Genomic DNA, 115,343 nt, shown 5'->3' with positions numbered 1-115,343 from the left:
CTGATCAATTGAAACATCTGGTGACGATGCATGAAATAGACGTTGGATATGTTCCATGTATTGGTTATGTTCGTCGGCAGCATGCTTTTCTGGATTCATTTCATAGCCGGCAGCATCTAGTAACCGATTCATAGATATGTCAAGACAGTCAGAAAATCTGGCCAGGTGTTCAAGAGTGGCCTTGCGTTTGCCATTGATAATGCGGGAAATGGTTGCAGTATCAATTTTCGTCAAGTCACTCAATCTACGCATGGATAGTGAGTGTTTATCTAATAAATGCTTTAATATGCGTCCTAATTGATTAGGTTGATGATTCTCGTTTTCTCCCATCATAAAACAACCTCCATTAAATTTTTAAATACCGTTGTACATTATACAACATAATATATGATTTATTGACATTTTGTCAACGTTGAATTGTATCTTAGATAAATCTGTATACGATGTCGCCCTTAAATAGTTAAAATTATTTGTCTTTATTCTCGCTAAAATGTACCATATAAGGTATTCATCATGTACTGGTTAAGAAGGGAAGCGAGACAGTGAGTAGAATAGTAGAGATGCAGGATGTTTCATGGAAGCGACAGGGGAAAACGATTTTATCTCATATTGATTGGGAAGTCTCTAAAGGTGAACATTGGGCTGTTTTGGGGCTAAATGGTTCCGGTAAGACCACACTGTTGAACATGATTAACGGCTACATTTGGCCAACAACGGGGAAGGTTTCCGTACTGGATCAGCCGTTCGGTCAGACTGATATCAGGCAATTGCGTAAATCGATTGGCTGGGTTAGTTCGTCGCTTCAGGAGCGTATCAAAGGAACTGAGCTTACGGAAAATATTGTTGTTAGTGGAAAGTATGCTTCGATTGGATTATATGACACACCGACTAAAGCGGATTTTCAACGGGCATACCAGCTTATGGAACAATTAGGCTGCAGTCATTTGGCTGGACGCACGTATCAAACATGTTCCCAAGGTGAAAGGCAAAAGGTTCTGATCGCGCGTGGATTAATGGGGTCACCAAAGCTGTTAATTTTGGACGAACCAACAAACGGGCTGGATTTCATCTCCCGCGAAGAGCTAATGGCTTCCATTAATCATCTGGCAAGCCAAGCAGAAGCGCCAACGATTTTATTTGTAACCCATCATATAGAAGAGATATTGCCAGTGTTCACCCATACGTTATTGTTGAAGCAGGGGACCGTTTTTGCTGAAGGGGATCGTGAGGATATGTTATCAAAGGAGCGTTTGTCAACATTTTTTGATATGCCGGTGCAGGTTGGCTGGCGTGAGGAACGGGCGTGGATGACGAGGTAATGTGTTTTGGTTACAGTAAGTAGGGCAATTAAGGTTTTTTAGTAGAATGTACAATAGGCAAACATCTCATGCTTTCGGTATGGGATGTTTTTTGGTTGAATAGATTAGCTCGAAATAATAAAAGTGGTAAAATGGAGGTAACAGAGTAGGAAAAATCAAGTTGCAATTCCTTCCGATGTGGGGGGACAGCTACATCTAAATGAGGGAGAGCAATTAGAGGTAACAATCGAAAACAGTCATATTTAAAAGAGCATATAAAAAATTGGATAAGCAATCACAAAAAGTAATAAATGAAGTATTGATTGTATTAGTTAATGATTTTTCCCACCCAACATGAATTTGCGAATTACCAATCTCAAAAACCTGATACACTCATTTTGCGTGTCATTGCGGGCATTTGTGATCGTACATTAGAAAATCGGCTTTTGGCCGCTGTGGTGTGCAATCAAAGTAAAATAGGAAGAAGGCCCTTAAAAGACCACCTTCCTATTTTTTATCTTCAAATCCAACCTTCGTATTATCCTCAAACGTTAGTTCAATCTCAAATTTTGTGTAGTCTGAAGGCAAATCAAATGCTTTCAGGGCCTGATCAATCGCATCTTGTTTTTTCGTGTCGCGGTCAATGGTTACGTTTTTAAGCTGCGGGTAGATCTTATCAAATGCTTCTTTCCCTTTTGTATCAATATTATCTTTTATGGAGTCTTCAATTTCTGATTCGACGTCGCCTGTACCGCTGTCTTGCTCAATTTCTGCCTCATATTCCTTGTTTTTTCCATAGCTAACTTCCAATTCAAAATCGGTATAGTCCAAGTCCTTCATTTTATCCCTCATGTAATCTTGATCATTATCAGCAGAATCGTTCATTTCATTACTGTTTCCATTATCATTGTTATCATTATCTGTCTGATTCTGATCTTGATCGCTTCCAGCATTGCCGTTATCATTAGCAGCATTGCTACTATCGTCCTGCGTACCACATGCAGCTAAGAAAAAGGACAATAAGAGCACGGCCAACAATGGTATGATCCGTTTCATTATAAAACCCTCCTTGTTTTATCGTTATTGCCATTTTCAGAATGAACTAAACGTCATGTTCCATGCTTAAAAATATCTCTGAGCGGTAATATAAGTTTATAAGAGGTGATTAGCGTGTATATCTTTAGTGCGTTTTCCATAAGATTGGTCATATCCATTATCATTGCCATCGTGTTGTTGTGGATCCTTTTTCGCTTTAGGGCTAATAAAAATGATGAGGGAAGTTCGCTGGAAATCATGCAAGAACGATTGGAAAAAGGAGAAATTTCACAGGAGGAGTATGATAAAGCGCGGAGGAAGCAGGGAAAATAAAGATTTATAGTAACGGCAAAAGAAAAAAGACCATTGTGTGGTTTACACATGGTCTTCTTAACATGCCATTTTATTTGCTCATTACCTCTTTTATCCCACTCTTAAAGAGCAGCAAGACTCTCCTTCAAGATTTTGAGGGGAGTCAAAAAAGATAAGTGGAGGCCAACTGCTCGTTAAGGCGGGATAAAGTTTGCTTTAATACGTTGAAACAGAATCCCGTTGATTGCTCAATGAAATCAACTTCTTAATCTCCCTACGCTTTCCCTTATCAAACAAATCAACAATCTTACTTCCGACCACAACCCCATCACAGGCAGAACCCAGATCCAGTGCTTGTTCCGGGGTGGATACGCCAAAACCTGCTAAAACAGGAACACGAGACATTTGCTTTAACTGTTGCAGATAGTCTTTTACGTTTGCCTGGTGCACCGCTCTTGCTCCAGTTGTACCGGTAACCGAAACCGCATATAAGAACCCTTCTGTATGGTTGGCAATTTGTTGCAGGCGTTCAGCCGGGCTGGTTAATGCGGCTAAGCGAATCAATGCAATACCGTTCGTCTGCAAATCATCTGCAATGATAGCTTCTTCTTCCAGTGGCAAATCGGGAATGATCACCCCATCAACACCGGCAGCTGCACAATCTATGGCAAATTTTTCAATCCCATAGATAAAAATCGGATTTAAATAAGCCATAAAAATAATCGGCATGGTAAATGTACCTTTAAAGCCTTTTACTGTTTCCAGAACGTTTGTTAGCGTGGTACCATTATTTAATGCACGTATACCAGCGTCTTGAATCGTTGGACCGTCTGCTACTGGATCGGAAAAAGGGATCCCTAACTCCACGGCAGTTGCCCCACAATCTTGTAAGAATTGCAGTCGTTCTTCTAAATTGTCTAATCCGCCGTCTCCGGCCATAATATAGGGGACAAACAGTTTTTCATTGGCGGCTAATTTTTCTCGAAATACGTCATCCATACGTTGTTTACCCATTAATCTTCCCCCTCCAATGCAGCTTTTACTTGTTCTACATCTTTATCTCCACGTCCGGATAGACAGATAACTATTGATTGGTTAGCATCCATTTCTTTGGCAAGCTTTATTGCGTATGCAACAGCGTGCGCACTTTCCAATGCAGGGATAATTCCTTCGACCTTTGATAAATACTGAAACGCCTCCAGTGCTTCTTTGTCGGTTATCGATGAATAGGTTACCCTTGATGTATCGTGCAGGTGACTATGTTCCGGCCCGACACCAGGGTAGTCCAGACCTGCAGAAATGGAAAATGCCTCCTGAATTTGGCCGTGTTCATCCTGTAATAAATGCGTCATAGTTCCGTGCAGGATGCCGACTTTGCCACCGGTAAGCGTTGCCGCATGCTGATTGGTTTCCAGTCCGGCACCGGCAGCTTCTACTCCATAAAGTTTCACGGATTCATCCTCAACAAATGGATAAAACATTCCCATCGCATTACTTCCACCACCAATACAGGCAATAACTGCATCCGGCAGACCGCCAACCTGTTCGGCAAATTGTTTTTTCGTTTCATTGCCGATCACGGCCTGGAAGTCACGCACGATTTTTGGGAATGGGTGTGGCCCGGTAACTGAACCCAGGATGTAATGGGTATCTTCTACATGACTGACCCAGTATCGCAATGCTTCATTGACCGCATCCTTCAATGTGCCACTGCCTTGGGCGACGCTTCTTACTTCCGCACCAAGTAATTCCATTCGAAACACGTTCAGCTTTTGTCTCTCAATATCTTTTTCACCCATGAAAACAATACATTCCAGTCCAAGCAGGGCACACACCGTCGCAGTCGCAACTCCGTGTTGTCCGGCTCCTGTTTCAGCGACCACTTTTTGTTTTCCCATCCGTTTGGTAAGCAGGGCCTGACCGATTGTATTGTTGATTTTATGCGCACCAGTGTGATTTAAATCTTCTCGTTTCAGATAAATTTTTGGTCCGCCTAGCTGTTTAGTAATACCTTCTGCAAAATATAACGGCGTTTCCCGTCCAACATATTGCTTTAAGTAGTAGCTTACTTCCTTGATAAACTCCGGATCCTTTAATGCTTTCTCATGTGCCTCTTCCAGTTCAAATAGTGCGGGCATTAATAATTCGGGTACAAATTGGCCGCCAAACTTTCCGTAGCGTCCTGTTTTGTCTGGCATAGTGTATGTCGCCATGTTATTCATCCTTTCTTTTTGCATTTGCGATAAATTGGTTGATTTTTTCCGTATCCTTTTTTCCGTTCGTTTCTACGCCGCTTGATACATCAACACCAGCAGGCCTGGCGGTATCGATGGCTTCTTGGATATTTTCCGGTTTGAGACCGCCAGCTAAGATAATTTTGTCGTGATTCAAGTTTATTTTAGTAAGCAATCCCCAGTCAAATGTGGTCCCATTGCCGCCACGGTTGGGACCCTTGGGACTGTCCAGCAAGTAATATTCACAAGGGTAGGATGTGATTGCCTCCAAGTTATCCGGTTTCACAGAAAAAGCTTTGATGACCGGATAATCTAATTGTTTCGCATATTCTGGTGTCTCATCACCATGCAACTGGATGAAGTCAAGCCCAACCTGTTTGGCGATTTTTTTGACGTTTTCTAATGATTCATTGACAAACACGCCAACCTTTTTTACAGATGCAGGTATCGTTGCAGCGATTGTTTGGGCATTTGCCGGTGTAATCTGTCGTTTGCTGGGAGCGAAGACAAAGCCAATAAAGTCAGTCCCCGCTTGAACAGCGGCATCAGCAGCTTTCTTGGTTGTGATTCCACAAATTTTAACGCGCATTCTCAGTAGTCCTCCTTGTTGGTATCTGGATATCTTGGAATGTTTTTGCTAGATTGTTCGAACGCATCAATGTTTCCCCAACTAATACGCCTTTTACACCAGCATTTCCTAATCGTACGACATCCGTGTGTGTTTTGACACCACTTTCGCCAATAATTAGTGTGTTTGGACTGGTGACCATGGGGGCTAGGTTTTCCGTTACCTGTAAATCAACGTCAAAGGTTTTTAGATTACGGTTATTGATGCCAATGATGTCTGCTTCCATCTCCTGTGCTCTGTTCATCTCCGTTTCATTGTGTACTTCCACAAGGACATCCAGGTCATGATGTTTGGCATAGGTGTATAATTGCTGTAATGTGTCCTGATCAAGTGCTGCAACAATGAGTAAAATGATTGAGGCACCGGCAGCTTTTGCCTGATCAATCTGAATCGGATCAACGATGAAGTCTTTACATAATAACGGGATATTTACTGCCTCCCGTACGGCAATCAGGTCATCCATCGAGCCTTTGAAAAATGTGTTATCAGTTAATACGGAAATGCCTCCCGCACCATACGCTTCATATTGTTTTGCTTGCTCTACGGGGTCCACCTGCAAATCAATCGCTCCTTTGGATGGGGAGGCACGTTTGATCTCTGCAATCACGTTCATATGATTGGATGCAGAAAATGTTTGTTTGATGGACGGGATAACTTTCTTTGTGCCTTTCGCGAAAGGACTGGTTTGTGCCTGTAACTGGGCAACTTCTTTTTTCTTTTGTTGTAGGATGTCAGCTAAAATCGTCACCTTATATCGCCTCGCTTAGAACTTTTTTACTGTATGCTATTAAATTGTTCAGTTTTTCCATGGCTGCTCCGGATAGGATGCTTTCTCTTGCCATTGCGACTCCTTCTTTGATGTTTGTTGCGGTACCATTTGCGTATAGGCCAAGTCCGGCATTGAGCAAAACAGTATCAAGATGGGCGCCGGGACTCCCTTTTAATACATTTAACAAGATTTCGGCATTTTGCTTGGCGTCACCACCACGGATATCCTCGATTGGATAAACAGGTAAATCAACTTCGGATGGATGCAGGGTAAAGGAGGCAATCTCTCCATTATCAAGTAACGTAATATGGTTTTCTCCGGCAAGTGATGCCTCATCCATATATCCCGCACCATTGATGACGATTGCGCGGCGACGCCCAAGTTTTCCTAACGTTTCACCCATCATTGGCAGTACGTCCCGTCGATTTACACCGAGTAACTGGGTGTCTAAGTTTACCGGATTCGTTAATGGACCAATCAAATTGAAAATCGTTGGAATCCGTAAATCCTTTCGTACCTTCATTAATTGCTTGATTCTTGGGTGTACGTGTGGTGCATAGATAAAGGCAATTTTATTTTCGTGTAATATCTCTTCCATCTGTTCCTTAGATAACTCCAGGGAAACGCCTAAAATTTCCAGAACATCTGCGCTTCCCGTTTTACTGGAGATACTTCGGTTACCATGTTTAGCAACGGTTACTCCTGCTCCGGCAATGACGAATGCCGCAGTGGTACTAATATTAAAACTATTGGATCCGTCCCCGCCTGTGCCACAGTTACACATTGCGTCCGGAATGGTGTTTGTCAGTTGAGCCGAATTTTCACGAATGATTTGTGCCAGGCCGGCTATTTCATCGGCAGTTTCGCCTTTTGCCCGTAATCCAAGCAGGAAGGCGCCGATCTCACTTTCAGAGACGGTATCGGTGAAACATTCAGTGGCAGCCTGTGTCATTTCATCAAACGTTAAATCCTGTTTATTGGCTAATTTCTCAAGATAGTATTTCATAGTTAATCGCTCCAATCTCATCTAAAAAGTTTCGAATGATTTTTTTTCCTGTATTTGTTCCAATCGATTCAGGATGGAACTGAACGCCATATACCGGATATTGCCGATGTTTAATGGCCATAATTTCATTGTCATCTAAGGAGGTTGCGGTAACTTCCAGCTCCGGTGGATGACACTCGGGATCTATAACGAAAGAATGATACCGCATGACCTCCAGTGGCTGGGTTAGATAACTGAACAGTCCTAACCCATTATGGGTAATACGAGATGTTTTGCCATGCTTGATTACGTTTGCCGGTTTGATGGTTGCCCCAAGTGCGGCACCGATGATCTGATGCCCCAAACAAACGCCTAATATGGGCAGTTTTTGATAAAAAGTTTGCACGATCTCGATGCAACGGCCAGCATGAAGCGGTAAGCCTGGTCCTGGCGAAATGATAATAGCTTCCGGCTGTAATGCTTCGATCTCGGAAATGCGAATGGCATCATTTCGAACCACCTTAACTTCGGCATTCTCCTCGGAAAAATATTGATAAAGGTTATACGTAAATGAATCGTAATTATCAATGAGTAAGATCATATTGGGTCACCTCCATTAATGAACGTGCTTTGCGGAGTGTTTCTTCAAATTCTTTCTCCGGTATCGAATCATAAACAATTCCGGCGCCGGCCTGCAAGTAGGCTTTTTGATCTTTAATGATCAGCGAACGAATGGCCAGGGCAATATTTAAATCGTGGTTAAAACTGATATAACCAATCCCGCCAGCATAGGGACCGCGTTTTGTTTCTTCCAATTCATTGATAATTTGCATGGCGCGGATTTTTGGAGCGCCGGAAACGGTTCCTGCAGGGAGGGAGGACCGTAGTGCGTCGATACTGGAAATCCCTTGCTTCAACTGCCCGTGCACCTCCGAAACGATATGCATCACATGCTGATATTTTTCAATGGTCATGTATATTGGCGTGGTGATACTGCCAATCTCACATACCCGGCCAAGATCATTTCTGCTTAGGTCAACCAGCATTTGATGTTCGGCAAGCTCTTTCTCATCTGACAGGAGGTCTGCTTCAAGCATCGTTTCCTCCTGATCTGTTTGCCCGCGTCCCCGTGTGCCAGCAATTGGGTTAGCGATTACGTGTCGCCCGCTCGTTTGGATAAGACTTTCCGGTGATGCGCCTAATACAAGATAATCGGCAAAATCAATATAAAACATATAAGGTGAGGCATTGGCTTTTCGTAGTTTGCGATAGAATGATAATGGATTGCCGTCAAAGTCTGCCTGCATGCGTTGTGATAGTACTACTTGAAAAATATCACCTTGCTTGATTCGCTCTTTTGCCGTTTCGACCTTCTCCATGAACGCGTCTTTGGTGGTTTCCGGTAGAAAGGTAACTGGATTCATGTTGTCTGATGTCGGGATTTCCGCTGTACTTGTTAGTGCCTGCTGCAACTTGTCAAGCCGAGCATCCAGCATTGCTTCTGATTGCTGTTCCAGGTTGATGGCCACCAAATAAACTGTTTCGCTTGTGTGTTCATAGACGATAACATCCTGGTAAAGCATCAAATGCACATCCGGCATTTCCTGATCATCCGTTAGTGGTTTGCCGATATCCTCGACCTGGCGAATCGCATCATAGCCGATATAGCCAATCGCACCTCCGTAAAATGGGAAGGGGAGGTCCAATTCTATTTTGGGTAAGTGGTTTTGCACGTACTGTAAAGGTTCCTCAGCATATTCGATTTGTGTTCCTTTATCATGATCGGTCAGGGTTGTGTGATCTCCGTGACCAATAATTTCCTGATACGGGTTCACACCTATAAAGGAAAACTTTCCTTTTTGTTCATGCTCAAAAGAACTCTCGAGCAAGAACTTTTTCTGACCGGTTAAACGGCTAAAGATAGTGATCGGTGTTAATGTATCAGCATTTTGTTTAATTACTTTATAGGGTAAGGTTGTCATTTCGAAACTCCTTTTTAAGGTAATAAAAAAGTCCTCTATAAAGACAGTTCATTGTCTTTATAGAGGACGATTGTGACCGTGGTGCCACCTCTGTTGAAAACTGATTTATTTCAGCTTTCATCTCTGTTTAGATACGGGATACAACAGCCCTCTGACCTCTGATGCTGCTATCCGATATCCTATCCGTGTAACGGCGGAGCACCGTGTTTCCCTACTGTAATGTTTCAGGAAACCTCTCGTAAGGCCATTCAGCTTTGCTAAGCGTACTGGAATCCCACCATCACCAGCTCTCTTTCACGCTTGTGCACAAAACGTACTCTTCTTACTCGACGATTTTTTTATATAAATGTTTTTGGGTACACAAAAAGGTCCCTCAATCCGAAAAGGACGAGGAACCCGTGGTACCACCTTTATTAGCTGCAAACAGCTCACTTTGGCAATATCAAGTAAATTACTTAATATTTGTCTCTTGTAACGATGAGACGTTCGCCAAAGCCTACTGCAATTATGGTTCGGTTTGGAAGTTCAGAAGTCCATTCATCTAACCAACACCACTGGTTTACACCAACCACCAGCTCTCTAGAAGTGCTTAGAAAGATTACTACTCTTCATCATCACTGTTCGTAAATTTAATTATTGATATTAATCATAGGGGAGCAGTGGGGAAATGTCAAGGGAGAATTTCAAAAAGATTCCCCTCTTACAAGTGGGATTAGCTGGAAGGAAAGTTTTACTGTATTATCCAAGCTATTTTATGCTATTTTAGTTATATATGACTTTTTTAAAAGAAGGAGTTTAGTCTAATAATGACAAAGAAAAAAGTGGGAATTATTTTTGGTGGAAAGTCTGCCGAGCATGAGGTGTCCTTGCAATCAGCGAAAAACATTGTTGATGCGATTGATAAAGATAAATATGATGTCGTGTTACTTGGGATTGACAAACAAGGGAAATGGCATTTGAATGATCAATCTTCTTACTTACTACATGCAGAAAATCCGAAGCTTATTCAATTAAATAAATCAAATGATAATGTGGCTATTGTCCCGGGGGAAAGCGGAAAACAGTTGATTCATGCGACTAATGCTTCTACTTTGGAGCAGCTTGATGTCGTCTTTCCAATTGTCCATGGAACGCTAGGGGAGGATGGCAGTTTGCAGGGCATGATGCGCATTGCTAATCTGCCATTTGTCGGGGCAAGTGTGTTGGGATCTTCCGTCTGTATGGATAAAGAAATCGCTAAGCGCCTTTTGGAATCTGCTGGTATCAACGTGGCGAAAGGATTAGTCTTTAAAAGGTCTAAGAAAGATAACATTGATTATGAAGATATCGTTGCTCAATTAGGGACACCGATGTTTATCAAACCTGCAAACCAAGGATCATCGGTTGGGGTTAGTAAGGTGGCCACGAAGGAAGAGTTTGCCGCAGGTCTTGAGTCTGCTTTTCAATACGATCATAAAGTAATTATTGAAGAAAGTCTGGTTGGCCGGGAAATCGAATGCTCGGTACTTGGAAATAGTGATCCAATCGCTTCTTTACCCGGGGAAATCTTACCAAATACAGAATTTTACTCGTACGAATCGAAATATATTGATGAAACAGGTGCAGAACTGGCAATCCCAGCATCACTGTCTGACAGTGTGGTTGAAAAGGTCCAACAAACTGCCATTAAAGCTTTCGAGACCCTACAGTGTGAAGGACTTGCCCGTGTAGACTTTTTCTTAACGGAACAAGGGGAAGTCTACGTCAATGAAGTGAATACATTACCTGGATTTACACGTATCAGCATGTATCCGAAATTATGGGAAGTGAGCGGTATTTCTTATTCGGAGTTAATCGACCGGTTGATTCAATTAGCGATCGAACGTTATGAAAATGACAAAATGTTGAAAAGTGCTGTTTGGGATGAGGAATAGAATCGTTAAGAAAAAATGTCTAGCAAATTCGGCTGTTTGCTAGACATTTTTTATGATCAAATCTATAACATTACTGGCCAGTTCTTCTTTGCAGCGATTTCCTTCATTGTCCCATTTGGATTTACAATAACAGGCCGGTTGGCAAACTCAAATAAGGGGATATCACTTTTACTATCAGCATAGGCCCAGATGTCCTCCGCCGCTTCAGCTGTTATTGTTCCATCTTGTTTTGCCTTTTCTAACCAAGCTTGTACCTTCTTTACCTTTTCTTGACCATTGATTACTGTGCCAACGTCTGTACAAATGTCTTGGTCATCAAATAATAATTGGGTACTGATGATTGGAACGTCCAAACCAATCTCTCTGGTAAAAACTTCTAAAAAGGGTGTAAACGCTCCTGAGACGACAATTACAGCATCCCCATTCTGTTGATGGTTTTTCACCGTTGTTACAAGCTCCTGATTGATTTTATGCTTGCCAACTTTAACTAGTTTCTGGAAAAAATCATTCAGTGCCTGCTTGGATTCTCCTCGGAATCCCCCAGCAAAGGCGCGGAAAAACTGCAATTTAAACGTATCTTTACCTTTTGAAAGACCTACAGTAACGGCCTTGCCAATCCCTTTAAAGGTGGTTTTCCATTGCTCGGTCGTGAATTCTTTCATTGCTACTTTTACCATTACCTTAAAGGAATCACCTGTAAATAGGGTACCATCGAAGTCTACTGTTATCACTGCCATCTTCATCACCTCTATTATCTATTCTAGGCGCATTGATGCGAGAAGTAAAAGAAATGATACAAAAATTCTGGACATATGATGCAACTTTGTTTAAACAAAATTACCATACATGAATTGTTAACATATATGGTATCAATTTACAATTATCCCCCAAACGTCGAAAACTTTTCCACCACTGGAATTCTATCTTTCTGGGCTGGTTCTTCGTCAAAATAACCAAGATGCAGCAGTCCAACAATCTTTTCATCATCACCAACGTTTAGGATCTCTTTCATTTTTGAATCATAAATATGCGGGTTCGTTTTCCACACCACGCCAAGTTGTTTTTCCCATGCCAATAGCCAGAAGTTCTGAATCATGCAAGCAGTCGCGCCGAAGTTTTCATCATATTGTTTTGGTATGTCCGGTACTTGCATAATGACCGCCAGATAAGCGTTTGGCTCATTTAAGTATTCCTCGCGATTGGCTTGTTTTTCTTCTGGGTACGTTGCGGCGACCTGTTTAGCAAAGCTTGGTTTATGCTCCTGATCAATAAAAATAAAACGCCATGGCTGTCTTAGCCCGTGCGTTGGTGCCCAAATTGCATCTTCCAACAAATCCAATACGGCTTCCTGCGTAACAGGTTTATCATTATAGCCTTTCTTAACGGCACGTCGTTCACGAATCACATCTGCAATGGATGTTCGTTCTTTTGTTTCTTCCAACCAATATCTCTCCTTTACAGCTTGTATGTGTACTGATAATCGTTATCAATTCAAAGTGTACCCGAAAAGGGAGTCGAAATCAATGGCAGGCAATTTTAACGGTGCCCTATATCAAAGTGTGATGGTCATCACGTTATAGTTGGGATGACTTCGTTATACTATGAAGTGAAACGTATCCTGTTGAACGAAGGAAAAAATGAATGGCAACCATAATTAGAAGGGGAGTGTCATATATGGAACTTTTCTCTGTGTTACATGACGTTGTAAAACCCGTAGAGGCGAAAAGAGTCTTTCGCGATAATGAACGTGAAATTATGCACATCAAGCTAAAGGAAGGCGAAATTATTAAGGAGCATGACTCGCCAAAACATGTGTTTATTTTTGTGCAAAATGGTGCTGTGGAATTTACTGTTAATCAGGAAGCACATGTTATCAACGCAGAAACTATTTTGCATATGGAACCCAAGGAACGGCATGCATTAAAGGCATTAAGTGATGTTTCGATTCTAGTAATGAAATGTTAAAAAAGCTCGGAATGAAACTATTATTGTGACATGGTAACATGCGGTTGACGAGTAGGTAAGGAGGAAGGGTTGATGGACAAATTTATGGAACGGGCTATCGAATTAGCAGTAGAAAATGTGAAAGAAGGCGGACAGCCATTTGGAGCTGTTTTGGTGAAGAATGGGCACCTTGTGGCAGAAGGCGTGAATGAACTGCATAAGCGGTTTGATGTGAGTGCACATGCCGAGGTAATGGCTATTAGACATGCCCAGAAAAAAATGCATACGACTGTTTTGGACGGGTACACCATGTATGCTAGTGGAGAACCTTGCCCGATGTGTTTTGCTGCCATGAGTTTTGCTGGAATTGATCAAATCTATTTTTGTCATTCAGTTGACGATGCGGAGGAAGCAGGTTTGGGGAAATCCAAGGAAATTTATGAAGATTTGCGAAAAGATAAAGAGGAGCGTTCGATTAAGATAGCGCAAATCTTGTTAGCGAATGGGCAAGAGGATCCAATGAAACGTTGGCAAGAACAGGCTTAGCTTTCCGGAAGACTATTGACAATGTAAAGGCGCATCGGTATGATAAAAGCAACGATTAAATGAAGGAGGTTTATCCTGCAATGAAGTAAACCCACGATTATTCCAATTAGTCTTGAGAATAGTTCTAAGACGAACGTTTCTGTCTGAATGAAACGAATGGGATACGTGTGTGTACTTGCGGGATAACCTATGAATGAGCCAAATCGAATAATGGGTTCGTTCTGTTGTTGGCTATCCAAACGAGACGGATGGTGCAGGTTTATGCGCTGCATTTTTCTTGTTGTTAACGTGTACCCCATAGTTACATTTTATTTCATTCACAGGACAGAAGCCTGTGTTTTTTTATGCTTGAATAATGGGGGTATGGATATGTTTGTGTTAAAAGCGAAAGGACTTCGCAAAGAATGGAACGGCCAAACACTATTTGAAAATATTGATCTGGAAATTAGAAAAGGGGAGCATGTTGCTCTATTCGGTCAAAATGGTTCGGGGAAAACCACCTTGCTCAATGGATTGCTTAACCGGATAAGTTTTGATTCCGGCGACATACAACGAATGATCCCGCTTGATCAATGGGGTGTGCTGGAACAAGATCCTATTGTCGATACTTCCATGACGGTGATGGAATATGTACAAACAGCAGATGCCAAACGCTATCGGTTGAAGCTGGAACTGGAGCGACTTCAACCACAGTTGATAAATCCAACGCCCGACTTAATGAAGCAATACAATCATGTGTATAATCAGTTTTTAGCGGTGGATGGTTATCAGCTGGAACCAGAGGCTGAAAAATGCCTGCGCGATGTAAAGTTAGCCGTCTCAACGTGGGATGGTTCTTTTCAGCAATTAAGCGGAGGTCAGAAAACACGCGCACAGTTAGCACGGCTGATGATGCAACACCCGGATTTTATCATCATGGATGAGCCAACGAATCACTTGGATCAGGAGACAATGATATGGCTGGAAAATTGGTTGCATCATTTCACAGGAGCGGTTTTATTCGTCTCCCATGATCGGCATTTTTTGGATCAAACAGCCGATCAAATTTTCGAGCTTAATTCAGAGGAATTAAAATGCTATGTTGGTGGGTATACAGATTACCGTCAGCAGAAAGCACTGGAGCTGCGGACACAGGAAACACTTTATCGAAAGCAGAAGAAAAAACGGGAAGAATTGCTGCAAACAATCGCGCGTTATCAAAAATGGTTTCATCAGGCGCATCGTGCTGCGGGGCAAGATGATTTCTTCAGGTCGAAGGCGAAGAAGAACGTTTCCCGATTTAAAGCCAAGGAAAAGGAATTGGAACGCTTGGAGGCCAATCAGGTGCAACAGCCGCAAGCGGATAAACCGTTAAACGTTAATCTGGAGGATAGCGGATTTTCAGCAAAAAGGCTATTGCATATCGAAAATATGGATTTTGCGTATGCAGAAGCGGGATGGCTATTTTCTGATCTTACCACGTCCATTTACAAGGGGGACCGGCTGGCGGTGATTGGCCCGAATGGCTCGGGGAAATCCACGCTGCTGAAACTGATGGTAGGAAAATTGCAACCGACAAAGGGTGCGGTAAACTATAATCCGCAAACGAAAATTGGCTATTTTGCGCAAGAACTGGAAAACCTCGATCTGAACAAGACAATCCTTGATAGTATGCTGGAATTACCGGAAATGACCCAATCCGAAGCACGTACCATCCTGGGATGTTTTCTATTTTCTCGGGAAACCGTTTTTAAGCCAATCAATAACCTTAGTATGGGTGAAAAATGCCGGGTTGCATTTCTCCATTTGTATTTCAGTAACGCGAATCTGCTTGTCCTTGATGAGCCAACGAACTTTTTGGATGTCGATACGAAAGAAATAATCGAAGACGTGCTGGTTTCCTATCCAGGCGCAATTATTCTCGTTTCCCATGACAGGTATCTGGTTAAAAAGGTGGCCAATCGATTTATTGAACTTGGCAAGGGTGACATGATTGATTACCATGGCGAATATGATTCATTTGTAGAGCATAAAGAAATGCAAGGACAGGATCATCTGAAACAAAACGATATACGGGAATTGGAGCTTCAACTGACTCGATTGATGGCTATGGATACCGTGGATAATGAAGTGGACCAGGGAAGAGTGCTTGAAACGATAAAGCAGTTGAAGCAGAAACTTCGTGAGCTTAAGCAATAGGTGGGCAACAGAACGGCCGTTTCGGGGAAGCGCTGACCCGATTCGGTGAAGCTCCGGCCGTTTCGAGCAAGCTCCAGCCCGATTCGGTGAAGCCCCCGCCCGTTTTCTGCCAAGTGAATGGGCACCTTTTTCCACCAAAAAGTGGGAATCGCTGATAAAAGTAATAAAACCGCGATAAGTTTTCTCCATGCCGGTCCAAATCCAAAAGTGACAGGTAAAAGCAAGCACCATAACTCCAAGACACAAATCCGTTGCAAAATAAAATAAAAATGTGTTACATGTCACAGCAAGATGCCCCCCTAAATGATGTATGATGATACTATAGTGATATTTTGGTAGCTGGGGGTTGGTTGCATGACATTTTATATGGTTCTTGTCTTTATTCATGTTTTTTCTGCCATATTGGGGATGGGGCCTGGTTTTGTGATGATATATGTTGTCACTCAAGCAAAAACAATGACCGAATTACGGCACGCATATGCAATTCGTAATCGTCTGCATATATTTGTAATGGTTGGGGGGATGTTATTGCTGATTACTGGATTGTGGATGGGGGCATTAAATCCGTATCTATTTCATGCAGGCTGGTATGTTGCCAGTTTAATTCTTTTTCTTATCGCGCTTGGTTTTGGTCCAACTGTTCTATCACCAAGGTCAAGACCGATCAAAGCTTTATTGAAAAGTCATAGTGGGGACGATATCCCGGATGAATACTACGTCTTAGCAAAGAAATTGTTCTTTTACGAACGAATGGAAAACGTGATTTTTTTAATTGTTATTGCATTAATGATCACAAAACCGTTTTGACATAGATCAAAGGAGCTTTGTCAGCTATGCAACAAAGCTTCTTTGTATAACGTTTCTATACTGTTTTGGGTTGAATATTTTTTTTCAACAAGCCAGCAATTAACGCGGTAATAATGGATCCAATAATGATGGCAGCGAGATAGAGCATGATTTTACCGATTCCGCCTCCTATAAGTCCAATCACAAAAATTCCCCCATGTGGAGCTGGCAAGCCAATGTGAAACAGCATGGACAAGCCGCCAGTGACAGCTGCACCGATCATCGCTGACGGAATAACCCGAGCTGGATCTGCCGCGGCAAATGGAATGACACCCTCCGTGATAAAACAGGCACCAAGAGCGTATGCTGTTTTTCCGGCTTCCCGCTCTTGTTTGGTAAACCGCTTCCTAAATAATGTGGTTGCCAGCGCCATGCCCAGTGGCGGGACCATTCCAGCGGCCATTACAGTTGCCATAAATGTATAATTATGGGCATCCAGCATTGCAATCCCAAATGTATAAGCAGCTTTGTTAACCGGACCACCTAAATCCAATGCCATCATTGCACCTAGAATGATACCAACGAGAATTTGATTTGTTCCACTCATACTTTCCAGGAATGATGTCAGTCCTGTGTAAATTTTTGTTAAGGGCGGGTTGATCACCATCATGATGCAGCCGCTGATCGCGATACTGAACAATGGATAAAATAACACGGGTTTTAGCCCTTCCAATGCATCTGGTAATTTTTCGAATGCTTTTTTGACCAGTAATGTCATATAACCTGCCAGGAAACCAGCAATCAGTCCGCCGAGAAAACCTGATCCGCCTTCCGCTCCTTGGGCACCTGTGACAGTGGTGGCAATTAACCCGCTTATCATCCCTGGTGCAAAACCTGGGCGATCAGCGATACTGGAAGCAATGAACCCAGCCAGCACAGGTACCATGAGAAAGAATGCTTTTCCACTGCCAATCGTATGGATCATGTAAGCAAATACATTATATTCCGAACTATCGGGTTCAGCGGCATGAATGCCCCAGAAAAAAGAGATAGCAATTAAAATCCCGCCGCCAACAACGAATGGCAGCATGTTGGAAACGCCGTTCATGAGATGTTTATAAAAACCGCCCCGCTGTTGGGTGTCCTGGATTTTTGTCTTTCCTTTTTCACCCTCGTAAATCGGGGCCTCCTGGTGAATAGCTCGATTCAGCAGATCTTTTGCCTCGTGGATCGCTTTACCGACGCCTGTTTCGATGACAGGCTTTCCGCTGAACCGCTCCATTTCTACCTTGGTATCTGCTGCAACAATAATGGTATCGGCATTCGCAATTTCCTGATCGGTCAAGCGGTTTTTGATCCCGCTTGAGCCATTCGTTTCCACTTTAAGGCGAATTCCCATTTCCTTGGCAGTCTCTTCTAATTTTTCTGCGGCCATGTATGTATGCGCAATTCCAGTAGGGCAGGCTGTTACAGCTAAAATGGTACTAGTCGATTTTTCTGTTTCATCCGATTTATCCATTTCGGCTTCTTTGGCATTCACCGCCGCTAAAATAGCTGCTTTGCTTGTGGCTCGATACATCTTTTCTTGAAATTTTGGATCCATTAGAAAGGTTGCCAATCGGGATAATGCTTTTAGATGGGCATTGTTCGCATCTTCATTGGCAGCAATCATAAAGAACAGGTGTGTTGGTTGTCCATCAAGCGAATCAAAGTCAATCCCTGCTGATGAGCGGCCAAATGCAATGGCAGGAGTTTTTACTGCTGCTGATTTGGCGTGGGGGATTGCAATTCCTTCGCTAATTCCGGTTGTACTTTGTTTTTCTCGCTCTATGATGTTTTTCAAAAATGTATCTTTGTCATTTAGTCTGCCGGCACGTGCCAGTTGATCGGCTAATTCAGCCAACACGTCTGATTTAGATGTTGCCTGCAAATCTAATGTGATCGTATCTTCCGTTAACAAATCGGTGACATTCATATTCTTCACATCCTATCTTTGAACGGAGTAATTTCTACTTTGTCTAATAGCTTCATCACATCTTCCTTGATGCATAGGTCTGGTTGAAAAGCTGTTGCACTACCGCTTGCCACACCAAAACGAAATGCCTGTATAGGATCATGATGCTGAATAAAGGAAGTTATGAAACCAGCAACAAGTGAATCACCAGCACCAACTGTATTGACAACATGCCCGTTTGGAGCTTTGGCAATGATGGTTTCATTTTCACTTACATAAATCGCTCCATCTCCTCCCATGGAGACAATCACATGCTTTATTCCAGTTTCGGTAAGCTGTTTAGCAAGCTTGCATGCCTGAGCAGTACTAGTTACAGTTGTATGAAATAGCTCGCCTAATTCATCTATATTTGGTTTTATGAAAAAGGGTCTGGCGTTGATTAATTTTTTCAATGCTGGTCCCGATGTATCAAGTACAAATCGAGCCCCTTTTTGCATACATGCCTCAGCAATACTTTGATAAAAATCGGGGGAGATCTTATTTGGTAGACTTCCTGCTAAAACAAACCAATCCCCTTGGTTTAAGTCATTTAATTTAGTTCGTAATTGGTTTTGTTGATTAACTGTTATATGGGGTCCCGGTCCATTTAATTCCGATTCCATATCTGCTTTAATTTTTACATTGATTCTGGTTATTTCTGATGTTTGAACAAAATTTGTTTGAATTCCTTCCTGCTTGAGAAATTTGGTTATATATTCCCCGGTAAATCCACCCGTAAAACCTAATGCGACACTAGCTTCACCGAGTCGCTTTAACACACGAGACACGTTGATTCCTTTTCCACCGGGATAGTAGTAGACTTCTTGAGTGCGATTTAATGCGCCAGCACAAAATTCAGGAAGGTAAACGGTGTAATCAATGGATGGAGTAAGGCTACATGTATAAATCATGTTCGTTGCCACCTTTCCTGTTGTCTTGTTTAGTATAACCAGATGCATACTTCTAAACGATTATTGAAACCTATCATACAATAGGAAAGAATAATCGTAAATGTTTAGCTAAACGAATTTCAGGTAATTATATATTGCAATATTGCTTGTTGCGTGCTATTGTTTAAAACACTATATTTAAAAGAAAGGAGACGTATATGTATGGGAAGAATTACATTGGAACAAATTTTTAACCACCCAATTGCTCAAAAATATGTGAAACGCTCAGGTGTCGCCCACGCTATAGCAGTTGCTGAACACGCGTTTCATTTTGCTTGTACGTATGGTGTTGATCCAGATTTAGCGACCAAAGCTGCGTTGTTGCACGATGTGGGACATTACACATGGTACCGGAATGGGGAATGGGATTACGAGTTGTATCGTGAAAATGATATTCATGCGATCAAGGGTGCAAGCCGTGCCCATAAGTTGTTAATCAGAATTGGCGAGGATCGTCATGCAGCGAAGGAAATTGCGATTGCGATTTTACTGCACACGGATTCCTACTTACCTGAAGGCAGCTTTGAATTAAAACCCCTGCAATATGTTGTGGCGCTTGCTGATGAAGCGGATGAAGAAGATGGCGGGAATCATCATTACCGGAAAATGGGGGATGCGGAAAGCCTAGAACGGCTTCGGGCATTAGATCTTCGGGTTGACCAGTATCGAAAAGGCAAAGAAAATATTGTTTAAAAACAGCTAATTACCTGTAATCAGGAATTAGCTGTTATTTATATTGCTGCATATGCTTTTCTCAACGGAAAATTCTGCTGAATATATGCTACATCTGTCTTGAACGAACATTATGCAGCCCCAAGATATTCTTCAAGTGTTATGTGTTTTTCATAGATTACTTTGGCAACATCTTTTCCCACATAACGAATATGCCATGGTTCGTATTGGTATTCTGTAATGTTTACTTTGTCTTTGGGATAACGGATGATAAACCCGTATTTGTGAGCATTATCCTTTAGCCATTTGCCCTCGTCAGTGTCTGCGAATGATTCTGTTATATCATAATTGATATCCGGACTGGTTACATCAATGGCAAGTCCCGATTGGTGTTCACTTTCTCCAGGCTGTGCACTATATTTAGTGGCAGCAGCTTTGCCATCTTCCGCAACATATGCATCAAATACCGATTGTTGCCGGTCATAAGAGCGGTAACCGGATTGTCCAAATAAGTTAATTCCAGCTTTATCACCGGCCGCAAACAGTTTTTCCAAGGCATGAGCTGCCTTTTTACGCATATACTTTTTGGGAATATCCTCTGTAAATGGAAACCGGACATTTGGGATAACTAAATCATCTGGCTCGTAATCAGCTGGTAATACATGGTGTTTATTCACAAGTACAAGCGTATCATTCGGGTTTGTCACGGTAATAGCTTTTTTGTTACTTGTTGTGATATTATCTTTGTAATACCCTTTACCAGGCTTCACTTTAAAGGTTCCGTTCAAAGCACGCTCCAGCCACTTTTTCGTATCTGCGTCATAAACCCCTGAGGCAGCTAAGCCTACCTGTTGTGATTGAAAATCTTTCATAGCCACCACAGTGTCGGTATCAAATGTGTCATTTTTAGATAAGGAATATCCAAGCTTCGTTAATACTTGTTTTAGTTCGGTTGTGTTTTTGCCCGTCGCTCCTTTGTGCAGTTCAGGATCAGGTAATACTACCTTCTTATCCACTCGTTTACTGGAAGCATCGTCTTTCGTACACGCCGTTAATATGAAAGTACCTGCAACGAAAACAGCTATCACAAGCAAAACCCTTTTAAACATTTGCATAAATCTCCTTTGAGGTACGGGGACGATTTCTTGTCCCACGAAAAATTTAACATGTATTATTATAGCATTTGAGTAGAAAAAACGTAATAAGAAATTTTAGATTGGATAACGGAATCGTTGACAGGTGCAGAAATTATGGACTTGTAACCTATTTTGACAATTAATGCTATTATTCTTTATTTCCCGGGAAATACTGACAATATTTTTGAGGATTTAGTAGTTTGAGTTGTATGTAATATGGTCATCATAAATGACCACCAAACTAACATGTAATTTGATGGTCGTTTATCCCGCCTTAACGAGCAGTAAGACCTCCACTTCAAGATTTTGAGGCAAAACGAAAAAAGATAAGTGGGGGTCAACTGCCCGTAAAGATCCGATTCTGTTCGGGCCTGCAGGACGCAGGTTACAAAGGCGTTGCAACAGGATGTTGTGAACTTAGCCTTTGTTCTCCTGGTTTCCGTGGGGAAGAAAGGGAACCCCCCCGCGGAATGAGCTTTCACTTTATGATGCAGGATTATTCTTATTTTTGTTCTTCAAACAGCCGGCAAATTTCCACAATTACTTTTGTCGCTTTTTCCATCGTGTTAACGGAAACATATTCAAATTTCCCGTGAAAGTTCTCCCCGCCGGCAAATAGATTAGGTGTAGGAAGTCCCTTGTAAGATAGCTGGGAACCGTCCGTGCCACCGCGGATTGGCTGGACGATCGGTTTGATATCCAGGTTCTCCATTGCCTGGTAGGCCACGTCAACAATTTCTTTGACAGGTTTAATCTTTTCGCCCATGTTGTAGTATTGATCCTTCATCTGCAAAACGACACTGTTCGATCCATATTTGTCTTTCATTGCTTGTACATTTGCTTCCATTGTTTCCTTGCGTTTGGCGAAGTTATCTTTGTCAAAATCACGGATGATGAAATAGACTTGCGTATTTTCTACATTCCCATTCACAGAGATTAAGTGGTAAAAACCCTCATAGTTTTCCGTGTGTTCCGGTGTTTCATTCTCTGGAAATTTACAAATAAATTCCGCTGCCATCCGCCCGGCATTTACCATTTTATCTTTAGCGGTGCCAGGGTGAACACTATTTCCATGAAAGGTTATCTTCGCTCCTGCCGCGTTAAAGCTCTCATATTGCAATTCGCCAAGTGGCCCTCCATCAACGGTATAGGCAAAATCAGCATTGAACCGGTCCACATCAAATTTATGCGGTCCTCGGCCAATTTCCTCATCAGGGGTAAAAGCAACGCGGATTTTACCATGTTTGATGTCCGGATGGTTAATCAAATATTCCATCGCTGTCATGATTTCCGTAATACCAGCCTTATCATCTGCTCCAAGCAAGGTTGTCCCGTCTGTTGTTATCAATGTTTGACCTTTGTAGCCCGGCAGTTCGGGGAAATCCTTTGCTGATAAGACAACATTTTCGTTAAGTTGAATGTCATTTCCATCAAATTTTTCGATAATTTGCGGATTGACGTTTTTCCCTGTAAAGTCAGTTGCTGTATCGACATGGGCAAGGAAACCGATGGTTGGGACATCCTTGTCCGAATTAGCAGGTAGGGTTGCCATCACATAACCATTTTCATCAATCGTTACTTCCACCATCCCGATTTGGCGCAATTCATTGACAAGCATATCGGCAAGCTCTAATTGCCCCGGAGTCGATGGTGTTGCGTCATTATCTTCCGTTGATTGGGTGTCAACTTTGATGTATGTAGTGAATCGTTTGATAAGTTCATCCTTCATGCAGATCATCTCCTTTTTTGATAATGTAAGCATATCACATGGGACGGAATTTTTCCCAATATGTTAAGCAGGAAATCGTATCATGTTTGTAGAAATACGTAGGAAGCTGAGGTGGATGAAATTGATTAGAGTGGTAAAAGAAAATGAGGCTGAAGCATTACTAGATTTGGTCAAACAGGTGGAAGCAGAGAGTCCATATATGCTTCATGGTGCGGGTGAACGAAAAACGACAGTCGAATCGATGCGGAAGATGATTACAACAAGTGCAGCTGGGGAGAACTCATCCATTTTGGTTGCTGAAGAAAAAGGAGAATTGGCTGGATATTGCCTGGCGATGGGCGGAAAAGCGAATCGGATTCAACATAGCGCATATATAGTAATTGGCATTCTAGAAGCACACCATGGGAAAGGAATTGGTACAGCCTTTTTCACCACTGTGGAACATTGGGCAAAAAGCCAAGATTTGCGTCGATTAGAGTTAACGGTAACGGTTGAAAATGAGGCAGCAATTGGGTTATATAAGAAAGCAGGGTTCGACGTGGAAGGTGTCAAAAAGGATTCCCTGCTCATCGGCGGAGTTTTCAAAGATGAATATTATATGGCAAAATTGCTATGATGGAAGCAGGAATAGAAAGTATTTTTGGGAGGGGTTTCAATGTCTGTTTTAGTAACGCCTGATTGGCTGGCAAATCGTCAAAAACAACATCCGGAGCAAACGGTAGTCGTTGATGTGCGTTTTTCATTGACAGAACCTGCAGCAGGAGAAAAAGCGTATAAGGAAAGTCACATTCCGGAAGCAATTTATCTTGATTTGAACAAAGATTTAGCAGGTCCGGTTCAAGAGCATGGGGGAAACCATCCATTGCCAGATATGACTGACTTTGCCGAACGACTAGGAGAGGTGGGAATTGATCAGGATACAACGGTTGTGATTTACGACCAGGATAATGATATGTTTGCAGCAAGATTGTGGTGGCTGCTGTATTACGCCGGGCATGATCATGCCTATATTTTAGATGGTGGATTAGCAGCATGGATAAAACAAGGGTATGTCGTAACGAACAAGGTCCCGGTTCCAACTGTAAAGCAATTCAATCCGTTTGTTCGTTCGGATGAAATTGTTCAGATGACAGAAGTGAAGGAAAAAGTAAACAATGGGTCAGCTGTGTTATTGGATTCTCGTGCTAAAGATCGTTACTTAGGTAAAACGGAGCCTCTTTATGCAAAAGCAGGCCATATACCCGAGGCTAAAAATTACTTTTGGAAAGATGTGCTTGCAGAAAATGGCCAATGGAAAACGATCGAGTCACTGCAATCCCATTTTGCGGCATTTGGGAAACAGGAAGAAATTATTGTCTCGTGTGGGTCTGGGGTATCCGCATGCCCGAATGTATTGGCTTTGAAAATGGCAGGCTATGAAAATGTAAAACTGTACCCTGGAAGTTTTAGCGACTGGATTTCGTATCCTGAAAATAAAGTGGAGACACAAGCATGAAATCACGTTGTGACTGGGTAACATCAGATCCGATTTATATACACTACCATGACAATGAATGGGGAAAGCCAACCTATGATGACCGTGCTCTTTTTGAAATGTTGTGTTTGGAGGGAGCACAGGCCGGGCTTAGTTGGATTACCATCTTAAAACGACGGGAAAATTATCGGGCCGCCTTTGACCAGTTTGATCCACAATTGGTAAGCGCGTATGATGAGACGAAAGTAAACGAACTGCTGCAAGACGCGGGGATAATCCGGAATGAACGTAAAATTCGTTCGGTCATTACGAATGCACAATCTTTTTTGAAAATAGTGGAGGAGTATGGTACCTTTCGTTCATACATTTGGCGATTTGTTGATGGTAAACCGATTAACAATCATTGGAAGACCCATGCCGATGTGCCTGCTTCAACGGAAGAATCGGAGCAGATGAGCAAAGATTTGAAAAAACAGGGTTTCAAATTTGTGGGCCCAACGATCTGTTATGCGTTTATGCAGGCAACGGGAATGGTGAATGATCATACGAGGAATTGCTTTTTGTATCATGAATAATTGCGCGGGCGCCAGGCATGTAATCTATTCAGGAGTGTCTGGTCGCCTGGCTCCCGTATGATCACCGTGATCATGGATAAACGCAAAATTGAAAGCCTCTCGTTTACGTTTCGCATCTTTTTTCGTTAAAGGTTGCTCCATCGTTTTTTTAGCGATACGAGTTTCTCCGAGAAGAACATCCTCCATCCCTTTAATCATAAAGTTAAATGCAAGAATGACAAGCATGAATGCAATCATCGGGCCAAAAAAGTTCCATGTCCAGCCCCCCAAATGCTCTAATCCTTTTCCTACAACTCCGGACCATTCACTGGAAACAGAAATGTACGCATTTTGCGAATCATCGATAGCTTTTACTAATGTTCCGCCGAACAACACATGGAACACGCCAAGATGAATTAACAAAACCAATACCTGGACAATTTCCTGGATAAATTGGATCAACAACCGTGGCCACATATAGGGAAGCACATGCTTTTTTAATAGATGGAAACGACCTCCACCAAGCGTTTTTGCGGTGGTAATGTATTCTTCTTTATACACGTGATTGACTTGATTGCCAATCAGCAGGGAAGTGGTCGGGATCGCAACAACAGTTAAAATGATTAACTCAAAGACGACCTTTTGCATAAAACTGTATTCCTCCACAAATCCGGATGGCAATACAATCACATCAAAAAGAAGAATGTAGCAGAGTAATGCCGTTGGGATAAAGTAAAATCCATTCACTAGCCCGCTAATATATTTATTCAGCCTAGAAAGGAAATCCCCAAAAATCAATCCAACGAAAGATGAAACGATCACCCTTAGTGCTGCGACAAGAACAGCGATTCCTATTGTATATTTGGCACCCTGTAATAAGATGAAAAAGATGTGTTGTCCTATCGGATCTGTCCCAAGCGGGGGTACATCAAGCGGGTTAAAGGGTCCCTTTGCAATCATTTGTCCCTCGTTATTGTACAGCCATGTGCTAACCGGGATCTTCCCGTGGAAAACTAGTCCATGAATCAAACTGGCGGATATAAGTAACGCCAAAAAAATAAATCCACCTAAAAAATAGGGATGCTTGAATAGTTTTTTCAACCTGTTTCTTGAATGCATGCATTAAACCTCCACTTGTCTGCCGGTTGTTTTTTCAATCATGATCTGCATCAGGGACTGCACCGCATAGATGGGTACAAATAATAGCAGCAGGCCCACGGTCAGTATCTCTGGTGAATAATGGTCAAACATGAAACGCAGCATGCCATCCGTCTCGAAAATATATTCGACAATAAGCAAACTGGACAGCATAAAGCCGATAATAGACTTTGCTTGAAGAAAGATACGAATGATGGCATTTCGTAACACATGGAAAAATAACACTTCATAAAAACGTAACCCCTTGGATTTGGCAACATCGATATATAACTCAGAGATTTCCTCCTCGAAATCATAAATTAGGTTTCGATAAAAAAGCAATGTCGGCAGGGCAGCGAGCGCAATCGTTGGCAGAATAAGAATTCTTTCATCGCCATAAGCCGCAATATTAAATAATAAAATGCCTGTATGTTTATAAAGCGGAATGACGATAACGATAAAAAAGCCAATCACAAGCACATCTGGGACCGATTCGGTCAGATAAAGGAGAAACTTGATTTTTTCACGCCCTTTTCTCGGCAGCAGCATGGTGACGTACGTCAATGCTAATGCCAATAGAAAAGCAACAAAAAAAGCAAGGAAAAGCAGCATGATGGAATACTCCCACCGCGCCCAAATCCCCGGAAATAGCGGATACATCTCCTGGTGAAGCTCATATGTTATCGTGCCTGGATGAAAGATACTTGAAACAATCGATTCCACGCCGGCGACATACGTGGAAACGTCCAATTTCATCCCCTGAAACAAAGCAGGAACCGCTGCTATCAGGATAATGCCAATGGTTGTTAATACGAACTTTAGCAAAATTCGATAATAGAGATTCATAGGTTACCTTCTTTCCTGTGCTTGTATGCTTAAAGTTTAAAAGGTCTGAAAATTTCTGGTTCCCATTGTAATTCCTTTCATGGTAGATTACAATCCCTCTTTCTTTGGAAACATGACGGATTACTCGTTTGTAAAGCTGTTTCGGTCCTTTTCAACACTGATGAAGATATTCTTAAAAGCAATACAGTAAAGAAAGATCTTCATCATCCCAAGAGAAATCTTTTACTGGCTTTACGTATAAGAAAGGTATTATGCCTTATTCCAGGATAATTGAAAAGCAGTTTCTTAAATTGCTCGGATATAAACCTTTCAAAAATTAACCCTTGAAAATCAAGCTTGTCTTCTAGTACAATAGCAATTTGTGTACATGAACGCAAATGCTAGCAGAAGGGAGGTATGAAAATGGTTTACTCGGCTTTTTTGGAAGAGGAAAAAGATAAAGCGGAAATAAAAGAAAAACTGGACACATTGGAAATCCAACTGGCCCGGATGCAAAACAATATTAAACAAATTGCTAAAAAATCAGAAGTGATCAGTATCGATCGGGCCAGGGATGAACAACTAGTGGTGATTTATGCGGATAAACAGAAAGATATGTTTCAATTAATGCTGCATGATTGCCAGTCCCCGTTTCGTGGCAAATGGCATTCAGCAATCCAGGCAGAATTTAAAGGAGAAGATACGCTGCATATTGCGGACATCAAGGGGGAGCAAAATAAAGGATATGGATCGGTACTGATGGAGCATTTAAAAGAAATGGCTCGTGAGGAGAATATCCAGTATATAACAGGCGATATTGTTGTACGTGATTTTGATCATGTTGATCGGTTAACGTATTTTTATCATAAGCATGATTTTAATGTGAAGGTTAATTATGAAGGCAAAAATGGAAGAATTGTTTGGAATGATTATTAAAGTCTGGTAAGAAGCAGGTACTTTAAACCTTCTTACCTATTTTTCTTGACAAAAATAACACCTCACCATATACTTTTAATTGAACAGTGGTTAAATAATAACCGGAGGCAGGAAACAATGGCGGCTAGGAAAGCGGTAAAAAAAGAATTAACACGCCATATGATTATGGATGCAGCAAGGGATTTATTCGTGGAGAAAGGCTATCAACTGGTGTCCATGAGGCAAATTGCAATGAAGCTGGGCTACAGTCATGGGGCGATTTATTATCATTTTAAAAATAAAGCGGAATTGTTTTATGCACTGGTGGAGGATCATTTCCGTTTGCTTGATGAAAAGGTTGCAGATCTGGCAGAACAAGATTTAAGTGATTACGAGAAACTGCGAAATATTTTATTAGGCTACATTGAGTTTGGGCTTACACATCAGAGTCATTATGAAATTATGTTTCTAGTTAAAGATGATGAGGTACGAAATTTCATGAACCAAGGTCCAATGAATACGTATCAAACATTTGCTGGTCACGTTGCCGAACTAAGTGAAAAGTCGCTTTCGGTTCGAGAAATTTGGTCGATATTTTTATCGTTACACGGGTTTGTTACCCATTATTTGCAGCATGTAACAACGTATGAAGATGCCAGAGGGATGGCTGAATTCCATGTAAACCTCTTGTTGGAGTGGACAAAAAAATAAGGTACCTCCACTTTATTTTTTAAGGGTAATTTGAACACTGGTCAATTAATGAAAGAAGTGATGTAAAGAATGAAACGTGCATTAGTATTAGGAGCTTCAGGTGGGATGGGCTATTCCATTGTGAAGGAATTATCATATCGGGGAATGGATGTAACTGCTTTTTCCCGTTCAAAGGAAAAACTGGAGAATATGTTTCTGCACAATCCAAATATTAGTATTTATCCGGGTGACGCTTTTAATCGCGATTCGCTGGAAAAAGCAGCTAATAATGTGGATATCATTTTTCATGCCATTAATTTGCCATATGGAGAATGGGCGAAGAAACTTTTGCCACTAACGGAAAATATACTTGCTGTTGTGAAAAGTCGGCAAACCAAATTGGTGGTAGTCGATAATATTTATAGCTATGGTAAAAACCCCGGGGAGAAAGTGAATGAGATATGTCCCAAAAGACCGCACACTGAAAAAGGGAAGTTGCGCATGGAAATGGGGCGTTTGATCGAAGCATCGGGAGTTTTCTATATGATCGTCCATTTTCCTGACTTTTATGGTCCCTGTGTAGAAAATGGGCAGATTAATTATACGCTCAAACAAGTTCTAGCTAACAAAAAAGCCGGCTTTATCGGTGCACAAACTATAAAAAGAGAACATATCTACACACCAGATGGGGCAAAGGCTATTGTGCAACTTGCTCAACATGAAAAAGCCTATGATCAAAGCTGGAATGTACCGGCGACTGATGTAATCAGCGGAGAGGAAATCATGCAAATGGTGCGTTCCATAACCGGTTATAAGAAATCTGTTTATACCATTACGAAGCGTATGATCTAGTTTTTGGGTCTGTTTAATAAACAAATGCGGGAATTTGCGGAAATGCAATATTTAAATGAAGATCCAGTGTTATTGAATGGGGAAAAATATGAAACAGCTATAGGTACGCTGCCAAAAACCCCATACCGGGAAGGGTTGAAGGAAACGATAGCTGCTTATGGAGGGTAAAAATGGTCGATTACCATTGATTGAATGAAGATCACGAATGCTATGGCTTGGTGCGGGCAATAAATCCAGATTTATTTTTCATATTCACTGGATTATCTATTATATTTTAACATTATCGAACGACAACTTACATCCAGTGCTTCAGTAGCTTCATGAGGTTGCTGGGGTAGACAGTTAATTACTTTTCGGTGCAAGAAATCTATACAATTATGTAAATGAGCGCAGCTGTCGGTACTAATAGTTGTGTTTCAAAAAAATGATCAGATTCCCAGAAAACAATGATAGAAGGAGGTGATGATGTTTTGAATAAGATTTTATTGCACACGGAAGGATGGACGGTTCTGATATTAAGCACTTATTTTTATTTTCATTTGGGATATAGTGGAATCCTGTTTGCCATTCTGCTGTTTATTCCGGATTTGTCAGCACTTGGGTATTTAAAAAGTAATAAGGTCGGATCCGTTTTATATAATATTTTTCATACGTATTGCATCCCTGTAGCAATAATAATGTATGGTATGTTGGTGAATAACCATACTTCTCTAATGATTGCCTTAATTTGGGTGGCACATATCGGTATGGATAGAATGTTTGGCTTTGGATTGAAATACCCAACAAAATTTCAAGACACTCATTTTAATCGTGTCTGAGTGGCCTTCTTCAATACGATCTGAAGCCCGTATTTCGCCACTTAAATGGGGTGACCTTTGTGATTTATTGATTCTTATTTAGCAGAAAGTCTAGGTATAGCATAGTTTAGGACTAGTTTTTTACCCCGAAACTTGAGTTATTAAATAATAGCGCCGATAGTTGAGCAATCCCTGCTTTTCTTTTTAGTCAATATCTTGTGGGTCACCAGAAAAGTCTTTGATTTCACCACTATTAATGTCTACTGCATATCGCCCATTTGTAGATGTATGCCCAGAAACTAAGGTAGCATATCTTACAATGACGTGGCCCTTTATCTCTCCATCATATGCTAGAAAGTGGTCTTTATCTTCTACAAAATCATCATAGGTATTACGCATATAATCTCTAACTAAGGAAATAGCTTCTTTCTGGTCTTTTTCGGGGGTGTCTGTTTCAATTTCAATACCCTGATTACCGCTTTGAGTCCCAGAGTTATCTATACTTTTTTGCTTGATCTTTTTAATTAACTTAATTATTTCTTCATCGTCACCTGGTTCTATGTAAATCTGCTTTGTATTTTTGATAATATCTTTTGTATATTCCCCCATAGATTTATCTATCTGTTTATAGCTAGGCCAATGTGAAGGAACATTATATAAATTAATCGTACTGTCCCCATTACTGCTATAGGTTACTACTCCATCTGCCATAATCTTGCCCCTCAATGAAATAACATCTTCTAGATAATTGACGCTATCATCATCATAAGGATTGACTTGTTCTCCTGCTGAAATATGTTCAACATTTAATTCCTTTGTATTTTTATTCCCAACAATTTGTAACCAAACGCGGGCATATTCAATTTCTTCAGCAGAATACTCGGATAATGCTTCACTTTCCTGACCTTTTGGGGAATCTACGCTCGTGTTTTCATCTGATGTTGCATCGTTATCATTGTTATTACTTGATTCAACATTAATGTTATTTTCTTTTTCAGAAACGTTATCTTCATTGCTGCTATTTGTATTGTTTTGGGCGGATGAACTCCCGCAGGCAGATAAAAATATAGTAACTAGAAATACTGTTAGTAGGATAATCAAATCCTTTTTATTCATTATTTTTATGCTCCCTCTATTACCGAAAATTATTGCTCATCAATGCTTAAATTTATTATAAAATTCAATCAGACCCATTTCTACTATGCTAAGTTTTATTCCAGATTGGCGCTGTTTATTAAATTATATTCAAGTTTTATATTGCAATATTGTAATAAACCACAGGCCATTATTACAAATCTTAAACAAATATTTTGAGAATCTTGTAACAGAGTTTACTCTCTCTTGATTAGAATGTAATGCTTTCAGTGTGGCATTATCATGTATGTTCATTGCCTTATTAATAATTTCATGCCACTCTTTATCAATGTGCTGTAATCCATACTCACCTGCACCCATTTTAGAAATAACACTACAATTATATCTCCCCCCCCTACTAAAACATTTCGTGATTTATTCTCCTCCACAATCTGGCACAATTGAAACATAACTTTTCTTCCGCACCAAAGTTCCTATTCTTGAAGAATTGTTGCTGTTAAATGCGTGGCTCATTTAAATAGTTCATTCAAATTCCTAAGTAGCTTTTTTCTTTGCACTTTTTTTGTTGTCAAATACAGATTCCAATATAGCTAATAGTAATGCGATTATGGCCTTCGTTCCTAAAGAGAGGGTAATGCTTTTCATAAATGCATCTACTGTTACAATGACGATCCAGTTCGCCACAAATGCAATAATTACTTGAATAAAAAATGCTTTCATATTTCCTCTTGTGTTTTGGACAGACAGCTTTCTTATAGCATCAAAAAATAAGTCAACCACAAACCCTAAAATAAAGAAACTAACAACAAAAATAAATAATGACCAAATCGATTGATAGTGAACACCAAGTAATTTAAAAACTCCCGCAAAGCCAAAAAAGAAAATGCCTAAAACGGAGGCGATTACCAATATAATAAAAAGCGTAAGTCCAATAATTGTTGCTGTTTTTTTTTTGGCATTCATATTTTTAAATGAATCATCATTATTATTCTCAGTCACTTAGAACCCCCTGATATTCCATTTTAATATGCCTGATAATGAAATTTCTAGGCTACTCTTTACGTTGGTCTTTCATCTAAACCAAAAACTAAAAATATATAGATCCAAAAGGATACACCTGAGGTAAAGAGAAATATTATTCTTATCAGAAAAGAGGAGATACCAAAATACGCTGCTATTCCTCCGCAAACTCCGTATAACGCTTTGTTAGTTGAGGATCTAGTTAATTTTTGAAGCACAAAAAACCCCCTTTGTTTAAGCTGAAGCACTATTGTGAATATAAACAAACCAACTTTTCTTACAACCATATTAACATAGATTAAAAAGGTCTATAAAAGCAAACTTTCATTTACTCCTCTCAGTTGACTCCAAACCATATTTACAATAAACTAAATATAACATAAAAAGGGAGGTGGATCAGTTGAATCATACTGGTAGTGGCATAACGAAGTTCAAAGCGTATCTTTGGATGCGTTATGCGATTTTTTCCGATATTTTTGCGCAAGGGACACGTGTGTACTTTTTGAATAGAAATATATGGAAAAGATACCAGTAAGAGACATCTATCCACGAACACGGAATTTTAATGAGGCGGTGGAGTGTTTGCTCTGCCGTCTTTTTTTTTTCATGCGGAAGGTCTCTTCAATACGGAGGAAGAGAATATGATTGTTTCAAGTTTAAAAGATGTTACGCAGACATTCGGTGCAAACACCATTTTTAGTGGGTTAACATGTGAAATAAACGATGGAGATCGAATTGGCCTGATTGGCAGAAACGGGGAAGGGAAGACAACATTATTACATTTGCTGGCTCAAAAAGCAGACCCGGCAGCGGGGAATGTAACCTGGAAAAAGGGATTAACGGTTGGCTTGTTAGAACAATCTCCCAAGGTAGAGGATGGCAGAAATGTTGAAACGTTACTATATGATGTTTTTGCAGCGATAAATCAAATGAAACGGAAAATGTTAAATTTAGAGAACGAAATGGCTATTGTAACAGATCCGGACAAACTGACACGTCTGGTTGAAAAATACGGTATGCTGCAAGAACAATTTCAAGCAGCAGGTGGTTACGAAATTGATTCACAGATAAGAAGAATCATGAGTGGCTTACAAATTGTAGATTTAGCAGATAAGCAATGGCAGCAATTAAGTGGCGGGGAACGAACAAAGGTAGGATTAGCTAAACTGTTGCTAACCGAGCCTGATTTGCTCCTGCTTGATGAGCCGACCAATCATTTGGATTTAGCTGCAATTGAATGGCTGACAGACTTTATCAAGCAATACACGGGGACAGTTATGATTGTCTCACACGATCGTTATTTTTTGGATGAAACGGTAACTTCCATTTTTGAAATGGATCAAGGTGAGCTTATTCGTTATCGGACGAATTACACGGACTATGTAAAGGAACGTGAGACACGATTATTGCGGGAATTTCAGCAATACCAGGACCAGCAAAAGAAAATAAAGAAGATGAAAGAAACCATTAAAAAATTGAAAGAATGGGCCAATCAGGCAAATCCGCCTAATGATGGACTGCATCGCCGGGCGAAAAGTATGGAAAAAGCACTTGCCCGAATAGAGGTAATAAAAAGACCTATTTTGGAACAAAAGAAGATTGATCTTGATTTTCAGATGAAAAAACGCAGCGGTAAAGATGTCATTGTTATGGAAAACACCAGCAAGCATTTTGATGAAAGGGAGTTATTTTCCAATTTAACTATGCACGTACGTTTTCAAGAGCGAGTTGCAATTGTCGGGGAAAATGGAAGTGGGAAATCGACCATCTTGAACACAATTTTGGGAATGGAAGAAGTCGACGTCGGTGTTATTGAATGGGGTAGTAATCTATCGGTTGGATCCCTTTCCCAGCATATGCTTGAACTGAACAAAGAGCAAACTATAGTGGACGAATTCCGGGATCAGGTTCAAGTAACGGAAGGGGAAGCCCGCGGGATATTAGCAAAGTTCCTGTTTTATGGGAAAACCGTTTTTCAAAAGGTAAGCAGTTTAAGTGGTGGGGAACAGATGCGGCTAAGGTTGGCACAGTTAGTCCATCAGAAGCACAATCTGCTGATTTTAGATGAACCAACGAATCATTTGGATATTGAGTCAAAGGAAGTGCTGGAGGAAGCGCTGGAACAGTTTGATGGTACTATTATTGCAGTGTCGCATGATCGCTATTTTCTCGATCGACTGTTTCCGATCACTTACTGGCTTAGTGATAAACGGCTAACTAGATATGAAGGAAACTATACCTTTGCACGGGAAAAACGTAAAAAATAGCATGAAGGTGTATGTAGCATTTATTTCGCTAAACTACGATATTGTTAATGGTCTCGGACAGGCATCGTATCTCATGTTATGGTAAACTGGACTACATCACAGCAAGAAAGGAAGCGATATGATGCAATATGTTACATTAAACAATGGCTTAAAAATGCCGCAGCTGGGCTTCGGTGTGTGGCAGGTAGCAGATGAAGAAGCGACACCTGCAGTAACGAAAGCACTAGAGGTGGGCTATCGTTCCATTGATACCGCAAAAGTTTACGAAAATGAGCATGGCGTTGGCAGAGCTTTGGCGAAAACCGATGTAGCCCGTGAAGATCTGTTCATTACGACTAAAGTCTGGAATAGTGATCAAGGATATGAAAATACATTAAAAGCATTTGACAAAAGCCTTGATCGATTAGGCCTTGATTATGTCGACCTGTATTTAATCCATTGGCCAACACCAGAGTATGACGATTATGTGGAAACTTATAAAGCAATGGAGAAACTATACAAGGATGGCCGTGTTAAAGCGATTGGCGTATGTAACTTCGACATTGAACACTTGCAACGTTTAATCGATGAATGTGAAGTGGTCCCAGCTGTAAACCAGGTAGAGTGTCATCCATTTTTACAGCAGAAGGAATTGAAGGATTTCTGTGAAAAGCATGATATTTACTTAGAGGCATGGAGTCCGTTAATGAGCGGCGGGGATGTGTTGAACAGTGAAGAAGTAAAAGCGATCGCTGATCAATATGGCAAAACACCGGCACAAGTTATCCTTCGTTGGCATTTGCAATATGATAACATCGTGATTCCGAAATCGGTCACACCATCACGTATTGAAGAAAACTTTGATGTATTCGATTTTGCTTTGAGTGATGATGATATGAAGAAAATGGCTGAACTGGATCGTAATCAACGTCAAGGTCCTGAGCCGAGTGAGATGAATGTACGATAGGAAATAGCAAAAATGACAAAACGGGCGCAGGATGACTTGCACCCGTTTTGGTATACAAAAAGTTTCGTGGTGGGGAAAATACTATGAAGATTTCCTTTGATCATAGTCTGAGTCATTCGAGTAAATTACCTTCCCGTGTTTTACAATTTCATGTTTTAATTCACTGGAGGCATTTTCGAACTTAATAAGGTCTAATAACAGTAAGGTGTCTAACTCCTCTTCTAACGTATCACTAAATTTGGCCCATTCTTTTTCGGACATTTCGGGAGCTACAAAGGCTAAATCAATGTCAGATTTCTGGATATTATCCCCGATTGCTCTGGAACCGAACAATATAATTTTATGAATGTTATTATTCTTACCCATTATATATAACTGGTCAATTAGTCTTTGCTCAATCATCGAGGGAATCACCCCATTCTTTTTCAAATTTAAATTTTAGGTACGTATATGTTTTCTTCATTTCAGGAAAGTAATCCATAATATTTTCGTAAATACATTTTGCTTTTTCTTCGTCATATGCATGAGACGTTTCATTTCTGTCACGAAGCATTTGTAACCAGGCCGGCTCGTTGTCTATCCAATCAACCTTATAGGCTTGCTTTAATGTTTCTCTGGGTGTTTTTGTTTCAATGCCTTCTTCAGCTAGGAGCCTTTTTAGGGCTTTCCAGTACAATTCCAATGAAAATTCAAAACGTTGAATGGTGCCATCAATATAGAGGCTATTTTTTTCATCTTCCTTTAAGGCTTCGTCAAGCCGGTCAAGTGCTTTCTCTAAGTTTGCTAAGCTCTGCATTGCCTTACGTTTTGACATAAATACATCCCCTTATATAATAGAGAAAAGATTTTGTAATTATACGTATTCTACTATATGCTCTAATGATCAAGCAAATCTAGCCTAAATAGCTATTCAAAAGAAGGAGTTAGTAATGAAAAAGAAAAAAACTCACAAAACCAATGTCATGCGCATACTGGATAAAGAAAATATTGCATACCAGATACTCGAATACGCATGGGATGAAGATCGTTTGGATGCTATCACAGCAGCAGAAAATTCCAGAAAGCCACATGAAAAGATTTTCAAAACGTTAGTCGCGGTTGGCGATAAAACCGGTCCCATTGTTGCTTGTATTCCATCCGAAAAGGAATTAGATCTCAAGGCGTTAGCAAAAGTCAGTGGTAATAAGAAAGTAGAGATGCTGCCAATGAAGGATTTGGAAGACACTACAGGCTATATTCGCGGCGGCTGTTCACCGATCGGGATGAAAAAGTACTTTCCAACCTATATTGCAGCTGAAGCAGAGTTAATGGAAACAATGATTGTTTCTGCAGGTAAAAGAGGCATGCAAGTGGAATTGGCACCAAACGATTTAAAGAGTATGGTGGGAACAGTGTTTGATGACTTTACGTTGTGAGGAGTACCATTCACTCTCTCATACAATTAGCAGATTTCACAAGAGCGTAGTTTACAATTGATGTATCTGGGAATAGTTTAAAAGCTACTGTAGAAACAGAAAGTATGTCAGTTTTTTAGCGAGATGGTTCATGATGAGACAACTGTTGAAGTTAACATTCATAGGGATCGTAGCCGGGATAGTACTCGCAGTCTTTTTGAAAATTATCCAGCTGCTAACCGGTAATCAGGCTTTTGTTTTACTATTTAATACTGATTATATTCCTTTATTAAGAAACATACAGTCAAGTGGTAAAGTGGGTATTACCTTTCATTTTGTCACCTGTATTCTCAGTGTTATTGTCTTATTTTATATCTTAAAAAGTCTCCATCTTGAACGGTCATTTACTGCATATCTGGTGGTATTTACAGTTGGAGGTGGTATATTATATTCATTAACGGCATTAACAGAACAAGTTCCGGCAGTGACCGACTTCGCAGCTTGGGCGTTCTGGACAATTGGACATGCTATATTTGCCAGTGTTGTCGGATTACTCATTAAATGGGGTAGAGCCATATGATGGGCTCACCGAATTAAAAAAGAAAGGAAGCGAGTAACATGCAATATATTACGTTAAACAATGATCTTCGCATGCCACAACTTGGATATGGTGTGTGGAAGGTTCCGGAAGAAGAAGCAGAAACAGCGGTAGGAAGCGCATTAGAAGCTGGCTTTCGCTTGATTGATACGGCGAAAATTTAATGTCTTTCTGTTAATTTCCATAAGATATTTCCTTTCGTTTTATGATTATTAATATTCTAACATATTCGGCAAACGAATGCGGACAATGCACCTGTCCGAGCCTATGAAGCAGTTAAGCACAAAAAGTAAGTACGACTATTAAATAGAGCGCGAATTAAATTCGGGAGAAAGGCCCATCATTTCGGGAGAGAACGAGAGAACCCCCCGTCTTTCTGGAAGAGCGTCACAAAGAATGAGAGAGAATTTCCCAGCCGAGTTGGTAGTCTTTTTCAGTGGTTCCATCTGTACTCTTGTCCTAGTGTACTAGTCTGGTGTAAACTGGTAATAGTTTGTTCATCCATTTTTGAAAGGAGTGGTGTTTTATGATGGTCATGAAAATTGTTTTTGTAAACCAACACACACGTAACAAAATGGAGGAACGGTCGGAACTGTAAAAGGCTCTTCCTCCAATTACTAAGGAGGAAACGGTTATTGAATAGTATTGAAAAACTTGGATGGAACGAATCCATCTCAGAAGTAGAATCAGATAAACTAGCACGTGTAATTGCGGTGCAAAAAAACAGCTATCGAATTTCTGATGGGGAATTAGAATATTTTGCACATTTAACGGGAAAGTTCCTAAATCAGGCTCAAACCTCACTCGACTTTCCCGCTGTTGGTGATTGGGTGAAGGTTCAGAAGTTACCAGAGGAACAAAAAGCGGTTATTCATCGTGTGTTGCCTCGAAAAAGTCAATTTGTTCGCCAGGCGGCCGGAGTGAAAACAGAAGGCCAATTAGTTGCGGCAAATATGGATCTGGTTTTCATTGTTAATTCCCTTAATCATGATGTGAATGTAAGGCGTATCGAACGGTATATATTAGCAACATATGAAAGCAGTGCATCCCCGGTTATTGTATTGACTAAATTGGACGAAACTACACCAGAAGAAGTAGTGCGGATCACTTCTCAGGTGGAAGAAGTGGCGATCGGTGTGCCTATTGTCGCAATTAGCAGTATAACTGGAGAAGGCATGGATGAATTAATAGACTATTTGCCGGCAAAGAAGACAGTGGCGTTGCTAGGATCATCGGGTGTGGGAAAATCTACATTAGTGAACAAACTTTGTGGCGAAATAGTGCAAGAGACTAATGATATCCGGGCTTCTGACAGTAAAGGTCGTCATACAACCACACATCGGGAAATGTTCACCCTGCCAAGCGGCGCATTATTAATCGATACGCCTGGAATGCGGGAGTTACAGCTGTGGGATGGAGAATCAGCGATCGATACGACGTTTCAGGATATTGAAACACTGGCACTGGACTGCCGATTTACTGATTGTCAGCATGATACGGAGCCGGGATGTCGTGTGCAGGAGGCATTAAAATTCGGTGAGTTATCAACGGAGCGATTTCAAAGTTATTTGAAACTGCAACGGGAGCTGGCTTTTGAAAAACGAAAACAGGATCAAAAAGCCCGGTTGGAAGAAAAAAGTAAATGGAAGAAGGTTTCCAAGCAATTAAAAGACAAGTATAAAAATAGATGATAAGCAATGAGAGTCTCTCCAGATGAGTCCGGAGGCTCTCATCCCTTCAATAGGAGCCAAATACACGCTCAATTGCAGCCTTGAATTCGTTGAAGTAAGCGGGTACTTCATCTGCATGGAGCCCGATACACATGTTTTCAGCAATCCATTGGTTGTACCACTTTTGCTTGTCAAAGCCAGCATTGAAATGCGACCATACTTGATCACCTAGACGGTCGAGGTCTTTTTCTAATCCCAGCAAGTTATCCAATTTATCTGCAACAATAAGGTATTTTACCTCTTTATTAGCATCTTTAATGGTATCAATAGTATGCTGCTTTCGTTCCTGCCAGGACTTTGATTTATCTTCCGTGTGTGCTGCAACAAGGGTGGCTACTTTTCTGCCAAATCTCTCTTGTATATCTTCCATTTCATATGGCGTATCTTCCACGACATCGTGCAGATAGCCGGCACAAACCAATTCATCGGAAAAACCTGCTTGCTCCAATCGATCAGCAACACGGATTGGATGGGTGATATAAGGTGCATCGGAACTTTTTCGTGTTTGTCCCTTATGTGCCATTTCAGCAAATTCTTTTGCGTGCTGCTTCAACAAAATTCCTCCCTGTTTTTGATAGGATTTCACTCATTTCATTCATTATAACGTAAAATCGCTTTATTTCCATTAGTTTTAACGACACAATCTTCCAAAAGAAAGGCAAGCGTCGTTTTCCTTTTAAAATCACCGGAAAACAAGTAGACTAAAAGAAGAGAACTAGCTCGTAAAGCGGTGGAATTGGAGGATTATCTTCATGGAAATAGGGATTAACAAACGTAAAACAGAACACATTCGCTTATGTTTAACAGAGAATGTGGAGGGTGTAAATAAAACAACAGGGTTAGAAGGAATTTCCTTTATACACAATGCATTGCCGGAAATCGACTTTGCAGCTATCCGACTGGATACGACCTTTTTACAGAAAGCAATAAAGGCTCCGTTTCTGGTAAGCTCGATGACCGGCGGATCAGAACTTGCAGAAAAGATTAACACCAATCTGGCAAAAGCTGCAGAGAAACAAGGCTGGGCAATCGCGCTTGGTTCCACAAGAGCGTTGCTTGAAAGTGATGCCCATAAAGAATCATTCTTAATCCGCAAGCATGCGCCGACCGTGCCATTAATTGCTAATATTGGAGCCGTGCAATTAAACTATGGCTACGGGATGAAGGAGTGTCAGCGTTTAGTTGATTTAACCCAAGCAGACGCACTTTATTTGCACGTAAACAGTCTGCAGGAAGTTGTTCAAGATGAAGGTGACTTGAATTTTAACGAGCTGCTGCCAAAAATTAAGGAAGTCTGCGAATCTCTGACGGTGCCTGTCGGTGTCAAGGAAGTTGGCTTTGGTATTGATGGTTCGGTAGCAGAAAAATTGTATGAAGCGGGAGTTTCCTTTATCGATGTGGCGGGTGCTGGTGGGACCTCATGGAGTCAAGTAGAAAAGCTTCGTTCCAAGGATCCATTGCGCAAGGCTGCTGCTGAGGCGTTTAATAATTGGGGAAATCCAACGAAAGACTGTATTGTTTCGGTGAAAAGTAAGCTTCCGGATGTACCGATTGTTGCTAGTGGCGGAATGAAGACCGGTGTGGATGCCGCAAAAGCAATGACGATTGGTGCGGATGTAGTTGGATTTGCCAGACAGTTACTGGAATCCGCTACCGAATCGGTGGAAAACGTCAAACAGACGATGGAACAAATTGAATTTGAAATGAAAATGGTAATGTTCGGTATTGGCGTGAAATCAATTGCAGAATTACAAAATACGAAGCGTGTAAATATTATGGGACGATCATTGTTGGAAGAAGAGAGCTGAAGCCTTGTTTGGTTTCAGCTTTCTTTTTTGAAATGATCGTTCATGTTTCAATCCTATGTATACGGGAATGGTTGTACTAAAAACGAAGGAGGCGTATCACATGCCATGGATATTGAACGACTACCCTTCATCTATGAAAAATTTAGACAAAGTTGTGCGTAAAAAGGCAATCGATATTGCCAACTCAATGGTAGACGAGGGTTATGAGGAAGGCAGGGCTATTCCAATTGCAACTGAACAGGCAAAGGAATGGTATAAAAACGCGGATAAGCAAGAGCTGGCTGATTATAATCAGTCAGGAAAACCAACCGAACGATCGGAGGAAGGACAGCGATATGAAAATAATCCAGAGCGTTTAGAGGAAGGAGAACATGTCGTCGCACATGATGATGGCTGGGCGGTAACTTCTAGTAAAGCGAAAAAGCCAACTGCTGTGTATAAAGATAAGAATGACGCTGTTAAACGTGCAAGAGAAATTGCCAAAAATAAAGGAACAACATTGACCGTACACAAGAAAGATGGCTCAATTCAAAAAGAACAGGCATACTAAAGAGAAAGAGGCAGAGGGTTATCTGCCTTTTTTAAGTAAAGAAAGAATAAAATTTGGCGTTGTTAATTTTACTGTCAGCGATAGCCATGTCCGGCTCCAGCGCCCAGAGACTAGTAGCCAACACCCGCCTCTGTACGATAAGTCAACATCGGCTCGCTTCCAGCTCACCGTGTTTCCTTTATCTCCTACGGCTCAGTCCAGTCTATACGTCTCTATACGGGCGCTTGCGCCTTTCTAAGCGACTGCTCATCACACAGAAAAGGGGCGAAATCGTATATTTCGCACTCTACCTCCAAATACTATTCAAAAATGGAGGTTGATCACATGGATAACGAAATGCATCGTGGCGAAGACAGCAAATTCATTCCGATGACTTCAATCACGAGTGGAATGGGTCAGGAGGTACGTGACGATGTTTACTATTATACCGATCAAATAGCAAATATCATCTTTATTGGCAAGCCTAACGCAGAGGAATGGTATATGATTGATGCCGGGTTGCCCTATTCAGAAGCGGAAATTCGCTCGGTTGTGCATGAACGCTTTGGACAAGACAGCAAGCCGTCAGCGATTTTATTGACGCATGGGCACTTTGATCATGTGGGTGGATTAGTGGAGTTAGTTCAGGAATGGGACGTACCGGTTTATGCTCACGAACGCGAGCTGCCCTATTTGACTGGAAAAGAAAGCTATCCTGAACCAGATGGGACAGTTGAAGGGGGATTGTTAGCCAAAATATCCCCGGTGTACCCGAATGAGCCGATTAATTTGGGGGATCATGTCCAACCGTTACCGAACGATCAACGTGTTCCAGGGCTACCCGAATGGAAATGGATACATACACCTGGACACAGCCCGGGGCAAGTCTCTTTCTTCAGAGAAAAGGATCGCACCTTGATAGCTGCAGATGCCTTTATTACGGTTCGTCAAGATTCTTTTTATAAAGTATTAATGCAGACAGAAGAGGTGAATGGGCCGCCAAGATATTTAACCACCGATTGGTATGCGGCTAAAGAATCGGTGAAAAAATTGGCAGAATTAAACCCGGAATTAGCGGTTACAGGTCATGGTCATGCGATGGAGGGGGAGGCCTTGACTAAAGGATTGAAGCACCTCATAGAAAATTTTGATGAAATTGCTGTCCCGGATCATGGCCGTTTTATTTAGAAGACGCTGATTGTTGGTTCCCTGCTGAATTTCATAACATGAGTAACTAGCATTTGTTCTGGTGATTGCAAGCACAGCATTATTAAAAGGCAGATTTTATGTGCTACAATAACTAGTGAAATGAGGTGTTTTTTGATGAAAATTGAAGTATGGTCTGACTTTGTATGTCCCTTCTGTTATATGGGAAAGCGCCGATTGGAAAATGCGTTGTCACAGTTCGCTCACAAAGATAATGTCACACTTGAATATAAAAGTTATGAGCTAGATCCAAATGCGGAAAAGAACCTTGGAAAATCGATTCATGAAATAATGGCAAAGAAGGTAGGCTCTTCGGTCGAAAAGGCAAAGCAAATGAATGAAAATATGGCAAAGCAGGCGGCTGAGCTTGGGTTGACCTATAATTTTGATTCCATGCAGCATACGAATACATTTGATGCACATCGAGTTGCAAAGTATGCTGCGGAAAAGGGTAAAGGTAAGGAAATGACCGAGCGATTATTAAAGGCTTATTTTACGGACTCCGAACATCTTGGGGACGAAGAAACATTAATGAAACTGGCAGGAGAAGTTGGACTGAATCCATCGGCAGTGAAAACGTTGCTGCAAACGGATGATTATCGCCGACAGGTTCGTGCCGATGAAGATGAGGCAAAACAAATTGGTGTACAAGGAGTTCCGTTTTTTGTTTTTAATGAAAAATATGCACTCTCCGGTGCACAACCGACAGAAGTTTTTACAGAAGTATTGGATAAAGTATGGGAAGAAGAAAGTGAAAAACCCGCATTACAGTCGTTGAATCCAACCAAGTCAAAGACAACTTATTGCACTGATGACGGATGCTGTGAGATTGAAGAATAAAGTGAAACTTCATTCCATGGGGTGATTTGTTCCTTATTTAAAATAGGGGAACAAAGGATCAGTTCGCAAACGTCTGTGTTACAATGCTTAAGAGTGGTACAAAAGAAGATAGCGATGCGGCTAAAAACTAACTCAAAATAAAGGTAGTTAAGGTAACTGCTTTTCCCGGGTTAGTTTTTTTATTTGCCATTAGACAGGGCTTTCAGAAAAAACGTGATATTTGTGACAGAAAATTCATTGACTCCTCTGGATAGTTTGACTATAATCAAAGGTATAGTCTAATTGATAATGAATATCATTCCTAATTAGATAGATTAAAAGATAAGAATGATTATAAGTAAGTAACCACGTCATAAAATGCGTTTTTATAATTGGCACAAGTTTTTCGAGTTGAGGTTATGGTATGAAAATACGGTATTTAGTTATAGCAGTCATTATACTTTCTGTTACATCGGTCTTTGTTGGGGTTTCCAATGTTTCTCCGCTGGACTTGTTTCATTTAACAGAGGATCAGAAAACGGTTTTACTGGTTAGCAGGATTCCTCGGCTGATTAGTATTTTAATTGCTGGGATGAGTATGAGTATTTGCGGGCTGATCATGCAACAGCTTAGTAAGAATAAGTTTGTATCCCCATCTACTTCCGGAACATTGGATTCGGCACGACTTGGGATACTTGTATCCATGATGGTATTTACCGCAGCAAGTCCGCTGCAAAAAATGCTCGTGTCGTTTGGCTTTGCGTTACTTGGTACATTAGTATTCATGAAGATTTTGGAGAAAGTAAAGTTTAAAGATGCCATATTCATTCCATTAATTGGTTTAATGTTTGGAAACATTATTAGCTCTGTATCCACTTTTTTTGCGTATCAAAATAACCTGATTCAAAATATGTCATCCTGGATGCAAGGCGACTTCTCAATGATCATGAGTGGAAATTACGAATTGATGTTTGTCAGTATTCCAATCCTGTTAATCGCAGCGTTCTATGCCAATAAATTTACCATTGCCGGAATGGGGGAGGACTTTTCCAAGAACTTAGGGTTAAATTATCGTCAAGTGGTGAATCTTGGATTAATCATTGTTGCCCTTGTAACCGCATCCGTCGTCTTATCGGTCGGAATGATTCCATTCTTGGGATTAATTATCCCGAATATCGTTACAATTTATCAGGGGGATCATTTAAAAAAAACATTGTTACATACGGCACTACTCGGGGCAATTTTTGTTCTAGTTTGTGATATTATCGGCAGAGTGATTATTTATCCTTATGAAATTCCAATTAGCTTAACCGTTGGGGTGATAGGTAGTGGGATATTTATCTATCTATTAGTAAGGAGAAAGAAATATGGATTATAAAAAGAAAACAATTATTCTGGCCGTTATCGCGTTATTGCTAGCCGCATTGTTTGTATTCTATGACCTGACCGGGAATATTGGTTACATTTTACCAAGAAGAATTATTAAAATTGTTGCGATCATCCTGACGGGTGGGGCGATTGCATTTTCAACGACGATTTTCATGACGATTACGAACAATCGGATCTTGACTCCGAGTGTTCTTGGATTGGATTCGCTATATTTGTTAATCCAGACGGTAACGATTTTCCTGTTTGGATCTAAATCACTCATCATGATGAGCAGCAAACTCAATTACATATTCTCGCTTGTGATTATGGTTCTGTTTGCATTAATTCTTTATCGCTTGCTATTTCGGGGAGAAAAGAATAATGTCTACTTCCTGTTATTAGTCGGTATGATTTTAGGAACCTTTTTTGGCAGTTTTACCTCGTTTATGCAGGTACTAATCGATCCGAATGAATTTATGGTGGCTCAGGATAAAATGTTTGCCAGCATAAATAATGTGAACACCGACCTTGTCTATTTGTCGGTTGGTATCATTTTGTTAATTATGCTGTATTTCCTGCGTTTTTATAAATACTTGGATGTACTGGCGCTGGGCAAAGATGATGCCATCAATTTAGGTGTCCCATATGATTACGTGGTCAAGCGGTTACTGATTATTGTTGCGGTACTCATTTCGATTTCAACGGCATTGATTGGGCCGATCACATTCCTGGGACTGCTTGTTGTTAACCTGGCCTATGAGTTTTTAAAGACATTCCGGCACTTTTACATCATTCTTGGTTCGATGTTCATCAGTATTATTGCGTTAATCGGTGGTCAATTCATTGTTGAGAAGGTATTCACATTTCAAACGACTGTCAGTGTGATCATCAATTTTGCTGGCGGTATCTATTTCATATATCTTTTGTTAAAGGAGAATAAATCATGGTAGATATTAAACATGTATTTAAAAAGTATAACCAGAAGAAGGTAATCGATGATGTCTCGGTGAAAATCGAAAAAGGAACGATCACATCATTTATTGGCCCCAATGGTGCTGGAAAAAGTACGTTAATCTCAATGATTAGTCGGCTGATTGCAAAAGATGATGGAGAAATTACGATCGACGGGCGAGATATACTGCAAACAAAAAATAAAGAACTGGCGAAGAAGATTTCCATTCTCAAGCAGTCGAATGCGATTAATCTAAAGCTGACGGTCAGGGAATTAGTGTCGTTTGGACGTTTCCCGTACTCCCAGGGCAAATTGAAGCAAGAAGATTGGGAGAAGGTGGAGGAAGCCATCGATTATATGGAACTCCGTGATATGCAGCATAAGTTTTTAGACGAACTCAGTGGCGGGCAGCGGCAACGTGCCCATATTGCCATGGTAATTGCTCAGGATACCGAATATATTTTGCTTGATGAGCCACTGAATAATTTAGATATGCGTCATTCGGTATCCATTATGAAAACGTTACGCCGCCTTGTCAATGAAATGGGAAAGACAATTGTCATTGTGATTCATGATATCAATTTTGCTTCTTGTTATTCTGATAACATTGTCGCACTGAAAGACGGCAAGATTGTCAAACAAGGCCCCACCTGTGATGTTATCGATCAGTGTGTATTGAAAGATATTTATGACATGGATATTGATATTAAAGAAATTGATAATCAGCGGATATGTGTTTACTTTTAATGGAATTAGCAGTTACAAGTGTCCGGTGCAGTTTCACTTTATCATTGAAGGGGGTGATGTTACTGAATGCTGGAGCTGGACATGGACCTAATAAGTAAAAAAGATCCCCTTATACTAGACAGCATCGCCATGCCCAAGTCCAATATAAAGGAACCTTACACCTATTCATGATAGCTTATTTTTTTAATATGGTAAACGGATTTGTTTCATTGTCATCAGAATATCAAATGGATTTGCCATATTGTCATGTTGTATGTTTTATACATAGGGGATTTTTTTACCATGGTTTGGAACGTAAAGAAATCAGAAAAAGGAGTTTTTTATATGAAAAAGTTTGCACTATTACTTGTTATGAGCGTTTTAGTTGTTCTTATGGCAGCTTGCGGCTCAACTGATTCAAAAGATAATTCAGATGAGAAAGCAAAAGAAGATGATTCTACTATCACCGTTAAGCATGAACTAGGTGAAACAAAAGTAGATAAGAAGCCGAAAAATGTTGTTGTGTTTGATTATGGTGTGCTCGATACATTAGATGAACTCGGCATTCAGGTTGCAGGGGTTCCACAGGGAAATATTCCATCTTATCTGGAAAAGTATGAAAGTGATGACTACGAAAATGTAGGAAGTTTAAAAGAACCTGATTTTGAAAAAATTGCTGAAGTGGATCCGGATTTAATTATCATTTCTGGACGCCAGTCAGATGTGTACGATCAATTAGAGGAAATCGCTCCGACTGTTTACCTTGGTGTGGATACAACACGTTATATGGATTCATTCAAAGAGAATATGGAAACGGTTGGTAAGATCTTTGATAAAGAAGATGAAGTTGAGCAAAAACTTGCAGACATCGATGATTCCATTGCTTCGCTAAAAGAGAAAGCGGAGGGCATGGATAAAAAAGCACTGATTATTTTGGCGAATGATGATAAAATCAGTGCCTATGGAAAAGATTCAAGGTTTGGTCTTATTCATGATGTGTTCGGTGTTCCTGCAGTCGATGAGAGCATTGAAGCTTCCGTGCATGGACAGAATGTTTCCTTTGAATATGTAAAAGAAAAAGACCCGGACTTATTATATGTCGTGGATCGGGGAGCTGTTGTAACCGGAGGGGAGCCGTCCGCAAAGAAAATTGTTGAAAACAAACTGATGAAGGATACAAAGGCGTATAAAAATGATACTATTACGTACCTAAACCCAGAATTCTGGTATCTTTCTGGTGGTGGCCTTGTTTCGGTACAAGAAATGATCAAAGAAGTACAGGATAGTTTGGAATGACTTTTTCGGGGACAGTAGTACCACCACGCTATAGTGGTGGGCGACTGTCCCCGAAATTGTGGCATAAAATAGGCTGGTTTGTCATGAAAATGTTAAGTACTGCACTAGTGCCTGTCATGGCGGTCTTCCATCGGGATAGCTGCAAAAGCTTGACTTGCTATTTATCACGTATCTATGTTTGAATGGAAAGACAATAGACGAAATGAGGGAAGCGTCCGATGAAAAAATTAGTCATGCTAGTACTAGCATTAAGTATAATAACGATGTTGGCCGCATGTGGAAATGATTCTGATTCCGACTCCGGCTCCAAAAAGAAAAGTGATGATGACCAGGCGAAAACCGAACAGTCAGAGCAGCAGAAGAATCAGGAAGTTACCATTTCTGACGATGAAAAGCTTGCTAAGGACGATGTGGTAGCTAAAGTAAACGATAAGCAAATAAAAGGTACACAATATAACGATGCTTATGCACAAACGAAGGTACTCATGAATCAATATGGCGAGGATGTCAGTGATAAAGACCAGCTGAAGGAGCAAACAATGAATGTTCTGATTCAGCAAGAGCTGGTAAAGCAGGATGCAGAAAAGAAAGGAATCAATGTTTCTGATGATGCGGTGGATAAAGAATTTAAGAAAATGAAATCGGACAATGAGGAACAGTTTCAGTCCGTGCTTGATCAATATAAACTTAGTGAAGAAGGCTATAAAAATCAGTTAGCATTTGAGATGATCATTGATAAGTATATGGATCAGGAATTGCCTGATGTTGATGTCAGTGATGATGACGTTAAATCCTATTATGATCAGCTGAAAAAGCAAAACGATGATATTCCTAAATTTAAGGAAGTCAAGTCGCAAATAAAAGATCAATTAGCGCAGCAAAAGCAAAGCGATCAGCTGCAAGATAAAATTGACAAGTTAGAAAAAGATGCGGACATTAAAAATATGATTTAGCAATGAAAGCCTCTGCCAGAATTGGCAGGGGCTTTCATTACTAAGTGTGGTATCACATCAACCTTGAAGCGGAGAGATCCGAATTGGTCACAATATCGACCTAAGAATAGACGCATTAGGGTTGCAGGTTGAATAGTAACAACTTATATATTATAAATGAACATTCACCTCGGTAAGCTCCTCCATTACATCAGTCAGCGTGTCAAAGAAAGTACGCATATCCGCATCTGTTCCAATGGTAATCCGTAAATAGTCTGCTATCTGCGGTTTGTCAAAATAGCGGATAAGCACACCCTTTTCCCTTAGTTTCTCATATAATCGTTTTGCCGAGAGCTTGTAATGGCTGACAAAGATGAAATTTGCCTGGGAAGGGAGGACAGTGAAGCCATATTGTTTCATGCGCTCCGTTACCCACTCACGCGTTTTGGTGACCTGGCTGACACGCTGTGAAAAATAACCATGGTCATCCAATGCTGCTTCTGCACCAGCAATAGCCAGCCGGTCAAGGGTGTAGGAGTTAAACGAATTTTTGACACGGTTCAGTCCTTCGATTAATGTTGCGTTTCCTAGTGCATATCCGATTCGTAATCCTGCAAGTGCACGTGATTTGGACATGGTCTGGACAACAAGCAGATTGTCATAGCGATCAACAAGGGAGACTGCTGATTCCTTGGCAAAATCAATATAGGCCTCATCAATGATAACAACGCGATCTGGGTTATTTTCCACGATATCCTCCACATGTTCAAGTGCTAAATAAATACCTGTAGGCGCATTCGGGTTTGGAAAGATCACGCCGCCCTCTGATTGGAAATAGTCCTCTGGTTGGATTGTAAAGTCCCGTCCTAGCGGTTGGGTTTGGTACGGGATGTTAAATAGTTTGGCGTATACTGGATAAAAGCTATACGTTATCTTGGGAAAGCAGATTGGCTTATCGCCTGCGAAAAAAGCCATAAAAGCAAATCCCAGCACCTCGTCAGATCCATTGCCGACAAATACATTTTCCTTTCGCAGCTGATAAGGCCCTGCGATTTTTCCCCTTAGTGTATCAACCGTTGGACTGGGATATAATTGCAGTTTTCGTTTCAACTCCCGGGTAATGGCCTCCGTGACCATTGGTGAGGGCGGGTAGGGATTTTCATTCGTGTTGAGCTTAATCATTTCCCCCGCTTGTTGTTCACCAGGTATATATGGTTCGGCTCTTGTTACCATGTCACTCCAAAACTTACTCACGACAAATCCCTTCTTTTTGCATATGACGTTTCATGAGTTCCTGTCGAATGTCGGCTAGGCTAACTCCACGTATATCCATTAGAATCAATGTGTGATAAATGAGGTCGGAAATTTCCCAGATTAATTCTTCATTATCGGCATTCTTCGCGCCGATAATGACCTCGCTCGTTTCTTCGCCAACTTTTTTCAGCACTTTATCGATTCCTTCGTGAAATAAATAAGTGGTGTAGGAACCGTCAACAGGGTGATCACGGCGTTGTTTAATTGTCTTCACCAGATTGCTGATCATCGCAAATTGGTTGGGACTGCCGTGATTAAGCGGCTTGTGAAAGCATGTTTCTGCTCCCGTATGGCAGGCAGGACCAAGCGGCTGTACCTGTACCAGCAGTGCATCCCCATCACAGTCATAGGTAATGTTTTGTACGATTTGCTTGTTTCCAGATGTTTCGCCTTTATTCCATAACTGTTGTCTGCTGCGGCTGTACAGCCAGGTTTCATTTGTTTCCAGCGTTTTCTGTAAAGCGGCTTCATTCATATAAGCGAGTGTCAATACTTTGCCAGTGTCATTATCCTGAATAATCGCGGGTACGAGTCCTTGTTCATCAAACTTAATTTGTTCAACATTTATTTCCATGATCAATCTCTCCTCATTAGGATGCCGTTTTCTGCTAAATACTGCTTCAGTTCTGGAATCTTGATTTCTTGGTAATGAAACACCGATGCAGCAAGCGCGGCATCGGCTTTGCCTTCCTGTAAGACGGAGGTGAAATGTTCCATTTTCCCTGCACCGCCACTTGCCACAATCGGAATGTTTACTGTTTCAGCAATTTTTCTGGTTAAATTTATGTTAAATCCATTTTTGACGCCATCCACATCCATGGCATTGACAACGATTTCTCCGGCACCAAGTGTTTCCCCACGAGTTGCCCATTCCATTGCATCCATGCCTGTATCGATCCGGCCGCCATTTAAGTAGACCGTCCACTTCGAATGATTTTGTTTGACGTCCATGGATAAAACAATACACTGACTGCCAAACTTTGCCGCTGCATCGGTAATTAAGGAAGGATCCCGGATGGCTGCACTGTTAAGCGATACTTTATCCGCTCCAGCTCGTAATACCCGATAAATATCATCGACTGATCGTAGTCCACCACCAACTGTAAACGGAATATTAATTTCGGTTGCCACTTGTTCTACAATGTCGGTAAAAATATTGCGGTTTTCATTTGATGCGGTAATATCGTAGAAGACGAGCTCATCGGCGCCCTCTTGACTGTAGCGTTTTGCCAGTTGAACTGGATCTGCGACATCTCGGATTTCTTGAAACTTCTTACCCTTGACGACTCTGCCTTTATCTACGTCTAAACAGGGGATGATTCGTTTAGCGAGCATGGTAACGCTCCTCTCTTAAGGACGAAAAGGATAATCTGCCATCATATAATGCTTTTCCGATGATCGCTCCATAGAGTCCGAGTGTGGATAATTGCTCAATGTCTTGTTTGCTCGATACTCCGCCAGAAGCAATTACATGGATCGATGTAGCATGGTTGATTGCTTCCAATTCAGCAAAGTTGGGGCCGGCAAGCATGCCATCTTTTAAAATGTCCGTATAAATGACCGTTTTGACACCGATGTCCTCTAACTCTTTTATGAGATCGATAGCTTTTACCTTGCTTGTGTTTATCCATCCATTTGTCGCCACATAACCGTTTCTGGCATCAATGGAAACAGCGACCTTATCGCCAAAGCGTGTTACCGCCTCTTGCAAAAATGCTTTATCATCAATGGCTGCAGTTCCGATAATCACTCGGTCAACTCCGAGTGATATGTACGTTTTAAAGGCTTCCATGGAACGGATTCCACCCCCGATTTGAATAGGGATAGACGTTTGTTTGACAATGGATTGGATGGTTGTTTGATTGGATGCCGTACCTGTTTTTGCCCCGTCTAGGTCAACCATATGCAGATATTTTGCACCCTGGTTTTCCCATTCAGCGGCGATTGTTGCAGGGTCATTACTATAGATTTTTTCTTGTTGATAATCACCTTGGGTCAGGCGTACACATTTTCCATTTCGTATATCAATTGCCGGAAATAGGATCATGAAATCAACTCCCCGAAGTTTTTTAACAGTTTGAGCCCGGCCGGACCACTTTTCTCTGGATGAAATTGCATACCAATAATGTTTTCGGATTGAACAATGGCGGAAATGTCTCCGCCATATGGACAACTGCTAATTGTTGCATCATTGCCTGTGGCATCGGCATAATAAGAATGGACAAAATACATATATGTTTGATCATCAATGCCCTGCAGTATTGGGTGCTCCTGATGATGAGTTAATGTATTCCAGCCCATGTGTGGCACCTTGACGGAGGGGTCAATTTTCTGGATACGTCCTTTTAGCAGACCCAGACCTTCCCATTCTCCATCTTCGTAGCTCATTTCGTACAATAATTGCATACCGAGACATATGCCGAGGATGGGTTTTCCTTTTCCAGCCTCCGCTTGTAACACAGAGGTTAAACCAAGCTGGTCAAGTGCTGCCATGGCATCCTTAAATGCCCCTACACCAGGTAAAATAATGGCATCACTTGCTGTGATTGTTTGATGATCGCTTGTTAAGAAAGCGTTCAAATTCAGTTTCGTTAAGGCAGATTGCAGGCTTTTGATATTTCCGGCGCCATAATCAACAATTGCGATCATTTCTGTTTGCTCCTTTTTGTTCTAATATATCTGAGCCAATTAGTACTAGGTTGATATCCGCGTTTTTGGTCCGAAGTCACCGCAAATCCGGTTGATATTCGCGCATTCAGGTCGATGTTATCGCGTATCTGGTTGATGTTCGCGCAACCGGGTCGAAGTAATCGCGGATCCGGTTGATATTCACGCATCCAGGTCGATGTTATCGCGCATCCGGTCGATGTTCGCGCATCCAGGTCGATGTTATCGTGAATCCGGTTGATGTTCGCGCATCCAGGTCGAAGTCACCGCGAATCCAGTTGATGTTCACGCGTCCAGGTCGAAGTAATCGCGAATCCGGTTGATGTTCACGCGTCCAGGTCGAAGTTACCGCGAATCCGGTTGATGTCCGCACGCCTGGGTTCAATGTTTTCAAACGGGTACTCCGCGTCTTACTTTAAAGCGACCCTTTTGTTGACCGAACCCCTTTGATTCGCGGGTTTTCCAGTGTTGCTTCGTCCAATACCCGGCCAAATCCCTTGAAGATCGATTCCACCATATGATGGCTATTTTCACCATAGGCAAGATTGATATGCAAGGTGACTTTGGCATGGTTGACGAATGCTTGAAAAAATTCCTTGACCAGTTCGGAATCAAATGTCCCGATTTTATCCTTTAACCCATCGACATGAAATACGAGATGGGGGCGTCCGCTAATGTCCAATGAGAGGGTGGACAATGCTTCATCCATTGGCGTCGTGACGGTAGCATAGCGATTGATTCCTACCTTTTTTCCTAATGCTTGATCAAACGCTTGACCAAGAACTATTCCGATATCTTCAACCGTGTGATGTTGATCGACAGCTAAATCACCTTTGCAGGTGAGCTGCATGTCGAATAGGCCATGCCGGCCCATCAGTGTCAGCATATGATCTAAAAAACCGACATCTGAAGAAATCGCAGTATTCCCGGTACCATCAATGGAAAAATCTAATTGAATGGTTGTTTCAGTTGTTTGGCGTTGAATCGAACTGTTGCGCATGTGCAGCATCCTTTCTAACTTGTATGGCATTGGCGTGTGCTGTTAATCCTTCCGCCTCTGCAAGTGTGATAATGTGATCCGCACCTTTAAGTAGCGACGCTTTCGTATAGTGAATCATGCTTGATCGTTTAACAAAGTCATACACGCCAAGTGGGGAGGAAAAAATCGCTGTCCCACTTGTTGGCAGGGTATGATTTGGCCCAGCAAAGTAATCACCTAAAGGTTCAGGTGAATACGGTCCAAGAAAAATCGCCCCTGCATGCTGGACAAGATGCGTGTGTTCAGCAGGATTTTGAATGAGCAACTCTAAATGCTCCGGAGCAATCGCGTTAACCACTTCGAACGCTTCAGCTAAATCTTGGACAAGAACGATACTGCCGCACTGATTTAAGGATTGCTGAATAATTTGCTTGCGATCGAGCGTAGCTAGCTCGATTTCAATTTCTTTTTGAACTTCTTCAGCGATCTGCTGGCTTGTCGTAATACAAATTGCTCGTGCTCGTTCATCATGCTCGGCCTGGGATAATAAATCCGCTGCGACAAATCGAGGGTCAGCTGTTTTATCCGCGACAATACATATTTCACTTGGTCCGGCAATCATATCGATAGCGACATCGCCAAACACCCATTTCTTGGCCCGGGCCACAAAGGCATTGCCTGGACCAACGATTTTGGCAACTTTTTGGATGGTTGGTGTACCATAGGCGAGTGCCGCAATCGCCTGTGCACCGCCAACTTTATATATGTGGTCTATCCCCGCTTCGGCAGCAGCAGCTAACACAAATGGGTTTATTTTCCCATCCGGTTGTGGTGGGGTTACCATGCTCACCGATGTTACTCCAGCTAATTTTGCCGGAATGGCATTCATTAAAACAGTCGATGGGTAGGCGGCTTTTCCTCCTGGAACGTAGACACCAACCCGTTCCATTGGTGTAATCTTCTGTCCTACCATATTGCCCGATTCGTCAGTTATATACCATGACCGTTCGATTTGTGCCTCATGGAATTGACTGATATTTTGCTTCGCCTGGTTTAATGCGTCCATAAACTCCTTGGATACCTGTTGTTTCGCTTCTGCTATCTCGGCTTTGGTAACCATCATAGTTGCCAGTTTTACGCCGTCAAATTGTTCCGTAAAGTCCAAAAGCGCTTGGTCACCATTGCTTCTAACTTGTGAAATGACCTCTAAAACGGTTTTGTCCAGGGCAGGATCATGAGCTGTTCCGGTGTTCTTAACCAGCTCTTGTAAAAAGCGTTTGCTCGTTTGAACCTTCATGAATTACGCACCTCCAACGCATCGGTCAGTTGAGCCATAAACCCATGAATCTGATCGGATTTTGTGGCAAAACTAGCCTTATTCACGATCAATCGGGTACTAATCGTCTCTATCACGTCAATGATTTGCAGACCGTTTTCTTTCAATGTTGTACCAGTCTCGACAATATCTACGATGACATCGGCTAGCCCGACTAATGGGGCTAATTCCACCGATCCATTTAGTTTAATTGTTTCAATCGGAATCTTGCGCCGATCGAAATAGGCACGGGCGACAGCAGGATATTTCGAAGCAACAGCTAACTTTTGCGTCGAGTCAATGTCGGTATCGGCTTTACCGGCCAGGGCAAATTGGCAATGACCAAAGCTAAGATCCATCATGTCATAGACGTTTGCCTGTGCTTCTGCGATGTTATCCTTTCCGACAATCCCGAGATCGGCAGCTCCTTTTTCGACATAGGTTGGGACATCTACCGCTTTTACATATACAAGTTTAAAACGATGACTTTCATCGTAAAAAATCAGTTTTCGAGATTTCTCATGGAAGTCAGGAAAGTAAATACCAGCTCCATTCAGTAACTTCATGGCCTCCTCTGCTGTTCGTCCTTTGGCCATTGCTAATGTCAGACATTCCATTTAGTCGTCCTCCTTTAGTAAATCAACCAATTCTGCTTGCTTCGTAAATGCAGCAACGCTACCATTAGAGGATACGAGATTTCCTGTTTCTTCATAATAGATAATGGTTGTATCTGCTGAAGGCTTCTGGTGATGTTCTGCTGTTTCTGTGCGAACATGCAGTCCGTGGCTACGCAGCATTTGAGCGGCTGTTAAAGCTTCTTGTAGTTTCTGCCTTGCATAGAAAATATAAATATCGATGGTTGATCCCTTATTCGGGAATAATGCCTCCTGTTCCATGACGTCCATAATTGAATCGGTATCAAAGGCAAAGCCAATCGCCGGCATAGGCCTATTGAACTGTTCCGCCAAGTGATTATAACGGCCGCCCATCAACACTGGTTTGCCGAAATTTTCTACAAACCCTTGAAAAATAATATCGGAATAATAGTCCATATGATTGATCAACCCGAGATCAAATGTAATAAATTGTTCCACGCCATATACCGTCAACACTTCCAACAGGTGCAACATACTTTGCACTTTTTCCTGCATTTGTGCATTTAACGCCACGGATGCTGCTCGATCGATGACCGTTTGAGGCGTGCCATATAGCAACGGAATCTGCAACAGAGAGTGCTTGCTTTGAGCATCAATGGCTAACGGATCCAGAAATGCTTCTATTTCCGAGAAATTCTTCGCCTGGATCATTGCTTGCAGTTGAACTGTTTCCTGATCAGATAAGCTGGTTTGGTCTAACAACTCCTTGAAAAAACCAGCATGGCCAATGACCAGTTTAAAATGATCAAATCCAAGATCTTGTAATGTATGAATCGCTAATGTGATGACTTCGGCGTCCAATTCAGCTGACCCATTCCCAAAGTTCTCAATACCTGCCTGCATTTGCTCGTTGCGTTCCTGGACCAGTCCATCATTGCGGAAAACATTGGACGTATAAAAAAATCGCTCTTCTTCAGGTTTCAGCTGAGTTCCTGCCGCCAGTCGTCTGGTAATGGGGATTGTCACATCAGGCCGAAGCACGAGGACTTTACCAGACGGAGCAATCACCTTAATCATTTCTTCCGTATGAATCGTACCAGTAATTGATTGGTACAGATCATAATTCTCGAACGTTGGGGTTTGAATTTGCTGATATCCGTATGTGGCAAAACGTTTTTTCATTTTCTCCAAAACGTATTCCTGTTTCTGATAATCATCCTGCCGAAGCGTGTTTTGATTGTGAAACTGCAGCATAAAAAATCTCCTGTTCTATAACTTTATCACTTTACTACTTTATTTAATTAAAGTTATATAGTATTCTAATAATTAATACAGTAAAAGTCAATAGAAAAAGAGGAGGAATTTTTTCGTATGTTTGATTATCATGTACATAGTGTGTTTTCCGCTGACTGTGAAGAACCGATGGAAAAAAGCGTCCAAAGAGCAATTGCGTTAGGACTTCAGGAAATTTGTTTTACAGAACACATTGATTACGATTACCCGGATCCAACCATCGTCTTTGATCTGGATCTATCTGCATATACAAGGAAAATGACATCCTTACAAAAACAGTATGGGGAACAAATAACGATAAAAAAGGGCGTAGAAATTGGTGTTCAACCCCATCTTCTTGACCGATATCGTCAATTAATAGCTCAGGAAACATTTGACTTTGTGATCTGCTCCATGCACACCGCCCATCAACAGGACTTGCATTCCGGGGCATTTTTTGCTGAAAAATCGGTTGATGAGGCGTTTGCTGCTTATTATCGTGAACTGCTTTATTGTGTGAAATCTTATAAGAAGTATCAGATATTGGGCCACCTTGATTTAGTGAAACGTTATACACGGGAAATTCCAACAAATGATTTTCATGATATCATTCGTGAAATATTTCGGGTTATTATTGCGGATGGAAAGGGAATTGAACTAAATACTTCGGGTGTTCGTTACGGATTGGCGAACGGACTGCCGAGTGAGGATATTTTAGAATTATATAAGGAATGTGGGGGGGAGATCATCACATTGGGATCTGATTCGCATCAAGCAGAAACGATTGCTTTTCAATTTCAGGAGTCACTGCAATTGCTTAAGCATTTAGGCTACCGTTATATAACTACATTTACAAAAGGAGAAGCGCAGCAGCATCCAATTGAAGAAATCATCTAGTTTCCTGTAAGCCGTGGCCCGACAAAACGTTCAGAAAGCTCAAGAAAATTTTCTCCCATCAAAGGACAAAAAAACGGTTAAGATGCTATAATGGAAAGGGAATTTATTCGAATGCAAGGCAAGGAGAGTATAGGCAGTTGAAACTAAAACATATCATATATATTACATCAGTGGTTATCATTATTTTCATTGCCGGACTAAGTATATATCTACCAAATCGCGCAAGCTCTGAGAAGGGCATTTCCCCTGTTACGGTTTTCGTTCACGGGTATAAAGGTACCGCTAATTCATTTGGCGGGATGCTGGGTCGTTTTGAACGAAATGATTGGGGAAATAAGGCGTTATTATGTTATGTCACAAGAAGCGGACATGTAAAGACGTATTCGCTGAATAATAGTAAGAAGAAACCAATTATGGTTCAGGTAGTTTTTGAAAATAACCGGGCAAGCTTCGACGATACAGCTGCAGGGCTTTCCAATGTGATGAAGGGGTTGAAATATAAGTATCACATTCATGCGGTAAACCTTGTCGGGCACTCAATGGGTGGCTTAATTTCGGTAAAGTATCTTGAGGAATATAAGGATAGCACGAAATATCCGGTGACACATAAACTGGTTACGATTGGCAGTCCATTTGATGGTATTTACAATAACTATTACTTCCAAATCAATCAGGATCCTGCCGCCAATGATTTAAAGCCAGGTTCACCATCCTTACAATTACTAGAAACCAATGCGCAGGCCATTCCTGAAAATATCCATGCATTAAGCATCGCTAGTACGGGTGATCCAGTGGCCGTTCCGGAAAGTGTGGATAAATTGAAGAATATTATTCCCGAGAGCCGATTAACGCAAGAAGTCATTCAAAATGATCAATTGGGTCATAGTGAATTACACGAAAATGCGCAAGTGGATACGATGATTCATTCATTTCTGTGGCAAGAACGGGAGTAATCACCTAGAATAGTAATGGCAGAATCAAATTACATTTAAAAGGAATGGTTTAAGTGGTAAATGATCATCATACGTACGAGGAATTAATAAAGATTACAGCAACGAATAATGTGATGGTTGATGAACACTTAAAAAATCATACGTATACCCGTTTAGGCGGGAAAGCTGATTTTTATGTGACACCAGAAACATATGAACAAGTACAGCAAATCGTTAAGCTGGCAAATAAACAGGATATCCCTTTTACCATGCTTGGGAATGGATCGAATTTGATTGTGAAGGATGGGGGGATTCGTGGGATCGTCCTTAATTTGCAAAAGCTGGCAACCATTACTTCTGATGGAATAACCGTTGTTGCCCAAAGCGGGGCGCGGATTATTGATGTATCCCGTTATGTGTTAGCTGAAAACTTGGCCGGACTGGAATTTGCCTGTGGAATTCCTGGATCGGTTGGGGGCGCATTATTTATGAATGCTGGTGCATATGGCGGAGAAATTAAAGATGTATTGGAAAGTACAGTGGTGGTTGATCGAGAAGGGGAACTTTTAACTTTATCGGCTGATGAATTGGATTTGAAATATCGATCCAGTAATATTCCGGATAATGGCTATATCGTTTTGGAGGCGACCTTTTCGTTACAAGAAGGCAACTATGAGGAAATCAAAGCGGTGATGGATGATTTAACGTTTAAGCGAGAGTCGAAGCAACCGTTGGAATATCCTTCGTGCGGAAGTGTGTTTAAACGTCCGCCAGGCTATTTTGCCGGGAAACTCATTCAGGATAGTAACCTGCAAGGGAAACAAATTGGCGGGGCTCAGGTATCCACGAAGCATGCGGGCTTTATTGTAAACCGTGACCACGCATCAGCACAACAATATATTGATCTTATCCACTTTGTACAACGGACAGTGAAAGAGAAGTTTGGTGTTAAGTTGGAACGTGAAGTTAAAATTATTGGGGAAGACTTGATGGATTAAAATGGCTTGTCGATCAAGCTCATGTCTGCCCTTGTTTCAGTTGGGAAGTAGAGGAGGATCGGCTACTTTCGCCATTATGTGCGGAACGCTGATCCACCCTGATTGGCAGGGCGCAGTTTGTACGCGGGAGTCGATGGTGACTTTTCGTGCGGTTGTGAAGGACATGCTTTAGACTAAAGATGTCATCAACATTAATGTGGAACAACCAGTATCAGAGATTGTAAATCGCATATGCGAACAGTGAGATTAATCCTATTAAAGAGTGAAGCAAAAACACTTACTTTAAGCTTATCCGAAAAACTTGCGTCACTGCATTTGCATAAGGTGTTTAAATTTGTTATATTGTTTTTAGTGATTGATCAATCACTAAAAACATAGGAATGGGTGCTTGGTATGGGTAGACCAAAAAAGGAAAATCGTAAGGAAGATATTCTTGAGGCGGGATTAGAAGTATTTGCAAAAAAGGGCTATTATAATACAACTACCGCACACATCGCCGAAGAAGCAGGCATATCACAACCTTATGTCTTTAAATTCTTTAAAACGAAAGAGGAGCTGTTTATCGCAGTTTTAGATCGTGCGTTTGATAGGATCATTCAAACGTTTAAAAATGTCGAGTCGAATTCAGAACAACTCGTTGTCAATATGATTGAAGCTTATGAAGAATTGTCTGTATCCTATCCTAATGAAATTTCCTTGCAGGTGATAGGAATTTCAGTAACAGAAAAATCCATACAGGAGACCACGAAAAAGGGATTATCCCGCATAAGAAGCTACACTTTGGAAAGGTTTAAATCAGCAGGGATAGAAAATGCTGAAAGGGAAGTAACTACCTTTTTGGCAAGAGGAATATTATGTAATATTTCATATTTCCTAGATTTCCCTGTACTTATTGATGATTAATAAAGGAGCTGGGAAGGAAACTACGTATGAAATCTATTTCTGTAGCGGGTTATATGTAGTTCGTTTTTGTACCAGTCTTCATCTTTGAACATTAGTTATTGATTAATCAATAACTAATGTTCAAAGTAAAAAAGTGAAATGGAACGGATTTGATCTACTTTCTATCACGACCATCCCCATTTGTATGATAAGTTGGTGGGATTGATGTATGAATCAATTAATGAAAAGAAGTGCCCCCTTTTTTGCGAATGCAACGCATTATTATGGCTATAAGGAGGGTGCTGGGATTACGTATCGAGCATATTTTAAAACATAACTGGATGAAATATTAATCTCTAATATTTATTGATCAATCAATTACTAAATAAAGAAAGGTGATAAAAACATGAAAACGGCGATTGTATTAGGAGCAACCGGGGGGACGGGGCAAGCTATTGTTTCAGAATTACTGGACAGAGGAATAGAAGTTATTGCCTTCGGACGCTCCCGAAATAAGTTGAAAGCATTGGTAAAAGCACACAATTGTAATCCAAGACTGTCATATAAGCTTGGTGATATATTTGATTCCCAAACGATTGTGGAGGCAGCAAAAGAGGCGGAGATTATATTTCAATGCGCAAATGTTAACTATCAAGAGATGGAAGAAAAACTTCTTTTGCTTGGTGAAAGTGTAATGAAAGCAGCAGAAACACTAGGAAAGAGAATTGTTATTGTAGATGGCATTTACGTATATGGATATCAGACTACGAAGGGGGATGAAAACCACCCACGAAAGCCACACACGAAAAAAGGTAAAATAAGAGTGGAATTTGAGCAATTGATATTCAGCAAAAGATGGAAAAGGGCAAAAGCATTAATTGTCAGATTGCCGGATTATTATGGGCCCACTTCACAAAATTCTTATTTGCAACCTACACTAGAAGGAATGGCCAGCAATAAAATTTCTGTTTTTATCGGGAATTTGAAAACATCTCGTGAATATGTCTATTTACCTGATGCAGCTAAGATGATTGTGAATATTGCAGAAAAAGAAGATTCCTATGAAGAAAACTGGAATATACCAGGGGCAGGATTGATTTCGGGTAAGGAAATTATCCAGGTAGCTCGTCAAATAACCGGAAACCAAAAGATTGTTATCCCGTTAACTAAAAATATAATTCGTTTTATTGGATTGTTTGATCCGTTTATGCCAGAAATTGTTGAGATTATGTACCTTACCAAAGAAGGATTTATTTTGAGTGGGGAAAAGTATGAAAAACGAATCGGCCCCATCCCAGCAACATCTTTTAGAAAAGGCCTTGAAGAAACATTAAGATGTATGATGCGTAATAAAAAGTAGCGTTTGGATAGCAAACCTGGATATGTTATTGATTAGTTTAATGGGACGCGTTTGTGGCACAAAACGTATTCCCTTTATTTATTCTAAAATGGTTTTTGGGTGATACCTTTTGATCAACCTTTATATATACCGGCCTTTAGGTGCTGGCGGGATGCGGCTTTCAGGTATAAGCAGAATAGAGCCTGAATTTTAATGCTTTATTTCCCGTCAAGAAAAAGACTGTAAACAGCATGAAAATGATTGCTGTTCACAGTCTTTTTATGGATATAACAACGATACATCTTTAATGCCTAAACCGGTGTAAAAAGCTTTGCAGGCGCTCATTTGTTGTGTTTTCTAACACTTCCATCGGCGGGCCTTGTTCCGCAATGACTCCATTATCCAGGAAGAGAATTCGATCTGCAACATCTCTGGCAAATTCCATTTCATGGGTAACGAGTACCATTGCCATTTTTCCTTCTTTCGCGATATCACGGATCACTTCAAGCACTTCACCAACTAATTCTGGATCAAGTGCTGATGTTACCTCATCAAACAGCATAATCTTAGGACGCATTACCAGTGCCCGAGCCATTGCTACACGTTGCTTTTGGCCGCCGGAAAGCTGGCTTGGATAGTTGTCCAGCTTATCCCCCAAACCAACTTTTTCAAGCATCTCAATAGAGCGTTGTTTAGCCGATTCTTTATTTTCCTTTTGAACATGAATGGGTGCGGTCATACAGTTTTGTAAAATGGTCATATGTGGAAAAAGGTTAAAATGCTGAAACACCATCCCGATGTCGCCGCGAACTTCCCGCAAATGCTTTTCATTGGCAGGCACAAGCTTATCACCTTTTTCCATATGCCACAGGTTTTTCCCATCGACAATGATATCACCGGACGAAGGTTCCTCCAGGGTCATGAGCATTCGAATAATAGTGGTTTTACCAGATCCACTTGGCCCGATAACGGCAACTTTTTCCGCTGGTTTTATATCGAGGTCAATTCCTTGCAACACTTTTACATCACCAAATGATTTATGCACATCTTTATACATCACAATCGGTTCCGTCATTTAAGAAACAGCTCCTTTGTTTTCCTGGATTTTGGCAGTTACTGCTTTTTTATCAAAACGCCGGTTCATTTTCTTCTCTAATTTATTGATCAGAATGGCGGATGGGTAGCTTAATACTAAGAACAGAATGGCGACAATCGTGATCGGCTCCAGGTACTTCCAATGTTCAGAACCGAATTCATTCGCCATGAACAAGATCCCTGATACACCAACCGTCGATGCCAATGGAACCTCTTTGAACATGATAATCAAATAGTTTCCCAGCATCGGGATTGTTGGTGGAATTGCTTGGGGGAGGATGATTTTTGTCCACTTTTTTCGTGTAGAAAAATTCAATGCCCGGGATGCTTCCCACTGTCCAGTTTCCACACTATCAATCCCGGATCGATAGACTTCACCAATATACGTACTGTAATGAATTCCTAAGCCAAGTACGGCACTGGTAAAAGGATCCAATGTTACACCAACCACCGGAACCATCGGCCAAGCATAATAGAGAAAGAACAGCTGAACCAGTGGGGGTGTGGAACGAATAAATTCCATGATCCATAATAATATCCAGCGAATGACTTTTATCGGCAGTCGTTTAACGAATGTCCAAAAGAACCCAAAGATTAATGCAAACAAATAACAGGCAACGGTCAGACCCAATGTGATCCCTAGACCTTGTAGTACGGTTGGAAATGCATTGAAAAATATTTCCCAGCTCCAAGAGTTGTTCATTGACTAGCCACTCCTTTCTTCGATATACCTTCCATTTTCTTCGTCAGCCAAATGAATGGAAGCGCAAGAATGAAGTAAAAGACCAATACAAGTAAATAGACAGTTGGTGCTTGGGACAGATTAGCACTTCGCAGCATATCACCATGATAGAGAATGTCCTGCATGCCAATTAAAGAAACAAGCGATGTTGATTTTAACATGAGAATAAGGTAGTTCCCGAATTCGGGCAGCATCATTCGAACCGCTTGTGGGAAAATGATCAGTCGCATACGTTGAAAGGACGACATATTTAACGCTGTAGCAGCTTCTGTCTGTCCTTTGGCAACCGATTCGATGGAACCACGGACGATTTCGGACAAATAAGCTCCATAGTTTAAGGAGATTGCCAGAACCCCAGCCCAGTAGTTACTCCCGATATCAATGTTAAAGAGCATTGGTAGGGCATAGTAAAACCAAAATAATTGCACGATTAATGAAGTTCCGCGAAAGATTTCTACATAAAAACCAGTAAACTTCCGTATAAAAATATTATTAGAAAGGCGGCAAAAGCCAGCAATAAAAGCGATTAAATATCCTAATACAATGGAGGCGATAAGTACAGTGACCGTTACTTGGACACCTTTTAATAGGACGGGAAAAACATCAGCTATCGCTTGAATAGTAATCACTCCTTTTTTCTGATATTAAAAATAGGACCAAACTCCCTAGGTGAGGGAGTCTGACCCTATGGAGCCGTTACGTTATGAATTCTATAAAACTCGATCAATTTTGTTTAGTAATTTTCACCATTACAAACGCTTTCGGCCGTAATATCATCTGGAACACTGTTTGTCTCACCGTTAAATCCATTTGCTTCCAAAAGTTCGGCGACTTTTCCGCTTTCCTTTAATTCGGCCAGTTTTTCATTATATGCCTCACGTAATTCATCATTATCCTTACTAAATGCAGCTGCTCCATAACTTGGAACACCTTCAATGTCCTCCGGTTGTTCGAAGTCCTCCACGAATTCCAGCTTATCACTGTCGGAAGATTCGAGGGCCATTTTAATCGTCATTTCGGTGCCTGTTGTAGCATCGGCACGTCCCGATTCTACTGCTGAAAACGTTGCCGGGATATCTGGAGCACTTTGAACCTGGCCTTTGTCAACGCCTTCTTTTTCAACAAAACCGTTTTCCGTTGCTCCGGACATGATCGACACTGTTGCATCTTTCTCTGCTAAGTCCTTATAGCTGTGCAGATCAAGAGGGTTGCCTTTTTGTACGATAAGTCCTTCGCCATACATCATTTCCGGCTCACCAAAAGCGGCATTTTCGCAACGCTCTGGAGTGATCGCCATTCCTGCTGTGATAACATCAAACTTTCCAGCATTCAACCCAGGAATTAATTTGCTAAAGTCGGCTAACTGTCCATCTACATTGTCGACACCAAGTTCTTTAAAAACGGCTGTCGCAATGTCTACTGCTGCCCCTTTTAATTCACCGTTATCATCTTGATAGGCGTATGGCTTTTCGTTGGCAAAGCCAACAGTTACGGTGCCTTTGTCTTTTAATTTATCGAGTGAGCTCGCACCATCGTCCTCTCCGCTTGCATCGTCTGATCCGCAAGCAGCCAGCATAACTAGCGTGAAGCAAAATACAGACATGAGTAAGATTTTCTTCATATTTTTAAATGACCTCCCCTTATATTTTCAAATATGAATTGGCCACGGTTATGTGTCCATTCCATGATTCGATAATGGTTGTACATCACATCCAAGCAGTGATTCTTTGATATAACGAATTGAATTGGATATTTCTGATTAGTTGTCAGATAGTCACTCATACGATCGAACTACCGGGAGATTGGGTGAAATATACTATTTTTACAGGGAAAAATTGAAATAAAGTTGGATTTTAGCGGACATAATTTAATAGTATAGATATTAAGCATGTTTCACAAACGCAGCATTTTTTGATAATTCGGATTTAAATGGCGTATAGCATCGTAATCATAATTAAGCTGTCTTATACAAAAATATGCACGGGTTTATGACAACATGCTTGTATATCCTCAATAATTATGAAAATAGATATGTTTCGTTTGTTAAGAAATATATATGGACAAAATATCGGTAAACAAGTACGATAGCAGGGAATACATGTTACGGATGGAGGGGTTCAAATGGATATTGTTGTTATTGGTGCTGGTGCATTAGGCGCCTATTTTGGAAGTCGTTTGTCAGAAGGCGGTGCAAATGTCACATTTTTGGTTCGGGAAAAACGGGCAAAACAAATTGAACAGAACATGATAAAGGTAAAAAGTACACAAGGGGATTACACGATAGCGAAACCACAGTTTGCAACGGATGCGTCAGAAATTGAGAAAGTGGGTCTTGTGCTTATTGCTGTAAAGGGATACCATTTACCAGGTACTTTAGCTGACCTGAAGATTTTGGTTGACAAAGGTGCCTATGTGTTACCAGTTTTAAACGGAATCGAGCATATCAGCTACCTGCAAGACCAATTAGGCGAAGATAAAGTGATTGGCGGGCTTTCCTCCATTATTGCAACGTTGGATGAAAATGGTCATGTGGTGCATTCAAGTGATTTTCACGACTTTGTTTTTGGTCCGCTTGAGGCAGTCCAGAGTCCTGTTTGCAAACAGCTGGAAGAGCTTTGTCGGCATGCCAATATGAATGGATATCAAAGCAAGAATATATTCATTGACCTTTGGAAGAAGTATACCTTTATCAATGCTTTTTCCGGAATTACGACTGCTGCCAATTTACCGATTGGAGAAATTCGCCAGCATGATAGTACATTTTTGATAGCGGAAATGATCATGCAGGAAATGCGGACACTTGCGAAAGCTTATCAAACAGAAATCCCGGATGATTATATAGAAATGACAAAAGCCCAATTACAGCATTTACCCGAGGAAGCAACGTCCTCGATGCATCAAGACCGTCGGAAAGGATTAACGTTAGAAGTTGATCATTTGCATGGTGGGGCTCTGCGTTTGGCAAAAGCAGTTGGTGTTGATATGCCTTATACGGAAACGGTTTATGGACTAATCAAGCCATTTGAAAATGCCTAGGGTATCCGGTTATTATCAATTGATAAAATAAAACTTCATTCAGTGGGGTTTCCCCTTTCTCTCCAACTGAATAGAGGAACAAAGGCTAAGTTCACAACATCTGAGTTGCAACGCCTTTGTGACCTGCGTCCTGCAGACCTAAACAGAATCGGACCTTTACGGGCAGTTAACCCTCCACTTATCTTTTTTAGTTGCACCTCAAAATCTTGAAGTGGGGGTCTTACTGCCCGTCAAGGCGGGATAAATAAGGAGAAGATAAAAAGATGCTAGGTTATACGATCGTTGGAATACTTATTATATTAATTGTTCTTCTGCTGACATTGGTGTCTATTTCCAAGGGATATGCGTATAAACACACGATAGATCCCATGCCACAAGAGAAGGAAGCGTCAGACCAAACAAAAAGTGGATAATTTTGATGGAAGCTAGCATGCACGTTTCAACGAATGAGACCGCATGCTATTTTTTTTAGGCTCATTTGGTTTATAATAGTATGAAAAAAGAGAAAGGGGCACGTATGTATGAGAAAGCCACCTCGTGTGTTAACGATAGCGGGATCAGCAGCTGGAGGAAGTGCTGGTATTCAGGCAGATTTAAAAACGTTTCAGGAACTTGATGTATATGGGATGAGTGTGATTACCGCAATTGTAGCCCGGCACTCAACAACAAATAAAAACGTCCATCCGCAAACAATGGAGGCAATCGAAGCGCAATATGCTACGGCAGTTGATCAGGTTGGGCTGGATGCGTTAAAAACGGGAATGCTTTTTTCTAAAGAAGTTATTGTGCGAACGAGTGAAATGATCAAACGTGCTGCTGCCGATTGCAATGTGATCGATCCGGTAATGGTTGGTAAGCTAGATTCAAAATTGTTGGAGGATGATGCGATTGAGGCGATGAAGGCAGAGCTTTTTTCGCTGGCGACAATTATTACGCCGAATATGCCGGAAGCGTCTTTTTTGCTTGATGACCGAAAACTTTCGAATGTGGATGATTTAAAGCAGGCAGCCGTTGATTTACATGAGCTGGGGCCAACGTATGTGTTAGTTAAAGGTGGAAGACTAGAGGGCCCAGCAGTCGATGTTTTATATGATGGCGAGCAGTTTACTACATTTACAGCACCACGAATCAAGACAGTGAATACAAGTGGTGCCGGATGCTCGTATTCGGCTGCGATTACCGCAGAACTGGCTAAGGGAAAAGGAATGGTGGAAGCGGTAAGGATCGCGAAGGAATTTGTGACGACTGCCATTGAATATGGCTTTACGTATACGGAGAAGGTTGGTCCTACCTATCATGCAGCATTACGGATGAATGGAGCAGCACACCAAATAATTGTTGAATAATGGAGGGTGTTAACAATGGGAAAACGTGCGTTACTTAATATTGATTACACATATGATTTTGTAGCAACCGATGGAAAACTTACGTGTGGTGAACCGGGACAGGCGATTGAGGATCGAGTTGTTGCATTGACAAAGGAGTTCATTGCAGCAGGTGATTATGTTGTCTTTGCGATTGATGCCCACGAGGAAGGCGACTATTATCACCCGGAAGCGACATTATTTCCACCACATAATATTAATGGTACAGGTGGGCGTGCGCTTTATGGTGCATTGGAGTCGGTTTACGATGCCCATAAGGGTGAAAAAAATGTCTATTATTTTGACAAAACCCGCTACAGCGCATTTGCCGGAACCGATTTGGATATCAAATTGCGCGAGCGTGGCATTGACGAGGTGCACCTGGTTGGGGTATGTACGGATATTTGTATTTTGCATACAGCCATGGATGCGTATAACAAAGGCTATAAAATAGTCGTTCATCAGGATGCGGTTGCCAGCTTCAACCAAGCAGGACATGATTTTGCCTTATCCCATTTTGTCCATACGCTAGGGGCTACGGTTATTTGATGTATGGGAAAAGTCTTGAATTTTTTTTGGAATTATCAATTAGCGCAAACAATGAGGGGAAGCGTTTTCAAAAAATAAGCCGATTCTAAATTGTCAAAAAAGCTGTTGACATTATGTATAAATTTGCTATGATAAGAAAAATTAGATTTTCATTAATTGAAATTGCCAAATATAGTGATGAAGACAGGTGCATTAGTCGAAAATTCTAAAGAGAGCTGGTGGATGGTGGGAACCAGTGGATTTGCTAATGGACAGCACTTCGGAATAGATGGATTGAAATTATTTATGTGTTCAAAAGGAGGATAAAAAGGGCCAAGAAGTTCGAGACAGCGCAGTTTTGAGCAGCGGAATGTATGCAGTTAGATACATGAGCAGCGGAGAAACAAGCTAACGAAGAAATTCGAAGGCCATTTTTACCGGACTTTTTGAACATCCTCTAAGAGTAGATCCGTTCGGCACGTGCCCGTTATGCATGATAACCAATGAAGGCTGGGTGGTATTTCCCAGCGAACAAGGGTGGTACCGCGTGAAGATAACCTTTCGCCCCTTAGTACTTAAGGGGTGGAAGGTTTTTTAGTGGTGAAGAAAGTATAAAAATCACGACACTATTCTGTTGTATGTACCAGAGTAGGACCCGTCCGGCTCCAGCGCCCAGCAACTAGCAAACTTCACACTTCTCCACTACGATAAGTCAACATCGGTTCGCTTCCAGCTCACCGTGTTTCCTTTATCTCATTGCAAAGTGCTCCAGTTTGTACGTTGCTAACCGGGCGCCTACGCCTTTGTTCTATTTTTTTACGTTTTGAAAATGAGAGGAGATAGTTATAATGCTGCAAGATAATTGTTTACTTCGCATACCTGGTCCAACTCCAATACCACCAAGTGTGCAGCGTGCGATGCAGAGACCGATGATTGGCCACCGAGGACAGGAAACAAAAGAGTTGTTACAACAGATTAAACCAAAATTAAAGCCAGTTTTTGGAACAGAGGAAGACGTCATGATAATCACTGGCAGTGGTACATCTGGGCTGGAAACAGCGGTTGTCAATGTTGCTAGTGCAGAAGATGAGGTGCTTATAGTTGTAACAGGATCGTTTGGAGATCGATTTGCTAAGATTTGTGAAGCCTATCAATTACATGTGTATCGGCTTGAGGTGACATGGGGAGAAGCAGCGGATCCGGATCAAGTGAAGGATTTCCTACAACAGCATCCAACGGTTAAGGCTGTGTTTATGACCTATTGTGAAACATCTACCGGAGTATTAAATCCGATTCAAGCGATTAGTCATGCCGTTCATGAAAGTTCGGATGCACTGGTGATTGTTGATGGAGTCTCCTGTGTTGGCGGCGTTGAGACAAAGATGGATGACTGGGGGGTGGATGTCCTGGTTACCGGGTCACAAAAAGCGATGATGCTGCCTGCTGGATTGACATTTGTTGCGGCCAGTAAGCGGGCATGGCAAACGATTGAAACAAACCAGCAACCAAGATTTTATCTGGACCTTCGTAAGTATCGTGACCAGCTGGCCAATGATGCAACTCCGTATACGCCCGGCTTATCACTGTTATTTGGCTTGGGTCAGGCATTAACGTTACTTCAAACGGAAGGATTGGGCCAAGTTTATCGCCGACATCAGACGATGATGGAAATGATGCGAGGTGCGCTTAGGCAGTTGGATATTCCGTTATTGACGAAAGATGAATGTGCCTCGCCAACCGTCACTGCATTCAGGCCAGTTGATGTTGAACCTGAGGCATTACGAAAACAAGTGAAAAAAGAATTCAGGTTGGAATTAGCGGGAGGGCAAAACCATCTTAAAGGGAAAATCATTCGCGTCGGTCATATGGGGTATTGTGCACCACAGGATGTGTTACAGGTTATTAGTTTATTAGAAATTGGGATGAAACGGCTTGGAAAGAATGTTACTTTGGGGCAAGGGGCAGCGGCAGCACAGGAAATCTATTTGCAACGGGAGGAAGAAAATCATGACATTTAATGTTTTAATTAGTGATCCGTTAAGTGAAGATGGAATTTTTCCATTACGAGAAGCGGACGATGTAGAAGTGGTCAAGGAAACCGATCTGACGAATGAATTGCTAAAGGAACGAATTGCTGATTTCGATGCGTTATTAGTCCGAAGCCAAACACAGGTAACGAGAGAATTAATCGAATCTGCACCCCATCTGAAAGTGATTGGCCGAGCTGGAGTTGGCGTTGATAACATTGATTTGGAGGCAGCAACGGAGAATGGTGTGATTGTCGTGAATGCACCGGATGGAAATACCAATTCAGCTGCTGAGCATACGATGGCCATGCTTACATCATTAGCACGGAAAATCCCGCAAGCCTTTTATGCTCTGAAACAAAATCGCTGGGATCGCAAAACATATGTCGGCGTTGAGCTGAAGGGAAAGACATTAGGCATCATCGGGTTAGGTCGAATTGGTGCTGAAGTGGCAGCGAGGGCAAAAGGACAGCGAATGCAGGTGATTGCCTATGATCCATTTTTAACCGAAGAAAAAGCGGATAATCTGGGTATTGGCTATGGCACCATTGGCGACGTATTGAAAGCTGCTGATTTTATCACGGTTCATACCCCATTATTAAAAGAAACCAAGCATATAATCAATAAGGAAGCATTCGCGCAAATGAAGGATGGCGTGCAGATTGTCAACTGTGCCCGTGGTGGAATTATTGATGAGGATGCCTTATATGATGCGATTGTAGAAAAGAAAGTGGCTGGGGCAGGATTGGATGTATTTGAAGAGGAACCGATCGATCACCATAAATTGTTGGAACTGCCGGAGGTGATCGCAACCCCGCATTTAGGTGCCAGTACCATTGAAGCGCAAAAAAATGTTGCCATCGATGTCAGCCATGATGTGGTTACTATTTTACGTGGGGGACAAGCACAGAATCCGGTGAATATGCCATCGGTTCCGCAAGAAGTGATGAAGAAAATAGAACCATATTTTTATTTATCGGAAAAACTGGGGGCGTTTCTTGCACATTTGGAAGAGGCGGTTGTGGAAGAAGTACACATTTATTATGCTGGTGAGCTTGCCGACATGGAGGTTGCCCCATTAACCAGAAACACGGTGAAGGGGCTGCTGAAACGCCACCTCGGTGATCATGTTAACAATGTAAATGCGGCGTACTTAGCTGAAAAGAAGGATATCACGATTCACGAACAAAAAACGTCAACAACGAAAGGTTTTACCAATTTATTAACGGTAGAAATCAAAACGAAATCAGGCACCCGCAAAGTGGCTGGAACGTTGCTGAATGGTCTTGGTGCACGTATTGTTAAAGTGGATAACTACAGCCTGGATCTTGTACCAGAGGGTCATATGGTCTTCATCCGGCATAAGGACCAGCCAGGTGCGATCGGACGGGTCGGCAGTCTACTGGCGAAAAACGATGTAAACATCGCCACGATGCAAGTGGGTCGTACGGAGGCTGGCGGAGATGCGATCATGCTGCTGATTATTGACAAACAATTACAGCAGGAAGAATTAGATCAGCTGAAGGAATTGAATGATATTTATCATGCGACGGAAGTGGATTTATGATGGAGCTGGTTTAAAGTAATCCAGGAAGACACGGGGACAGGTCGAAACCACTGAGTGAAAAAGGACCCTGCCCTGGAAAGTTGCGATTAAATTGTCTAGGTGCCTGATCATTGTGTGCCCGGCACGATCAACTTTCAGGCATACTCGATCAACTTTTTGCCCGGCACGATCAACTTTCAGGCTCACTCGATCAACTTTTTGTCCGACAAGATCAACTTTCGGGCTCACTCGATCACAGCAAGATCTACAGACAAATAGTCGTACTTCTTCAGTGGTCTCAGACAGGACCCGTGTCTCGCTTTTTCAAGAAGCGAGGGTGAAGAGAGTGCACCTGTTCTTCGCTTCCTTTCCTAGAATTTGGGAGTCGCCGTAAAAGTTTTTGTTTAGCCATGGGATAATCTTTGTTGAAAATAATTGATTTGGTTTCATTCAATTATCCAGATGGCATCGGATTTTTATCGATTCAAATGTATCTTCAACAAGGTAGCCGTAAATATGTCAACAGGGATAGCAACAGCGATATTGCTATCCCTGTGAAATTGTTCTCTGTTTAGGAACCGTACGAATGATACATTTCCTTTTTAAAATTACATCCTTGATGAAACTGTTATCTTATTACCCGATAATTTTGCCTTTAAATAGGCGTTTGCTCCACCCAAGCCACCTAACCAGGAAACATCCGCGGAATAGGTTGCTGTCTTATTACTTTTAGTTAATTTGACGTTAGACAAGCTGCCTAATAAAACGTGATAATTTCCATCATAAACTTTTGTGAATTTAGACTTAGAGGTATCTTTTGGTACGCTTACATTAACTTTGTAGCTCCATCCCATATATGGCGTATTTGCTGAAATTTTAAATCCTTTTGTTGTACCATATGGGAAAAGATGACCATGCCCTGGTGTTAACATAGGTGAAATTTTATTCGCTTTATTGGTTTCAACAACTTTATTTTCTTCATCAACAGAAATTGGTTCAATTTGTATTGTCACTTCTTCTCCATCTTCATTCTTGTAAGTAGATGTTTGAACGCCATTGTTTAATGCATCAAATTCTATTGTTTCCCCCCCTTCTAATTCGGCTGCACTTGCATTATGACTCCCAAAAAAAGAACACCGAAAATAACAACTAAAAACCCGAACCATTTCAAACCTCTCATATTACTCCCCGTACCTATTTTGTAATGTCTTACAGTTTACAAATCTATCATAAAATTTTAAAAGTGTAAGTGATCTTCATCATAATGAAACTATTTATTTCGAAAAAAATGAAATACCAAATAAATACCACCTACAAGTAAAGCAAGTACAATTATTAAAATTAAACCTGGAACACCCATTATAAATCACCCCTTCGAATATTCTCGATTTTGTTATTTTAATTATAATTTTTAAACCCTTCTATCTCTGTGAGGTTTATCACTTTCACCAATAACAGGAGGTTTTACCTAGGACAGGTCCCGTGTCTCTTTTATTCAAGAAGCAAGAGTAAACTTGTACGAAATTAGTTATGAAAATGGAGTCTGTTCTACGCTTCCTTTCCTAGAATTTGGATTCGCCGTAAAACTAGTTGAAATCGCTGATAAATCTCAGGAAAATGCCGTAAAGGTGTTAAAAACGCTTCTCATTCACCTCATTAAAATTCATATCCAATCTGTTCCAAAAACTCCGAAACAACTATGTACTCGATTCCCTCCCAGATATGTCGGCTGTCACTGTTCTTGGGAGGGAGTCGTTTGTATTCAGCGAGACAACGTATTGTGCCTCCGCATATTTTGCTGTTGACCAGATCATTTCCGGCCAACCCTTTTCCCATGGCGGTTTCGGATCAACGCAACTGTGAGTGCCCGTGAGGAGTGACATCATGTTCTTATAACGCCGCGAGCACTCCTTTTTTTCTATTTGGCCCGTTATGCCGGATCCAATTCCATGTCATCACACGATGAAGTTCAGCGATAATTGATGGGGCCAAATAGTGTATAAAGATTTTCAAAGGCAGAATTGATTAAGTGCTCTCGATTTTTGTTAGACACTAGGTCGGATGTGTCAATGACTGTGATCGGCCTTCTCATTTGCCTTCTGGTATCTCCCACAAAGTGCTACATATAAAAAATGCTGTTGACTATTCAGTTGAACTGTAGTATTTTATTATAAAGCCAGACTATATAGTTAAACTGAATAGAGGGTAAGCGTATGAAACATAAATTACTGCCATTGTCGGAAACCATGCATTATATTTTATTAGCCTTACGTGAGCCACTCCACGGCTATGCTGTAATGCAAAAGATAGAGAAAATGAGTAGTGGTACCGTTATTTTAGCGGCTGGTACATTATACGGTGCGATCGAAAATTTGAATAAGCATGGTTGGATCGAACCTGTTGGAAATTCAGGTCGGAGAAAAATTTATATGATAACTACAGAAGGAAGCGCCATTTTAAAAATGGAACAAGAAAGGCTATTGCATATTTTATCCTTATATGAAGGAAGTGGTTCAAATGAAGAAGTTTAAGGTATTCTTTGACATTGAAAAAGAAGAGCAATGGCTGAATGAGCAATTACAAAAAGGTTACCGTTGTACAACGATTAGCGGATTGGGAATATACACTTTTAAGAAAACTGACAAAAGATATGTGTTGCGACTGGATTATCAAGATTATTTGCCAAAGAAAAAATTCAAGGAATACAGAGCGATATATGAAGACTTTGGCTGGATTCCTATAGTAGGGTGCCAGCTGGGTGGAAGACAGTATTGGCAAAAAGAAGACGATGGTCAAAGTGAAATTTTTTCGGACCGCCAATCAACGCGTAATTATTATAAACGATTAATGGGTTATTCACTTTGTTTAGTAATGTTGTTTTTAGCTATTTCTTACACGCCATTTAAGGATTTAGGATCGTTATATCATGAAGGTCTCTGGAATATGAAAGGTTCATTATTTTGGAAAGCTCTTTTATTTGAAACGCCATTTGTCCTATTGAAGTTGTCTCCCGTACTTTTGGCTGTGTTTTTTGGGAGCCGTTTCTATAAATTTTATAGAAAGTATTTCAAGTTAAAAGAAAAGTAATGATGTAAGATCCAAAGAGGGAAGTTGAGGACAATGCCTTTATCACAATCGACATAAGGTGTGGTGGGCTAGTTGTTAAAAACAAGCTAATATAGGGGGATAATATGGTTTCTTAAAAACATAGTGTGATATATTAAAGTTAATTAGTGAAGATGATTGGATGGATGAAGCAATAGTATGGTATTTTTAAATGCTAACAAAAATGTTAATAAAGAGGAGGTAAGTTATTTATCATCAACGCCAGATAGCTCAAGTTCAGCTTCTAAAAATGATGAATATCTTCAGCAGGTGACAGTTGGAAAACGTAAAGCCCATAATGCTCCGATCACCCTTTTAGACTATGATACTGGGTGGCCAAAACTATTTGATCGAGAAGCTAAACGAATTCATTCCGTACTCGACAACAAGGCGTTGCAAGTGGAGCACGTTGGATCAACTTCCGTGCCAGGACTTTGTGCTAAGCCAATTATTGATATCCTGCTAGTTGTGGCAGACTCTTCTGATGAGGCGTCCTATGTTTCCTTATTGGAGGCAGCCGGATATATTTTACATATTCGGGAACCCGAGTGGTTTGAACATCGTCTGTTCAAGGGTCCGGATACAGACATTAATCTGCACGTATTCAGTGAAGGGGCATCTGAAGTCAATCGCATGTTGCTCTTCCGCGATTGGCTGCGGACTAACAATTCCGATCGGGACAACTACGCACGCTACAAAAGGAAATTAGCTCAACGTAAATGGCGGCACGTACAAGACTACGCAGACGCTAAAAATTCGATAGTCCAAGAAATTATGGAGCGGGCAAGTGCGCTCGAGTAGAATGAGTTATTGTGATTTGTTGGTTCTGTACGTGGTACTCCATAACTTGGATTGCTAAAACAAAAATTGTTCCGTAATCGGCCGTTTGGAAGAAGATGGAGAGTTATTATAGAATAGTAAGTTCCTTTAATGGGATAGCTTATTTAAAATAAGCTAGCAGGGAAGATTGGTTACCCCCGAAAGTAGGTTTTTCTACTCTAACTTTCGGGGTGGTAGCAATTTGCTCCTGCTATTTTATTTGGTTACTTTTTTATGTGTTTGTCACATATATTTGACAAAAATGAAATGTCATATATAATGTACATATAATGGTTCGAGAGGATGTTTGACTTGAACAAAGTCAAAGAGTATAGAATGCAAATGAAATTCACCCAAATGGAATTAGCCAGAAGAGTTGGTGTAGCGCGACAAACCATTAATTTAATTGAAAATAATAAATACAATCCCTCTTTATCCTTGTGTATTTCCTTAGCCAAAGAGCTTAGAACAGATCTTAATACTTTATTTTGGGAGGAAAAAGAAGATGCGAAATAAAATATTGAAACGTTTTATCGGAGCAATAGACGACCGGGATGAATATCAATTACAAGAAATTCATAAAGAGTTAGCTTTTTCAGGAATATTACTATGGGGTTTGACGCTTATCTTAATGTTCATAAGTCTTGTGATCGATACAATTCATAATACACTAACGTTTATAACACCAGCACTACTCATTGTTAATATGGTTTATGCAATCAAAGTAGTTTCAAAGCTAAGGAAAAAGAATTTGGACGATATAGATTGTGCTACGATGGAGGAATACAAAGAAAAGAAAAAAGGTTTGAAAAAGTCATCGACAATTGCTGGTGTTGCTTGGGGTATTACTATGTTGATTTTTATGCAATATATATTTCCTTATCTATCAGTGGGAGAAATAGATGTAAGTTGGTGGAACGTATTAATATGGGCTTTTGCAGGGGTGTTTTTTGGTATAGCAACTTATTGGCTTTCCAGATCTAAATTACGGAAACATTTTTGAACTACCGAAATAAAGCCTCTACACCTCCACTAATAAGGGTAAAGCTTGACATTACTTTTACTTCCATATATATTAAGACTTACAAAGCTGAAACGTTGATAAGGATTAGTACAATGATGTGTCTTTTATAAGAGAGGAAATGGCTGGTGCGAATTTCTAAAGAACACATTGGAACCTGCCTTTTGAGTTCGCGATAATACGCGCGGTTCCTAACCGTTATCAAGTAAAGTGGCATGATAGAAATTAGAGACTGGAAGTCAGAAGCCGGTGAAGTGTTCTTGATTGCAACAAGGGTGGTACCACCAAACCTCGGTCCCTTATTAGGGATTCGGGGTTTTTTTATGGAAAATGTGACCTGTCCGGGTGTCTTATTTTTTAAGAAGCGGGAAAGTGAATCTTTCCGGGTTACAGAAAAAGTGAACTGTCAATAAATGTAGTGAAACTGACGTTAAATAATAACGATATTCGGCTTAAGTCGATATTTTTACAGTGATTCTGATCAATTCCTGTGAAAGTCTATTGTCACAGAAAATTATTTTCAAAGAGGTGTTAGGGTTGGGTAAGAATAAACAATTTGTTGAGAAAGTAACTGCGATGGAGGATGATTTTGCGCAATGGTATACGGATGTGGTGAAGCAGGCTGAGCTCGTTGATTATGGAACGGTTAGAGGAACCATGATCATTAAGCCATACGGTTTTGCCATTTGGGAAAATATCCGCGATGAATTGGATAAGAAATTTAAAGAAACTGGGCATTCCAACGTTTATTTTCCACTATTTATTCCGGAAAGCATGCTGCAAAAAGAGAAGGATCATATTGAGGGATTTGCACCAGAAGTGGCCTGGGTAACTCATGGCGGGGAGGAAGAACTGCAAGAGCGGATTTGTGTACGGCCGACCTCTGAGGTATTATTTGGCGATTATTATGCAAAGAATATTCATTCTTATCGTGACTTGCCAATGCTTTATAATCAATGGAGCAATGTTGTCCGCTGGGAAAAAACGACACGGCCATTCCTGCGCTCACTGGAGTTTTTGTGGCAGGAGGGACATACATGCCATGCCACAGCGGAAGATGCTCAGGAGGAAACAGCAAGAATGCTTGATGTATACACGGATGTTTGTGAACATTATTTAGCAATTCCCGTTCTTCGCGGTCAAAAGACGGAAAAAGAAAAGTTTGCTGGGGCTGATTATACGCTAACGATTGAAAGCTTGATGCATGATGGGAAAGCCTTGCAATCAGGAACATCGCATTATTTAGGTACAGGTTTTGCCGAAGCATTTGATATTCGTTATTTAGATAAAGCGGGTAAGCAGCAACCTGTCCATCAAACATCATGGGGCATGTCCACCCGGATTATGGGCGCGTTGATCATGGTTCACGGCGATAACCGTGGATTAGTTATTCCTCCACGAATTGCACCAACGCAGGCAATGATTTTGCCAATTGCCCAGCATAAAGAAGGTGTATTGGATAAGGCATATGATTTACGTGATCAATTGAAGAATCTCGTCCGTGTAGATATTGATGCCAGTGATAAGACACCAGGGTGGAAGTTCAATGAATCCGAGATGAAGGGGATTCCGGTTCGCATTGAACTGGGACCAAAAGATATCGAAAAAGACCAGGTCGTTCTTGTACGCCGGGATACCGGTGAAAAAGAATTTGTTGCATTAAATGAATTAGAAAGCCGTTTGCCAGCTTTGTTGGAGGAAATTCAGCAAGGGTTATATGATAAAGCGTTGGCTCATCGTAATGAAAAAACATCGGTCGCAACGAACATGGAGGAATTTGAACAAACGCTTGAACAAAATCCAGGATTCATTAAAGCCATGTGGTGCGGAGACATAGCCTGTGAGGAAAAAATCAAAGAAGAAACAAGTGCAACCTCTCGTTGTATTCCCTTTGAACAGGAAAATGTTGCTGACACATGTGTCTGCTGTGGTAAAGAGGCAAAGGAACTTGTTTATTGGGCAAAAGCATATTAATAAGATGAAAAAACCAAGCGATAGCAGCGCTTGGTTTTTTCATGCATAAGGGAAATCTATTCTTTGACAATCGCGTATTGTTTTAAATCACGATGCTGTCCCTTACTATACATCCCTTTTCTAATAATGCCTTCAAAGGACATACCCGCTTTTTTCATAACTCGTTCCGATCCGGTATTTTCTGTAAAACATCTGGCCTGTATACGAACTAGTCCCATTTGCTGGAATCCGAATAGAATCATGTTCTTCACAGCCTCTGTCGCCAGACCCATTCCCCAGTAATCCCGGGCGATCACATACCCTATTTCAGCTGTTTTATGTTTAGGTTTCCAGTCCACAAATTCAATTGTTCCGATAAATTGGCTGGTTTCTTTATGTTCTATCCCCCATGGAGCAGGCTGGTTGTTTTCATATTGATTGATAACAACAGTTACAAAATCCCTTGTATCATCTAAGTTTTGATGAGTGTTCCAACTTACATATTTCGATACTTCCTCGTTCGAACAATATACATATATATCATCCATATCTGCAAAGTCTATCTCCTCAGGATAAGATGTTCTGTCTCTAAAACAGGTAAATCATCATAGACATTCTCCACATCCGTAAACCTCCCAGCTCCATTAATAAGATATGATGTTTGAATTCAAACGTTGGATACTATAATATACTTTCAATATCCTTCACCATACTCTCCGGTTTGGTTTGCGGGGCAAAACGATCAACAACCTCGCCCTTTCGATTCACCAAAAACTTGGTAAAATTCCACTTAATTTGCTTGGTGATCATGCCGGGGGCTTCTGTGGTTAAATACGTAAATAGCGGGAGTGCCTCGCTTCCATTAACATCTACTTTTGCAAACATTGGAAAGGTGACACCGTAATTTTTTTGGCAAAAACTAGCAATCTCGTCGTTTTCACCAGGATCCTGGCTAGCAAATTGATTGCATGGAAATCCAAGGATCTCAAACCCTTGATCGTGGTACGTTTCATAGAGTTTTTCCAAATCGGCAAATTGTGGTGTGAATCCGCATTTACTGGCTGTGTTTACGATAAGTAAGACCTTTCCCTGGTAATCTGCTAATGACTTTTCTTCTCCTGTGATTGTGGTGGCCGTATAATTGTATACACTGATTGTCATCAACTCTCCTTTTGTAAAAGCATAGCAATCAACTATGAAGCTGTCAAAAAATAAAACTAATAATAACTAAAATTTCTAAAAACTTGAATATAGGTTAAAAAAAAGGTAAAATATATTGTAAAGCGTTTTCAAAATAGAAAACTAGTTTGTTATAAAGTCGCGATGCTCGGCTTTAAGTAACAACAAATAAGGGGGAATCACCTTGAAAAAGAAGGTATTGTTACTCGTTGCCTTCATCGTTGCCGCGGGCATGATACTAACTGCTTGTGGAGAGAGTGGAAAAGGTTCCAGTTCCAAGTCGGATGATGGCGGTGGTAAAAAAGAAGCTAAGACCAATTTGACCTTGGGTACTGGTAGTGTTGGCGGTGTTTACTATCCACTTGGCGGTGAAATGGCAACGCTTTGGAAAAAGAACATTGATGAGGATGGTTTTGATGTAAGTTCAGTTGAATCAGGAGCATCAGTGGAAAACGTCGCCAAGATTCAATCAGGTGACTTCCAACTGGGTATTGCCCAAAATACGACCATGTTTGATGCAGTTAAGCAAACTGGTGAATTTGAAGGAAAAGATACGGATGATGTTGTTGTGCTTGGTGCTCTTTATCCGGAGGCCATTCAAGTCGCAACAATGGAATCTGCTGGAATTGACTCAATTGCTGATTTGAAAGGCAAAAAAATTGCAGTCGGCCCTCCAGGGGGTGCGACACGTGCAGCTGCTGAGCTTGTTTTGAAGGCTTATGGTATTGAAGATGGCGACTATGAAGCATTTGAAGAAGGCTTTGGTGATGCAAAGGATAAATTGCAAAATGGTACACTCGATGCTTCCATTGAGGTTGTCGGTATTCCTTCTTCTTCTACCGATGAATTGCAAGCCTCCACAAAAGAAGTGAAATTACTGAATATCGAAGGCGATGCGTTAAAAGAAGTCACAGATAATAGTGATTATGAGGAATATACCGTAGAAGCCGGTACATACGATTGGCTGGATGAGCCGGTACAGACTGCTACGGCTATGGCAATATTAATCGGATCAAAAAGTGAAATTAGTGATGATCTAGCTTATCAACTAACCAAGACACTTGTGGAAAATGCCGGTGACATGTCGATTCAACAAGCAGCACTGATTACCAAAGATGATATTTTGACAGGGGTTCAAGATTTGCCAATCCATCCAGGATCACAAAAATATTTTGATGAGGCCGGAATCGAATAATTTAAATGACGCCATCCTTGTGCAGGATCAGATGAACCCAAATAACAAAGAACCGGACACCGTTTGTCCGGTTCTTTAATCTTGAAAAGTAGGAGCCGCTGGAGCTGGACAGAAATGCAATAAGAAGAACGGAGGGATAACATTGTCTGACACAACCAATACACAAGAAATTGATCAGCATGAATTAATGGCCAAGTATGATAAGGAGAGTGCCTTTCGAACAAATCTGGGCCCGTGGGGCTGGATTACCTTAATCATTGGTGGAGCATTGACCATATTTCAGCTTTATACAGCATTTTATGGATCAAAGGTATCCCTGATCCAAGGGGCAATCCATCTTGGTGCGGGCTTAAGCCTGGTATACCTGCTTTACCCGTACAAAAAGTCAATGATTAAGCGATCGGGCGTGCCTTGGTATGATGCGTTATTAGCGTTAGCCTCGCTCTTTGCAAATTTTTATATCTTATTTAATTATGAGCGGTTGATTAACGAAGCTATTATTTTTGGCTTTACTGCCTTTGATCAAATTGTAGCAACGGCCGGGGTGCTGTTATTACTGGAAGCCACAAGGCGGGTTGTTGGGCTGCCGATCGTCATTATTGCGATTGTCGCTTTGCTTTATGGGCTGCTTGGTGCTTATATACCGGTTATCGGTCATGCGGGCAAGGACTGGCCAACTCTTGCAACGCAAATGTTTTATAGCTCAAGCTCCATCTTTGGAACTCCAATCCAAATTTCATCTACCTACATATACTTGTTTTTATTTTTCGGTGTAATTTTGGTGAAAACAAATATTGGTCAATTTTTTAATGATATTGCTTTGAAATTAACGGGTAGATACACAGGTGGTACAGCAAAGGCAGCAGTTGCGGCGAGTGCATTGCAGGGGATGGTTAGCGGTAGTTCTGTTGCGAATACGGTTGGTTCCGGGTCTTTCACCATTCCAATGATGAAAAATGCTGGATTTAAACCGCACTTTGCGGCTGCCACCGAGGCTTCAGCTTCAACTGGTGGACAAATCATGCCACCAATTATGGGTGCCGCCGCATTTATTATGGCTGCTTATACGGGCGTTCCATATAATGAGATCATTGTAATTGCTATCATCCCGGCAGTCCTGTATTTTTCCGGAGTGTTTATGGGTACGCATTTTGAAGCACGTAAGCAAGGCATCATGGGTTTGTCCAAGGATAAATTGCCTAAACTGAAAAACCTTGCCAAACGATTGGATTTATTTATTCCTTTGATTGCAATTGTCGGTCTCTTATTGATCGGAAAAACGCCAACATATGCGGCATTGTTTGCAATTGTGGCGGCTTTCATTATTAGTTTCTTTAGGAAAGATACAAGAATGCCCTTTAGGGAAATTATTAAAATATTGGAGGAAGGTGCGAGAGCAGCACTGCCAGTTATCGCTGCTTGTGCCACTGCAGGAATTATTGCCGGTACCGTGACAACGACCGGATTGGGACCGAAAATTGCTGGCGGACTTATTGAACTTGCTCATAATCAGTTTTTCCTTGTCATGTTCTTTACCATGATTGCTTGTCTGATTTTGGGAATGGGGCTGCCGACAACGGCTAACTATGTTGTTACGGCAACGATGGCTGCACCAGCATTATTAGCTTTTGATGTGCCGGTAATCGCGGTGCATATGTTTGTATTTTATTTTGGTATCGTAGCGGATATTACGCCACCAGTATGTTTAGCGGCGTATGCTGGAGCGGGCATAGCGGGGGCCAACCCGATGAAAGCCGGTGTTACTGCTGTGAAGCTGGCGATTGCTGCATTTATTATTCCGTATATGTTTGTTACGCAGCCGATCTTGTTGTTACAAGGAGATGCGAACGTATGGAATGTTTCGATCGCAGTAATTACCGCAATGCTTGGCATGGCAAGCATTAGCAGCGCAATGATTGGTTATTATGTGAAATCGACCAATTGGCTGGAGCGGATCCTGATGTTTGGGGCTGGCTTATTGTTAGTCTACCCGGATTTTCTATACTCGATGGTGGGATTAGTAATTTTTGCTGCGTTAACTGCATTTCAATTTATGAGCAGGAATAATGACAACAAAAATAAACCACAAATGGCTTAGGTGAAACAAGGCAGGTAAGAAATGAATCTTACCTGCCGATTCTATTTGGGGAGATTTTTAGTTATTATCGACGCCAGTACCTAACATCCCTTTGACCATTGGACCCATTAGATTATTTTCGTTAAAATCTCCACTTCAAATGTGTGTGGTTCGATTCGATTAACTATAGCTCCATTAGCGATTATGGCAAAACTCCTAATCTAAAATGGTTTATATCGAAAAAAGCCGTGCAGAAAAATTCTATTTCTAAAGGAGAATGTATCATGACCAAACATAAAATCTATACCATGCCTGTCGCAAATGTCTATCCCCATTATATTACGAAAGCGGAGAAAAAAGGACGGTCGAAAGCAGAAGTCGATGACATTATCCGTTGGTTGACAGGATACAGCCAAGAAGCACTAGAAGCAAAATTGGAAAAACAGACCGACTTTGAGACCTTCTTTGCGCAAGCTCCCCAACTGAATCCCGCACGAGCATTGATCAAAGGTGTGGTCTGTGGTGTCCGAGTAGAGGACGTGGAGGAACCAACGATGCAAGAGATCCGCTATTTGGATAAGCTGATTGATGAATTAGCAAAGGGAAAAACGATGGAGAAGATTTTGCGGGAATAAAATTCATCTTCAATAGCTGTTTAAAATTCAGGTGTGATGATGAATATAGAAATAGCACAGAATTTCTGTGCTATTTTGATTGCTATTTATAAACGTTTTTTCCCGAAAAGGAATATGGTATGATGCGCCCACTTCTCATTTCACCTATGCTTCTTGCCTTATATTGGCTTCCTCAAGTACCGCCAATCGCTCCAGTATTTCTTCTTGCGATAAATTTTGTTCTTTCACATACAAGTTGTTCGGGCTGACGCGACATTCGTGCGTGCAACCACGCATATATTTGTGTTCATTTTCTTCAGAGCAAAGAATTTGTTTATTGCAGTCCGGATTAGCACAGTTGACGTAGCGTTCACATGGTTTTCCATCAAAATAGTCAACGCCAACAATAACGTGTTCTTTCCGATTAATCGGTACCGAAATTCGTTCATCAAATACATAGCATTGTCCATCCCATAGTTCCCCTTGGACCTCGGGATCTTTTCCATAGGTTACAATACCGCCATGAAGTTGGTTTACGTCTTCCAAGCCTTCATCCATCAGCCATCCTGTAACTTTTTCGCAGCGAATGCCACCAGTACAGTAGGTTAATACTTTTTTCCCTTTTAACTGTTCTTTATGTTCACGAATCCATTCGGGCAAATCGCGAAAGGATTCGATGTCGGGATTAACTGCCCCGCGGAAATGGCCAAGTTCATATTCATAATCATTACGCGTATCCAGTACAACTGTATCTTCAGATTGCATCGCTTCATAGAATTCTCGTGGAGAAAGAAACGTGCCTGTTTTTTCAAGCGGACTAACGGCATCCTCCAAACGAAGTGTTACAAGCTCTTTCCGATGTCTGACGTGCATTTTTTTGAAAGCATGTCTGTCAGCTTTGTCGAGTTTGAATGTCATGTCATGAAAACGGGAATCCCCATTCATGAAGTCCATATATTCCTTCGTTTGTTCCAATGAGCCTGATACGGTTCCGTTGATTCCTTCTTTTGCTACCAGAATTCGCCCTTTCAGACCGAGGTCTTTACAAAATTGCAGATGTTCTGCTGCAAAGGTTTCGGGGTCCTCTATGGGTACGAACTTGTAGTACAACAAAACCTGATAACCTTGATTGTTTTCCATTTTGTTACCACCTTCATTTATATTTGCAAGATACAAATGTTTGGGTGTGTTATTCTATTTATACTCTTGCACAAACGTCATTATAGCACGTGTTTCAGTTTTATTCCAGCTTGTAAAATCTACCTTAAAATCTTGTTTATCCACATTTGTTCCGTCCATTTAAGAACACGTGGGAAAAATTTTACTATCTAAAAAGGTTCTTTTCACTCCTTGGTAATAAACTATTTTTTCTTTTTTCTTTTCTTCCAGATAAATAAAATGAGAAAAACAACGATCCCTGTACCGATAAGAATATACGTGATGGTGGAATAGAGATTCATAAACAGCAGAATGCTTGTCCATGCCTCTCCTAATACGGTACCAATTAAAATAAGAATGACATTCCAGGTGAGGGTTCCGATCATCGTAAATAGTAGAAACAATCCAAATTTCATACTGGACATACCCGCTGGAATCGAAATCAGACTTCGAACGAGCGGAATCACTCTACAAACTAGTACAGTCCAGTAACCATATCTGTTAAACCAATCATCTGCCTTTTGAATATCCTCTCTTTTAATGCGAATGATATGCCCCCATCTACTAACCATTCTGTCTAATCGTTTTACATCGATAAGCTTGCCAATTCCGTACAGAATGATTGCACCAAGAACTGATCCCGTTGTTGATGTTATGACAACACCCATAATGGTTAATTGTGTTGTTGTTGTCATAAAACCCGCAAAAGGTAGAATTACCTCAGATGGTATTGGTGGAAACACATTTTCTAATACCATCATGAAAAAAACCCCGATATAACCGAATTGCTCCATGATTTCTGTTACCCATGCCTGCATGATAAACCTCCATATTTACGGAATGGAAATTATTTACTATCATCCAAAAGAGAATGTTAATCTCACACTGGTATTATCGTTTTATCCTATCATTTAACCATATGATAATATATTACTTTTCATAACATGAAGGAAGGAAGTACTAAAAAATCCTGGAGGAACCGAAAAGTGCAACACATTATGCAGAACCTTAAGAAGAACGGAAACGTAGCTGCCTTTCTTTATCATACTTAATTTACATGATAATATAAATATGTCCGTTTTCCTTTAAAGAATGGAGGGGGAGTGTAAGATGAAGCAAAGGGTAGCTACTATGGTATTTGTGTTGCTGGGATTTTTAGCAATAGGTCAATCTGTGTACTTTACATCACAAATCGATATAAACCTGATTGATAAACCGACGATTAGCTCGGCAGCTGCGGTATCAGATGTCAATGCTGCTCATATCACGGAGCCTGTGACACTTCCGGCTATACACACGTATAAAACGGATATACTCACTATACCAAAAATAGGGATTGTTTATGATCTTACGCCTATTACCTATTCATTTCACTCTCCTCCCCCTTATGTCACAGAATCGTATGGGTTTTTAGGAGCAAGAAAATACCAGTCGAATTATCTCTCCTGATACAAATCATAATTTATGGTAATATTTCGTTTTTGTTCAAGAATAGAAGCTTTTTGACGCCGATGTTTATGATATGTATCAACGTGGAGGGAACGAGTAATGAAGAAAGATAAAGCTTATTGGAAAGAAATAATCGAATGTTATGTATTCTGTTTTTCCTTGTTCTTGTTATTTTTGGCTGTGATGATTATATCAGGCCAATTAACAGGTACCGATTGGATTGGTTTGTTTAAACAGCTATATAGAACATCATTTTAATAGTAAAAACCCCTTGATACGATTATTACATATCAAGGGGTTTTGCGTGTACTGACAGCAGGCTCATATAAAGCTAAAGTTACATAGCTAAAGTTACATATTGTTTTAGCCCGCAAGTGATGTTTGGAGGTAACGTGCTTTTTCTGGTATGGTATATTTAGCCAATCTTAAAAAGGGTTTTAGATGAACGGATACATATGCTTATGGATCTAGAAGAAAGATCCTTGTATAAACTTGGGTTGTCTAATGGACAAGAAACGAAAGAATAGGGCCTAAGTGTTTAGGTGATAATTAGAAAAGTAGCTTGAATAAGCTGGAGAAGGGAAGAGGTTTTGATATGAGTAAGAAACGATGGATAGCTTTAGGCATCGCTTTTCTGTTACTTGTTGTTTCTTTGATAACGCAGGCGGCATCGACAAATTGGAATGACCTTGTATCCGAATTTGATAACAAGTATGCAGAAAATGTTATCCAAGAAGGGGATACCAATAACCGGATAGCCGTCATTTCGTTAAATGGTACCATTCAGGATGATGGCGAAGGGAGTATGTTCTCAGCTGGAGGCTATAACCATCAGAGAATGCTTGATGTACTGGACCATGCTGCAGAGGATGATAGTGTTAGCGGCATCATCATGCATATTAATAGTCCAGGTGGAGGCGTGGTTGAAAGCGCGGAAGTACACGATAAGATTGTTGATATTCAAAAGAAAAGCAAAAAACCGGTGTATGTATCGATGGGAAATACGGCTGCATCAGGTGGATATTATATTTCTGCGGGTGCGGAGAAGATTGTTGCACATCCTGCTACATTAACCGGATCTATTGGTGTGATTATGCAAAGTATCGATTACTCACAGCTAGCCGATGATCTTGGAATTGACTTTAACACAATAAAAAGTGGGAAATATAAAGATATTATGTCTTCTAATCGCAAAATGACAAAGGATGAACATGATATTTTGCAAACCATGATCAACCAAATGTATGATCAATTCGTTCAAGTTATTGTTGATGGGCGTGAACTACCGGATGAGACCGTTCGAAAATTAGGTGATGGCCGTGTCTACACTGGCATTCAAGCAAAGGAAAACCATTTAGTTGATGACCTTGGCTCACTTGATGACACCATTGAATTAATGGAAAAAGATCATAAATTAAAAGGCGCAGAAGTTGTCCGCTATAAAAATGGCGGCGGGCTTGGTTCTTTCTTTAATGCGACGATACAAAAAACATTCGGAAAAGAACAAGACTTTTTTGGTGTTCGTGACATCATGAAGGATTCAGAGTCGCCACGTGCCATGTACTTGTATACGGAATAAGGAGGGTTCGACATGACAGAAGAACAAGCGGATTATGCAGTAACGTCCGACCCTTTAGTTCCGGTCAGATATGCTGGCTTTTGGATGCGTATGTGGGCTTATGTAGCCGATTTGATTATCGTATTTAGTATTAATGGTGTCTTGCTCGTGCCATTTAAGTTTGTTCATGAAGGAGCAGCGATTTCTATAGGTTATTGGACGCTTACCGGCATTATTAGTATGATTGTCCTGTATTTGTATTTCTTGCTGATGACTAAATTTACCGGCCAAACGTTAGGGAAAATGATTTTTGGGTTAAAGGTTGTTCATAAGGGAGATGAGCCTTTAGCGTGGAGCGATGTCATCTTTCGAGAGATTGTCGGCAGATTTCTGCATCGCGTGCTGGGAGTGACGGTACTGTTATATATTGTTGTCGCTTTTGACGATAAAAAACAAGGGGTTCATGATATGATAGCTGATACATATGTCATTCATACCCGTTAGCCTTTTTGACGGGTAAAACCCATGAATTTTTCCTGTTTTTCCTCGCAATCAAATGGTCAATTATTTCTGGAAATTTGCCAAAATGCCCGATAATGACTTGCATTTTTTGTCTTGAGGGAGTAAAGTTAGAGTAGCAAAAGGAAATTGAAGGATGAATAATACTTTACGATCTCTTTATCAAAGTGAGTGTAAACGTATTTATGATTCAATGACTTTGCACGATATTTGGATAAGGAGGTCATCCTAATGACAGGTAAAGTAAAATGGTTTAATGCAGAAAAAGGCTTCGGTTTCATCGAACGTGAAGATGGAGACGATGTATTCGTACATTTCTCAGCAATCCAGGCTGAAGGCTTCAAAACACTTGAAGAAGGCCAAGATGTTGAATTCGAAATCGTTGAAGGTAACCGCGGACCACAAGCAGCTAACGTCGTTCGTCTATAATAGATAACAAAGAGCTTATCCTCTTGAAAAGGGTAGGCTCTTTTTTTGTCATTACCACCATTTTGTTCTAAGATAAGAGAGATAGGCGGAAGGGTGAGAAAATGGGGCAATTTAATTGGGAGAAGGAAGTAGAAACACAGTGGGACGATCGGGCAGCTTTTTGGAATAAACGCAGTATGAACATGTGGGATAATGGCAGTGGTGACGGTTATGGGTCTTATAAATTACGTCAGTCTGGTTTTGATGTTACCGGGATGGATCTCTCTGGTGAAATGATCAGGCGTGCAAACGAATGGACCAATGATGATCAGATTCATTTCTTGCAAGGTAATGTGACAAATTTGCCGTTTACGGATCAGCGTTTCGATGGGGTCATGGCAATTAATATTTTAGAATGGACAGAGACACCGGCGATAGCATTGAATGAATTACAACGAGTGGTTATGCCGAATGGGCTGCTGTTCATTGGTGTTTTAGGACCAACTGCCGGGCCAAGGGCAAATAGCTTTCCTCGATTGTACGGTAAACCTGCGATATGTAATACGATGATGCCGTGGGAATTTCAGCGGCTTGCTATGGAGCATGAATTGGAATATGTGGATGGCTTTGGCGTATGGAAACAAGGAGTGAATGAAGCGCATCTCCATGGATTACCGCTTGAATTAAAGCAGGCATTGTCATTTATGTGGATATTCATGTTACGAAGGACGGGTGAAGAATGATGGAAAATCGTGATGTTGATCAACAGGTAATCGCGAACTATGAAAAAGCTGAAAACATGATGATACTCGTATTTGCCCAGTGGTGTATTAATCATGGTTTGCAGCCGATGAGACTGTATAAGCGGGCTTATCCAACCCAAAGTGCCAATCTGGCATTAGCCGAAGCGCTGGAGCGTACTGTTCCCAAGGACGAATCAGAGGAAATCTCAGACCAAACTGTTTTACAAGTACTCCAATTATTTGGCAATGACGATTTGGCGTTTGTCGTTCAATCAGAAATCGACCGTCGGGATGGATAAGCAATGCTATTACTTTTCAAGCAGTTTAATCAAAGCGTGAGTTCCACTATCCGCATCACCATTTTCGGCGAGCTGTTTATATAGCTCAAGCGAAAGCGATAGGCCTGGTGTGGTCATACCCATTTCCTGTGCGGATTCTAATGCGATCGTCATGTCTTTAATAAAATGCTTTACATAAAAACCGGGAGCAAAGTCACCTTGAATCATGCGTGGAGCCAGGTTGGATAAAGACCAGCTTCCGGCAGCACCTGTTGTAATACTATCCAGCACACGAGAAGGGTCAAGCCCCGCTTTTTTAGCGTAGACAATCGCCTCACATACGCCAATCATATTGGAAGCAATTGTAATTTGATTACACATTTTGGTATGCTGCCCTGCCCCGGCTTCTCCTTGTAATATAATTTCACTGCCCATTACCTCAAAAATCGGGCGCATATCATGGAAAACATCCCCATCGCCGCCAACCATAATTGCCAGTTTACCGTTCTTGGCCCCCACGTCGCCCCCGGAAACCGGTGCATCTAATGCGTGTATTCCGTTCTCTTTTGCAGACTGGTAAATATCCATTGCCAGGGAAGGTTTGGATGTTGTCATATCAATCACAACGGCATCTTTTTTGGCATTGGCTAAAATGCCATTTCCCCCAAAATAAATATCCTCGACGTCTCGCGGGTAACCTACCATGGAAATAATGACATCAGCTGATGCAGCTAAATCAGCAACAGTTTCTTTCCATGCTGCTCCGTGATCAAGCAAGTCTTTTGCTTTTTCCTTCGTGCGTGTAAAAACGGTTAAATTGTAAGATGCGTCCATTAAATTTTTTGCCATACTTTTTCCCATCACGCCTGTGCCAATAAAGCCAATTGTTGTTTTTGTCATATATCGATACTCCCTTAAAAATAGTATACATACCATTTCGACATTCATACGGTGATTTCCTGTTAAGGTGTGGTATTGTAAAATAAATTCCCGGGGATAAGCTGCTTTAAAAGTGAATCGCTAATAAATAGCACGGAATCGCTAATAAACTGCCCAAAGGCACCGATAAAAGCTGTGGGCTGCATCATAACGATTCATACATAGAAAAAATGAGAAAAGGTGATCCTAATGCAGTGGTTTAAAAAATCATTTAATGAAATACCAGCTAAAGAATTGTACCAGATTATCAAGGCTAGAATTGATGTATTTGTTGTCGAGCAAACCTGTCCGTATGAAGAACTGGATAATTGTGATCAGGATGCGATTCATTTATTTTTAAAGGAGAATAATAATATTGCAGCGTACTGTCGGTTGCTGCCAACAGGTACCACATTCCCTGAAGCATCAATTGGCAGGGTATTAGTAGTGGAAAAATATCGTGGAGAAGGCTATGCCAAAATAATGATGCAACAAGCAATTGACTTTATTACCGGTCAATGGAAGGAAACAACGATCAAAATTCAGGCACAAACATACTTAGAAACTTTTTATGGTTCTTTTGGTTTTCAGCAAATATCAGACGTTTATCTGGAAGACGGTATCCCGCATTTTGACATGATTTGGGAACATAAATGAAGAATCAACTTTACTGTTTTACACATAGTATAGTTAGCAATCCTTTTAGAGTTGCTTAAGTGACGTGTTTCATTCACGCACTTTTTGAAATGGAGGCTAATATAATGCTGAGCCAAGAGCAATTAAATAGATGCAAACAAGTGCTGACCAAACGGCAGAATGAGTTGATTAAGCAGGTACAGGATCATTTCGGGTTGAAATATGAGTTTTCCCAGGAGTCCATTGGCGAATTGTCCAATTACGACAATCATCCTGCTGATCATGGGACAGAATTATTTGAACGGGGGAAGGATTTGGCCTTAAACGAGCATGCGGAAACAGAACTGGAAGAAATAAATGAGTCACTGCATGCAATCGATCAAGGAACATACGGCATTTGCAGCAAGTGTGGAAAAGACATACCCTTTGCCCGTCTGGAGGCCGTTCCAACGACTGATGTTTGTATGGACCATGCATCAACGACGACGTTTGACCCTCATCGGCCGATTGAAGAAGAAGTATTTAGTCCGCATATCAATCCGAATGCGCCGGAAGATGAGGTGGAAACGGAATATGATGCTGAAGATGCCTGGCAGGATGTGAATCGATACGGTTCTTCAGACACACCATCTGACGTGTACGGTGATCAGGCGGATTATAATCAGGTATATCCGAACAGTGATGAGAACCGTGGAAGTGCTGAGGATATTGAAGGGTTTCTATCTGCTGATATTCATGGGAAGTATACCGGTGTCACCCCAAACCATAATCGCTATGAAGAACAATACGATGATGATCATGAATAAGAAAAGTATACGATAACAAACGCACAAGCCAATGATTGACTTGTGCGTTTTGTTCCGAAACTTCTTTTAGAACCCGCCAAATTGGTCGAAAACACTGCCAAATAAAGAGCTGATCAATGTTTCGATAAAGGATTGCATAAAGAAACCAAAAACAAGCAGTGAGATAAAATAAATTGCCAGTAAACTATAAACTCGGTCAAATCCATTACCGTGCTGTTCCATTAAAATAAGTGTAGGAACTACCATTAATGTACCTAAAATACTGATCATAATCAAAAATGCGGACAGAGAAGTAAGTCCGATTAATGCGAACAGGAAACCTACTGCATATAGTAATAAAAATGGAACCTGGTACGCACCATATTTTCCAAGCACGTCTGTGAACGTGAATGCATTGGTTGCTAGCTTTGTTCCGGCAAACGTTAACGCAGAAACAATTAAAAACAATAGGATAAATTCAACTAACGGTAAAACGAATGAATCAAAAAAGGACATGTCGGACCCGCCGAAATCTCCGAAAAGGTCACCAGGAATGGAATCCGTTAACGCGCTAACCGATAAATGAAGTCCTAAGGCCAGTAATAATGAAAAAATAACCATGGTGATGATACCAGAAATTAGATCATTGCTATTAGCGTTTCTTGCCTCACTTGGTTTCTTCAACAGTGTGAGAAAGAAATGACCAAAATTCGTACCAGCAGTTTTCACTTTCTCAACAGCTTCGTTTTGATTGACTTGCTGCGTCTGTGCGTTGGCGGTAACCGGCTGGTGATTGACAGTTGTTGCATGAACTGCCGGATCCTGGTCCTTGGCTGCAGCTGGTTCAGCACTTGGTAATTGTGCGCCGCAGTTCGTACAAAACTTCCCTTCTTCCGTTTCTTGACCACATTGTGGACAATGCATGACATCACTTCCTTACTTATTATTAGGGATAATCATCCATCGAAGACTATCCGCTCTATTTTACTATACTTTCGACAAATTTTGTGAAATTCCTCTTTATTGGCAAATTATAAAAATTAAACCTGGAAGGTACACATTTAGACGAAAGTACACATTATAGATTATATCGGTTAATTGCATAAAAAAGAAGGGAAACAACCCTTTTTTTAAAACGGGTTTGTTTCCCTTTGTGTTTTTTTCGATAAAGCTTCATTGATCCTTGCGCTTTGTTAGGGTAATCTCCATCGTTTTTGGTTTGCCGTTTTGGTAAACCTCTAGCTTGACGGTATCACCGACCTTTGTTTCGGAGTACATATATTTGCGCAAATCCAAAATGGAGTCAATTTCTTTGCCATCAATTTTTGTGATCACATCGAACTGTTTAAGCCCAGCCTCATCTGCAGGGGAACTTGGCTCTACATTCGCAACGACCATACCGTTTTTCACATTCTTTGGAAGTTGAATGTTTTCCTGGTATTGCGGTGGAACCTCATCAAGTGCAGCTGTGCTGATGCCAATAAATGGCCGATCGATCTTGCCGCTCGCTTCTAGTTCTTCCATGATTGGTTTTGCCGAATCCATCGGAATAGCAAAGCCGATTCCTTCGACCGCTTGCTGGGCAATCTTCATCGAGTTAATGCCCACGACCTCACCATCTTTATTCACGAGGGCTCCGCCACTGTTTCCTGGGTTGATTGCTGCATCGGTTTGGATAACCTCGGTTGACCAGTCAGGCTGATTATCACCGTTTGTATCAACTGCGATGTTCCGCTCTAAACCACTAATAATACCCTTGGTCACTGAACCAGAGAACTCCATGCCAAGTGGGTTACCAATTGCGATAACCGTGTCGCCAACGGTAAGGTCAGCAGACTTACCTAATTTTGCTACAGTGTCTATTTTACTTCCATCAATTTGTAAAACAGCTAAATCGGTTAGTTCATCGGTCCCTAATACTTTTGCCTTCATCTTTTCTTTTTCATCTAATGCAACGTCTACTTCTGAAGCACCATTTACAACATGATTATTGGTAACGACGTAAGCTTTACCATCTTTCTTTTTATAAATGATTCCAGATCCTGATCCAGCATCCTGGCTTGGCTCCCATGCACTTGTTTGTTGTTTGTTAATGACGCCGACAACAGCTTTCGATACCTCATCGATATCGGAGGCCACATCTGCATCGTCTGAAGAAACAGTATTGGAAATGGTGGGTGCAGCTTCTTGCTGGTCATTTGTTGAGCTGTTTGTTTCACTGCTACTTGTATCCTGATTGATATTGCCTGTTGGAATAATATTTGTCAGAAATAAGGCTGCAACAATTACTGCAGAAATCAAGCCACCAACAAGTCCACTTATTAATGGATGGGATGATTTCGGCCGTTTCGGTCTTTGCTGTTTTGACGGCTTTGTCAACCCGGGTCCTTTTTCTGTTTGGTTATGTTCATACGGACGGCCTTGAAATTCCGATTGATTGTCAATGTTCTTGTCATTGGACTGTTGCTGCTGTTGATCCTGCTGTTTATTTTGTTCATCATTATAATCCATGCGGATCACCTCTTCGTCATAATTTCTATTTTTATTATAATAACTTGCTTTGGAAGAAATAAAGGACAATTGTAGAAAAAGTATGTAATTCCCTTTTCATTGTTCATATTCCCCATTTTGTGTAAAAATAAAAGTAGCAATGAAAAAGAAATGGCAGTTATTGATAAAAAATGAATAAGGAACCTGTCTAGGACGATTGAAAAGCATATCATTTACTTGGTAAAGAGTGAGTTAAAATGGACGAGAGTGTGACGAAAGCGGACGATAGTTAGACGAAATCGTGCAGTAGTCACACAAGAACAGGCAATATTATGTGGCAGCAAGGTGCCGTATCTATATACTTAAACGTGCCATAGCTAAACGAAAACGGGCGTAAGCGTGACGAAAGGTGCCGTATACTCAAAACGTGCGTGAGTATACCGAAACCGGACCGTGAGCGCATGAAAACAAACGTGAAATGCAGTTTTTTTAAAAAGGCAGTTTCTTTTTTACAATGGACTTGACCTGTCTTAAAGGGGGCAATGGAATTGGATTATCATATTGGTGTGGTAGAGGATGATGGTAATATACAGAATATCGTTTCGGCGTATCTGGAGAAGGAAGGTTTCATAGTGACAATACATGATACGGCGGAAAAGGCGTTGGAGCTTTGGGAAACACAGCCGCCAGATTTATGGATTCTCGATATTATGCTTCCGGGCATGGATGGATATGATTTTTGCAAGCGAATTCGGCAGGAAAGTGAAGTGCCAATCATTATCATCTCTGCTAAAGACGAAGAGGTCGATAAAATTCTGGGATTAGAACTTGGCAGTGATGATTATTTGACGAAACCTTTTAGCCCTCGAGAATTAATTGCGCGTGTGAAGCGGCTGTTGAAGCGATCCAACCTGGTGATCAATACAAATGATCCCGTTCAAGATAAGGTGAAGGTGGACCATCTGCTTATTTATAAAGGAGACCGGCTGGTGTTCTGGAACGGAATCGAACAAGAGGTTACGACCAAGGAGTTTGATATGCTATTATTATTCGCAGAAAATGTAAATCGGGCGTTTTCCAGAGAGGAATTGTTGACAAGAATTTGGGGAGAGGATTATTTTGGCAGTGATCGCGCAGTAGATGATCTGGTAAAGCGGATTCGAAAAAAATTGAAGGATATCCAATTGGAAACCGTCTGGGGCTATGGGTATCGTCTTCGTTCTGAAGAGGAATAGGTGTTATGAAACTTCAACATCAATTAAACATCGCGTTTACCACATTGCTGCTGGTGATTCTTGCTGTTACTGGGTTTATCATTTATTCCTTAATACTCGATTTGCTGGTTCAGGATGAGCAACGGCAATTAAAACAAAAAGGGGAAATACTGGTTAGTATTCTTAATGATGAGGATTCCAGTCAGCAGAATATTGAGCAATTCAGCGATTTTTTACAAGATAAGGATCTGCAGCTCTTTATGTATGATCGGGCCCACAACCGAGTGCTTGATTCCACGATGTCACAGCGTGCTGCGGCAGGTTTTTTTCATAATAATAATTTTGCTGATGAAAAAAAACAGCTTTGGGAGTATCAAAATGATAAATATGTTACCTCGCGCATCCTGTTTTATCCGGAAAGTTCCGGACTGGAATTGATCTTATTAACGCCATTAAAGGATTTGCAGGCTGTCCAGCACAATTATATTCAACGGTTGCTGATTGTGTTCTTGATCGGAGCGATTGCTGCCATCATTATTAGTTATTTTTTGACCAATAAACTGGTGACACCACTAACTAAATTAAAATGGCAGTTGAAAAAAGTCGAAAAGCGACAGTTTGATCAAATCGAACATGTGCAGGCGACAGGAGAAATTAAAGAGGTGGAACAAAGTATCTATGAAATGGCGGATGAATTGCAGCGTTATATGAAATCGCAGCAAGCATTTTTCCAAAACGCAAGCCACGAGTTAAAAACCCCGCTCATGACAATTCAAGGCTATGCGGAGGGAATTCATGACCGGATTTTTTCCAAACAGGATGAGGAAAAAGGTTTGGAAATTATGGTCAAAGAGGTCAAACGATTAAAAAAAATAATTAATGAGATGATATTACTAGCGAAGTTGGATAGTGAACAAACGGTAAATAAGCCCGAAGTGACGACAGCCCGGGAATTAGTTGACCAGGTGATGGAACGGGCTTTGCCGCTGGTTAATGAACAGGGAATTACGATTAACGATCATGTAGAAGCAGGTACGACATTGTTTGTTGATCAGGAAAAGCTACTTCAAGCATTATTAAATATTACATTTAATGGATTGCGCCATGCAACATCACGCGTTGAGATTCAAGCAAACAGACAAGCGGGTAAGACCGTCATCACCATTGAAGACGATGGGGAAGGGATAGCACCCGAACTGATCCCGCATATCTTTCACCGGTTTGTGAAAGGAAAAAATGGGGAAACAGGTCTAGGGCTTGCGATTGCCCGTGCGATAGTTGAGCAATCGAATGGCACGATAACTGTTGGGAAGTCCGACTTAGGCGGAGCAAAATTCAGTTTGCAATTTCAAGCGACTAAATTATAGTTTTACTCTGTGATGTTTTGTGATATAATAGTATAGTTTGAGTCATCTATAACGGAATTGATAAGCAAATCCGCCTTTAAATAGGCATTGCTGAAGATAAATAAATCGTTCAACATTCATTTCAACAGATGGGAAATGAAGTTTTAACGTTAACCGTAATAATAAGGAGCGTACTTTTATGCAATTAAGAGAAGATATACGTAATATCGCGATTATTGCCCACGTTGACCATGGAAAAACGACACTGGTGGACCAGCTGTTAAAATACTCGGGTACTTTTCGGGAAAACGAACATGTAGACGAACGGGCCATGGATTCTGGGGACATCGAACGCGAACGTGGAATTACGATTCTGGCGAAAAACACCGCGATTAATTATAACGATACAGTGATCAATATTTTGGATACACCAGGTCACGCGGACTTTGGCGGTGAAGTGGAACGGATTATGAAAATGGTTGATGGCGTGTTGTTAGTGGTGGATGCCTATGAAGGGTGTATGCCGCAGACTCGCTTTGTATTAAAAAAAGCGCTGGAGCAAAAACTGACACCTGTCGTTATTTTGAATAAAATCGACCGGCCTAATGCTCGTCCAAATGAGGTTATCGATGAAGTATTGGATCTGTTTATTGAACTTGGTGCAGATGATGATCAACTGGAATTCCCGGTTGTTTATGCGTCCGCTTTAAATGGGACATCCAGTGACGAGCCAGATGATCAGCAGGAAACAATGGACCCTGTTTTTAAAACGATTATGGAGCACATTCCAGCTCCAGCTGATACAGTCAATGAACCACTACAATTTCAAGTAACATTACTGGATTATAATGATTACGTAGGACGAATTGGAATTGGCCGTGTGTTCCGTGGAAAAATTAAAGTCGGTCAACAGGTTGTTGTTTTGAAAAAAGATGGAACTCAGAAATCATTCCGCGTCAGCAAATTATTTGGATTTATTGGGTTGAAACGAACGGAAATCCAGGAAGCCAAAGCAGGCGATATTGTTGCCATAGCAGGTTTAGATGATTTGAACATCGGGGAAACCATTTGCCCGCAAGATCATCCGGAAGCTTTGCCAATGCTGCGAATTGATGAGCCGACCTTGCAAATGACTTTTCTAGTGAACAACAGTCCATTTGCCGGTAAAGAAGGAAAATATATCACCTCCAGACGAATTGAAGAACGTCTTTTGAAGCAATTAGAAACGGATGTTAGTCTGCGCGTCGATCCAACCGAATCACCTGATGCTTGGATTGTCTCTGGACGTGGGGAATTACACTTGTCCATCCTGATTGAAAACATGCGTCGGGAAGGCTATGAGCTGCAACTATCCAAGCCTAAGGTTATTATCAAGGAAATCGATGGAAAGCAATGTGAACCGATCGAGCGCGTACAAGTAGATATTCCGGAAGAATACACTGGTGGTGTAATGGAGTCGCTTGGCGCCCGTAAAGGGGAAATGCTTGATATGGTCAACCACGGCAATGGCCAGGTCCGGATCGAGTTTAAAGTGCCATCACGCGGATTGCTCGGCTATACCACTGAATTCATGACGCAAACGCATGGTTACGGCATTTTAAACCATACCTTTGATTCATACGAGCCTGTTTATAAAGGCTATGTTGGCGGCCGTCGCGAAGGCGTACTTGTTGGATTGGAAAATGGCAAGGCGACAACATACGGGATTATGCAGCTGGAAGACCGTGGTGTGATATTCGTTGAACCAGGTACCGAAATTTATGCCGGAATGATTGTTGGGGAGCATAATCGTGAAAATGACCTAACCGTTAATATAACGAAAGAAAAACATTTAACGAATGTTCGTTCCGCAACAAAGGACCAAACAGCAACCATTCGTAAAACAAGAAGTATGTCATTGGAAGAAGCAATTGAGTACTTGAACGATGATGAATATTGTGAAGTAACACCAGAGTCCGTTCGTTTACGTAAGAAAATCCTTAACAAAAACGAACGGGAAAAAGCAGCTAGACGAGCTAACTTGGGATAACTTTCATTTGATCCGGGAGAATGGATAAATAACATTCTTCCGGATTTTTTGCGTAATGGACAAGAATATAAAAGTCAGACGATGGAACGGATTGGCTTCCATGTTCCTAATACAACAAAGCAAGTACACATTTCGAATAATACTTATAAGGGGATGAGATATTTATGTTAAAATATAATGGGGATTTTGAAAAAAGGGGGAATTGAAAAATGAATGTAAGATACCCGATTGGGGGATTAGAAGTTCCTGAAAGCGTAACATTAGAAAATATTCAAGAATGGCTAAAGGAAATCGAAACTTACACAATTCGGTTAAGAGAAACGGTTGACTCATTAAATGATGAGGAATTAAGCAAAACATATCGTGATGGCAGTTGGACGGTTCGTCAACTCGTTCATCACATTGCAGATTCCCAGTTGAATATGTATCAACGTTTAAAGCTGGCTTTAACAGACGAAAATCCAACAGTACCGGCTTTTGATCAAGAAAAATGGGCTGTTCAACCAGATACAAAGCTCCCTGTAGAAAGTTCCATTCAAATGCTGGAAGGTATAAATGAGCGTATCGTAGCTTTAGGGAATAGTTTAACACAAGGACAATTAGATCGTGTTTTTACGCTTCAGCATAATGGTGAAATCACAGTTGCGACAAAGGTTGCAAAATTAGCTTGGCACGAAGAGCACCACTTAACCCATATAAAAATTGCATTATCAAAATGAAACAATACACTGGAGTTTGCTTATCGAAATTTTGATAGGCAAATTTTTTCGAGGTAAGGCGTGCACATTATGCTAATCTTAAAAAAACATGAACGGATAAAATTAGCGTCTTCAAAAATACTGTCCGAACAAAGCACAAGAAGACAGGAATACTAGATAATGCTCTGCTAGGATGTAAACAAGGAGTGAGTGACATGAGGTGGGTGGAATCATTACAGGCAGCAATAGATTATATGGAGGATCATTTACTTGAGGACCTTTCGATGGAAAGTATTGCTCAACAGACGAACTTTTCCGTGTTTCATTTTCAGCGTACATTTGCGATATTAACTGATATATCCGTTGGAGAATACCTGAGACGTCGTCGCCTGACATTAGCCGCTTATGAGTTAACAAGATCGAACACAAAGGTTATTGACCTCGCCTACAAATATGGTTACGACACTCCCGAAGCTTTCTCAAAGGCTTTTCGACGGCAACATGGTGTAACACCAAGCGAAGTACGAAAGCGCACGGGAAAGCTAAAGTCTTATCACCGCCTGGTAGTACAGGTGAGTCTGAAAGGAGTAGAATCGATGAAGGTCAAAATGGTTGAACGTGAGGGATTTCAGATTGTAGGGATGAAACGGGAATTTTCACTGGTTAAGGAGGATAATCTAGTGGGCATCCCCAAAATGTGGGATAAGCTAAATGCAGATGGCACAGACGAGCGATTGTTTCAATTGAATAATGGTTCGGTTGAAGGGGTAGTGGGGGTATGCGTTGGAAAGGATTCACAATCCATTGATTATTGGATAGGTACAGCACACGAGGGTAGCGCACCTGATGGATTGTCAACCTTGGGAATTCCCGCATCCAAATGGGCTGTATTTGAGGTTCACGGACCAATGCCGGATGCAATGCAAAAGGTGTGGAAACAAATTGTTTCAGAATGGTTTCCCTCCAGCGGTTACAAACATGCAGGAACACCAGAGCTAGAAGTCTACTCAGATGAAAATCCTTCCAGACCTGATTTATATTCAGAAATCTGGATCCCTGTGAAATAGGAACCTAAATGCAGTGGATTGCAGTACGAAATCCACTGCTAACTTGGAATTGCGGAATAAATGTAGGTAAGAAAAGGGTTTTGTAAACAATTCTTAGCTGTTGCCATGTTATTCCATGAATATTTTATTAAATGTAACAAAACACCATATTTAAAGATCAAATATTGCTACACAATCGCGCTCTATTGATGAATAAGCAATTTAATTTTTGATGCCAAGTTTTACTGATAAATTCAATTTTTCTTTGAAAATACCGGATTGATTAATATCAAGCAGTGCGTCTTTTAGTTCCTTTTCAAATGCGTCAAGCTTATCTTTAAGAAAACGTTTAGAACCATATGATGTTGAATAAAGATTTCCAAGGATCGATTCAATCGTCCAGGTAATTTCATAAGGTAATTGGTGAATTTCGACGTTAAATTTCGAATCGGCGATCATTTGTTCATGGCTTGTGACAGGGTGTTTATATGTAGTATTTCCAGCGCGCCTGTCTTTTCCGTACCATTGTTCAATCACATCATTTAGCCGTTTTTGCCAAGGTGTCAGGATCTTATTCGGTTCATAATCATCTATAATAGCAATACCACCTCCAGCATTTACTATTCCATACACCTCTTCTAACACCCTGGGACGGTCCATCCAATGAAAAGCTTTAGCTATTGTAACAAGATGGAATCTTGCATTATACTCTTGTCTATATTGTTCTAAATTCCCGTTAAACCAATGTATGTCGCCCAGCCTCGTTTCTTGATGGAGACGTTCAGCCTCCGCTATCATTTCCGGTTCAGTGTCTATTCCAACTATCTTATTACACCAATCAGAAAATCTTATTGTAAGGCGACCTGTACCACAACCTAAATCCAATAGATATTGCTCCCCATTTAGAGAAAATTTGTGAACTAAGTATCTTATCAGAGAAGAAGGGTACATTGGTCTAAACTTTGCATAATACTGTGCTGCCCCTTTAAATAAATCGTTTCCGTATTTTTTCATTTCAGCCCTCCGTGTCATATAAGTATTTTTCTAGAATCCAACTCTGTAACCGAGAAAAGACCAAGAAAATGGACTACTTATCAGTCCATAGTTGTTCCATTATTGTTAGCAATAGGTAAGTATTTGAGATTATTTCCAAATTTTCTCCTGCTTATTGTCCGCCCTAAAATTGCCCGCTTTTTCCGAAACTGCACCCTAGACGGGAACAATTATACATCCAATTTTTTATGTAAAAAATACTGATTAAATCCTTTTGGATGGTCTTCGATAGTGCCGAAAACTTCATATCCATTGCTTTTATAGAATCCTGGAGCTTGGAAACTGAATGTATCTAAGAAAATAAATCGACATCCCTTATCTATTGCTAAGGTTTCTATCTTTTTTAAAAGTTCACGGCCAAAACCTTTCCCTCTAACACTTTTATCAACCCACAAGAATTCAATGTGCATGTGATGCCAGAAGACATTTGCTGTGATTCCTCCTCTAATTTCGCCTGAATCATCCTTGAGAATGAAACTAACATTTTCATTAGGAGTTTTAAGCTTATCCCGCCTTAACGGGCATTAAGACCCCCACTTCAAGCTTTTGAGGTGAGACTAAAAAAGATAAGTGGGGGTCAACTGCCCGTAAAGGCCCGATGCTGTTCAACTAACATTCAGTGGGGAGAAAGGGACCCCCCACTGAATGAAGTTTCACTTTATCAGGAAGTTGTTCCATATTGTGCTCAATTACCTTTTTCCTGATAAAATCACTATCGGCTTGCTTCCACTGCTGAATCATATTCAAATCAGCCATCTCCTTTCAGATGAATATAACATTATATACCAAAAAACGATAGCGCTTTTTCAATGAAATGGAATGTTGTGATTATTAACACCAAAATGATTGACATTTCCTATTACTACCGTTAAACAGGCACGATGCGAAAGAATAAAACAGACAAAAAAGTAAAACGCAACAGATTGAATCTCCTGCATTTTACCTTTTTTGTCACCTTGGGAATTATAAATTTCTATGCCTGTGGGTAAATGGATGGTCACGTTGAGCCCCATCCGGCTCCAGCGCCCAGAGAACTAGTAGCCAACACCCGCTTCCGTACGATAAGTCGACATCGGTTCGAGGGACAAAGGTAGGCCGACTAAAACCGGCCTTTGCGGCGAACGTTGGCATATCCCTATTACAGGGGCATGTTTCCTTTATCTCTTACGGCTCAGTCCAATCTATACGTCTCTAACCGGCCGCTTGCACCTTTGTTCAATATAAACTCTATATTATTGCCCTGCTACATCACGCTTGGTAAAGAATAGCCAAGATACAATAAGAAAGATAATGTAGTAGACAATGAGCACCGTAATCGAGAAGCCAAGTGACATTCCTTTGATGAATGGTTCCGCACCGTGTGCATATTGGCTTAAGTCAGTATTGGCGAATAAAATATATTTTGCAAAGCTTTTGTCAGCGAAATAGCCAACAATGGAACTGCCGGCAAACATCAGGAAGATTGCCAATCCAATGGCCAATGAGCTCTGCCGGAAGATGGTAGAGATCATAAAGGCAAAGGTTGCCATGACGACAAGGTTTACCAGTTGATAACCATAGCCGGTAATAATACCTTTAATCACGGACGTTTCAACAAAGCCACCATCCATTGTTGTTTCCAGAATATGGGTGTTTATTCCGTTGACACCGAAGAAGATAGCTCCAACTATCCAGGAAAAAATTAAGACAGCTAACAGCGTAAAGAGTGCGAATAATAATGTTGAAATATATTTTGAAATTAAAATTTTCGTCCGAGATATGGGACGAATCAGTAGTAATTTAATTGTTCCCCATTTAAATTCATTGGCGACGATGCCCGCGGACACAATAATGGTAAAAAGTGTTACAAGTGACAGCAGCATTTTGTTTTCCATCACAAATTGCCATGCATCATATTTGGCTGGTTGAAGATCGTGCTCCAGATAGTAATTGTTTTTGGTAATGTCATAATCATGAAGCCCTTGCATATCTTCGTCTTCTTGCATTTCTTTTGTCATGTCGTCGTTTTTTTGCTGCAATACTTCCCGCCAGTCACTTCCTTGATATTCTTCATTCAGATCACCAAAGGAATTTGTAATAAAGGCTGTTCCGATAATAATAGCTGCCAATAAAATGTACATAACCCAAGTGGACTTACGGATATAAATTTTTAGTTGTTCATTATATAGTAGTTTAAAAAAGTTACTCAATCGTGTTCTCCCCAATCAAATCGAAAAATTTATCTTCTAACGATGCCTTCGCAGCACTAACCTGGTAGATGGCGATACCATGGTCAACCAGCGTTTGAATCAGCTTTGGCACATCCTCTTTTTTACTGCGAAATTGCAGCAGCTTGTCCTTAATAGCAGCATCCAGTTGATGATTTGCCATCAATACTTCTTTGGCTTTTTCCGGCGGTGTTACCTCCATCTGTACCTGGATTGCTTTTTGTTCGTCGGTTGTTTCGTTCACTTGTTGGATAGCAATTAATTCGCCGTTTTTGATAATTCCGATCCGGTCACACATCAGTTCCACTTCAGACAATAGGTGACTGGAGATAATGACAGCAACGTTTTCCTTTTCTGCTAAACTTCTAATATATGTACGAATTTCCCGAATACCAGCTGGATCTAATCCGTTTGTCGGTTCGTCAAGGATTAATATTGACGGCTTATGCAATAGGGCCTGTGCGATTCCTAGACGCTGGCGCATCCCTAATGAATATTTCCCAACTTTGTATTTGACAGCTTGTTCCAATCCAACGAGCGCGACTACCTCTCGAATTCGCTCCTTGGTCACGCCAGGAACCATGCGGGCAAAGTGATTAAGGTTTTGCATCCCGGTCATAAACGGATACATTTCTGGATTCTCGACAATCGCACCGATCTCGCGGGCCGCTCGTTTATAATCGCTTTTAATACTTTTCCCCAGAATACGAATATCTCCGCTGGTAATGTGCATCAAGCCGACCATCATCCGGATGGTGGTGGTTTTACCAGCACCGTTTGGCCCGATAAATCCAAACACTTCACCAGGGTTAATCGTAAAGGACACCCCTTTTATAATGTTCTTGTTGCTGATGTTTTTCTTCACATCGTGTAGCTGCATTGCAGGTTCTGACATAACTGCTTACCTCCATTTTCATTCTTTACTAGTACTACGATAACATGGATGAAAAGTTTCAGCCATACAACAAAAATGTTATTTATCCCATGGAAAAAGACACATGAACAGGTTCATGTGTCTTTTGAAGCAAAATATATAAAGTTGAAAGTAAAAATGGGGTGAAATTCTATCTTACTTCATAAGCTTTGGATTTTCTCGTTTGGCTTCGTTCACACGTGGTCTCCGATAACCGCCAGCAATATCTGCTTGTTTAAATTCTTTTGCATAATGTACTTCCTGTGCATCAGAAAGCTGTTTGTTTTTCGTTGGTTGATACTGTATATTTCGCATGAAGATCTATCCTTTCTATTAAATGCTCGTTCTATTATGTGTGTTCCCGTTTTGCTTTGGTTAAAACATTTACGGATTTTTTTGGATAGCTAGTGATCTTTTTTAATTGGTATTCCGTATACTTAGGGAGAAAAGATGAATAGCATATTCCGTTTACTTTTATTTATTATGTTATGATATTTATATATCTTTTCAAAGGAGAACGTTATGCGAGAACATGATCTGGAATTATACAAACGAATTGGGCATAATGATGAAGCAGCACTTGAACAACTCTATGATCGCTATGAAAAACTTATATTCTCTTTTGCATATCGAATGACGAATAATACGTTTCTTAGTGAAGAAGTGGTGCAGGAAGTCTTCACAAAAGTATGGTTAAAAAAAGGAACATACGATGAATCAAAAGGAAAATTTTCCTCATGGCTCTTAACCGTAACCCGAAACACAAGTATTGATCTATTACGCAAGAAGAAAGAGACACCATACGAATTAACGGAAAATGACGTCGTCACAGATAAACAACCGTCAACGGAAGAGGTTGTAGAATGGAAAGAAAGTGGCGAGCATATTCGCCATGCCGTAAAACATCTGACGATAGAACAACAGGAAATTATCGAGCTGTTTTATTTCAAAGGGATGTCGCAATCGACCATTGCATCTGAATATGATATTCCGCTTGGAACGGTTAAAGGAAGAGTACGCTTGGCGTTAAAACATCTTAGAGAACGTATGACGGAGCAACAGGAAAGGGGGGTTCGGGAATGAGCAATGAAAAACACTGCGATTTATTGCTTGATTATTTTAATGATCAATTAACTCCAGAGGAACAGCAAATGTATGAAGCTCATTTGCAACAATGTCAGGACTGTCAGGATGAGCTGAAGGAGTTACAAGAACTTACCGAAGACCTGCCATACAGCAGTGAACCAATCGAACCACCGACAGAAATGAAACAACGTGTCCTTTCTAATATACTGCAGACAAATGAGCAAGCGGATCCCCAGAAAGATATCGGCGGGGGGCCTGAAAAAGTTCCTGTTAGACGGCGAAAAAGCTGGTACCAGCCATTAATAGCTGCAGTTTTAGTGTTGTCACTAGTAGGTAATGGTGCAGCACTCGTTTATATAAAACAAGATAGAGATGATAATAATAAACAAGAAGCTAAACCGAAGACATCTCTAGATGTTGTGCAAAGGAAGGCGACACTTCAAGCATCTGAAGGGGTTGATTCCAAAGCAACCGCAATGATGATTGAACAAAACGAACAGCTAAATTTAATTGTGGAAGCAAGCGAATTGCCGCCGCTCGAAGGGGAGGAGACATATCAAGTTTGGGTTCTGGAAGATGAAAAACCTTATCGGGCAGGAACGTTTGTCCCGAACAGTGATGGACTGGGCGCAGTATCTTATGTGATTAATTACGAAGGGAAACATAAATGGGATACAATTGCGATTACGAAAGAACCGAATGCGAAAAGCACAACGCCACAAGGGGATATTCTGTTAAGCACCTCCTTATAATCTTAAAAAAACCGAAATGTGCGTTCACATTTCGGTTTTTTGCTTTCTCCATTCCAAAGATTAGACGGTTGAAAGTTGTATCCCGCTCCGACAAAATATTCGATTCCTACTATTATCTCTTCAGCTGCTTTAACCAAAGTCCAATACGGATATGGATTCGAGTCAATTTCATAAGTACTTTAATACATTTGTAATCTGAACAATAAAGCATATGATCGCTTTCATGGTTGTTCGTTACACGCAGAGCATTGTTGATTGGAACTCAAAGCGTCCGCCTGTAGTGGAAATCAACGAACCTAGCACAAGTTCGGGTTGTTCGGGATTAGATACCGCTTTTGAATGATGAAATCGACTCATTAAAAAAAATTATAAAAAAAGTGATCCAATCTTAAATCCATCTCGTTAGCTAAGCAGAAAACCAAATAAAAAATAGGAAAGAAAGGGGAAATTTTGATGAACTGGAAAAAGGCACTTGTTGTGGCACCACTTAGTGCAGCGTTACTATTTTCTACAGGAGGTTTTGCTAGTGCAGCTTCGATGGATGATGGTGACCCGACAGTTGAGACGGCTGCTGTCGATCTGAGAGCGGACTTGGGACATTTGTTAAGTGAACATGCATTTTTAGCGGTTGAAGCAATGCGAAATGGGGCAGCAGATTCAGATGACTTTGATGCTTCTGTCGATGCGCTGAATTCCAATACGGACGATCTGAGTGAGGCAATTGCGTCGGTATATGGTGATGACGCTGGGAAATCCTTTAAGAAAATGTGGAGCGCTCATATTGGTTATTTTGTTGACTATGTCAATGCTACAGCCGATAAAGATGACGATGCAAAGCAAGAAGCGCTAGACAATTTAGGCAACTATAAAGAAGATTTCTCGAAATTCCTTGAGACAGCAACCGATGAAAGACTAGAAGCCGGTTCATTGGCAGAGGGGCTGCAAATGCATGTCAATCAACTAATCGGAGCATTTGACAACTATGTAGATGGAGATTATCAGGATGCATACGACCATGAGCGTGAAGCAATCGAACATATGCATACAGTTGCAAAAGGACTATCATCCGCAATAGCTGATCAATATCCGGATAAATTCGATGATACAATGGCAGTAACTCCTGCTGGTGATTTACGGGCTGACTTAGGTTACTTATTATCAGAACATGCTGGCTTGGCTGTTATAGCTATGCAAAATGGTATTGAAGAAAACCCTGATTTTGAGGCATCAACTGACGCATTAAACGACAACACAAAAGATTTATCAAAAGCAATTGCCTCGGTGTATGGTGATGAAGCGGGCGATAAGTTTCAAGATATGTGGTCGAAGCATATTGGCTATTTCGTCGATTATGTTAATGCAACAGCTGATAAAGATGAAGATGCAAAACAAGAGGCACTAGACCATTTATCATCATATAAAGAAGACTTTTCAGAGTTTATGGACACGGCAACAGAAGGAAATGTGGAAGCATCCGATTTGGCTGAGGGATTACAAATGCATGTGGATCAGTTAATTGGTTCATTTGACAGCTATGTAAAAGGTGACTACGATGATGCATTTTCACAAGCACGCGATGGATATGGACATATGTATGAAGCGGCAAAACTGTTGTCATCTGGTATTGTGGCCCAGTATCCGGATAAATTTGCAAACGATATGCCAAGTGAAATGCCTAATACTGGACTTGGAATGCCCCAAGATCAAGACAACCATATGATGTGGGCATGGATCTTAGGTGGAGCCATCTTTATATTGGCTGCTTTCGTGGCAATCCGTAAATACAACACTGCCAAAAATCAATAATTTGGCAATGGATGATGATAAAGGGGGGATGTGCGATGTGGAAGTTTGCAAGTCTATTATTACTGATTTTATTGATCGGGTGTGGACAGACACAGAGCACGGACTCCGCTGAATCTCAATTGAAGAGCGCAACGGAATCCAAACCGCCCACACATGAAACAAACAGTCCATCGTCACAGGATAAACAAAACGATAGTGATACGAAGAAAAAAGACAGCAAACCAGCAACACCATTTGAATCAGAAAAAGATTATAGGATAAAGCCTAGCAAGATAAAGATCGACAGCATCGATGTAGAGTCAGCGGTTGACGATGTTGGCTTAATGAAAAATGGAGAAATGGCTGTTCCTGATGACTTTCGGATAACGGGCTGGTATGACCGAGGAACGATGCCAGGTGAACAAGGGAGCTCCGTCATTGCTGGTCATGTGGACGATAAAACGGGCCCGGGGATTTTCTTTAACCTCAAAGATCTAAATAAGGGTGATGAGGTGGAAGTCATGGATGAGGATGGCAAAAAATTGGTGTTCGAAGTAGTAGATAAACAATCGTTTCCGATGGATGATGCACCAGTGAAAAAGATATTCGGATATACATCTAGAAGGATGTTAAATCTTGTTACATGTACGGGGCCGTTTGACCGTTCAAAAGGCGGACATATTGATCGGTTAGTCGTGTATACAGAGTTAAAAACAGATAAGTAGGATAAGGGTGCGGGTATTATCTCCAGTGGTTAGAGCCATTGGGGATAATTTTTTTAATCGTCTAGAAAGTATAAAATTTTGTAGTTGTGTAGTTACTAGATAAATCAGTCAAGCCACGTCCCGCTCCAGCCCCCAGAGACTAGTAGCCAACATCCGCCTCCGTATGATAAGTCAACATCGGCTCGGGGGGACAAAGATAAGCCGACTAAAACCGGCCTTTGTGGTCAACGTTGGCATAAATCTGTTTTAGTGGCATGTAAAATTATCTCTGCTTGTAGGAATGTTCAGTTAAGACAGCTGTTTTGCAGGGCGCAGTCTATACGTCTCCAAATGGACGCTTACGCCTTTGTTCTATCGTGAACGCCTCTTAAACAAGTGCTTGAAGTTCTTCCATTTAGGGAATCAGTTGTAGGAACAGGTTATGGAGGGTTGCAAGTGAAGCGGGAAAAAGTATGGATTGCGGTGCGAGACAGTTTTTGGCTAATTCCAACTATCTATGGACTTGTCTCGATCATCTCCGTCATAGTAGTAAACGAAATCGATTCGTGGATTATTGAAAGTTTTGAAGGACAGCTGCCACAGGTGTTCTTAACCAATGGTGATGTGGCAAAAGAGTTGTATTCAGCGCTTGTCTCAGCGATTTTAACCATGACAACGATCAGCTTTTCTGTCATTATGGTGGTATTAACGACTTACTCCACCCAATTTTCACCAAGGACTCTACAGGATTTTATGCGAAGTGCAGCAACGCATCATATATTAGGAATGTATTGTTTTGGATTTGTATTTGCGCTGTTGCATTTGATCCTGGTGGGAAGAGGTAATATGGTGGTTGGACCACTTGCTATGGGTCTCGTGGCAATGATTATATTAGCCTTTTTTGTTTACTTCATTCATCATTCAGCCCGCTGGATCCAGGTGAACAATTTAATCGCAAAAATTCATATGGATGGTTCCAAGGTGATTACCCATGCGTATCGGAAGCCGAATTTTCTGGAGCATGCGGACTGGGATGAAACAGAAATCTCACGATTATACCAAACAAACAAGCGAGTTATCCGTGCCGAAAAGTCGGGTTACGTGCAGAAGGTAGATTGGAAATCATTGGTTGACTGGACAAGCAGCCATCATTGTACCGTAGAAATGTGTGTTCAAATTGGTGATTTTATCTTGGATGGCGCCCCCGTTATGCGTGTGATGGGAGCGGATGAACAGGAGAAAATCCATATACTAGACAGTTATTTCATTATTGGTAACGAACGGACGGATCTTCAGGATGTTGAGTTTTCTTTGCAGAAATTGGTGGAAATCGCCTTACGAGCCATTTCTCCTGCAATTAATGATCCGCATACGGCCATTAATTGTATCAACCGTATTGGTGCACTGCTGAGCGAGGCATCAGCTAATTATAAGGAAATCTATTATTTGTCTGATGAACATCAACATTTACGTGTGATCAAGCAACCGAAGAAATACGAAGATTATTTGTACAAAAGCTTTTATCAAATCCGTCATTATGCTAAGGATGATGTATCGGTGCTTTACAGCTTAATCGATGTGTTATATAAAGTCGCCCTGGTCAGTGACGAAACGATAAAACGAAAAATTTGGCGGTTTCACTATTATATCCTGGATGTGATTGTGTGGGATGCACTGTCTGAACTGGATCAGCAGTATTTACAATCCATCTATCAGAAATTTAAAGCTAGTTTTAGAGAATAAGCGCTTGCTGGTGTCGTTTCTTGTCGTCTTTTGATATGATGGGGAAAAAGACGTGTGGGGGACAAGAGCAATGAATACGTGGAGACTCACTGTTTTTATTCTGGTAAGTTTCTTTTTGCTGACGGGTTGTGCTAGTGATCGAGTGGCGAATAATAAAATGGGGCAAATCGTACCGTCTAGTAAAACGACGGTTGATTTAAAGGAATGGTCAAAACAGGTCACCCTGTCAGCGGTTGGGGATATCCTTATTCACGATCGGGTCTATCGTGATGCAAAGGGTAAGGATGGGTATGACTTTCATCCAATGCTGGCAAAGGTTAAACCGTTTTTAAATGATGCAACCATCACCTTTGCCAACCAGGAAAGCATGATGGGCGGTGAAAAGATTGGGTTGTCTTCGTATCCGTCGTTTAATAGTCCAATAGAGATTGGTGATGCATTAAAGGGTGCCGGTGTGAATATCGTATCTATGGCGAATAATCATACATTGGATCGCGGAGAAGAGGCTATCCAGCAGGCAATCAAGAATTGGAAGACGATTGGTATGATGTACACCGGTGCATTTGAGAATAAACAGGATCAAAATGACTTACGAATTTATCAGACCGATGAAGGGATATCGGTGGCTTTCCTTGCCTATACATACGGGACGAATGGAATAGAGGTGCCAAATGGAAAGGATTACTTGGTAAACTTGATTGATAAAGACACGATGGCGGGCGCTATTAAAAAGGCGAAAAAACAAGCAGATGTGACCGTGCTGAGTCTGCATTTTGGTGAGGAATATGAACGCATGCCGAATGATGAACAGAAGGATCTTGCCCAATTTGCTGCAGATCATGGTGTTGACGTGGTGTTGGGGCATCATCCACATGTGCTGCAGCCGATCGAATGGGTCAAGGGAAAACATGGCAATAAGACGCTGGTCATTTATTCATTGGGTAACTTTTTATCGGGTCAGGATGATGATTACACCCGGATTGGCGGTATATTGACATTTACGATAAAACAAACGATGAAAGAGGCAAATAAGAAGGAAACAACGGTTACTAAGCCAAGGTTTATGCCGACATATGTGACCTTCCATAACGAAACAGATTACCGGGTTGTGCCGATGCATCAGCTAACGAATAAAGAGTTAAAACATGCGGATAAACATTATCAGGAAATCAAGGATCACATGGCACAGTGGATGCCTGAACTTGAATTTGTGGAAGCGGAGGATGAATCGTGATCATGTTTCAAGATATATTATCTATTGTCATGTGTCTTGTGCTGCTTGTTTTCATAGCTTATGTGGTACGTCATCGAAAAAGGAAAGGTATTAAAGGTATCAAACGTGTACTATCATCGATTTTTCTGTACCTTATAGCAGTAACTAATCTATTAGCATATTGGTTTAACGCCTTGGGTATTGTGAGCTGGGGGATAACCATTGTGTTGTTAATGGCGGCTGCTTACTTTACGAAATATATCCCGTTGCCGAATGAGCGCACATGAAGACGAGGGAGTTGATTCCATGAATGAAAATTATTTTGTTGGTTGGGGAACCTTAGCGTTAATTAATGCAGGGTTGGCTCAGGGAAAGAATCGAAGCGGATTGAACTGGTTTCTCTTGTCCTTGCTGCTTGGGCCAATTGCAACGCTTGTATTGGTGATAGTGGAGAAACGAGCGTGAGTTTGGATAGTAAAACAAGAAGAATCTGAGAAAAAGCTTAATATATTTACAGGGGAACTCTAATTTTGTGTTGACTTTTCTGATATACTAGGAATAGATCATACACCTTGGTTTAGACTTCAAATAGAAAAGTTATGTTTATATGCCACATACTTTTTACACGAAGACAATTGATTCCGCTGTATCTTTCAACGTTCAAGAAGACCCCGCAGATTATAACCAACTAGAAACAATAAGCAAATAAGGCCGCAAACACATATTACAGAAAAGCAAACAACCTTTGCTAAAGAGCAAAAAGATATCGCTGAAAGGCAAAAATATATTGATAAAAAAGCACAACACTTGATGCAAACGATTGAAGAAACTGAATATAATGCTAAAAGAGGCGCTTTTAAAAAGGGCTTCACAATAGACGTGGTTGCTGGATCTACGGGTTTGGATAAAGAAGTCGTAGCTCAAAACCTTCAGGAAATGACAATCTGATTGGGATCATTAATGGGTAATATTCTACAAAAGTGCATGTGTCTGTATAACATTACACTGGTATGAAGAAGGTGGTTGTATGCCTATCTGTCAAAACTGTGGGCGAGAATGGACTTGGAAGCAGACGATCAAAACGCTGTTCAAACTGAAATGCCCACATTGCGGTGAAAGGCAGTATGAAACAGCTGCGTCACGATGGAAAAACGGCATGTTTACTATGATTTGGTTAGTCATTTTTACGCCAATCGTTAGTTTTTTAGATGTATCTATGCCCGGAGCTGTTATCGTAGGATCTATTCTTATACTCATTCAACTAGGTATTCATCCATTTAATTTAAAACTATCTAATGAGTTTGAACCCTATTGGTAACGAGAAAGCAGGCTAGATGATTGGGAACAAGCGCTAAAACGATCGAAAAAGCGAGCTGACCGATCGAGAGCGTGTGTTGATACAATTGAACTTACCGTATGTTTGATTGTCTTTCTTACTCTCAATCAACCAATGCCCGCCTAGTGGTGCATGCTTTTTCAGTAGTCACGGAACCGTCTTGCGTTTCGACACTACTGGAAGCATAACTTCCCGGTTATATGCTTCGCCAAATAAGGGAGCCGTTTTGACCGCCGAATCCGAATGAGTTGGATAAGACGCTGTGTACGGCTTTTTTGGTTGTTTCCCGTACGAGATTTGGTGGCGCTGCTTCGGGATCTGGTTCGGTACAATGAAGTGTTGGAGGCAGCCACCCGGTTTCAATTGACTTGATGCAGGCGATACTTTCAATCGCCCCGGCACTTCCAAGCATATGACCGATCGCGCCTTTAATCGAATTGACGGGAATGCTGGCTAAAGTTTCTGTAAAAACTTTTTCTAACGCGATTGACTCTGCCTTGTCCCCGACAGGTGTTGCGGTGGCATGGGCATTGATATAATCAATGGCATTTGGCTTTAGTCCGGATGTTGCTAATGCCCGATTGATCGCAATGGCTGCACCTTCACCATCAGGGTGTGGTGCTGTCTCATGGTAGGCATCATTTGAGGCTCCGTATCCGGCAAGCTCAGCATATATTTTTGCTCCACGTCTAACGGCATGTTCATAGGTTTCTAAAACCAGAAAAGCTGCCCCCTCACCAACAACCATTCCTTTTCGGTTCACA

Annotated in this window: 122 protein-coding genes, 4 pseudogenes and 4 other annotated features (2 of these 130 cut by a window edge); of the genes and pseudogenes, 75 read left to right on the top strand and 51 right to left on the bottom strand. The window is 41.0% G+C overall.

Features of this window, described 5'->3' with window-relative positions:
* Positions 1-333: the 5' portion of a DUF1232 domain-containing protein gene (locus WMZ97_RS10500; RefSeq protein WP_343272035.1), read on the bottom strand. Its footprint begins 312 nt before the window's first position; the window shows 333 of its 645 coding nt (coding positions 1-333); it begins with the start codon at positions 331-333; its stop codon lies off the left edge, out of view.
* 227 nt (positions 334-560) lie between these two features.
* Here WMZ97_RS10500 and WMZ97_RS10495 point away from each other — a divergent pair, with 227 nt between their 5' ends.
* On the top strand, positions 561-1,319 hold the full coding sequence (locus WMZ97_RS10495; RefSeq protein WP_405027677.1) for an ABC transporter ATP-binding protein: 759 nt from the start codon (positions 561-563) through the stop codon (positions 1,317-1,319).
* 156 nt (positions 1,320-1,475) lie between these two features.
* Positions 1,476-1,565, top strand: a pseudogene (locus tag WMZ97_RS21905) (hypothetical protein); the annotation flags it as partial.
* A gap of 240 nt (positions 1,566-1,805) precedes the next feature.
* Here the strand turns inward: WMZ97_RS21905 and WMZ97_RS10490 are convergent.
* Positions 1,806-2,354: a YusW family protein gene (locus WMZ97_RS10490; RefSeq protein ID WP_343272033.1), complete on the bottom strand. Its 549-nt coding sequence runs from the start codon at positions 2,352-2,354 to the stop codon at positions 1,806-1,808.
* 114 nt (positions 2,355-2,468) lie between these two features.
* Here WMZ97_RS10490 and WMZ97_RS10485 point away from each other — a divergent pair, with 114 nt between their 5' ends.
* Entirely contained in the window at positions 2,469-2,666 is a 198-nt protein-coding gene (locus WMZ97_RS10485; RefSeq protein WP_343272032.1) for an SHOCT domain-containing protein, read from the top strand.
* 195 nt (positions 2,667-2,861) lie between these two features.
* Here the strand turns inward: WMZ97_RS10485 and trpA are convergent, their stop codons facing one another.
* The 7 genes from trpA to trpE are packed head-to-tail and all read right to left on the bottom strand — an operon-like array spanning position 2,862 to position 9,243.
* Positions 2,862-3,659 carry a tryptophan synthase subunit alpha gene (gene trpA, locus WMZ97_RS10480; RefSeq protein WP_343272031.1) on the bottom strand — a complete coding sequence of 266 codons (798 nt, stop codon included), beginning with the start codon at positions 3,657-3,659 and terminating at the stop codon, positions 2,862-2,864.
* Positions 3,659-4,858 (bottom strand): tryptophan synthase subunit beta, encoded by a 1,200-nt coding sequence (gene trpB, locus WMZ97_RS10475; protein ID WP_343272030.1) that lies wholly within the window; start codon positions 4,856-4,858, stop codon positions 3,659-3,661. Before trpB ends, trpA begins: the two co-directional genes overlap by 1 nt.
* 1 nt (position 4,859) lies before the next feature.
* Positions 4,860-5,468 carry a phosphoribosylanthranilate isomerase gene (locus WMZ97_RS10470; RefSeq protein WP_343272029.1) on the bottom strand — a complete coding sequence of 203 codons (609 nt, stop codon included), beginning with the start codon at positions 5,466-5,468 and terminating at the stop codon, positions 4,860-4,862.
* Positions 5,458-6,255, bottom strand: coding sequence for an indole-3-glycerol phosphate synthase TrpC (trpC, locus tag WMZ97_RS10465; protein WP_343272028.1), 798 nt, complete (start codon positions 6,253-6,255; stop codon positions 5,458-5,460). The genes WMZ97_RS10470 and trpC overlap by 11 nt, the downstream gene beginning before the upstream one ends.
* A 1-nt stretch (position 6,256) precedes the next feature.
* Entirely contained in the window at positions 6,257-7,282 is a 1,026-nt protein-coding gene (gene trpD, locus WMZ97_RS10460) for an anthranilate phosphoribosyltransferase (protein WP_343272027.1), read from the bottom strand.
* Positions 7,266-7,862, bottom strand: a complete 597-nt coding sequence (locus tag WMZ97_RS10455) for an anthranilate synthase component II (RefSeq protein WP_343272026.1) — start codon at positions 7,860-7,862, stop codon at positions 7,266-7,268. Before WMZ97_RS10455 ends, trpD begins: the two co-directional genes overlap by 17 nt.
* Positions 7,846-9,243 (bottom strand): anthranilate synthase component I, encoded by a 1,398-nt coding sequence (gene trpE / locus WMZ97_RS10450; protein ID WP_343272025.1) that lies wholly within the window; start codon positions 9,241-9,243, stop codon positions 7,846-7,848. Before trpE ends, WMZ97_RS10455 begins: the two co-directional genes overlap by 17 nt.
* Before the next feature lie 59 nt (positions 9,244-9,302).
* Positions 9,303-9,582, bottom strand: a binding site (T-box leader).
* A 41-nt stretch (positions 9,583-9,623) separates the two neighbouring features.
* Positions 9,624-9,867 (bottom strand) — a binding site (T-box leader).
* 182 nt (positions 9,868-10,049) lie between these two features.
* On the opposite strand from trpE, the gene ddlA reads away from it, so the two are divergent.
* The gene (gene ddlA / locus WMZ97_RS10445) at positions 10,050-11,156 is read left to right on the top strand and encodes a D-alanine--D-alanine ligase (protein ID WP_343272024.1); all 1,107 of its coding nucleotides are present in this window, start codon (positions 10,050-10,052) and stop codon (positions 11,154-11,156) included.
* A 62-nt stretch (positions 11,157-11,218) separates the two neighbouring features.
* Here ddlA and WMZ97_RS10440 read toward each other — a convergent pair whose 3' ends face one another.
* Positions 11,219-11,893, bottom strand: coding sequence for an HAD family hydrolase (locus WMZ97_RS10440; protein ID WP_343272023.1), 675 nt, complete (start codon positions 11,891-11,893; stop codon positions 11,219-11,221).
* A gap of 143 nt (positions 11,894-12,036) precedes the next feature.
* Positions 12,037-12,597 (bottom strand): nitroreductase family protein, encoded by a 561-nt coding sequence (locus WMZ97_RS10435; protein WP_343272022.1) that lies wholly within the window; start codon positions 12,595-12,597, stop codon positions 12,037-12,039.
* 233 nt (positions 12,598-12,830) lie between these two features.
* On the opposite strand from WMZ97_RS10435, the gene WMZ97_RS10430 reads away from it, so the two are divergent.
* From WMZ97_RS10430 to WMZ97_RS10415, 4 genes are all read left to right on the top strand, one after another.
* Entirely contained in the window at positions 12,831-13,121 is a 291-nt protein-coding gene (locus WMZ97_RS10430; RefSeq protein WP_343272021.1) for a cupin domain-containing protein, read from the top strand.
* Between the two features lie 72 nt (positions 13,122-13,193).
* Entirely contained in the window at positions 13,194-13,646 is a 453-nt protein-coding gene (locus tag WMZ97_RS10425) for a nucleoside deaminase (RefSeq protein ID WP_343272020.1), read from the top strand.
* A 369-nt stretch (positions 13,647-14,015) separates the two neighbouring features.
* Positions 14,016-15,824 (top strand): ribosomal protection-like ABC-F family protein, encoded by a 1,809-nt coding sequence (abc-f, locus tag WMZ97_RS10420; RefSeq protein ID WP_343272019.1) that lies wholly within the window; start codon positions 14,016-14,018, stop codon positions 15,822-15,824.
* Positions 15,825-16,178: 354 nt separating this feature from the next.
* Entirely contained in the window at positions 16,179-16,631 is a 453-nt protein-coding gene (locus WMZ97_RS10415) for a DUF2269 family protein (protein WP_343272018.1), read from the top strand.
* A gap of 55 nt (positions 16,632-16,686) precedes the next feature.
* On the opposite strand, the gene WMZ97_RS10410 is transcribed toward WMZ97_RS10415, so the two are convergent.
* Together WMZ97_RS10410 and pfkB are read right to left on the bottom strand one after the other, a co-directional pair.
* On the bottom strand, positions 16,687-18,585 hold the full coding sequence (locus WMZ97_RS10410; RefSeq protein WP_343272017.1) for a PTS fructose transporter subunit IIABC: 1,899 nt from the start codon (positions 18,583-18,585) through the stop codon (positions 16,687-16,689).
* A gap of 5 nt (positions 18,586-18,590) precedes the next feature.
* Entirely contained in the window at positions 18,591-19,514 is a 924-nt protein-coding gene (gene pfkB, locus WMZ97_RS10405) for a 1-phosphofructokinase (RefSeq protein WP_343272016.1), read from the bottom strand.
* A gap of 201 nt (positions 19,515-19,715) precedes the next feature.
* On the opposite strand from pfkB, the gene WMZ97_RS10400 reads away from it, so the two are divergent.
* Complete coding sequence (locus tag WMZ97_RS10400; RefSeq protein WP_343272015.1) at positions 19,716-20,246, top strand: HD domain-containing protein; 531 nt, start codon at positions 19,716-19,718, stop codon at positions 20,244-20,246.
* A 110-nt stretch (positions 20,247-20,356) separates the two neighbouring features.
* Here WMZ97_RS10400 and WMZ97_RS10395 read toward each other — a convergent pair whose 3' ends face one another.
* Positions 20,357-21,334, bottom strand: a complete 978-nt coding sequence (locus tag WMZ97_RS10395; protein WP_343272014.1) for a M15 family metallopeptidase — start codon at positions 21,332-21,334, stop codon at positions 20,357-20,359.
* Between the two features lie 529 nt (positions 21,335-21,863).
* Positions 21,864-23,090 carry a peptidase T gene (gene pepT / locus WMZ97_RS10390; RefSeq protein WP_343272013.1) on the bottom strand — a complete coding sequence of 409 codons (1,227 nt, stop codon included), beginning with the start codon at positions 23,088-23,090 and terminating at the stop codon, positions 21,864-21,866.
* A gap of 115 nt (positions 23,091-23,205) precedes the next feature.
* On the opposite strand from pepT, the gene WMZ97_RS10385 reads away from it, so the two are divergent.
* From WMZ97_RS10385 to WMZ97_RS10375, 3 genes are read left to right on the top strand one after another with little or no spacing between them, the layout of a single operon-like run.
* Complete coding sequence (locus WMZ97_RS10385; RefSeq protein WP_343272012.1) at positions 23,206-23,706, top strand: GNAT family N-acetyltransferase; 501 nt, start codon at positions 23,206-23,208, stop codon at positions 23,704-23,706.
* A gap of 39 nt (positions 23,707-23,745) precedes the next feature.
* The gene (locus tag WMZ97_RS10380) at positions 23,746-24,585 is read left to right on the top strand and encodes a sulfurtransferase (RefSeq protein ID WP_343272011.1); all 840 of its coding nucleotides are present in this window, start codon (positions 23,746-23,748) and stop codon (positions 24,583-24,585) included.
* A complete protein-coding gene (locus tag WMZ97_RS10375) occupies positions 24,582-25,139 on the top strand; it encodes a DNA-3-methyladenine glycosylase I (RefSeq protein ID WP_343272010.1) in 558 nt (185 codons plus the stop codon). The genes WMZ97_RS10380 and WMZ97_RS10375 overlap by 4 nt, the downstream gene beginning before the upstream one ends.
* Before the next feature lie 24 nt (positions 25,140-25,163).
* Here the strand turns inward: WMZ97_RS10375 and WMZ97_RS10370 are convergent, their stop codons facing one another.
* Both WMZ97_RS10370 and WMZ97_RS10365 read right to left on the bottom strand, forming a co-directional pair.
* Complete coding sequence (locus WMZ97_RS10370; RefSeq protein WP_343272009.1) at positions 25,164-26,237, bottom strand: ABC transporter permease; 1,074 nt, start codon at positions 26,235-26,237, stop codon at positions 25,164-25,166.
* 3 nt (positions 26,238-26,240) lie between these two features.
* Complete coding sequence (locus WMZ97_RS10365) at positions 26,241-27,101, bottom strand: ABC transporter permease subunit (protein ID WP_343272008.1); 861 nt, start codon at positions 27,099-27,101, stop codon at positions 26,241-26,243.
* Positions 27,102-27,503: 402 nt separating this feature from the next.
* Here WMZ97_RS10365 and WMZ97_RS10360 point away from each other — a divergent pair, with 402 nt between their 5' ends.
* From WMZ97_RS10360 to WMZ97_RS10345, 4 genes and pseudogenes are all read left to right on the top strand, one after another.
* A complete protein-coding gene (locus tag WMZ97_RS10360; RefSeq protein WP_343272007.1) occupies positions 27,504-28,016 on the top strand; it encodes a GNAT family N-acetyltransferase in 513 nt (170 codons plus the stop codon).
* A 117-nt stretch (positions 28,017-28,133) separates the two neighbouring features.
* Entirely contained in the window at positions 28,134-28,706 is a 573-nt protein-coding gene (locus WMZ97_RS10355) for a TetR/AcrR family transcriptional regulator (protein WP_343272006.1), read from the top strand.
* A 69-nt stretch (positions 28,707-28,775) separates the two neighbouring features.
* Positions 28,776-29,705 (top strand): annotated as a pseudogene (locus tag WMZ97_RS10350) (SDR family NAD(P)-dependent oxidoreductase).
* Positions 29,706-30,007: 302 nt separating this feature from the next.
* Entirely contained in the window at positions 30,008-30,355 is a 348-nt protein-coding gene (locus WMZ97_RS10345) for a DUF4260 domain-containing protein (protein WP_343272005.1), read from the top strand.
* 183 nt (positions 30,356-30,538) lie between these two features.
* On the opposite strand, the gene WMZ97_RS10340 is transcribed toward WMZ97_RS10345, so the two are convergent.
* The 4 genes from WMZ97_RS10340 to WMZ97_RS10330 form a co-directional block, all read right to left on the bottom strand.
* Positions 30,539-31,450: a hypothetical protein gene (locus WMZ97_RS10340; RefSeq protein WP_343272004.1), complete on the bottom strand. Its 912-nt coding sequence runs from the start codon at positions 31,448-31,450 to the stop codon at positions 30,539-30,541.
* A 129-nt stretch (positions 31,451-31,579) separates the two neighbouring features.
* Positions 31,580-31,789, bottom strand: coding sequence for a hypothetical protein (locus WMZ97_RS21900; protein ID WP_405027675.1), 210 nt, complete (start codon positions 31,787-31,789; stop codon positions 31,580-31,582).
* 174 nt (positions 31,790-31,963) lie between these two features.
* Entirely contained in the window at positions 31,964-32,428 is a 465-nt protein-coding gene (locus WMZ97_RS10335) for a YrvL family regulatory protein (RefSeq protein WP_343272003.1), read from the bottom strand.
* Between the two features lie 59 nt (positions 32,429-32,487).
* Complete coding sequence (locus tag WMZ97_RS10330; protein WP_343272002.1) at positions 32,488-32,736, bottom strand: PspC domain-containing protein; 249 nt, start codon at positions 32,734-32,736, stop codon at positions 32,488-32,490.
* 104 nt (positions 32,737-32,840) lie between these two features.
* Here WMZ97_RS10330 and WMZ97_RS21895 point away from each other — a divergent pair, with 104 nt between their 5' ends.
* The 3 genes from WMZ97_RS21895 to WMZ97_RS10320 all read left to right on the top strand — a co-directional run bounded on the left by WMZ97_RS21895 (position 32,841) and on the right by WMZ97_RS10320 (position 35,662).
* Positions 32,841-32,984, top strand: coding sequence for an RAxF-45 family protein (locus WMZ97_RS21895; RefSeq protein ID WP_405027674.1), 144 nt, complete (start codon positions 32,841-32,843; stop codon positions 32,982-32,984).
* A 106-nt stretch (positions 32,985-33,090) separates the two neighbouring features.
* A complete protein-coding gene (gene abc-f / locus WMZ97_RS10325) occupies positions 33,091-34,716 on the top strand; it encodes a ribosomal protection-like ABC-F family protein (protein ID WP_343272001.1) in 1,626 nt (541 codons plus the stop codon).
* Positions 34,717-34,837: 121 nt separating this feature from the next.
* Positions 34,838-35,662, top strand: coding sequence for an aldo/keto reductase (locus tag WMZ97_RS10320; protein ID WP_343272045.1), 825 nt, complete (start codon positions 34,838-34,840; stop codon positions 35,660-35,662).
* An 81-nt stretch (positions 35,663-35,743) separates the two neighbouring features.
* On the opposite strand, the gene mntA is transcribed toward WMZ97_RS10320, so the two are convergent.
* Together mntA and WMZ97_RS10310 are read right to left on the bottom strand one after the other, a co-directional pair.
* Complete coding sequence (gene mntA / locus WMZ97_RS10315) at positions 35,744-36,064, bottom strand: type VII toxin-antitoxin system MntA family adenylyltransferase antitoxin (RefSeq protein ID WP_343272000.1); 321 nt, start codon at positions 36,062-36,064, stop codon at positions 35,744-35,746.
* Entirely contained in the window at positions 36,057-36,476 is a 420-nt protein-coding gene (locus tag WMZ97_RS10310; RefSeq protein ID WP_343271999.1) for an HI0074 family nucleotidyltransferase substrate-binding subunit, read from the bottom strand. The genes mntA and WMZ97_RS10310 overlap by 8 nt, the downstream gene beginning before the upstream one ends.
* A 115-nt stretch (positions 36,477-36,591) precedes the next feature.
* Here WMZ97_RS10310 and ybaK point away from each other — a divergent pair, with 115 nt between their 5' ends.
* The 4 genes and pseudogenes from ybaK to rsgA all read left to right on the top strand — a co-directional run bounded on the left by ybaK (position 36,592) and on the right by rsgA (position 39,345).
* On the top strand, positions 36,592-37,077 hold the full coding sequence (gene ybaK, locus WMZ97_RS10305) for a Cys-tRNA(Pro) deacylase (protein WP_343271998.1): 486 nt from the start codon (positions 36,592-36,594) through the stop codon (positions 37,075-37,077).
* Between the two features lie 130 nt (positions 37,078-37,207).
* Positions 37,208-37,636, top strand: a complete 429-nt coding sequence (locus WMZ97_RS10300) for a hypothetical protein (RefSeq protein WP_343271997.1) — start codon at positions 37,208-37,210, stop codon at positions 37,634-37,636.
* A gap of 38 nt (positions 37,637-37,674) precedes the next feature.
* Positions 37,675-37,815, top strand: a pseudogene (locus WMZ97_RS10295) (aldo/keto reductase); the annotation flags it as partial.
* A gap of 474 nt (positions 37,816-38,289) precedes the next feature.
* Positions 38,290-39,345, top strand: coding sequence for a ribosome small subunit-dependent GTPase A (gene rsgA, locus WMZ97_RS10290; RefSeq protein ID WP_343271996.1), 1,056 nt, complete (start codon positions 38,290-38,292; stop codon positions 39,343-39,345).
* 46 nt (positions 39,346-39,391) lie between these two features.
* Here rsgA and WMZ97_RS10285 read toward each other — a convergent pair whose 3' ends face one another.
* Positions 39,392-39,937, bottom strand: a complete 546-nt coding sequence (locus tag WMZ97_RS10285) for an HD domain-containing protein (protein ID WP_343271995.1) — start codon at positions 39,935-39,937, stop codon at positions 39,392-39,394.
* A 199-nt stretch (positions 39,938-40,136) separates the two neighbouring features.
* Between WMZ97_RS10285 and fni the strand changes: the two genes are divergently transcribed.
* The 9 genes from fni (at position 40,137) to WMZ97_RS10240 (ending at position 49,041) form a co-directional block, all read left to right on the top strand.
* On the top strand, positions 40,137-41,192 hold the full coding sequence (gene fni / locus WMZ97_RS10280; protein ID WP_343271994.1) for a type 2 isopentenyl-diphosphate Delta-isomerase: 1,056 nt from the start codon (positions 40,137-40,139) through the stop codon (positions 41,190-41,192).
* Positions 41,193-41,292: 100 nt separating this feature from the next.
* Complete coding sequence (locus WMZ97_RS10275; RefSeq protein ID WP_343271993.1) at positions 41,293-41,742, top strand: DUF2188 domain-containing protein; 450 nt, start codon at positions 41,293-41,295, stop codon at positions 41,740-41,742.
* Between the two features lie 324 nt (positions 41,743-42,066).
* Positions 42,067-42,909, top strand: a complete 843-nt coding sequence (locus tag WMZ97_RS10270) for an MBL fold metallo-hydrolase (RefSeq protein WP_343271992.1) — start codon at positions 42,067-42,069, stop codon at positions 42,907-42,909.
* Positions 42,910-43,044: 135 nt separating this feature from the next.
* On the top strand, positions 43,045-43,767 hold the full coding sequence (locus WMZ97_RS10265; protein ID WP_343271991.1) for a DsbA family oxidoreductase: 723 nt from the start codon (positions 43,045-43,047) through the stop codon (positions 43,765-43,767).
* A 403-nt stretch (positions 43,768-44,170) separates the two neighbouring features.
* Positions 44,171-45,124 (top strand): ABC transporter permease, encoded by a 954-nt coding sequence (locus tag WMZ97_RS10260; protein WP_343271990.1) that lies wholly within the window; start codon positions 44,171-44,173, stop codon positions 45,122-45,124.
* Positions 45,114-46,064, top strand: a complete 951-nt coding sequence (locus WMZ97_RS10255; RefSeq protein WP_343271989.1) for an iron chelate uptake ABC transporter family permease subunit — start codon at positions 45,114-45,116, stop codon at positions 46,062-46,064. Before WMZ97_RS10260 ends, WMZ97_RS10255 begins: the two co-directional genes overlap by 11 nt.
* Positions 46,058-46,813, top strand: coding sequence for an iron ABC transporter ATP-binding protein (locus WMZ97_RS10250; RefSeq protein WP_343271988.1), 756 nt, complete (start codon positions 46,058-46,060; stop codon positions 46,811-46,813). The genes WMZ97_RS10255 and WMZ97_RS10250 overlap by 7 nt, the downstream gene beginning before the upstream one ends.
* A gap of 324 nt (positions 46,814-47,137) precedes the next feature.
* The gene (locus WMZ97_RS10245; RefSeq protein ID WP_343271987.1) at positions 47,138-48,088 is read left to right on the top strand and encodes a siderophore ABC transporter substrate-binding protein; all 951 of its coding nucleotides are present in this window, start codon (positions 47,138-47,140) and stop codon (positions 48,086-48,088) included.
* Positions 48,089-48,306: 218 nt separating this feature from the next.
* Entirely contained in the window at positions 48,307-49,041 is a 735-nt protein-coding gene (locus WMZ97_RS10240; RefSeq protein WP_343271986.1) for a SurA N-terminal domain-containing protein, read from the top strand.
* Between the two features lie 150 nt (positions 49,042-49,191).
* On the opposite strand, the gene hisC is transcribed toward WMZ97_RS10240, so the two are convergent.
* From hisC to hisZ, 9 genes are all read right to left on the bottom strand, one after another.
* A complete protein-coding gene (gene hisC / locus WMZ97_RS10235) occupies positions 49,192-50,274 on the bottom strand; it encodes a histidinol-phosphate transaminase (protein WP_343271985.1) in 1,083 nt (360 codons plus the stop codon).
* The gene (gene hisIE / locus WMZ97_RS10230; protein ID WP_343271984.1) at positions 50,267-50,914 is read right to left on the bottom strand and encodes a bifunctional phosphoribosyl-AMP cyclohydrolase/phosphoribosyl-ATP diphosphatase HisIE; all 648 of its coding nucleotides are present in this window, start codon (positions 50,912-50,914) and stop codon (positions 50,267-50,269) included. The genes hisC and hisIE overlap by 8 nt, the downstream gene beginning before the upstream one ends.
* A complete protein-coding gene (hisF, locus tag WMZ97_RS10225; RefSeq protein WP_343271983.1) occupies positions 50,911-51,669 on the bottom strand; it encodes an imidazole glycerol phosphate synthase subunit HisF in 759 nt (252 codons plus the stop codon). Before hisF ends, hisIE begins: the two co-directional genes overlap by 4 nt.
* Complete coding sequence (gene hisA / locus WMZ97_RS10220; RefSeq protein WP_343271982.1) at positions 51,659-52,381, bottom strand: 1-(5-phosphoribosyl)-5-[(5-phosphoribosylamino)methylideneamino]imidazole-4-carboxamide isomerase; 723 nt, start codon at positions 52,379-52,381, stop codon at positions 51,659-51,661. Before hisA ends, hisF begins: the two co-directional genes overlap by 11 nt.
* A complete protein-coding gene (gene hisH, locus WMZ97_RS10215; protein WP_343271981.1) occupies positions 52,378-52,983 on the bottom strand; it encodes an imidazole glycerol phosphate synthase subunit HisH in 606 nt (201 codons plus the stop codon). Before hisH ends, hisA begins: the two co-directional genes overlap by 4 nt.
* A 433-nt stretch (positions 52,984-53,416) precedes the next feature.
* Positions 53,417-54,001: an imidazoleglycerol-phosphate dehydratase HisB gene (hisB, locus tag WMZ97_RS10210; RefSeq protein WP_343271980.1), complete on the bottom strand. Its 585-nt coding sequence runs from the start codon at positions 53,999-54,001 to the stop codon at positions 53,417-53,419.
* Positions 53,967-55,277, bottom strand: a complete 1,311-nt coding sequence (gene hisD / locus WMZ97_RS10205) for a histidinol dehydrogenase (RefSeq protein ID WP_343271979.1) — start codon at positions 55,275-55,277, stop codon at positions 53,967-53,969. The genes hisB and hisD overlap by 35 nt, the downstream gene beginning before the upstream one ends.
* Positions 55,274-55,912, bottom strand: coding sequence for an ATP phosphoribosyltransferase (gene hisG / locus WMZ97_RS10200; RefSeq protein ID WP_343271978.1), 639 nt, complete (start codon positions 55,910-55,912; stop codon positions 55,274-55,276). The genes hisD and hisG overlap by 4 nt, the downstream gene beginning before the upstream one ends.
* Positions 55,913-57,145: an ATP phosphoribosyltransferase regulatory subunit gene (gene hisZ, locus WMZ97_RS10195; RefSeq protein ID WP_343271977.1), complete on the bottom strand. Its 1,233-nt coding sequence runs from the start codon at positions 57,143-57,145 to the stop codon at positions 55,913-55,915.
* Positions 57,146-57,262: 117 nt separating this feature from the next.
* On the opposite strand from hisZ, the gene WMZ97_RS10190 reads away from it, so the two are divergent.
* The 5 genes from WMZ97_RS10190 (at position 57,263) to WMZ97_RS10170 (ending at position 62,232) form a co-directional block, all read left to right on the top strand.
* Complete coding sequence (locus tag WMZ97_RS10190; RefSeq protein WP_343271976.1) at positions 57,263-58,060, top strand: histidinol-phosphatase HisJ family protein; 798 nt, start codon at positions 57,263-57,265, stop codon at positions 58,058-58,060.
* 137 nt (positions 58,061-58,197) lie between these two features.
* Complete coding sequence (locus tag WMZ97_RS10185; RefSeq protein ID WP_343271975.1) at positions 58,198-59,013, top strand: alpha/beta hydrolase; 816 nt, start codon at positions 58,198-58,200, stop codon at positions 59,011-59,013.
* Positions 59,014-59,066: 53 nt separating this feature from the next.
* A complete protein-coding gene (gene murB / locus WMZ97_RS10180) occupies positions 59,067-59,990 on the top strand; it encodes a UDP-N-acetylmuramate dehydrogenase (RefSeq protein WP_343271974.1) in 924 nt (307 codons plus the stop codon).
* Between the two features lie 393 nt (positions 59,991-60,383).
* Positions 60,384-60,893, top strand: a complete 510-nt coding sequence (locus WMZ97_RS10175) for a TetR/AcrR family transcriptional regulator (protein ID WP_343272044.1) — start codon at positions 60,384-60,386, stop codon at positions 60,891-60,893.
* A gap of 385 nt (positions 60,894-61,278) precedes the next feature.
* The gene (locus WMZ97_RS10170) at positions 61,279-62,232 is read left to right on the top strand and encodes an SDR family oxidoreductase (RefSeq protein ID WP_343271973.1); all 954 of its coding nucleotides are present in this window, start codon (positions 61,279-61,281) and stop codon (positions 62,230-62,232) included.
* Positions 62,233-62,515: 283 nt separating this feature from the next.
* On the opposite strand, the gene ehuA is transcribed toward WMZ97_RS10170, so the two are convergent.
* The 4 genes from ehuA to ehuB all read right to left on the bottom strand — a co-directional run bounded on the left by ehuA (position 62,516) and on the right by ehuB (position 65,669).
* The gene (gene ehuA, locus WMZ97_RS10165; RefSeq protein ID WP_343271972.1) at positions 62,516-63,286 is read right to left on the bottom strand and encodes an ectoine/hydroxyectoine ABC transporter ATP-binding protein EhuA; all 771 of its coding nucleotides are present in this window, start codon (positions 63,284-63,286) and stop codon (positions 62,516-62,518) included.
* A complete protein-coding gene (gene ehuD / locus WMZ97_RS10160) occupies positions 63,287-64,009 on the bottom strand; it encodes an ectoine/hydroxyectoine ABC transporter permease subunit EhuD (protein WP_343271971.1) in 723 nt (240 codons plus the stop codon).
* Positions 64,006-64,668 carry an ectoine/hydroxyectoine ABC transporter permease subunit EhuC gene (gene ehuC, locus WMZ97_RS10155; protein ID WP_343272043.1) on the bottom strand — a complete coding sequence of 221 codons (663 nt, stop codon included), beginning with the start codon at positions 64,666-64,668 and terminating at the stop codon, positions 64,006-64,008. The genes ehuD and ehuC overlap by 4 nt, the downstream gene beginning before the upstream one ends.
* 113 nt (positions 64,669-64,781) lie before the next feature.
* Positions 64,782-65,669 (bottom strand): ectoine/hydroxyectoine ABC transporter substrate-binding protein EhuB, encoded by an 888-nt coding sequence (gene ehuB / locus WMZ97_RS10150; RefSeq protein WP_343271970.1) that lies wholly within the window; start codon positions 65,667-65,669, stop codon positions 64,782-64,784.
* Positions 65,670-66,169: 500 nt separating this feature from the next.
* On the opposite strand from ehuB, the gene WMZ97_RS10145 reads away from it, so the two are divergent.
* From WMZ97_RS10145 to serA, 6 genes are all read left to right on the top strand, one after another.
* Positions 66,170-67,084, top strand: a complete 915-nt coding sequence (locus WMZ97_RS10145) for a ketopantoate reductase family protein (protein ID WP_343271969.1) — start codon at positions 66,170-66,172, stop codon at positions 67,082-67,084.
* 263 nt (positions 67,085-67,347) lie between these two features.
* Positions 67,348-67,497, top strand: a complete 150-nt coding sequence (ytzI, locus tag WMZ97_RS10140) for a YtzI protein (RefSeq protein WP_343271968.1) — start codon at positions 67,348-67,350, stop codon at positions 67,495-67,497.
* A 108-nt stretch (positions 67,498-67,605) separates the two neighbouring features.
* On the top strand, positions 67,606-68,430 hold the full coding sequence (thiD, locus tag WMZ97_RS10135) for a bifunctional hydroxymethylpyrimidine kinase/phosphomethylpyrimidine kinase (protein ID WP_343271967.1): 825 nt from the start codon (positions 67,606-67,608) through the stop codon (positions 68,428-68,430).
* 15 nt (positions 68,431-68,445) lie between these two features.
* A complete protein-coding gene (locus tag WMZ97_RS10130) occupies positions 68,446-68,997 on the top strand; it encodes a cysteine hydrolase family protein (protein ID WP_343271966.1) in 552 nt (183 codons plus the stop codon).
* A gap of 165 nt (positions 68,998-69,162) precedes the next feature.
* Positions 69,163-69,548: a binding site (T-box leader), on the top strand.
* Positions 69,549-69,824: 276 nt separating this feature from the next.
* Entirely contained in the window at positions 69,825-70,994 is a 1,170-nt protein-coding gene (locus tag WMZ97_RS10125) for a pyridoxal-phosphate-dependent aminotransferase family protein (RefSeq protein ID WP_343271965.1), read from the top strand.
* Entirely contained in the window at positions 70,984-72,570 is a 1,587-nt protein-coding gene (gene serA / locus WMZ97_RS10120) for a phosphoglycerate dehydrogenase (protein ID WP_343271964.1), read from the top strand. Before WMZ97_RS10125 ends, serA begins: the two co-directional genes overlap by 11 nt.
* Before the next feature lie 587 nt (positions 72,571-73,157).
* On the opposite strand, the gene WMZ97_RS10115 is transcribed toward serA, so the two are convergent.
* Positions 73,158-73,715: a DUF5626 family protein gene (locus tag WMZ97_RS10115; RefSeq protein ID WP_343271963.1), complete on the bottom strand. Its 558-nt coding sequence runs from the start codon at positions 73,713-73,715 to the stop codon at positions 73,158-73,160.
* Between the two features lie 1,047 nt (positions 73,716-74,762).
* Between WMZ97_RS10115 and WMZ97_RS10110 the strand changes: the two genes are divergently transcribed.
* The 6 genes from WMZ97_RS10110 to proS all read left to right on the top strand — a co-directional run bounded on the left by WMZ97_RS10110 (position 74,763) and on the right by proS (position 79,468).
* Positions 74,763-75,080 (top strand): PadR family transcriptional regulator, encoded by a 318-nt coding sequence (locus WMZ97_RS10110; protein WP_343271962.1) that lies wholly within the window; start codon positions 74,763-74,765, stop codon positions 75,078-75,080.
* Positions 75,067-75,636, top strand: coding sequence for a DUF2812 domain-containing protein (locus WMZ97_RS10105; RefSeq protein ID WP_343271961.1), 570 nt, complete (start codon positions 75,067-75,069; stop codon positions 75,634-75,636). Before WMZ97_RS10110 ends, WMZ97_RS10105 begins: the two co-directional genes overlap by 14 nt.
* Before the next feature lie 288 nt (positions 75,637-75,924).
* Complete coding sequence (locus tag WMZ97_RS10100; RefSeq protein ID WP_343271960.1) at positions 75,925-76,455, top strand: GrpB family protein; 531 nt, start codon at positions 75,925-75,927, stop codon at positions 76,453-76,455.
* Positions 76,456-76,785: 330 nt separating this feature from the next.
* Complete coding sequence (locus WMZ97_RS10095; RefSeq protein ID WP_343271959.1) at positions 76,786-76,989, top strand: helix-turn-helix transcriptional regulator; 204 nt, start codon at positions 76,786-76,788, stop codon at positions 76,987-76,989.
* Positions 76,979-77,476 (top strand): DUF3278 domain-containing protein, encoded by a 498-nt coding sequence (locus tag WMZ97_RS10090; RefSeq protein ID WP_343271958.1) that lies wholly within the window; start codon positions 76,979-76,981, stop codon positions 77,474-77,476. Before WMZ97_RS10095 ends, WMZ97_RS10090 begins: the two co-directional genes overlap by 11 nt.
* Positions 77,477-77,562: 86 nt before the next feature.
* Positions 77,563-77,797 (top strand) — a binding site (T-box leader).
* A 273-nt stretch (positions 77,798-78,070) separates the two neighbouring features.
* Positions 78,071-79,468, top strand: coding sequence for a proline--tRNA ligase (proS, locus tag WMZ97_RS10085; RefSeq protein WP_405027676.1), 1,398 nt, complete (start codon positions 78,071-78,073; stop codon positions 79,466-79,468).
* A gap of 56 nt (positions 79,469-79,524) precedes the next feature.
* On the opposite strand, the gene WMZ97_RS10080 is transcribed toward proS, so the two are convergent.
* Positions 79,525-79,995, bottom strand: coding sequence for a GNAT family N-acetyltransferase (locus WMZ97_RS10080; protein ID WP_343271956.1), 471 nt, complete (start codon positions 79,993-79,995; stop codon positions 79,525-79,527).
* A 133-nt stretch (positions 79,996-80,128) separates the two neighbouring features.
* Complete coding sequence (locus WMZ97_RS10075) at positions 80,129-80,602, bottom strand: glutathione peroxidase (RefSeq protein WP_343272042.1); 474 nt, start codon at positions 80,600-80,602, stop codon at positions 80,129-80,131.
* A 208-nt stretch (positions 80,603-80,810) separates the two neighbouring features.
* Here WMZ97_RS10075 and WMZ97_RS10070 point away from each other — a divergent pair, with 208 nt between their 5' ends.
* The 3 genes from WMZ97_RS10070 to WMZ97_RS10060 all read left to right on the top strand — a co-directional run bounded on the left by WMZ97_RS10070 (position 80,811) and on the right by WMZ97_RS10060 (position 84,533).
* Entirely contained in the window at positions 80,811-81,821 is a 1,011-nt protein-coding gene (locus tag WMZ97_RS10070) for a TAXI family TRAP transporter solute-binding subunit (protein ID WP_343271955.1), read from the top strand.
* A 187-nt stretch (positions 81,822-82,008) separates the two neighbouring features.
* Positions 82,009-83,919 (top strand): TRAP transporter permease, encoded by a 1,911-nt coding sequence (locus WMZ97_RS10065; protein WP_343272041.1) that lies wholly within the window; start codon positions 82,009-82,011, stop codon positions 83,917-83,919.
* Positions 83,920-84,182: 263 nt separating this feature from the next.
* Complete coding sequence (locus WMZ97_RS10060) at positions 84,183-84,533, top strand: DUF2200 domain-containing protein (RefSeq protein ID WP_343271954.1); 351 nt, start codon at positions 84,183-84,185, stop codon at positions 84,531-84,533.
* A 144-nt stretch (positions 84,534-84,677) separates the two neighbouring features.
* Here the strand turns inward: WMZ97_RS10060 and trhO are convergent, their stop codons facing one another.
* Entirely contained in the window at positions 84,678-85,652 is a 975-nt protein-coding gene (trhO, locus tag WMZ97_RS10055; protein WP_343271953.1) for an oxygen-dependent tRNA uridine(34) hydroxylase TrhO, read from the bottom strand.
* A gap of 221 nt (positions 85,653-85,873) precedes the next feature.
* On the bottom strand, positions 85,874-86,488 hold the full coding sequence (locus tag WMZ97_RS10050) for a DedA family protein (protein WP_343271952.1): 615 nt from the start codon (positions 86,486-86,488) through the stop codon (positions 85,874-85,876).
* A gap of 292 nt (positions 86,489-86,780) precedes the next feature.
* Between WMZ97_RS10050 and WMZ97_RS10045 the strand changes: the two genes are divergently transcribed.
* From WMZ97_RS10045 to WMZ97_RS10015, 7 genes are all read left to right on the top strand, one after another.
* On the top strand, positions 86,781-87,119 hold the full coding sequence (locus WMZ97_RS10045) for a hypothetical protein (protein WP_343271951.1): 339 nt from the start codon (positions 86,781-86,783) through the stop codon (positions 87,117-87,119).
* A gap of 99 nt (positions 87,120-87,218) precedes the next feature.
* Positions 87,219-87,377, top strand: a complete 159-nt coding sequence (locus WMZ97_RS10040; RefSeq protein WP_343271950.1) for a hypothetical protein — start codon at positions 87,219-87,221, stop codon at positions 87,375-87,377.
* A gap of 337 nt (positions 87,378-87,714) precedes the next feature.
* Complete coding sequence (gene sppA / locus WMZ97_RS10035; RefSeq protein WP_343271949.1) at positions 87,715-88,698, top strand: signal peptide peptidase SppA; 984 nt, start codon at positions 87,715-87,717, stop codon at positions 88,696-88,698.
* A 12-nt stretch (positions 88,699-88,710) separates the two neighbouring features.
* A complete protein-coding gene (locus WMZ97_RS10030) occupies positions 88,711-89,181 on the top strand; it encodes an RDD family protein (protein WP_343271948.1) in 471 nt (156 codons plus the stop codon).
* A 246-nt stretch (positions 89,182-89,427) separates the two neighbouring features.
* Entirely contained in the window at positions 89,428-89,625 is a 198-nt protein-coding gene (locus WMZ97_RS10025) for a cold shock domain-containing protein (protein WP_017795660.1), read from the top strand.
* 101 nt (positions 89,626-89,726) lie between these two features.
* Complete coding sequence (locus tag WMZ97_RS10020) at positions 89,727-90,347, top strand: class I SAM-dependent methyltransferase (protein WP_343271947.1); 621 nt, start codon at positions 89,727-89,729, stop codon at positions 90,345-90,347.
* The gene (locus WMZ97_RS10015) at positions 90,347-90,646 is read left to right on the top strand and encodes a hypothetical protein (protein ID WP_343272040.1); all 300 of its coding nucleotides are present in this window, start codon (positions 90,347-90,349) and stop codon (positions 90,644-90,646) included. The genes WMZ97_RS10020 and WMZ97_RS10015 overlap by 1 nt, the downstream gene beginning before the upstream one ends.
* 9 nt (positions 90,647-90,655) lie before the next feature.
* On the opposite strand, the gene WMZ97_RS10010 is transcribed toward WMZ97_RS10015, so the two are convergent.
* Positions 90,656-91,525, bottom strand: coding sequence for an NAD(P)-dependent oxidoreductase (locus WMZ97_RS10010; RefSeq protein WP_343271946.1), 870 nt, complete (start codon positions 91,523-91,525; stop codon positions 90,656-90,658).
* Between the two features lie 228 nt (positions 91,526-91,753).
* Between WMZ97_RS10010 and WMZ97_RS10005 the strand changes: the two genes are divergently transcribed.
* Positions 91,754-92,200 carry a GNAT family N-acetyltransferase gene (locus tag WMZ97_RS10005; RefSeq protein ID WP_343271945.1) on the top strand — a complete coding sequence of 149 codons (447 nt, stop codon included), beginning with the start codon at positions 91,754-91,756 and terminating at the stop codon, positions 92,198-92,200.
* 104 nt (positions 92,201-92,304) lie between these two features.
* Positions 92,305-92,985, top strand: a complete 681-nt coding sequence (locus WMZ97_RS10000) for a TraR/DksA C4-type zinc finger protein (RefSeq protein ID WP_343271944.1) — start codon at positions 92,305-92,307, stop codon at positions 92,983-92,985.
* A 66-nt stretch (positions 92,986-93,051) separates the two neighbouring features.
* Here the strand turns inward: WMZ97_RS10000 and WMZ97_RS09995 are convergent, their stop codons facing one another.
* Positions 93,052-93,888, bottom strand: a complete 837-nt coding sequence (locus WMZ97_RS09995) for a DUF6574 domain-containing protein (RefSeq protein WP_343271943.1) — start codon at positions 93,886-93,888, stop codon at positions 93,052-93,054.
* Positions 93,889-94,137: 249 nt separating this feature from the next.
* A complete protein-coding gene (locus WMZ97_RS09990) occupies positions 94,138-95,475 on the bottom strand; it encodes a S1C family serine protease (protein ID WP_343271942.1) in 1,338 nt (445 codons plus the stop codon).
* A 527-nt stretch (positions 95,476-96,002) separates the two neighbouring features.
* On the opposite strand from WMZ97_RS09990, the gene WMZ97_RS09985 reads away from it, so the two are divergent.
* From WMZ97_RS09985 to WMZ97_RS09965, 5 genes are all read left to right on the top strand, one after another.
* Positions 96,003-96,689, top strand: coding sequence for a response regulator transcription factor (locus tag WMZ97_RS09985; RefSeq protein ID WP_343271941.1), 687 nt, complete (start codon positions 96,003-96,005; stop codon positions 96,687-96,689).
* A gap of 5 nt (positions 96,690-96,694) precedes the next feature.
* The gene (locus WMZ97_RS09980) at positions 96,695-98,035 is read left to right on the top strand and encodes a sensor histidine kinase (RefSeq protein ID WP_343271940.1); all 1,341 of its coding nucleotides are present in this window, start codon (positions 96,695-96,697) and stop codon (positions 98,033-98,035) included.
* A gap of 178 nt (positions 98,036-98,213) precedes the next feature.
* Complete coding sequence (gene typA / locus WMZ97_RS09975) at positions 98,214-100,043, top strand: translational GTPase TypA (protein ID WP_343271939.1); 1,830 nt, start codon at positions 98,214-98,216, stop codon at positions 100,041-100,043.
* A 209-nt stretch (positions 100,044-100,252) separates the two neighbouring features.
* On the top strand, positions 100,253-100,762 hold the full coding sequence (locus WMZ97_RS09970) for a YfiT family bacillithiol transferase (RefSeq protein WP_343271938.1): 510 nt from the start codon (positions 100,253-100,255) through the stop codon (positions 100,760-100,762).
* Between the two features lie 194 nt (positions 100,763-100,956).
* Positions 100,957-101,808 carry an AraC family transcriptional regulator gene (locus tag WMZ97_RS09965; RefSeq protein ID WP_343271937.1) on the top strand — a complete coding sequence of 284 codons (852 nt, stop codon included), beginning with the start codon at positions 100,957-100,959 and terminating at the stop codon, positions 101,806-101,808.
* Positions 101,809-102,009: 201 nt separating this feature from the next.
* Here the strand turns inward: WMZ97_RS09965 and WMZ97_RS09960 are convergent, their stop codons facing one another.
* The 5 genes and pseudogenes from WMZ97_RS09960 to WMZ97_RS09940 form a co-directional block, all read right to left on the bottom strand.
* Positions 102,010-102,801, bottom strand: a complete 792-nt coding sequence (locus WMZ97_RS09960; RefSeq protein WP_343271936.1) for a class I SAM-dependent methyltransferase — start codon at positions 102,799-102,801, stop codon at positions 102,010-102,012.
* A gap of 209 nt (positions 102,802-103,010) precedes the next feature.
* A pseudogene (locus WMZ97_RS09955) lies at positions 103,011-103,325 on the bottom strand (GNAT family N-acetyltransferase); the annotation flags it as partial.
* A 747-nt stretch (positions 103,326-104,072) separates the two neighbouring features.
* Entirely contained in the window at positions 104,073-105,029 is a 957-nt protein-coding gene (locus tag WMZ97_RS09950; protein WP_343271935.1) for an ABC transporter permease, read from the bottom strand.
* Positions 105,022-105,942, bottom strand: coding sequence for an ABC transporter ATP-binding protein (locus WMZ97_RS09945; protein WP_343271934.1), 921 nt, complete (start codon positions 105,940-105,942; stop codon positions 105,022-105,024). Before WMZ97_RS09945 ends, WMZ97_RS09950 begins: the two co-directional genes overlap by 8 nt.
* 174 nt (positions 105,943-106,116) lie before the next feature.
* On the bottom strand, positions 106,117-106,275 hold the full coding sequence (locus WMZ97_RS09940; RefSeq protein WP_343271933.1) for a YfhE family protein: 159 nt from the start codon (positions 106,273-106,275) through the stop codon (positions 106,117-106,119).
* 207 nt (positions 106,276-106,482) lie between these two features.
* On the opposite strand from WMZ97_RS09940, the gene WMZ97_RS09935 reads away from it, so the two are divergent.
* The 9 genes from WMZ97_RS09935 to WMZ97_RS09895 all read left to right on the top strand — a co-directional run bounded on the left by WMZ97_RS09935 (position 106,483) and on the right by WMZ97_RS09895 (position 114,561).
* The gene (locus tag WMZ97_RS09935; protein WP_343271932.1) at positions 106,483-107,043 is read left to right on the top strand and encodes an RNA polymerase sigma factor; all 561 of its coding nucleotides are present in this window, start codon (positions 106,483-106,485) and stop codon (positions 107,041-107,043) included.
* Complete coding sequence (locus WMZ97_RS09930; protein WP_343271931.1) at positions 107,040-107,798, top strand: anti-sigma factor; 759 nt, start codon at positions 107,040-107,042, stop codon at positions 107,796-107,798. The genes WMZ97_RS09935 and WMZ97_RS09930 overlap by 4 nt, the downstream gene beginning before the upstream one ends.
* A gap of 453 nt (positions 107,799-108,251) precedes the next feature.
* On the top strand, positions 108,252-109,604 hold the full coding sequence (locus WMZ97_RS09925; RefSeq protein WP_343271930.1) for a copper amine oxidase: 1,353 nt from the start codon (positions 108,252-108,254) through the stop codon (positions 109,602-109,604).
* 35 nt (positions 109,605-109,639) lie between these two features.
* On the top strand, positions 109,640-110,308 hold the full coding sequence (locus tag WMZ97_RS09920; RefSeq protein WP_343271929.1) for a class F sortase: 669 nt from the start codon (positions 109,640-109,642) through the stop codon (positions 110,306-110,308).
* A gap of 435 nt (positions 110,309-110,743) precedes the next feature.
* On the top strand, positions 110,744-112,030 hold the full coding sequence (locus tag WMZ97_RS09915) for a DUF2254 domain-containing protein (protein WP_343271928.1): 1,287 nt from the start codon (positions 110,744-110,746) through the stop codon (positions 112,028-112,030).
* A gap of 70 nt (positions 112,031-112,100) precedes the next feature.
* Positions 112,101-113,264, top strand: a complete 1,164-nt coding sequence (locus tag WMZ97_RS09910) for a CapA family protein (protein WP_343271927.1) — start codon at positions 112,101-112,103, stop codon at positions 113,262-113,264.
* 2 nt (positions 113,265-113,266) lie between these two features.
* Complete coding sequence (locus WMZ97_RS09905) at positions 113,267-113,530, top strand: hypothetical protein (protein WP_343271926.1); 264 nt, start codon at positions 113,267-113,269, stop codon at positions 113,528-113,530.
* A 19-nt stretch (positions 113,531-113,549) separates the two neighbouring features.
* Positions 113,550-113,708 (top strand): hypothetical protein, encoded by a 159-nt coding sequence (locus WMZ97_RS09900; RefSeq protein WP_343271925.1) that lies wholly within the window; start codon positions 113,550-113,552, stop codon positions 113,706-113,708.
* A gap of 562 nt (positions 113,709-114,270) precedes the next feature.
* Positions 114,271-114,561 (top strand): TIGR04104 family putative zinc finger protein, encoded by a 291-nt coding sequence (locus WMZ97_RS09895; RefSeq protein WP_343271924.1) that lies wholly within the window; start codon positions 114,271-114,273, stop codon positions 114,559-114,561.
* 214 nt (positions 114,562-114,775) lie between these two features.
* Here the strand turns inward: WMZ97_RS09895 and WMZ97_RS09890 are convergent, their stop codons facing one another.
* Positions 114,776-115,343, bottom strand: the 3' end of a protein-coding gene (locus tag WMZ97_RS09890; RefSeq protein ID WP_343271923.1) for a beta-ketoacyl-[acyl-carrier-protein] synthase family protein. Its footprint extends 698 nt past the window's final position; only the last 568 of its 1,266 coding nucleotides appear in the window; the start codon falls outside the window, past its right edge — the gene reads right to left on this strand; the stop codon is at positions 114,776-114,778.

The sequence above is a fragment of the Lentibacillus songyuanensis genome (genome assembly GCF_039548255.1).
Classification (GTDB): domain Bacteria; phylum Bacillota; class Bacilli; order Bacillales; family Amphibacillaceae; genus Lentibacillus_C; species Lentibacillus_C songyuanensis.
Note: the sequence above shows the minus strand (reverse complement) of the source record. Positions and strands in the feature narration are given on the sequence as shown.

Excerpts from the sequence above, each read along its gene's own strand:
- WMZ97_RS10490 (WP_343272033.1), bottom strand. The coding sequence starts at position 2,354 with ATGAAACGGATCATACCATTGTTGGCCGTGCTCTTATTGTCCTTTTTC.
- WMZ97_RS10385 (WP_343272012.1), top strand. The coding sequence starts at position 23,206 with ATGAAATTGATTAGAGTGGTAAAAGAAAATGAGGCTGAAGCATTACTA.
- WMZ97_RS10105 (WP_343271961.1), top strand. The coding sequence starts at position 75,067 with ATGAAGAAGTTTAAGGTATTCTTTGACATTGAAAAAGAAGAGCAATGG.
- WMZ97_RS10370 (WP_343272009.1), bottom strand. The coding sequence starts at position 26,237 with ATGCATTCAAGAAACAGGTTGAAAAAACTATTCAAGCATCCCTATTTT.
- typA (WP_343271939.1), top strand. The coding sequence starts at position 98,214 with ATGCAATTAAGAGAAGATATACGTAATATCGCGATTATTGCCCACGTT.
- WMZ97_RS10175 (WP_343272044.1), top strand. The coding sequence starts at position 60,384 with ATGGGTAGACCAAAAAAGGAAAATCGTAAGGAAGATATTCTTGAGGCG.
- WMZ97_RS09930 (WP_343271931.1), top strand. The coding sequence starts at position 107,040 with ATGAGCAATGAAAAACACTGCGATTTATTGCTTGATTATTTTAATGAT.
- WMZ97_RS10310 (WP_343271999.1), bottom strand. The coding sequence starts at position 36,476 with ATGTCAAAACGTAAGGCAATGCAGAGCTTAGCAAACTTAGAGAAAGCA.
- WMZ97_RS09905 (WP_343271926.1), top strand. The coding sequence starts at position 113,267 with ATGTTTCAAGATATATTATCTATTGTCATGTGTCTTGTGCTGCTTGTT.
- WMZ97_RS10455 (WP_343272026.1), bottom strand. The coding sequence starts at position 7,862 with ATGATCTTACTCATTGATAATTACGATTCATTTACGTATAACCTTTAT.
- abc-f (WP_343272001.1), top strand. The coding sequence starts at position 33,091 with ATGATTGTTTCAAGTTTAAAAGATGTTACGCAGACATTCGGTGCAAAC.
- hisA (WP_343271982.1), bottom strand. The coding sequence starts at position 52,381 with ATGATCCTATTTCCGGCAATTGATATACGAAATGGAAAATGTGTACGC.
- WMZ97_RS10190 (WP_343271976.1), top strand. The coding sequence starts at position 57,263 with ATGTTTGATTATCATGTACATAGTGTGTTTTCCGCTGACTGTGAAGAA.
- WMZ97_RS10145 (WP_343271969.1), top strand. The coding sequence starts at position 66,170 with ATGGATATTGTTGTTATTGGTGCTGGTGCATTAGGCGCCTATTTTGGA.
- abc-f (WP_343272019.1), top strand. The coding sequence starts at position 14,016 with ATGTTTGTGTTAAAAGCGAAAGGACTTCGCAAAGAATGGAACGGCCAA.
- WMZ97_RS09965 (WP_343271937.1), top strand. The coding sequence starts at position 100,957 with ATGAGGTGGGTGGAATCATTACAGGCAGCAATAGATTATATGGAGGAT.
- serA (WP_343271964.1), top strand. The coding sequence starts at position 70,984 with ATGACATTTAATGTTTTAATTAGTGATCCGTTAAGTGAAGATGGAATT.
- WMZ97_RS10030 (WP_343271948.1), top strand. The coding sequence starts at position 88,711 with ATGACAGAAGAACAAGCGGATTATGCAGTAACGTCCGACCCTTTAGTT.
- WMZ97_RS10010 (WP_343271946.1), bottom strand. The coding sequence starts at position 91,525 with ATGACAAAAACAACAATTGGCTTTATTGGCACAGGCGTGATGGGAAAA.
- hisH (WP_343271981.1), bottom strand. The coding sequence starts at position 52,983 with ATGATCGCAATTGTTGATTATGGCGCCGGAAATATCAAAAGCCTGCAA.
- WMZ97_RS10300 (WP_343271997.1), top strand. The coding sequence starts at position 37,208 with ATGATGAGACAACTGTTGAAGTTAACATTCATAGGGATCGTAGCCGGG.
- WMZ97_RS09900 (WP_343271925.1), top strand. The coding sequence starts at position 113,550 with ATGAATGAAAATTATTTTGTTGGTTGGGGAACCTTAGCGTTAATTAAT.
- pepT (WP_343272013.1), bottom strand. The coding sequence starts at position 23,090 with ATGAAGGATGAACTTATCAAACGATTCACTACATACATCAAAGTTGAC.
- WMZ97_RS09970 (WP_343271938.1), top strand. The coding sequence starts at position 100,253 with ATGAATGTAAGATACCCGATTGGGGGATTAGAAGTTCCTGAAAGCGTA.
- WMZ97_RS10495 (WP_405027677.1), top strand. The coding sequence starts at position 561 with ATGCAGGATGTTTCATGGAAGCGACAGGGGAAAACGATTTTATCTCAT.
- WMZ97_RS09980 (WP_343271940.1), top strand. The coding sequence starts at position 96,695 with ATGAAACTTCAACATCAATTAAACATCGCGTTTACCACATTGCTGCTG.
- WMZ97_RS10250 (WP_343271988.1), top strand. The coding sequence starts at position 46,058 with ATGGTAGATATTAAACATGTATTTAAAAAGTATAACCAGAAGAAGGTA.
- WMZ97_RS10410 (WP_343272017.1), bottom strand. The coding sequence starts at position 18,585 with ATGAATGTCACCGATTTGTTAACGGAAGATACGATCACATTAGATTTG.
- WMZ97_RS10275 (WP_343271993.1), top strand. The coding sequence starts at position 41,293 with ATGCCATGGATATTGAACGACTACCCTTCATCTATGAAAAATTTAGAC.
- WMZ97_RS09940 (WP_343271933.1), bottom strand. The coding sequence starts at position 106,275 with ATGCGAAATATACAGTATCAACCAACGAAAAACAAACAGCTTTCTGAT.
- WMZ97_RS10415 (WP_343272018.1), top strand. The coding sequence starts at position 16,179 with ATGACATTTTATATGGTTCTTGTCTTTATTCATGTTTTTTCTGCCATA.
- ddlA (WP_343272024.1), top strand. The coding sequence starts at position 10,050 with ATGACAAAGAAAAAAGTGGGAATTATTTTTGGTGGAAAGTCTGCCGAG.
- WMZ97_RS10395 (WP_343272014.1), bottom strand. The coding sequence starts at position 21,334 with ATGTTTAAAAGGGTTTTGCTTGTGATAGCTGTTTTCGTTGCAGGTACT.
- WMZ97_RS09925 (WP_343271930.1), top strand. The coding sequence starts at position 108,252 with ATGAACTGGAAAAAGGCACTTGTTGTGGCACCACTTAGTGCAGCGTTA.
- ehuB (WP_343271970.1), bottom strand. The coding sequence starts at position 65,669 with ATGAAGAAAATCTTACTCATGTCTGTATTTTGCTTCACGCTAGTTATG.
- fni (WP_343271994.1), top strand. The coding sequence starts at position 40,137 with ATGGAAATAGGGATTAACAAACGTAAAACAGAACACATTCGCTTATGT.
- WMZ97_RS10080 (WP_343271956.1), bottom strand. The coding sequence starts at position 79,995 with ATGGATGATATATATGTATATTGTTCGAACGAGGAAGTATCGAAATAT.
- trpA (WP_343272031.1), bottom strand. The coding sequence starts at position 3,659 with ATGGGTAAACAACGTATGGATGACGTATTTCGAGAAAAATTAGCCGCC.
- WMZ97_RS09960 (WP_343271936.1), bottom strand. The coding sequence starts at position 102,801 with ATGAAAAAATACGGAAACGATTTATTTAAAGGGGCAGCACAGTATTAT.
- WMZ97_RS10430 (WP_343272021.1), top strand. The coding sequence starts at position 12,831 with ATGGAACTTTTCTCTGTGTTACATGACGTTGTAAAACCCGTAGAGGCG.
- WMZ97_RS09910 (WP_343271927.1), top strand. The coding sequence starts at position 112,101 with ATGAATACGTGGAGACTCACTGTTTTTATTCTGGTAAGTTTCTTTTTG.
- ehuD (WP_343271971.1), bottom strand. The coding sequence starts at position 64,009 with ATGAACAACTCTTGGAGCTGGGAAATATTTTTCAATGCATTTCCAACC.
- mntA (WP_343272000.1), bottom strand. The coding sequence starts at position 36,064 with ATGATTGAGCAAAGACTAATTGACCAGTTATATATAATGGGTAAGAAT.
- WMZ97_RS10360 (WP_343272007.1), top strand. The coding sequence starts at position 27,504 with ATGGTTTACTCGGCTTTTTTGGAAGAGGAAAAAGATAAAGCGGAAATA.
- WMZ97_RS09920 (WP_343271929.1), top strand. The coding sequence starts at position 109,640 with ATGTGGAAGTTTGCAAGTCTATTATTACTGATTTTATTGATCGGGTGT.
- WMZ97_RS09945 (WP_343271934.1), bottom strand. The coding sequence starts at position 105,942 with ATGTCAGAACCTGCAATGCAGCTACACGATGTGAAGAAAAACATCAGC.
- WMZ97_RS10270 (WP_343271992.1), top strand. The coding sequence starts at position 42,067 with ATGGATAACGAAATGCATCGTGGCGAAGACAGCAAATTCATTCCGATG.
- WMZ97_RS10025 (WP_017795660.1), top strand. The coding sequence starts at position 89,428 with ATGACAGGTAAAGTAAAATGGTTTAATGCAGAAAAAGGCTTCGGTTTC.
- WMZ97_RS09990 (WP_343271942.1), bottom strand. The coding sequence starts at position 95,475 with ATGGATTATAATGATGAACAAAATAAACAGCAGGATCAACAGCAGCAA.
- WMZ97_RS10380 (WP_343272011.1), top strand. The coding sequence starts at position 23,746 with ATGTCTGTTTTAGTAACGCCTGATTGGCTGGCAAATCGTCAAAAACAA.
- WMZ97_RS10090 (WP_343271958.1), top strand. The coding sequence starts at position 76,979 with ATGCGAAATAAAATATTGAAACGTTTTATCGGAGCAATAGACGACCGG.
- thiD (WP_343271967.1), top strand. The coding sequence starts at position 67,606 with ATGAGAAAGCCACCTCGTGTGTTAACGATAGCGGGATCAGCAGCTGGA.
- sppA (WP_343271949.1), top strand. The coding sequence starts at position 87,715 with ATGAGTAAGAAACGATGGATAGCTTTAGGCATCGCTTTTCTGTTACTT.
- hisF (WP_343271983.1), bottom strand. The coding sequence starts at position 51,669 with ATGCTCGCTAAACGAATCATCCCCTGTTTAGACGTAGATAAAGGCAGA.
- WMZ97_RS10340 (WP_343272004.1), bottom strand. The coding sequence starts at position 31,450 with ATGAATAAAAAGGATTTGATTATCCTACTAACAGTATTTCTAGTTACT.
- WMZ97_RS10015 (WP_343272040.1), top strand. The coding sequence starts at position 90,347 with ATGGAAAATCGTGATGTTGATCAACAGGTAATCGCGAACTATGAAAAA.
- WMZ97_RS10045 (WP_343271951.1), top strand. The coding sequence starts at position 86,781 with ATGAAGCAAAGGGTAGCTACTATGGTATTTGTGTTGCTGGGATTTTTA.
- trpE (WP_343272025.1), bottom strand. The coding sequence starts at position 9,243 with ATGACAACCTTACCCTATAAAGTAATTAAACAAAATGCTGATACATTA.
- ybaK (WP_343271998.1), top strand. The coding sequence starts at position 36,592 with ATGAAAAAGAAAAAAACTCACAAAACCAATGTCATGCGCATACTGGAT.
- ehuA (WP_343271972.1), bottom strand. The coding sequence starts at position 63,286 with ATGACGGAACCGATTGTGATGTATAAAGATGTGCATAAATCATTTGGT.
- WMZ97_RS10060 (WP_343271954.1), top strand. The coding sequence starts at position 84,183 with ATGACCAAACATAAAATCTATACCATGCCTGTCGCAAATGTCTATCCC.
- hisG (WP_343271978.1), bottom strand. The coding sequence starts at position 55,912 with ATGGAATGTCTGACATTAGCAATGGCCAAAGGACGAACAGCAGAGGAG.
- trpD (WP_343272027.1), bottom strand. The coding sequence starts at position 7,282 with ATGAAATACTATCTTGAGAAATTAGCCAATAAACAGGATTTAACGTTT.
- ytzI (WP_343271968.1), top strand. The coding sequence starts at position 67,348 with ATGCTAGGTTATACGATCGTTGGAATACTTATTATATTAATTGTTCTT.
- WMZ97_RS10000 (WP_343271944.1), top strand. The coding sequence starts at position 92,305 with ATGCTGAGCCAAGAGCAATTAAATAGATGCAAACAAGTGCTGACCAAA.
- WMZ97_RS21900 (WP_405027675.1), bottom strand. The coding sequence starts at position 31,789 with ATGGGTGCAGGTGAGTATGGATTACAGCACATTGATAAAGAGTGGCAT.
- WMZ97_RS10365 (WP_343272008.1), bottom strand. The coding sequence starts at position 27,101 with ATGAATCTCTATTATCGAATTTTGCTAAAGTTCGTATTAACAACCATT.
- WMZ97_RS10020 (WP_343271947.1), top strand. The coding sequence starts at position 89,727 with ATGGGGCAATTTAATTGGGAGAAGGAAGTAGAAACACAGTGGGACGAT.
- WMZ97_RS10040 (WP_343271950.1), top strand. The coding sequence starts at position 87,219 with ATGAAGAAAGATAAAGCTTATTGGAAAGAAATAATCGAATGTTATGTA.
- WMZ97_RS10115 (WP_343271963.1), bottom strand. The coding sequence starts at position 73,715 with ATGGTTCGGGTTTTTAGTTGTTATTTTCGGTGTTCTTTTTTTGGGAGT.
- WMZ97_RS10240 (WP_343271986.1), top strand. The coding sequence starts at position 48,307 with ATGAAAAAATTAGTCATGCTAGTACTAGCATTAAGTATAATAACGATG.
- proS (WP_405027676.1), top strand. The coding sequence starts at position 78,071 with ATGGAGGATGATTTTGCGCAATGGTATACGGATGTGGTGAAGCAGGCT.
- WMZ97_RS10125 (WP_343271965.1), top strand. The coding sequence starts at position 69,825 with ATGCTGCAAGATAATTGTTTACTTCGCATACCTGGTCCAACTCCAATA.
- trpB (WP_343272030.1), bottom strand. The coding sequence starts at position 4,858 with ATGGCGACATACACTATGCCAGACAAAACAGGACGCTACGGAAAGTTT.
- hisZ (WP_343271977.1), bottom strand. The coding sequence starts at position 57,145 with ATGCTGCAGTTTCACAATCAAAACACGCTTCGGCAGGATGATTATCAG.
- WMZ97_RS10330 (WP_343272002.1), bottom strand. The coding sequence starts at position 32,736 with ATGGTTGTAAGAAAAGTTGGTTTGTTTATATTCACAATAGTGCTTCAG.
- WMZ97_RS10110 (WP_343271962.1), top strand. The coding sequence starts at position 74,763 with ATGAAACATAAATTACTGCCATTGTCGGAAACCATGCATTATATTTTA.
- WMZ97_RS10400 (WP_343272015.1), top strand. The coding sequence starts at position 19,716 with ATGGGAAGAATTACATTGGAACAAATTTTTAACCACCCAATTGCTCAA.
- WMZ97_RS10005 (WP_343271945.1), top strand. The coding sequence starts at position 91,754 with ATGCAGTGGTTTAAAAAATCATTTAATGAAATACCAGCTAAAGAATTG.
- WMZ97_RS10255 (WP_343271989.1), top strand. The coding sequence starts at position 45,114 with ATGGATTATAAAAAGAAAACAATTATTCTGGCCGTTATCGCGTTATTG.
- hisB (WP_343271980.1), bottom strand. The coding sequence starts at position 54,001 with ATGCGCAACAGTTCGATTCAACGCCAAACAACTGAAACAACCATTCAA.
- trhO (WP_343271953.1), bottom strand. The coding sequence starts at position 85,652 with ATGGAAAACAATCAAGGTTATCAGGTTTTGTTGTACTACAAGTTCGTA.
- WMZ97_RS10050 (WP_343271952.1), bottom strand. The coding sequence starts at position 86,488 with ATGCAGGCATGGGTAACAGAAATCATGGAGCAATTCGGTTATATCGGG.
- WMZ97_RS09935 (WP_343271932.1), top strand. The coding sequence starts at position 106,483 with ATGCGAGAACATGATCTGGAATTATACAAACGAATTGGGCATAATGAT.
- hisD (WP_343271979.1), bottom strand. The coding sequence starts at position 55,277 with ATGAAGGTTCAAACGAGCAAACGCTTTTTACAAGAGCTGGTTAAGAAC.
- pfkB (WP_343272016.1), bottom strand. The coding sequence starts at position 19,514 with ATGATTTATACATGTAGCCTTACTCCATCCATTGATTACACCGTTTAC.
- WMZ97_RS10260 (WP_343271990.1), top strand. The coding sequence starts at position 44,171 with ATGAAAATACGGTATTTAGTTATAGCAGTCATTATACTTTCTGTTACA.
- WMZ97_RS10265 (WP_343271991.1), top strand. The coding sequence starts at position 43,045 with ATGAAAATTGAAGTATGGTCTGACTTTGTATGTCCCTTCTGTTATATG.
- WMZ97_RS10065 (WP_343272041.1), top strand. The coding sequence starts at position 82,009 with ATGGCCAAGTATGATAAGGAGAGTGCCTTTCGAACAAATCTGGGCCCG.
- WMZ97_RS10170 (WP_343271973.1), top strand. The coding sequence starts at position 61,279 with ATGAAAACGGCGATTGTATTAGGAGCAACCGGGGGGACGGGGCAAGCT.
- WMZ97_RS10130 (WP_343271966.1), top strand. The coding sequence starts at position 68,446 with ATGGGAAAACGTGCGTTACTTAATATTGATTACACATATGATTTTGTA.
- WMZ97_RS10320 (WP_343272045.1), top strand. The coding sequence starts at position 34,838 with ATGCAATATGTTACATTAAACAATGGCTTAAAAATGCCGCAGCTGGGC.
- WMZ97_RS09895 (WP_343271924.1), top strand. The coding sequence starts at position 114,271 with ATGCCTATCTGTCAAAACTGTGGGCGAGAATGGACTTGGAAGCAGACG.
- WMZ97_RS10375 (WP_343272010.1), top strand. The coding sequence starts at position 24,582 with ATGAAATCACGTTGTGACTGGGTAACATCAGATCCGATTTATATACAC.
- WMZ97_RS09995 (WP_343271943.1), bottom strand. The coding sequence starts at position 93,888 with ATGCATTGTCCACAATGTGGTCAAGAAACGGAAGAAGGGAAGTTTTGT.
- WMZ97_RS10470 (WP_343272029.1), bottom strand. The coding sequence starts at position 5,468 with ATGCGCGTTAAAATTTGTGGAATCACAACCAAGAAAGCTGCTGATGCC.
- WMZ97_RS10245 (WP_343271987.1), top strand. The coding sequence starts at position 47,138 with ATGAAAAAGTTTGCACTATTACTTGTTATGAGCGTTTTAGTTGTTCTT.
- WMZ97_RS10355 (WP_343272006.1), top strand. The coding sequence starts at position 28,134 with ATGGCGGCTAGGAAAGCGGTAAAAAAAGAATTAACACGCCATATGATT.
- WMZ97_RS10425 (WP_343272020.1), top strand. The coding sequence starts at position 13,194 with ATGGACAAATTTATGGAACGGGCTATCGAATTAGCAGTAGAAAATGTG.
- WMZ97_RS10440 (WP_343272023.1), bottom strand. The coding sequence starts at position 11,893 with ATGGCAGTGATAACAGTAGACTTCGATGGTACCCTATTTACAGGTGAT.